Below are 112,880 nucleotides of genomic sequence, written 5' to 3'. Positions count from 1 at the left end.
GGCGAGGCGCAGTGCCATCGAATCGCCGAGCCCGCGTGTTACCGCAAGCTCGTGCGCCGTCGGCTTCTTCGACAGTTCCGGCAGGCGCACGCGTTCGCCGGCAAGGCCGGGCCGCTCATTGGCGAAGACCACTTCGACATCCGGGCTGCCAGCGACCGCGCGGACGCAGCCGGTGATCGCCCGTCGAAGCGGTTCGGCATCGGGCCCGATGCCGGGCTTTGCTATCGTATTGTCGCCGCGACCTGCCATCGTGATCGCCCCCTCAGGCGCTCAGGACGATGTTGGCAGCGCTTTCCTTCAGCTCGACGCCGAAGGCCCGCTGATACTGCTCGGCCACCAGCGTGCGCTCGAGTTCATCGCACTTGTTGAGGAAGGTGACGCGGAAGGCGAAGGCGACATCGCCGAAGATCTCGGCGTTTTCCGCCCAGGTGATGACGGTGCGCGGGCTCATCACGGTCGACAGGTCGCCGTTGACGAAGGCCGAACGCGTCAGATCGGCAAGGCGCACCATGCGCGAAACGGTGTCGCGGCCCTGCTCGGTCTGGCTGAAGCTCTTGACCTTGGCGAGGACGATGTCGACTTCCTTCTCGTGCGGCAGGTAGTTCAGCGTCGTGACGATCGACCAGCGGTCCATCTGCGCCTGGTTGATCTGCTGCGTACCGTGATAGAGGCCGGTCGTATCGCCAAGCCCGACCGTGTTGGCGGTGGCGAACAGGCGGAAGGCGGGGTGCGGGCGGATGACGCGGCTCTGGTCGAGCAGCGTCAGACGGCCGGAGGATTCGAGCACGCGCTGGATGACGAACATCACGTCCGGGCGGCCGGCATCGTATTCGTCGAAGACGAGCGCGACATTGTGCTGGTAGGCCCAGGGCAGGATGCCGTCCTTGAACTCGGTGATCTGCTTGCCGTCCTTCAAGACGATCGCGTCCTTGCCGACGAGATCGATACGGCTGACATGGCTGTCGAGGTTGACGCGCACGCACGGCCAATTGAGGCGCGCCGCGACCTGCTCGATATGCGTCGACTTACCGGTGCCGTGGAAGCCGGAGACCATGACGCGGCGGTTATGGGCAAAGCCGGCGAGAATGGCGAGCGTCGTGTCCCGGTCGAAAAGATAGTCCGGATCGAGATCGGGCACGTAGGCGTCACCCTTGCTGTAAGCCGGGACGCGCAGATCGCTGTCGATGCCGAAAACCTCGCGCACCGACACGGTGGTGTCGGGGAGATTGGAAATATCCAGTTCAATTTTGCTCATCGTCTCTCCATGCCGGGCGACACCGACCGGCCTTCCAAATATAGCGCGCTGCAGGCACCAGCGATTAACAGAAACCTGCCTGCTTTAACAATTGATACGCCTGAATGACAGCGCGAAAACGCTCTTCCGAGCCCCTGTCTCCGCCATTTGCATCCGGATGGTGTTTTTTTACAAGCTCCTTGTAGCGGCTCTTGATTTCCGGGGCGCTACAATTCGCCGCAAGGCCGAGCGTATCGAGCGCCTTGGCCTCCAGGCTCTTCAGTTTGCGCGCCTGCGGCTGGGCGCGCGTGCCGCCGCCCTGCTTGACGAAGCCGAACGGGTCCTTGATGCGGGCCTGGGATGCCGCCGATCCGGATCGCATGGTCGAATGCAGCGGGCTCGATTTCGCCGCCTTGTTGACGCCGACCGTCCAGGTCGGGCGATGGCCGGTGATCGCCTCCTTCTGGTAGCGGGCGATCTCGGTGTCGGACAGGCCGGAAAAATAGTTGTAGCCCTTGTTGTATTCCTTCACATGCTCAAAGCAGAACAGGAAAAACTGCCCCTCGGCATTGCGGCCGACGGGAGCACGATGGACACCAGGCTTTTCGCACCCGTCCCATTGACAGGTCGGCGCGGCTTTCTCCGGCTCCGGCTCGCGCTTGCGGCGCGTGCGGATCCGGTCGAAATATTTTGAGTCGAGTTTCATCTCGTAATTATGGTGCCTCCGGCATCCGACAACAAGAATTGACAAACGGGATTGTTCTGGGCTTTGTGAGGCTTTGCCCGGGGCGGCGCAGCGCTAAGGAATGCCATGTCTCTCAGCACCAGAATTGAGGCGAAACTGCGCGAGGCCTTTTCGCCCGAACGCCTTTCCGTCATCGATGAAAGCGCCCAGCACGCCGGACACCAGCCGGGCTTTGCCGGTGTCGAGGGCACCCATATGCGGGTGCGGATCGTCGCCCAGGCCTTCGCCGGCATGACCCGCCTGGCGCGGCACCGGGCGATTACCGAGCTTTTGCAGCCCGAGCTCGACGAGGGCCTGCATGCGCTGGCGATCGAGCCAGCCGCGCCGGGCGAGGAAACGCGTTGGTAGCCCTCCCCGCCAGGCGAAAAACCGGGCGGTCGCGCTCGGCCATCGCCCCGCGTGGAGACAAATTACTTAGGTCTGCTTGTCCGCCTCTTCCGCAGGCCGTATGCGCAGCTTGGTGATGCGGTTCTTTTCCCGCTTCATGACGATGAAGCGCTTGCCGTAGAAGGTGAAGGCCTGGCGTTCCTCGGGAATGGATTTCGACTCGTGGATGACGAGACCGGCGATCGTCGTCGCCTCCTCGTCGGGCAGGTTCCAGTCGAGCGCGCGATTGAGGTCGCGGATGGGCACCGTTCCATCCACCACGATCGAACCATCGGCCTCCTGCCGAACGCCCTGGATCTCGAGGTCGTGCTCGTCGGAAATGTCGCCGACGATCTCCTCGATGATGTCCTCGAGCGTCACGATCCCCTGCACCTCGCCATACTCGTCCACCACGACGGCGAAATGCACCTTGCGGCGCAGGAAGGCGGCGAGCTGGTCCTTGAGATTGGTCGTGTCCGGCACGAACCACGGCTTCTGGGCGATCTTGACGATTTCCAGATTGTTGGGCTCGACATTGGGCTCGGCAAGGGCGCGCAGAAGATCCTTGGCATGGACAACGCCGATGATGTTGTCGGTCGAACCGCGCCAGAGCGGCATGCGGGTATAGGGGCTTTCCAGCACGGTACGCACCGCCACTTCCGGCGGATCGTCGGCATTGACGCCCCGCATCGCGGTGCGGTGGATCATGATGTCGGAGACCTCGAGCTCGCCAAGATCGAGAACGCCGCCGAGACGATCGCGATCTGCCTTGACCACGGACCCCTCGCGATGGAGCAGATCGACGGCGCCGCGCAACTCCTCGTGCGCCGACAGCATCGGCGCCTCCTTCGATAGCGACAGGCCGAAGATGGCGAGCAAGCCGCGGACGATGAAATTGACCAGGCTCGACAGCGGACCGACGACAAGGACGAAGACACGAACGAACGGCGCCACGGTCAGGGCAAAGCGGTCGGGCGAGGAAATGGCCCAGCTCTTCGGCAGCACTTCCGAAAAGATGACGAGAACGACGGTCATCACCAGGGTGGCGATCGCCACGCCCGAATCGCCGAATAGACCCAGGAACAGGCTGGTGGTCAGCGACGAGGCGAGGATGTTGACGAGATTGTTACCGATCAGCAGCGCACCGATCAGTCGGTCGCGCCGCTCGATCAGCAGACTGACCAGGCCGGCGCGCTTGTCGCCCTGATTGGACAGGCTGTGCATTCTTGCGCGCGAAGCCGCCGTCAGGGCCGTCTCGGAGCCGGAAAAAAAGGCGGACGCGGCGATCAGTGCGAAGATCACCAGGATCAGGGACCAGTATTCACCGAGCGCTGAAAACAGGGTGTCCATGGTCATGCTCCGCGCATTTCCTCCAGGAAGGCAAAGACCTCAGAGGCAGGCACGTCGTCGGCGACGAAGGACTGGCCGATGCCGCGCGTGAGAATGAAGGTGAGCTTGCCGCCCTTGACCTTCTTGTCCTGGCCGATCGCCTCCATCAGGAACTCGGTCGACGGCAGTTCTCCGGGGATCTCGTCCATCGAGGTCGGCAGCCCGACCGCCTTCAGATGCGCTTCGACACGAGCGACGTCCTCGACGCCGAGCAGGTTGAGGCGGTTGGAGAAACGATGGGCCAGCACCATGCCGATCGAGACGCCTTCGCCGTGCACCAGCCGGCTGCTGTCATACTCTGTCGCCGCCTCCAGCGCATGGCCGAAGGTGTGACCGAGATTGAGCAGCGCCCGGCGTCCGTTCTCGCGCTCGTCGGCCACCACCACGTCCGCCTTGGCCTGACAGCTGGTGGCGATCGCTTCGATGCGCGCGGCGCCGCCGGAAAAGACGTCGCGCCAGTTGCGCTCGAGCCAGGCAAAGAAATCCGGTTTGTCGATCAGGCCATATTTGGCAACTTCGGCATAACCGGCGCGGAATTCGCGTTCGCTCAGCGTGTTGAGGACATCCGTGTCGGCCAGCACCAGGTCGGGCTGATTGAAGACGCCGACGAGGTTCTTGCCGTGACGGGTGTTGATACCGGTCTTGCCGCCGACAGAACTGTCGACCTGGGACAGGAGCGAGGTCGGGATCTGGACGAAGCGCACGCCGCGCCGCACGATGCCGGCAGCAAAGCCGGTCAGGTCCCCGATGACCCCGCCGCCAAGCGCGATCACCGCGTCATTGCGCTCGATGCGGGCTTCGAGCAGGACGTCGCAGACCTTGGTCAGATAGTCGAAGCTCTTGGTCTTCTCGCCCGGCGGCAGCGACAGCGACACCGCTTCGATGCCGTCGGTCTGCAGGCTGTCCATCAGCTGGTCGAGGTAGATCGCGCCGACATTCTCATCGGTGATGATTGCCGCCTTGCGTCCCTTGATGCGGGTGGAGATTTCGCCGCCGGCGCGGCCGATCAGGCCCGGGCCGATCAGGATATCGTAGGCGCGCTCGCCGAGCGGCACATGGACCAGCCGTTCTTCGCTTTCAGTCTTGCTCATGTCTGCTGCCTTTACCGGTGTAGTCGAGAATGGCTTCCAGCACTTCCCTGACGATCGTCTCCTTGCGCTCGTCGCGCGACTGGATCGTCATGTCGGCGAGCGCATAGGTCGGGTAGCGCTGGTTCATCAGGTTTTCGAGTGTCTGCTTGGGGTTCTCGGTCTTCAGGAGCGGCCGGTGGTCGCGCTTGTTGACGCGCTCCCACAGCACGTCGAGATCGGCCTTCAGCCACAGCGAAATGCCGCCGCGCTCGATCTGCTTGCGGGTCTTCTCGTTGATGAAGGCACCGCCCCCCGTGGAGATCACCCGGGGGCCTGTCCGCAGCAGCCGCTTGATGACCCTGGTCTCGAGCGCCCGGAACTCCTCCTCGCCATAGGCCGCGAAGAGTTCGCTGATCGTCATGCGCGAGACCCGCTCGATCTCGTTGTCGGTGTCGATGAAGGGCAGGCCGAGCTGGGTGGCGGTCATGCGGCCGATGGCCGACTTGCCGGCGCCCATCAAGCCGACGAAAACCAGATTGCGCCGCCCCAGCGCGGCCCGCGCGCGTTCGCCCAATGTCGGGGCAACGGGATATGTGGTTTCGTTCATTGACCTGTTCGCATCCGTTTCCCAACGGTATTGACAAATGAGCGGCGAGCGTCAAGCCATACGCTGGAATGAATGCGATGGCACACTGCCTTGCAAAGCCTCCGGCGCGCGCCCAGATAAGGCGCCGTTCAAAGCCCTCGGGACCAAACGATGCCGACGCTCTTTCGCTTTCTCTTCTTCTGCGCCACGATCGCCGGGATGATCTACCTGGCGATGTGGTCGCTCGTCGTCTTCGTCGAACCGCGCGAGCGCGACGTCACGGTGCGCATTCCCTCGGAGCGCCTCAATCCGCCGGAACAGGCTGTGGACCAGGAACCCGGGAGATAGCCTTGGCCGACCTCAGCCAGGCCCGGGTCGAGGCCTTCCTGGAAATGATGAGCGCGGAGCGCGGCGCGGCCGCCAACACGCTTTCGTCCTACCAGCGCGACCTCGATGACCTTTTCTCTTTCCTCAACGGACGCAAGGTAAGCCTCGGCTCCGCCGAGAGCAAAGACCTGTCCGCCTATCTCGGCGACCTCGCCAAACGCGGCTTCCAGCCGACCTCGCAGGCGCGGCGGCTTTCCACCATGCGGCAGTTCTACAAGTTCCTCTACGCCGAGGGGCTGCGCGGCGACGACCCGACCGCGATCCTCGACTCGCCGAAAAAGGCGCGTCCCCTGCCGAAATTCTTGAGCATCGACGAGGTCGGCAGGCTGCTTTCGCTCGCCGAGGAGGAGGCGAGCCTGCCGGGACCCGGCCAGTTTGCCCGCCTGCGCCTGCTTGCCCTGATCGAGCTGCTCTATGCCACCGGCATGCGGGTAAGCGAACTCGTCGCCCTGCCGGCCAAGGTGCTGACCCAGGAAGGCCGCTTCCTCGTGGTGCGCGGCAAGGGCAACAAGGAGCGGCTGGTGCCGCTGTCGAAGGCTGCGATCGCCGCCCTTTCCCGCTATGGCGCCATGATGGCGGCAGAGCGCGGCGAGCGTGAGGACAGTCCTTATCTGTTTCCCGCCGCCAGCAAGGAAGGCCACCTGCCGCGCCAGGTTTTCGCCCGCGAGCTCAAGGATCTGGCAGTCCGTGCGGGCCTGCCGGCCGCGAGCGTCTCGCCGCACGTGCTGCGGCATGCCTTCGCCAGCCACCTTCTGGCCAACGGCGCGGACTTGCGCGTGGTGCAGGAACTGCTTGGCCACAGCGACATTTCAACGACACAAATCTATACGCATGTGCTGGACGAACGCCTGCGGGAGCTGGTGCAGACGCATCACCCTCTTGCAAAAAAGGCCAAAAACCTTGATTAGAGCCCTCGACACCGGTGCCAAGCGCCCGAACGGCATAGGGCAAAACGATCGGAACCCGATTTCATGCATAATTATCTCGACTTCGAAAAGCCCATCTCAGACCTGGAAGCCAAGATCCACGAGCTGAAGAAGCTCGCGGAAGAGGATGAGAGCATCGACACGTCCGAGGAGATCGGCCGACTGGAAGCCCGCGCCCGCGAGGCGATGGAGGAAATCTACTCCAAGCTCAACGCCTGGCAGAAGACGCAGGTCGCCCGCCATCCGCAGCGCCCGCATTTCGTCGATTATGCCGCCGAGCTGTTCACCGAATTCACGCCGCTTGCCGGCGACCGCAAGTTTGCCGAAGACGCCGCGATCCAGGCCGGCCTCGCCCGCTTCCGCGGTCAGCCGGTCGCCGTGATCGGACAGGAAAAGGGCAACGACACCAAGTCGCGCCTGAAGCACAATTTCGGCAGCCCCCGTCCGGAAGGCTATCGCAAGGCGATCCGCGTGATGGAAATGGCCGACCGCTTCGGCCTGCCGGTCATCACCCTGGTCGACACCGCCGGCGCCTATCCGGGCATCGGCGCGGAAGAGCGCGGCCAGGCGGAGGCCATCGCCCGCTCAACCGAGATGTGCCTTGGGCTCAAGGTTCCCATGATCTCCGTGGTGATCGGCGAGGGTGGCTCGGGCGGGGCGATCGCCATTGCCACCGGCAACCGCGTCTACATGCTGGAACATGCCATCTATTCGGTCATCTCGCCGGAAGGCGCGGCCTCCATCCTGTGGCGCGATTCGACGCGCGCCAAGGAAGCGGCGACCAACATGAAGATCACGGCCGAGGACCTGAAGGGCCTCGGCGTCATCGACGGCATCATCCCCGAACCGGTCGGCGGCGCGCATCGCGACCCGCAAATGGTGATCAGGGCAGCCGGCGACGTCATCTCTTCCGCGCTTGCCGAGCTGACCCCCAAGCCGGGCGACCAACTCCGCACCGAGCGGCGGCAGAAGTTCCTCAACATCGGCCGCAATCTTTGAACGCTGCGGCCTTCAGGTCACAATGCTGCTGTTTTCGCAGGCTAAGGCGCGATTGAGTTCGGTTTGAAACGCGCCCTTGGTTTATGATTTGTGAAGATTGTGATCATAAACTGACAAGGTCCGCTTTCTGACGAAAGCCTTTCTGTCCTGTTCGAGATGAGCCTTTCGCAATGCGCTGGAAATCGACCGCTCTTGCCCTGACCTTTGTCGCCGCCCTTGCCGGGTGCAATGATACGCTGGACAGCTTCGACCCGGCCTCGGTGTCGAACAAGGTCGAACATCCGCTGCCCTCGAAGATTCTGGCCGAGATGAAGGCCAAGGGCATGGATCGAAACTCGCCGATCGCCATCCGCATCCTCAAGGAAGAGGGCGTGCTGGAGATCTGGAAGGCAAAGACCAACGGGCGCTTCGACAAGATCAAGGAATACGAGATCTGCGCCTGGTCCGGGCGCCTCGGCCCGAAGATGAAAGAGGGCGACCGGCAGGCGCCGGAAGGTTTCTATCCGCTTTCGCCGCACCACCTGAACCCGAACTCCAAGTATTATCTGGCGATCAATACCGGCTTTCCCAACCGCTACGACCAGTCCAACGGCCGCAACGGCACGAACCTGATGATCCACGGCGCCTGCTCGTCGTCCGGCTGCTATTCGATGACGGATGCGCAGATCCTCGAGATCTACGCCTTCGCCCGCGATGCCTTCAAGGGTGGCCAGCAGACCATCCAGTTGCAGGCCTTCCCCTTCCGCATGACCGCCGAGAACATGGCGCGCCATCGCCATAGCCAGCATTACCCCTTCTGGGAAATGCTGAAAGTCGGCTACGACAATTTCGAGGTGACCAAACGGCCGCCGGAAGTCGCCATCTGCGACAAGAAGTACGTCTTTAACCAGCAGGCTGCGGACGGCAAAACCTTGAGCGCGACCGCCGCCTGTCCGCCGATGTCGACCCCGCCGGCCCTTCAGGCGGCACTCGCCTCCTACAATGCCGCCTATTCCAAGGATTATGCCAAGGCGCTGAAGAAGTATGACGGCAAGATCTGGTATGATCCGACCGAGGCCGAGCGCAAGGCGCTGGTGGCCAACCAGCGCAAGGGCCATGATCTGGCCTATGCCCCGACCGGCTCGGCGCTGAAAGCGGGCAAGCTGCTGAAGATCGAGGACGCGGCAAACCAGTCCAGGCCGGTGGCGAGCGCGACGGCAGCGATCGAGCGGCTGGCGGTGCAGCCGGCGGGCGCCCCGCAGGCCCCGGCAAGCGCCGCCGCACAGGTCCCGACTGCGGCCACCCAGGCGACGCCCCCCCAATCCACAGCGACAGCCGCACCGGCGACCGCCGCACCTGCGCCCGCCTCTCCCGCCGGCCAGACCGTGGCGGTGCCCGTCCCTCAGCCGAATCCGCTGGCCGCACCGGTCGCCCCGGTAGAGACGGCGGAAACGAAGAAGAAGCCCTTCTGGAAGATCTGGCAGTCGCAATGAGCGACGCTACCCTCTATGACCTCAAGGGGCTGAAATGCCCCTTGCCGGTTCTCAAAACCCGTCGCCGGCTGGCGAACATGCAGCGTGGCGACGAACTATGCATCGAGACGACCGATCCGCTTGCGGTGATCGACGTCCCGCATTTCTGCTCGCAGGACGGCCACGCGCTGGTCGAGACCGTGAAGCTGGAAAACGGTCACCGCTTCCGCATTCGCAAGGGCTGAAGAGCCCATTCTTCCGCTCAGATCTTCATACCCGGAATGGCCAGTGGATTGTCCTCGAGCGCCGCACGGTCGGGGCGGTCGACCTGCGGCCGTCCGGTAAAGGCATCGAAAAGCTCGCGAACATAGCTTTCCTCGAGATCGCGGGTGATCAGCACCAGACGAGTACGCCGATCCTCAGGGTTCGGCCAGGCGGAGAGCCGCACCGGCGGATGGAAGATCGACTGCACCCCATGCAGAACCAGCGGACGCTCCGGATGATCGGTCAGCGCGACGATCGCCTTCATCCGCAGCAGTTTCTCGCCCTGGTTGGAGCGCAGGATGTCGATGAACATCTCCAGCGCCATGGGGTCGATCGGCTGGTCGTGGACGATGGAATAGGAACGGATCCGCTCGTCATGCCGGTTCACGTCGTGATGGTGGTGCTGGGCGTGATGATCGTGATCATGCCCCTCGTGACCACAGATCTCGCAATGCTCCCCGTCCGCATGGTGGTGGTGAGCATGGCCATGCGCCGCATGATGATGGTCATGATCGGCACGCGCCTCGTCCTTCAACCAGCGATCGACATCGGGGATCTTGCTGGTCGGATCATAGAGACCATTGGCGAGCACCGCGGCACTGCCCGCCTCCGGCCTGTCGCCGTCGGTAACGATGGCTCGCGGATTGAGCGCGTGAAGCCTGGCAAGCAGCGCAGTCGCAGTCGCGGGATCGGCAAGCCTGGTCTTGCTGAGGATCAGCCGGTCGGCAACCGCCACCTGGCGCACGGCCTCCGGATAGGTGTCGAGCGTCGAGAGGCCGTGCACCATATCGACAACGGTGATGACGCCGTCCAGATCGAAGGACTGGGAGAGTGCCGGATGGCCGATGACCGACTGCATGACGGGTGCCGGATCGGCAAGGCCGGTGGTCTCGATCACGACGCGCGACAGCGGTTTCAGCTTCCCCGTCTGCATGCCGTCCAACAGCTCGGCGAGGGTGTCGACCAGTTCGCCGCGCACCGTGCAGCACAGGCAACCATCGGCCAGTTCGACGATCGAATCATTCGACGCCTCGACCAGCATGTGGTCGATACCCACCTCGCCGAACTCGTTGATGATCACCGCCGCATCCTTCATCGCCTTGTCCTTCAGGATGCGGTTGAGAAGCGTCGACTTCCCCGCCCCGAGAAAACCGGTGATGATCGACACGGGGATCCGGCCGTTGTTATCGGACATGACTTGCTCCGCGATCAGAACGTCGGACGGGGCTTCGGGATCGGCACATTGGCGATCACGCCGGCCGCGCCGTTCTGCTTTTTCGGCTGAGGCTCGCTTCCAGGGATCAGGCCGGCGAAGACGCTGCGCGGCGGCCGGCCCATTTCGTGGATGTAGGGAGACAGCAGTTTCATCCGGCCCGCCTCGTCGCGGCCTTCGCTGCGCACCTTGCGGGCCTGCGGATTGCAGATCTCGGCGCTGATGTCGGTGACTGTGTCGCGGCCGGCCCCATAGGGCGCCAGGCTGCCGAGGTGCTGGCCCGCCCCTCGTGGCGAGGTGAGAGCCTTCTGCAGAAGATCGGCCGACATGTCGGCCCTGGCGCCGAGACTGTCGGCACCGAGCACGACCGACACCACGGTCCGGCCGTTGCGGGTGGCCGACGACACCTGGTTGAAGCCGGAGGCGCAGATATAGCCGGTCTTCATGCCGTCAGCGCCGTCGAAGCGGCCGATCAGCAGATTGTAGTTCGGATATTCCTTCTTGCCGGTGTTTACGCCTTCCAGGGCGAAATAGCCGGCATATTCGGGAAACTCGCGCCGGAGGGTGACGGACAGGACGGCAAGGTCGCGCGCCGTCGTATACTGACCCTTGCCCGGCAAGCCGTTCGGATTGACGAAGCGCGACGAGGTCATGCCGAGCGCCTGGGCGTCGGCGTTCATCCGTGCGATGAAATTGTCGAGCGAGCCGCCGACACGCTCGGCAATCGCCACCGCGACATCATTGGCAGACTTGACGATCAGGAGCTTCAGCGCGCTGTCGAGCGTCATCTGCGCGCCCGGCGCGTAGTACATCTTGCTCGCCGGCTGGGCCGCTGCCTTTTCGCTCATCACCACGACGCTCGAAAGCGACAGTTCACCGGCGCGGATCGCCTTGAATGTGGTATAGGCGGTCATCAGCTTGGTCAGCGACGCGGGATACCATTTGCGGAAGGCTTCCTCGTGGGCGATCACCTGGCCGCTTTGGACATCGACCACGATCTGCGGATTGGCGAGGGTCAGGCTCGGCAGGCTCGCGACGAAGGCGAAGACCAGCGCCGTAAGACGACGGGTTCGGCGCATCTTGGGCGGCATGCTGGAAGTGTTCGACGGCACGGTGAAACCTCTTCGACGCGGATCTGTCTCGCAAAGGCGAGATAATTGACCTATGACGGAAAGCAATGGCAAGAGCCATTGAATACGTCAATCTCAAGGCGCACATTCGGCGCCGACCGCACGACATAGCAGAAATAGACGAGCAGGACAGCAACATGCCGATATTGAACCGCGCCGCCGAGCTTCAGGCGGAGGTCAGCGAATGGCGCCGCCATCTCCATGCCAATCCCGAATTGCTCTACGATGTCGAGAACACCGCGGCCTTCGTCGCCGCCAAGCTCGCGGAATTCGGCGTTGACGAAATCGTGACCGGAATTGGCCGCACCGGCGTCGTCGGCGTGATCAAGGGGCGCGGGACCAGCACGCGTGCCATCGGCCTGCGGGCCGACATGGACGCGCTGCCGCTCGACGAGATCAGCGGCAAGCCCTGGGCCTCGCAAGTGGCAGGCCGGATGCATGCCTGCGGTCATGACGGACATACCGCCATGCTGCTTGGCGCCGCCCGGCATCTCGCCGAGACGCGCAATTTCAACGGCCGCGTGGTGGTGATCTTCCAGCCGGCGGAGGAAGGCGGCGCCGGTGCGCTGGCCATGGTCCAGGACGGACTGATGGAGCGTTTCGCCATCGAGGAAGTCTATGGCATGCACAACATGCCGGGCCAGCCGGTCGGCACCTTCTCGATCCGCAAGGGCGGCATCATGGCCGCGCCCGACAAGTTCTTCATCACCGTCAAGGGCCGCGGCGGCCACGCCGCCGAACCGCACAAGGCGATCGATCCGATCGCCATCGGCGCACAGATCGTGACGAACCTGCAGCTCATCGCCTCGCGCAACGCCAATCCGCTGCGCTCCGTGGTCGTCTCCGTCACCCGGTTCAACGCCGGCACGACCCACAACATCATCCCGGAGGAGGCCTCGCTTGCCGGTACCGTGCGCTCGCTCGACGAGGCCGTGCGCGATCTGGCGGAGGCGCGCATCCGCGATATCGCCCGCGGCATTGCGAGCGCCAACGGGGCCGAAGCCGACGTGGTGTATGAGCGGGCCTGTCCGGTGACGGTCAATCATGCGGCCGAGACGGAACATGCGGCGCGTGCCGCGATCGACATCGTCGGCAGGGACCAGGTCGACACCGAGGTCGATCCCTCCATGGCCGGCGAGGACTTCGCCTTCATGCTGCAGGCGCGCCCCGGCGCCTATATCATGGTCGGCCATGGCAATACGCCCGGCCTCCACAATCCGGCCTATGATTTCAACGACGATGTCCTGCCCTACGGCATTTCCTACTGGGTCCGGCTGGCCGAGCAGCGCCTGACGGACTGAGGAGCCGCTGTCCGGCGAGCTTGCAAGCCGATCCTCGCCGCGGATCGGCCCGGCAGGACGCAAGCGAGCCGCCCCCCGCTCCACCTGCAAAAACGCTTGGCTTCACGGCCGGGCTTTTGTATGGAGTTCAACCAGTGGTCCCGTAGCTCAGCAGGATAGAGCACCAGATTCCTAATCTGGGGGTCACGCGTTCGAATCGCGTCGGGATCACCAATATTTTTCAACGACTTAAAGAAAAGCCCCGGCGCATTCAGGACCAAGCCTTAGGCGTCGGGGTATCAAATAGGGTAACGAATCGCCGCTAGCGACCGCGTAGGCTCGAATAGTTGTCAGAGATTTTTTCCATGATTTCCCGCGCCCGATCTTCGGCAATGCTGTTGAGCGCGGAAAGCTTATCCATTTCCTTGTTGCGCTCGTCGCCCGTGCCGAAATGCATTTCGCCCAACAGCTCATTGGCAACGGACAGCAAATGGAAAAGGTTGCTCACGTCTGCCTGAACTTCATCAATGGTTACGCCTTCGGTCATCGTCATGCCCCCCAATTCTGCGCATAGTTCACCATCTTGCGGATGATGCGGATCTGGTCGTCGCGATATTTGCGCGGGTTTGTTTCAAATTTGCCGCCCCATGCGTGCGCGCCGACGTAATGCTTGCCGCTGCGCTCAACCCACAGGATCGGGCGCAGACCGCTTTTCAGCTCCACTTCGTAATAGTCCGGGCCGTCAAAGACAGCCGCAGACGGACGCGGGGCCGGAACGACAAAGATTGCAGTCTCGCTTTCGTTGAAAAGCGCCTCATACTGTCTCTCCGGGTCAAGCGCGCCCATGGCCTTCGCCAGCTCTTCGGCCAAGTACTGGACATGGGAAAGCGGATCGCGCACGGGCTCCACGGCCAGGGCCGCAGCAGGGACGCCAGCGGCAGCAATGCCAGCGGGAAACAGTTTCAAAGCGTGGCGGCGGGTGATATTGGCGACAGTAGCCATTCGGTGATCCTCCAGTGATCGTCGTTTTGGATAGGCGAAAGCGGAAGCGCCAACTTCCCTTTCGCCGCTTACTGTGGTATCAGAGTTTTATGGATAAAGCAAGAACCGTGATACCACAGAAAAAGCGAGGACCCGCCCCCACTGGAAAGGGCGAGCCGGTGATGACGCGTTTGCAGGATGACCTATTGAATCCGCTGGACGCATTTCGGGAAGAACAATCCGACAAGCCTAGCCGGCCGGAAGCAATCCGCAGGATCTTGAAAGACTGGCTAATTGGAGCCGGGCACTTGAAGGGCTAATGCCGGATCTAGACAGGTCTCTAGATTGCGCGCATCCTTTCCCAATTGCGGGAGGGGCGAATGAAGAACACTGCCGTTTTGCTGGCTTTGCTGCTGTTGGCCGGATGCCAAACACCAGATCAAAAATTCGCGGCCTATGAGGCTGAACGAGAGGCTTACATGACCTGCGGTCATTCGTCCGCAGCGCGGCTTGCAGCGAACAGGCCAGGGACAGACCCAATCGCGGTCGCTGTTGCGGCGAAATCTCAATGTGGGGAAGAACGTGCCAGCTTAATGCAGGCAATCCAGAAAGCCCACGACTACAGCATATGGTCGCAGATGATTGGTATCTATGATCGAAAGTTCATAGAAGTTGCTACTGCGGCAGCGTTTTCTTGAAGCCCGGTTCACCTATTCCAAAACCCTTGATCGTAATCACGCTTCCGCCTTTTGGCTGATCGCTTGAGATAGCCGGGCGACGCGGCCTCACGCATGGAGTTGAGAAACAGGTAGTCCAGCGCCGGGCGAACGTAGAACAGATTAAGCGGCCAAACTACGTTGTTGTAGATCCCAAAATTGATGAAGTCCGAAAACTGGATGGCCTCGTCGCCAACGAGTGTTGCGTCTCGCGCCTTCATGCCTAGCTCAAGTAGCTGGAGAGTGCCACCAATGCCAGGACCCGCCAAGGTGTCGGCGAGGCTAGAGGAAAAGCGAGGTACCTTTTTCATTTGGTTGTCCTTATTCGGGCGGTTGCCATTGTGGGTTAATGGATGGATACGGGCCTTTTCCTCGAAAGAACGGCCCCAACAAGCTCATAGCTAACTCGTCGTATTGGTTCATTTGGCCGGTCATTCCCTCAGGCACTTGGCCACCTGTAACCAAGTGCATTGCCGCAATCGCGCCTTCCGGTATCGGGGAGATTGTCGGCGGGTTTAACTGCCCCACAAGGTAGACAGTTTCGCCCGTGCTGGACTCGTCGCACCCGAGGAATATCTTTGTCACGCCAAGCAAGTCTTGCCCGCCTAGAGCGTGGGAAAACCCATGGAAAGCCCCGTCGCTTTTCAGGACAATCGCAACGATGTTTCCAAGGTTGATTTCAGCGCCTGTATCAACGTCTAGCACGCTCCCATTAGGCACTAGGTCCCCAAGGCACGTTCCGTAGTTCATGAACTCGTAAGTGTGCATGGTGTGCGTCACTCCGTAACGTCGAATAGAGCGGGCTTGATTCCGACGTGAATTGCCGTGCGAAAACCCGGCAGAGTAGCGCCAGGAAGCTGCCGGATCATGGCGTTAACTCCAGATTTCTTTAGATCCGCCTTGCCTAGCTGTGTCGCTATGGTGTGCAGGTCATCGAAAATTCCAAGCCAAGGGCCTGCGACTGCGCCAATAGGCCCACGGCTGGCATAGCGTGAAGCCTGCCCTCCCCTATCCGGGTCGCCGGCAATAGACTGCGCCGCAGTAACAATGCCGGGCGCGCCAAGCTTTTCAGCCGTGTTGCTGATCTCGAACGGAATCGACAGGATGCCGGATCGGTCAAGGCCGTTGGCAATCCAGAGCCCCGGATTGTTCAGCAACTTGTCAGCCTCTTCTATGTCTCCGCGTTCAACGTATTTTAGCCATGAAACCATCATGCCTATGGCGGTTGCAAAGACCATCATTTCCGCTAGCCGGTGCGGGCGCTCCTGCAAACCTGCGATCAAAACGCGCTGATGGCTGGAGAGGGAAAAGCTCTTGAACTGCGTAACAAGCTTTCCGACATTCGTCCGTGTCCAGAGCGGTCTGTCAGCTACACCCGGCGTTACAATCGTGCGATCGACGTCCTTGTTCAGTGCGGCGGCCCATGCGCGGACGGCCAGGTCGTCGTCCCATCGGCCAACATTTGCACCGAAGATGCCGTCTTCCTCGATGCCGTATTTCTGGAACTGCGCCGCGATGCGCTGCGCCATGTCCTCATCGATTCCCAGCATGGCCATGTAGGCACGTTCGGTCTTGCCGGCGGCGTTCCAATCCAGCGCGTTCCGCATCATACGGTTTTGGGTCATCACCGAGGCCACGGATTTCATAGTGTCGTTCAGCCATGAAAGGCCGGTTGCCTTGGAAAATGCGGAGGATACGTTAGACAAAAACCGCTCATAACGAGAGCCGTAAGCGTATGGGTCTGTCAGGTCTGCAAGTGAGGCAAGGCGAGACTGCAAAACGCGCTCAGTGACCGCGCCAAGGGCCTTTGCGTCGGCAATGGAGATCTTGGTGGCCTTGAGGTTCCGCACTAGAGCGGGGAAACCGTCTCGCATTGCGGCCCGCATACCGTGCACGCCTATGATGCGAGAGGCGTCCGTCAAAGAGGTTAGAGCAACACCCATTACGCGGCCTCCTTGCTTGCCGAAAGGCCGATGCCAGCAAACGGGAAAAGCATGGCCAGAGCATCCCTATCATGGCCGGTGCACTCGCCGAGGAAGTCAAGCTTGTCGAGCGCAGCAATCGAGTCTATCGGGATCGGGACGAGCGTTGGCGGGTTCAATTGCCCGAAAAGGAACATCTCCTTTCCACCGGCTTCATACGTGCCAAGAAACACCTTCACGATACCGGCATACCCATCCCCCGACAGGCTGTTGACGAATTTCGCCCATGGCCCATCGAAGCTCGACAGCAATACTGAAACCAAATCCATAGGCCTGATCTCTGCGCCAGGAACAGCCTGTAGGATCGATCCGTGTTCAATCAATCCACCCATGCAATCGCCGTTGAACTCGACCATATACCGCTCCATTTCGGGCGAAATCGGTTCCTGTACCTTTGCGCTCTTGGTGGACATATCTTTCCTCACGCAATCATGGTTACGGCGACAGAATACGTTCTGTTACCTGCCGCGATTGATGCGGCTGTTGTGTTCAGGCAATAGAGCGTTACCGTGTCTGCCGCCGTCACCTGTGCGATGAAGGCCAAGCCCGCAACGCGCGTTCCGTTAAACGTTACCTCCGCCCATGTCTTAGTTCCGGCAACGGCTCCAGTTACCGTGATCGTGGTGGAAACCTCAGTGTGTGCCGAGACCGTTCCGAAATCGTGGGCCTTGGAGCCGTAGATAACGTTGGTAATGACAGGACCGCCGGCACCGACGCTTAGGCCCCGATCCATGCGCCTCACGTCAAGGTCATAGAAGCCAGTTAGGCCGGTCAAATCGTTCCGGTTAGCGCGGATCTGCGATGCCGCGCCCCTGACACCAACATGCTCTTGCGCACCGACAATGGACCGCGCGTGAACGTCAACGTGAACGTTCAGATAGGAAAGATCCGGGCCAATGACGCTTGAAGGAATGTAGTCAACGTCAGCCTTAAGCTTGATAGCAAGGTCGCTTGCGTCAGTGTTGCCGATCGTATTCCGCTGGCGGAATAGGCTTGTCGGTGCGACGCCGCCACGGTGCGTAATATCGATGTCTAGGCCATAGACGTTTGCAGGAATGCCCGTGCTGCTGGCGTCTTCGCCACCTGCGCGCACGTTGTCGAGCGTGTAGAGATAATCCACCTCGCCGATGTATGTAGCGCGCACGCGCCCGTTACGGCCCCATCCCTCGACAACCGAACCAAGACCGCCACTTTCCCCGGCACCGGCCAAAAGGTCGCCAGCATCCGGCCACGTAAAGACGAAATCGTCATCCGTCGTTACCATGGCGTCAATTTCGAAGTTCTGCCCCTCGGCAATGACGATAGGTGCGCATTTTACGTTCTTTGTCGAGCTAAGCGGGCGCTTCGTTGCATGACCGCAGTTGCGCAGCACCGCGTCAACCTTGGAAAAGTTGTTGCGCGGGTCGCCGTCAGGATCGCTATCACTGGTCGCGCCATAGAAGCCCACGCCAATGTCGCATTCTTCCGCATAGACGCGAACGCGAATGTCACGGCTCCAGCGCCGGTCAAAGCCGGCGGCAACGTTCTCAGTCGAGTAGCCAGTAAAGGACCCATCGCGGCCCTGAATGAACGTGCCCCAACCGCAGCGCCTTGCCCACACTTCGATGTCGAAATGTCGGCACCCTTGTTCAGCGTTAAACGCCTTGCCGCCCGATCCAAGGCCCACCCAACTTGCCACCATGTTTTCAACATGCAGATTGCCGGCCCAATCGTAAGCGCCGCGCGCTGCCGCCATGGCGTTGTCATTGCTGCCCTCGCCAATGTAGCTCGTCGCATCCGGCGGGGTTGTCCAGTTGGAAACCATCGTGGCAACGCGCGTTCCGGCATTCCAGCTTTGAACGCGCAATGCCTGCGTCGATCCGGTCCCTAGAAGAATCGTCAGGACGGAAAGCCCGGCGCGGATCTTGCCGTCAAATTCGGCCCCTAGCGTTACCGTGTTGGTAGAGCCTGCCGTGGCATAGCCAAGCGTGCGCGTCGGCATAAGACTGCCGTCAATGTGCAGGTCAAAGCGAACGTTGGTTTGCGCCATTTCGTTCGGGTCGTCGGTTGAAAAGACGTTGCCGAAGAACTGGCCACCTCCGCCGGCATACTGCGACCATTCCGTGGGGAAAAGGATAGCTCCCGGCTCTTTCTCGATGAAGAGATTGGAACGCGTAATCATCGGGCCGGGGATGCGATATGCACCGGACCTCTTGAGCGCCAGGACGCACCCTTCGCGAGCTGCAAAGTCGATTGCGCTTTGCATCCCCGCGACATGGCTAGGCCGGTCTACGTCATCCCCGTAGACTCCAGCGTCTTCCGGGTAGATACGCGGCAAGCGCAGGTTTCTACGCCATGCACCAGAAGCGCCGCTAGTGTCACTTGCCGGCGCAACATATCCAATCCGATCCGTGTCCAAAGTTACCTTTGCCGAAAGGTCGGAAGTGTCCGCAAGGAATTCGCTGTCGCCGAAATTTTCGCGGGAAATCGCAACGGAACTTCCGTTTATATCGGCCAGTGCAAGCGCCGTTCTATCCTCGACAATGAACGGGCTTTGATCCAATTCGTTTTGCGTGACAACGGAGCTTGTGAACGTGATGTTTGACGTTCCAATGGCAATAGAGCCGGTCGTTGACAGGCCAAACAGCCGGCCACCGTTTAGCGTACCGCTGGAAACGAAAACCTGTGTTCCTGTAGCCAGGTCGCGGTTATTGCGGAAGTCCGCCGATCGTTCCCAATTTCCGGTTGAGGCAATGCGGATACCGTTGTCGCGCGCGTCATCCTGTGCGCGGACTAGCACACGGTCGCCCTCGACAGTCTGAACACCGTCAATGACCTGCAATCCCGACAGCTCAACGTTTGCGGTCGTAGCTACCCGGCAAGGGCCTTTGATAGCTGCGGATGAATTGAGACCGTCGCGCCGGTCAATCGTCATGCTCACCATTTAGATTCGATCTCCAGCTAGCAACTTGCAGATTGTTTTCATTTGCGCGTCCGGCAGGTTTCCAAACCAAGCCATGACAGCGAACTGCTCATGTTCATTCAGGTTCTCTAGGACCGCGTCGCACCGCTTGTAGATCGTCGCTACCTTCGTTGCCGCGTCAGACCCCCACTCGGAGACAAGGGCTTTACCGACCGCGTCTTCCGCAAAGACGGTCATGTCTTCGTCAGCCGCCGGAACAACAAATGTCGGCGCGCCCAAGGCGATATTCTCGTAAATCGCGTATCGGATCGGTTCCGGCAGACTGCGGTCAAAACGCTCCATAAAGGCCCGCTGAGCGCGTTCATTGCCAAGAGCCGACACAAGGCCGGACACCTGCTTTTGCACGTTGGAAAGGTGCGCCTTAAAGCCGCCGTAGCGTTCCCATGATCGCACCAGTTCGCGGCCCGCTTCGGTCTGTGTCATCTGGTTCCGGCTTTCGTCTACCGCCATCAGATCCGTTGCGCTTACTTCGCCCATCTCAGTCTTGAGGATCTGGAGATATTCCCTCGAATATTCCATTTCGTAGCGGTGGAAATCGGTGCGCATAATCTGTTCAATCTCGGCTTTGCGCGTAGCCAGGTCGCCATGAATGACCGCCGCTGAACCGTTGTCGTTGCCGTGCGAAAACCCGCTATCTACAGGACCGGAAGACGGCGCTGGAGCGGGCGAATTGGAAATGGCTAGTTCGTTCGACATGATCTTTCCCTTATGGTTGTTGGCCGGCCCAGCGAGGCATTACCGGGCCGGCCAGCGCACGGTTTTACCCGGCGCGTCGCGGGTAAAGGCTGGCAAGAGCCCTTTCCGCAAGGGCAGCGTTTGCCAGTGTGTCAGACATGCTTACGCCGTCACGTAGGCGAACGACGTGATAGCCTCGACCGTTGAATTCGACCTGATATGTTCCGTCGCCGAATAGCTGTTCGGTGCGTTCCTTGAGGTGCGTAATGCGGGGTTTGGCGAGTGATGCGCCCGCGTCTGTCGCGCCGTCCACTACGGCTTCGGCAATCCAGCTTTCGTCAAACGAAACCAAAAGAACGCGATCGAACTTTTTCAGCGCCGAGTTGTTGGAATTTTGAGTACGCGACCAAAGCGAAGGCTCTTTCAGGTCGTCGGCAATCACGCCACGCGGTAGGCGAATGAACAATTCGCGGAAGACGAAGCCAGCGTAGTTAACCCGAACGTCAGCCGGGCTGACAGGCGTCAGCTTCCGCATTTCTTCATGTGGTTCAATGTTGCTCATCTGTGCTTTTCTCTTGAAGGACCTTAGCCACATCGGCCGCGATCTTGATTGCGTCGGCTTCTGCCCACGAATGATGCGGACTTGTCCCGTCACCCAGGACAAAGGCCGGTGATACGTTGATGAAATCGATTCCGCCAAAGCGGCTTGCCGTGCCTGTGATAGGCTTCATGGCGAGCGAAATGCGGAGCGCCGCACGTCGCCTTACCTCGTAGTCAGAAATCGTGCTGAACGAGCCGCCAAGGCCGTTTATGAGCTGGCAGGCTTCCTTGCTTGTGGAGAGATACCGCTCCAGCGCGTCAGCAAGCGCCTTAAGGGCCGCTTCCGCATCCTCGATAGACTTCTGGCGACTTTCCACCACCTCCAGAAGCTTTGTCTTTTGATCGTTTGTATGGATGCGAAAGCGTTCTTCGGCCTTCTCACGCTGCCGCCTTACGGATTCCTCACGCGCTGCGGCGAAAGCGTCCACGTCAGATTCGGCGACGTTGATTAGGCGATTGTCAAAGGTCTTTCCCTCCATCAGGGCAACGCCCCGCTGTTGGCGCAACTCTTCCAGCCGCTCCAGCGCCTTGCGGTGCTTGGCGTCCCAATCGGGCTCAAACGTCGTTGTGATGGCTTTCACGGTCAAATCTTGCGCCTTCCGTTACCCGGCTGTTACCCGGTCGATAAAAACCAGAACAACAGCACCATAACAGACTGGAAACGCTACGTAAAAGCATACTGTGCCCCTGATAGTGTATCAGAAGCTACCGAATGTTACCGGCCTGTTTTGAAGTGGGGAATACTTTGCCCGCGCGTTGTGACTTCACCAAAATCTTGAGGCGTGCGCGCGTAGTGACTGGCAAGAAACCTTAGCATTCTACAGCATCAGCCCGCGCGTAGTGATGTAGGGAAAACCTTGCCTCGCGCGTTCAGGCGTCTGGATTGTCCGAATGGCGGGCCGTTTAACAGCCGTTGAACGGTCGTTGCCACCTGCCCTTGATTTTTCTGGCCTTTAGGGCCTGACAAAATTAGCGGTGCTTTGTGGTGTCGGGAAATTGCCGCGAGGTTAACATTTGTTAGCATCCGTGGTGTCATTCCGTGACACCTCGCGCGGGCGCGCGTACTTGGTCGCGAAATTCATCTCGCCTTTTTAAGGTGTCCAACAATTCGGCATTTCGGCGAGCTTGAAAACCTTGATTGTCTTTCAAGACGACGTGCCAGGATCGCGGCGCTTGAGAATGTGGTGGCGCCTATGGTGGAGTCGGCATAGCCAGCGGACCTTGCGCGGCTGTTCGTAGTCATCATGGTGCGCGTCTACGATTTCCTCGCCGCAGACCTCGCAAGGTTCTCTAGACAGAAGCCCGCGCCGAAGGGCCGATCTGACATACTGATGTGCCAGGACCTCTAGCGGGTGCGCATCTTTCCATTTCTTTTGACGGGTGCGGTTTTCGCTCATGCCGCCTCTCCGGGGTTTTCGCGCCGCTTGATCGGTGAAGCTATAAGCTGCCCGTCGCGCTTGGGAGGCATTCGGCCGGAAATCATGCCCTCGACAAGAGCAATCACTTTCGCCTCAAATCTCCAGCGCGCATCAATGACGTTCGAAGGCTTGTTGTCGGCCCATGTGAAAAGATCGAGTTGCTTCACGCCGCTGTTTCCTTCCTCAGATTGCTAAGCATTCCGTCGATCATGCGCGGCGTCAGGATTCCATCCGTCAGCATGGCCTTAATGCGCACCTTCATTGCCGGATGCACGGAAGCACCCTCGCAAATCATGGCGACCATGCTTTCCGCTTCCGCGTCGTTTTCTGGAATGGGTAAAGGTTCGTTCAGTTCGTCGCCCGATTGGGCCGAAATGTAGGAATTAGGCTCTTGAGGCTCTGAATCGGCTAGATCCTGATAAGAGCTTTCCCTTCCTAAGATATAACCTTTGAGGTTTCCTCTAAGGTAATTGGTATCAAAGTTTGGTACCCTGTCGTCACAAACATTGGCACCCTCAGCATCGGAAGGGGTATTAATATTTGGTACCCCGCGCTCATTGACTGCCTTCCGCCGTCTTTCCTCAGCCTTCCTGAAAACGTCCTGTTCAGCATGGAAAGCAAGCGCCTCATGAATATGCGCCCTCACATGGTCGGCCCGCGTGTTCTCAATCCTGAACTTCTCGCATCCGTCGCTAGTCTTCGATTTCACCGGCTTTAGGTAGCCGCTGTTAACCAGCAATTTGCGCGCTTTGGCCGCTGTCGTTTTCGACCTGATCGCGGCATGGGCCATCAGCGTGTTATTCGATGCGTAGACCAGAGTTGGCTTCAACGTCTGCCTGTCGATCGTCATGAACTTTAGATACGTCACCAGAACAGCCAGAGACGGCGAACCGTGCAGTTTCGGGTCTGCGGCGGCGGTTTCTATCAAGGCGAACTTAAACGCCGCTAGCTCCGTCAACGCGGCCTCATATGGCGATTTCCCGGTTAGGGGTGCTGTCATGCAGACACCTTGACGCGGGCGCGTTCCCAATTGGTCAAATCTTCCTCGCGGAAGAACTTGCGACGGTTGACCACGATAGGCTTAGGAAACTCCAGCGTCTCGCTGTTCTCCCAGCGCCAAAGCGTCATTTCGGAAATGCTGTACCGCTGCTTGACCTGCGGCCTAGTCAGAAAAGCTTGTTGCATCGGATCTCCATCAGTTCCATTAGTGATAGAACACGATATACCATCGCTAGCTAATGGGTGCAACGGAACTTCCATCAGTTCCCCATCTTGTCCGCAAAGACTTGGTCACTTAGGGGAAATGAAAAAGGGTGAGACATGGCCGACGAACTGAAAACCATCAAATTCCAAATGATGCTTTCCGAGCGGGAGGCGCGGCAAATTGACGATTGGAGCTTTGCCAATAGGCTTAGGTCGCGCGCCGAAGCCATCCGCCGGCTTTGCCAAATGGCGCTTCACGTCGATCCGTATTTTCTGGATTTGATGATTGCGCTTGCCGGCGCTAACTACTCTGGAAAGAGCAAGGAAGAACGGGACAAGACCATAAGGACCGCACTTGAGGCGCACGCGGCGTGGTCCGTGTTGAGGCAGGGCGAAAGCTTAGAGGAAGCCGAGAAACTTCTAACCAACGTGAAGGCGGCATTCTTCAAGCCTGAACACGATCAATCGGAATAACGTTTCCAGCCTCCTTTTGCTCAACAATCCCCATGACAAAATTCGCCCAGGCGGAAAGCGCGCGCCGCTTTTCCTCTAGATAGTCGTGCCGGTTATAGATCGCGGCCACACCTTTGATTGCGCCGCTGCGATGATTTAGCACCGCCTCGACCACATGGACCGGCTGACCTAGTGCCGCCATACCGCTTGCAGCGGTGCGCCTCAGGTCGTGGATACGCCATTTGGCTAGGGTCATACCGGAAATGTCCTCGCCGCGCTCTACGGCCTCTCTACGGGCGATTGTGAGCATTTCTAAATCAAGAGCTGCCTTCGCTTTAGAGAAACCGCTGATCGGGGTTTCGCCCGTCGTCGTCAGCACGTACCCACGCTTACTTTTGAGGCGCGGTAGCTCCCTCAGGATCGAGACAACAGCCGGCGACAATGGGACGACGTGGGTTTGATTGTTCTTCGCGCGCTCTTTCGGAATGATCCAACATGGGGCCGGGCCGTCTAGCTGGAACTCATCCCACGTAGCAGACGCCACTTCGTCGCGGCGCTGGCCAGTGAGCAGCAGCACCTTGGCCATGGGGCCAAATGGCCATCCGATCGCTTCCGCGCCAAGCCATGCAAGCCGGATCTCTTCATGGGACAAAACCCGGTCCCTCGACACTTCCGCCGTGGGGGCCTTCACGTTCGCAACTGGCGTAGTCTGGAGAATGTCGCGCTCGATTGCCCAATTGAAAAACTTGCGCAGCAGCGCATGGACACGGTTTGCAGTAACGGGCGCGCCACGGTCCGCAATCTCGTCAAGAAACTCGATGATGTCGCGCCGGGTGACGGATTGAATGGGCCTGTTACCCCAACGCGGCCGAATCTCAACCTCGATAAGGCGCTTGCTTTCCTTGGCCGAGCTGGCCCGGTTCTTTGCCTCAACATGCCGAGAAATGAAATCGTTCAGGACCGCCCCGATAAGGTTTTGACTATCTGGCCTAGCTCGCTTGGCCAGCTTCCTTTCCTCGCCGGGGTCGCGCCCCTCAGAAACCGCCCTAAGAGCCTTTCCGGCGGCTTCGCGGGCCGTTCCAAGCCCATAGACCGGATAAGCGCCAATCGTCATCTTACGTGGCTTTCCGCCGGCCCTGTAACGTATCGCCCAACTCATCGCGCCGGAAGGCTGAACGACGAGATACAGCCCCGGCAAGCCGCCGTCTGGAATCTCGCGACGGACGGACGCGGGCTTGACTGCCTCAACAAATTTCACGGTCAGGGCCTTGGCCATAGCTTCCTCAGGGTAACGCAGGGGTGACAAAGTGACGTGGTAGTGTGCGTTATAATCTGATGCTAACATCGCCCACCATACCCGGTAAAGTCAAGGAAATAGGGCGAAATCCGGGCGCTCTGTGAGGCAAAATGGGAGGGAATGGTAGCAGCTAGCAGCTAATTCCTAATCTGGGGGTCGCGCGTTCGAATCGCGCCGGGATCACCAATGCGTCCAAGCTGATCTTGTACCTTTCTGATAAGATGGGATGGCACCTGCTGCTTCCATTCGCCAACAGGGCTTGACGCATTCACGTGACCAGCTTTAGGCTACCGTGGATTGTGAACTCCCCGGGAGGAAAGTCTGTGGCTCTGACTTCACTCATCAAGAAAACTTTAGGAGGAAAGCCTGTGGCATTGACTAATGCGGAAGAAATCGCTGGGCGCCAGGATGTAGTCCCCTCGGCAAGGGCAAGCCGCCGCATTGGGAATTGCTTTGATGAGCTGTCGCGAGGCATCAATCCCTTTGGGTTTATTCCCACCTTCGGCGTCGCGGACGCATCAACGCCCCCCGAAGAGATCGCAAGCCTGTTTGACAAGTTTGGCCTCGTCAAGGTGCGCGGTGTTTATTCACCGAAGGAAAGTGAAGCTCTGCACAAGCTCTGCGTGGAGTTTTCGAAGCTCAAGCCACTGGATTTTCGTGAGGTATTCAAGGGGACGAGCAAGGGCTTCACCGGGGGGGCTCCAGTCTTGAATGACAAGCGCTTCTGGCCTTATGCCGCCAACAAATCCGTCCGGGAAGCCGTTCAGAAAATCCTCGGCCCCAACGCGACAGAATTCGGCAGCTCGGTTGCGGCACATTACAGCGCGCGTGGCCTGCATCGCGACTATCGGCAACTTTGCGAGAAAACCGGATCTGCGTATCACGTCAGTGATCCGCAAAAGAGGATTGTCCGCGTTTTGCACTATTGCGCCGCCGAAAACATGCAGGGGGGCATGCTCGGTGTTATTCCGTTCTCGCATAACGAGAAGAAGTTCGCCGAGCAAAGCAAGCGTATCGGTCTCAAGCAACCCATCGAATGGTTTGACACCCATCGGTCAGAGCTGACCAAGCTGAGGGAAACTAAGAATTTTGCCAAAGTCGATGAAATCGACAGACATATTGTCTGGGTCGCGACTGATCCTGGCGACGTGCTAATCACGAACTCGGCAATGCTGCATTGCGGAGAACACATGCTGTCACCGCGCTATTTTTTCGTTTCTTCCTATACGGAGATCAATGACGAAACGCTTCCCATGGCGGCCCCGCAAATAAAGACCGAAACAGCAAAGGCTTACCATCGCTATTTGGCTGATCTTGGATTTGGAGGAAGCAAGGCCCTTTTGACAAAAGTCGAGAAGGTCTAATCACACGGATCGCCGGAGATCATGAGGGCTCCGCATACCTCTTTGTCACGTTCATTGACGAGAGTGCGGATGGCATAGATTGGCCATCTAACCCCTGCCATTAAAGGGTTGAATTCAGCCTCGAAATGCCGATGATCCTTCAAGGAAGTCGGCCCGGGTTGCAGACCGGGTCGCCAACACGGGAGGGAGCCATGGCATTCACGTTCCCCGAATCCTCGGTGAAGAAGGCGGATCCCGTCGAGCGGGCGATCCGGCAGATCAATCGAAAGGCGTCCATCTCATCCGACGCCGGCCGCGTCGAGAATGCGACAGCATTCGTGGTCTATCTGTACGAGAACGGCATTCACGATGAGGACGACCTGATCGAACTCGCCCTGATCGCCGGGGGTAAGCGTTACGATCCGACCACGGGCGCCTTTGTCTAAGGAGCAGATTGGAGCTCGCGACGAAATTCTCCGTCACCAGCAAACATGTGTTCAGGGGCGGTCGGAAATGCTGGCGGTGGTTCGACGATCGAAGATCTCGCCGTCCGAGAAGAACCAGAGGACCGAGCCGATCACGGTGCCCCACAGAAGGATGGAGATGTTGATCGCAAAGATGATCGCCTTCAGCCGCGTGGTCATGCCTCGATCTCCTTCGCCCCCCCTTGCAAGGCTAGATCGTCCAACTTGCTCAACGCTTAAGAAATTCAGTAAAATGCGGCAAACGGCACCGTCGGGAGAAGCCATCACCACCCGGTTCAAGGACTGGCCGTACCGCTGAGGATCTCCAGGCCACGCTCGTATTTGCCCTTTTCCCGGCCCGCCATCTCAGCCTGCCAGAGATTGTCTTCCAGATCGGCCTGCTTGACCCGACGGGCCAACGGGTTGGCTCCGGCACGACGCACGAGGGCTTCGTCTTGCTCCATCGGTCGCCGCGTGAGTGCGTCGACGGCCGCGATAATTGGCGGTGCAAACCCCTCTTCCTTGAGGCGGTCGAGCGTCCAGTTGCGCCCCTTCTCGACGACATCGTGCAAGTAAGCCACGGTCCTGGCTTGCTCGTCGACCATCGACGCCGCGACCCTCTGGCAGTGTTCGAAATACGGGCGACCCAGCTTGTCGAGCTGCCCCTGATGCGCGTCGGCGGCAATCTGGACGGCATGGTCGAGGTGAACGGAATCCTGCATGCACACGGTCCCTGCGATAGCCCGATTGCTGTGTATTGAGCCACAATGCGACGACAGTGACGCGCCTTTGCCGAGATGACAGCGATGGTTCGTGCGAAACCTCGCCGGGGTTCGTCGAATGTGGACCAATCTCGAGCTACGGTTGGTAGGCGCAATAACCTGCCTGCGCGAAGCTTCCTCCAAAGACGACGCGGCGAGATTTTCTCACCGCGTCGTATGAAACAGTTCCCGGACCAGACAGTTGCCAGCCCGCGAAGTCTACTGCGGTCAGGCCGCCTTCTTTTCGCCGGCAGCCGCATTGACAGCGGTTTCGGCAAGCTTGGAAAGCGCGTCGTCGGTCTTCGACTCCTCGGCCAGCGTCTCGTCGAGCAACTTGGCCGCATCCTTCAGGCCGAGCTGCTTGGCCCAGGCGCTGAGCGTGCCGTAGCGGCTGATCTCATAGTGTTCGACCGCCTGAGCGGCAGCCAGAAGGCCGGCGTCGAGTGCCGGAGCGCCCTTGAAATCTTCCATGATTTCCTCGCCTTCCTCGATGATGCCGTCGATCGCCGGGCAGGTCTTGGCGCGCGGACGCTTGCCGATGATCTCGAACACCTGCTGCAGGCGTTCGATCTGGCCTTCGGTCTCTTCCTTGTGCTTCTCGAAAGCGGCCTTCAGCTTCGGATCCTGGGCGCCGCGGGCCATCTTCGGCAGGGTCTTCAGGATCTTGCGCTCGGCATAGTAGATGTCCTTGAGCGTCTCATAAAAAAGGTCGTCGAGAGTCTTCTGTGCCATGGGGGTGTCTCCTGGTTGGAAAGGAAATTTACACCCTCCCAACACGACTCCCCGCCGATTTGTTCCCGTCGAGCCTCGGAATCCGCAAACAACCTCAGGTTTGCGGCCTTAACTCTGCCGACCCCGTTGCAGGCTCGCGGGAACGCTGAGCGCACGCAGGGCATTGAGGATGACCGCGACATCGATCAATTCCTGGAGCAGCGCGCCCTGCACGGGAGGAAGATAGCCGAACGCGGCTGCAATCATCGCCAGCAGCGAAAGGCCCAGGCCGACCACAACGCTCTGCAGGGCGATGAGCCGCGTCCGCTGCGCGATCCGCAAGGCGGCGGGCAATCGTCCAAGGTGATCGACAAGCAGCACGATGTCGGCCGATTCCGAAGAGGCAGCCGCCCCCCGCGCCCCCATGGCGACACCAACATCGGCCGCGGCCAGCGCCGGCGCATCATTGACCCCGTCGCCGATCATCATGACGGGGCCATTGCGACGCTCGGCGATCACCACCGCCACCTTCTCCGGCGGCAGCAGATCGCCGCGAGCCTCGTCCACGCCGAGGAGCGCGCCGGCGGCCTGCACCGCATCGAAATGGTCGCCGGAGGCGAGTACGAAACGCGTCATGCCGGCGGCACGAAAGGCGGAAATCGCCTCGCTTGCGTCGTCGCGGATTCGGTCCGACAGCAGAATGATGCCGGCGACGGCGCCGTCCAGGCCGACAGCGACGACCGCCGTTCCCGGCGGGAGATCCCGGCCCAGGGTATAAGGATTGCCCGACCGGCACTTTCCCCGCACGAAGTCGCTTCCGCCGACCACCACCGACCGGCCGCCGATCCGGCCCTCGAGGCCGGAGCCCGGCGTCTCGACGATGTCGGCAGGTGTGGACAGCGCCATGCCGCGCTCCCGCGCCGATCGGACCAGGGCTTCGGCGCTGACATGGTTGGAGGCCTGATCGAGCGAAGCGGCAAGCCGAAGCAGTTCTTCCGGATCGATCCCGCCGCCGGTGCGGATCTCAACCACGCCGGCCTTACCGCTTGTCATGGTGCCGGTCTTGTCGAGCACAGCGATGCGCACGCGGGCCAGCCTTTCCAATGCCCCGCCGCTCTTGACCAAAACGCCGAGCGAGGCGGCCCGCGACATGCCGGAAATGATCGCGACCGGCACGGCCAGGATCAGCGGACAGGGCGTCGCGACCACAAGCACCGCCAGCGCCCGCAAGGGATCGCCGGTCCCCCACCAGGCCGTCCCGGCGATAGCCACGGTCAGGACGAGAAACCACAGCGCATAACGATCGGCGAGCCGAACCATCGGCGCCTTGCTTTGCTGCGCCTGCTCGACCAGCCGGACGATCCCGGCATAGGTACTGTCTGCGGCCGCGCGCACCACCTCGAGATCGAAGGCCGCGCCGATGGACGTGCCGCCGCTCGGCATGTCGTCGCCGGTGAAAAAGCGCGCCGGCATGGCTTCGCCCGTCAATGCGGACATGTCGATATCGGCCCGCGCTCCGAGCAGGCGCCCATCAACCGGCACGACTTCGCCGCGACGGACCAGAATGCGCTCTCCGGGCGCAAGCGCCTCGATCGGCACTTCCTCCAAACCCTCGCGGGCGTAGCGCATGGCGGTGCGGGCCGTGCGTCCCAGGAGCGCCGTCATTTCGCGTCGGGCCCGGCCTTCGGCAAAGTTCTCGAGTTGTTGCCCGCCCGCATACATCAGGGCGACAATATTGCCGGCCAGCGGCTCGCCGAAGGCAAGGGCAGCGCCCATGGAGAGCCCGGCGATGACATCGAGGCCGAAATGGCCCTGCATGAGGGACAGGACGATCTCGACCAAGAGCGCCAGGAGCACGAGCGCCGTACCGACAGACCACAGGCCGGACGCCCATTCCATCTGCGCGGTGAAAAAGGCGATGCCGCCCACGGCCAGCGTCGCCAGCGCGACGAGCGCCAGCAACGGCTGGCCATAGCGCCGCAGACTCCCGACCATACCCTGCATCAAAAACCTCCGGACATGCGTGACTCTGGGCAACAGGCCGCAGGATACGAAGCTTGCCGCATTCAGCAATCCCTTGTAGACGCATCTGCGACTGAAGCAATCTTCCGGACAACCCGAATGACCCTCGAAAAGCCACAGCCGCGCCGTCTGACGATCCTCGGATCGACCGGTTCGATCGGCGTCAATACGCTGGACGTGGTCAACCAGCTCGGCGGCCGCGAAGCCTTCGAAATCGGCGCCTTGACCGGCAACGGCAATATCGAGCTTCTCGCCGAGCAGGCGCGCACCATGGGCGCCAAACTCGCCGTCACGGCCGACGAGAGCCAGTACATGACGCTGAAGGATGCGCTGGCCGGGAGCGGCGTCGATGTGGCAGCCGGACGCTCGGGTCTGGAGGAAGCGGCAAGCCTCGACGCCGATTGGGTGATGGCAGCGATCGTCGGCACCGCCGGCCTTGGACCGACACTGACCGCCGCCGCCCGCGGCGCCGATATCGCGCTCGCCAACAAGGAATGCCTAGTCTCGGCGGGCCAGCTCTTCGTCGAGGCGGTCAAGGCTGGTGGCGGACGGCTGATCCCGGTCGACAGCGAACACAGCGCGATCTTCCAGTGCCTCGACAACAGCCAGCGCCCGGCGCTGGAGCGGATCATCCTCACCGCTTCGGGGGGGCCGTTTCGCACCTTCACCCGCGAGCAGATGGCCGGCGTCACCGCCGCGACGGCCAGAACGCACCCCAACTGGTCGATGGGCCTGAAAATCTCCATCGGCAGCGCCTCGATGTTCAACAAGGCGCTGGAAATGGTCGAGGCCAAGCACCTGTTCGAGGTTGCGCCCGAGCAGATCGAGGTCGTGGTCCATCCGCAATCGATCGTGCACTCGATGGTCGGCTATAGCGACGGATCGGTGATCGCCCAACTCGGCGCACCCGACATGCGCACGGCGATCGGCTATGCGCTGACCTATCCGAAACGACCGGCTCTCAATGTCGACCGACTCGACTTCAACAAGCTGTCGCGCCTCGATTTCGAGGCGCCCGACGAGACCCGCTTCCCCGCACTCCGGCTTGCGCGCACGGCGCTCACCCGCGGCGGCCTGCAGGCCGCAATCATGAACGCCGCAGAGGAAACCGCCTTCAACGCCTTCATCGAGGAGAGGATCGGTTTCCTCGACATGGCCGACATCGTCGAGAAAGTCATGGACCGCCTGATCGATTGCGGAGCGGCTGGCACCATTGCCGAGGTGTTTACCGCCGATGCCGAGGCGCGCCAGGTCGCCGGCGAGATCATCGCGGCGCACGAAAAAACCGCCTGACCAGCAGGCGGTTCCTTCAATCGACAGATAGAGCGTTTGCTGGCTAGAAGCCCCGCCCTTCGCCTCAGGCGACGGCACGAGCCAGCGCGCAACGCGACCAGAGTTGGTGCAATGCGCCGACCAGGTGTTCCAGGTCGCCATCAGAATGAAGCGGCGTCGGCGTGATGCGCAGGCGCTCGGTCTTCTTCGGAACGGTCGGATAATTGATCGGCTGAACGTAGATGCCATAGTTGTCGAGCAACAGGTCGGAGATCCACTTGCACTTGGCGGCATCGCCGACCATCACCGGAACGATATGGCTCGGGTTCGGCATATGCGGAATGCCGCGGGCATCCAGCATCGAGCGCAGGCGGCGCACACGCTCCTGATGGGCGAAACGCTCGATCTGGCTGGTCTTGAGGTGGCGGATCGAGGCGACCGCACCGGCGGCCAGTGCCGGCGGCAGGGCCGTGGTGAAGATGAAACCCGAAGAGAACGAACGGATGAAGTCGCAAAGTGCGGCCGAGCCGGTGATATAGCCGCCCATCACGCCGAACGCCTTGCCGAGCGTACCCTCGATGACCGTCAGCCGATCCATCAGGCCCTCGCGCTCGGCAATGCCGCCGCCATGGGCGCCATACATGCCCACCGCATGCACTTCGTCGAGATAGGTCATCGCGCCGTACTTGTCGGCAAGATCGCAGATTTCCTTGATCGGCGCGATATCGCCGTCCATCGAATAGACCGATTCAAAGGCGATCAGCTTCGGCGCCTTGGGGTCGGCGGCGGCGAGCTTGGCTTCGAGGTCCTTGACGTCGTTGTGCTTCCAGATGACCCGTTCGCACTTCGAATAGCGGATGCCTTCGATCATCGAAGCATGGTTGAGCGCGTCGGAGAAGATGATCAGGCCCGGAATCTTCTGGCCGAGCGTGCCGAGGGCCGCCCAGTTGGAAACATAACCAGACGTGAAGATCAGCGCCGATTCCTTGCCGTGCAGATCGGCAAGTTCGCGCTCGAGAAGGACGTGGTAGTGGTTGGTGCCAGAGATATTCCGGGTGCCACCGGCACCCGCTCCACAGTGATCGATGGCGTTCTTCATCGCCTCGATCACGCCGGCATTCTGACCCATGCCGAGATAGTCGTTGGAACACCAGACGGTAACATCCTGGGTGCCGTTTTCGGTATAGCGCGTGGCGCGGGGGAAACTGCCCCTCTGTCGCTCAAGATCGGCGAAAACCCGGTAACGGCCCTCTTCGTGAAGACCTTCCAATTCGCCCTTGAAAAACGCCTCGAAATCCATTTCCCAACTCCAGTCTGTTCAGCCCTTTTTGAGATCCAACGCGCGTTCGGTCAACCCCGGTACTGTAAATTCATTCTAAACTGCGACAAATGGCGCAATCTTGGAATTCTTCCAGCCATTTGCTAGCCGATCGGGCCGAAAGCAAACTTGATCTGCGTCAAGCTACGGGAAAAAAGGACGGCCGCAGCCGCCCTTCTCCCGCATGGCGATTCTCCGCTTTCCTCAGGAGGCGGAGACGGCCCGCCTCGCCATCACTCGCACCAGATTGGCGCGGTATTCGGCGGTGCTGTGCAGATCCGACATCAGATCGGTCGGATCGATGGCCACACCTGTCAGTGCATCGGCCGACCAATTGCCGGCAAGCGCCGCCTCCAGACCCTCATGACGGAACACCCCGCTGGAGCCGGCCCCCGTCACCGCGACACGAACGCCGGCCGGCCCCTTGGAGACGAACACACCGGTCATGGCGAACCGCGATGCCGGATTGGCAAACTTGGCATAGCCGGCCCGCTCCGGGGCATTGAATTTGACCGCCGTGATGATCTCGTTCTCCTGCAACGCGGTCTCGAACAGGCCGACGAAGAAGTCGTCGGCTGTGATCTGCCGGCGATCGGTGACGATGGTCGCACCGAGCCCGAGCATGGCGGCCGGATAATCGGCCGCCGGATCGTTGTTGGCGATCGAACCGCCGATCGTTCCGAGATGGCGGACATGCGGATCGCCGATCAACGAGGCGAGATGGCAAACGGCCGGGCAGATGGAACGGATCAGCCCGGAACCGGCAACCTCCGCATGCGTGACGCCCGCGCCGATCGTCACCATGTGGCCGTCGACGGAAATCCCCTTGAGCGCGGGAATGTGCCTGAGATCAATGAGATCGGATGGCTGTGCGAGACGCTGCTTGAGGGCGGCGACCAAGGTCTGGCCGCCCGCCACGAACTTGCCGTCGGAAGCCCCCGAAAGCAGGCTTCCGGCTTGCTCGACGGTGGAGGCGCGATGATAGCTGGTCGAATAGAGAAACATGCTTCGTCCTCCCTTTACTCGGCCGCCTGCAATGCCGACCAGACGGCAAGCGGGGTCGCAGGCATGTTGAGGTTGTTGGTGCCGATGGCATCGGTGATGGCGTTGATCAGCGCCGGCGGTGAACCGATGGCGCCGGCCTCGCCGCAGCCCTTGATGCCCAGCGGATTGCCCGGGCACGGGGTGTTCTGGTGCGACAGGCTGAACGACGGCAGGTCGTCGGCGCGCGGCATGGCATAGTCCATGTAGCTGGCGGTCAGCAGCTGGCCGGTGGTCGGGTCGTAGCGCACGCCTTCCAGCAGCGCCTGGCCCACGCCTTGGGCAATGCCGCCATGCACCTGGCCCTCGACGATCATCGGGTTGATGATATTGCCGAAGTCGTCGGCGGCGACGAACTGGACGATCGTGGTCTTGCCGGTTTCCGGATCGACCTCGACCTCGGCAATGTAGCAGCCGGCAGGGAAGGTGAAGTTGGACGGATCGTAGAAGGCGCCCTCCTTCAGGCCCGGCTCCATGCCGCCCGGCAGGTTGTGGGCGGTGTAGGCTGCAAGCGCCACCTGGAACCAAGGCAGGGACTTGTCGGTTCCGGCAACCTTGAGTTCGCCGTTCTCGATGACGATGTCGCTCTCGTCCGCTTCCATCAGGTGCGCGGCGATCTTCTTCGCCTTGGCTTCGACCTTGTCGAGCGCCTTGACGATCGCCGACATGCCGACGGCGCCCGAGCGGGAACCATAGGTGCCCATGCCCATCTGCACCTTGTCGGTGTCGCCATGGACGATGGAGACATTGTCGATCGGCACGCCGAGCCGCTCGCAGACCAGCTGGGCAAAGGTCGTTTCATGGCCCTGGCCGTGGCTGTGCGAACCCGTCAGAACCTCGACCGTTCCGACCGCATTGACCCGCACCTCGGCCGATTCCCACAGGCCGACGCCGGCCCCCAGCGAACCGACCGCAGCCGACGGCGCGATGCCGCAGGCCTCGATATAGCAGCTCATGCCGATGCCGCGCTTCATGCCGCGGCTGGCCGCTTCCGCCTTGCGAGCCGGGAAGCCGTTCCAGTCGGCAGCCCCCATCGCCGCCTTGAGCGAGGCTTCGTAATTGCCCGCGTCGTAGTTCATGATGACCGGCGTCTGGTAGGGGAAGGTGCGGATGAAGTTCTGCCGGCGCAGTTCGGCCGGAGAGACCCCGAGTTCGCGCGCCGCCGTTTCCATGGTGCGCTCGAGCAGGTAGGTCGCCTCCGGGCGACCGGCGCCGCGATAGGCATCGACCGGCACCGTGTTGGTGTAGACGGTGCGGACATTGCAGTGGATCGCCGGGATCGCATACTGCCCCGACAGCAGCGTGGCGTAGAGATAGGTCGGCACCGACGAGGAAAAGAGCGACATGTAGGCGCCGAGATTGGCGATCGTGTCGACCTTCAGCCCGATGACATTATTGTCCTTGTCGAAGGCCATCTTCACCTTCGACACATGGTCACGGCCATGGGCGTCGGTGAGGAAGGCCTCGGTGCGGTCGGACGTCCACTTGACCGGAACGCCGGTCTTCTTCGAGGCCCACAGACAGACGATCTCTTCGGGATAGATGTAGATCTTCGAGCCGAAACCGCCGCCGACATCCGGCGCGATCACGCGCAGCTTGTTTTCCGGCGCGACATTGTAGAAGGCGCTCATGACGAGCCGCGCGACATGCGGGTTCTGTGATGTCGTGTAGCAGGTATAGTGATCCTCGGCCGCGTCGTAGATGCCGAGCGTGGCGCGCGGTTCCATCGGATTGGGCGAGAGGCGGTTGTTATGGATCTCGATCTCGGTCACATGGGCGGCCGAAGCGATCGCCCGGTCGGCGGCGGCGCTGTCGCCGATTTCCCAGTCGAAGATCAGATTGCCCGGTGCTTCCGGATGAAGCTGCGGCGCTCCCGGCTCGAGCGCTGTCACGGCCTCAGTCACCACCGGCAGCTCCTCATAGTCGACGACCACGGCTTCGGCTGCATCGCAGGCCTCGCCATAGGTGTCGGCCACGACGATGGCCACGGCATCGCCGACATAGCGCACCGTGTCATGCGCGAGCGGGCGCCAGGCGCCCATCTTCATCGGCGTACCGTCCTTGGAATGGATCATCCAGCCACAGATCAGGTTGCCGATGCCGTCGGCCAGCAGCTGCTTGCCGTCCAGCACGTCGATCACGCCCGGCATGGCCTTGGCGGCCGACGCATCCACGCCCTTGATCTTGGCATGCGCATAGGGCGAACGCACGAAAGAGGCGAATTTCATGCCCGGAACGACCATGTCGTCCGTATACCGGCCCTTGCCGGTCAGGAAGCGCTTGTCTTCCTTGCGCGTCACGCGCGCACCAATTCCTTCAACTCCCATAGTCTTCTCCTCCAGAGATAGGGGATATTAGGCAGTAGGCTGTAGGCAGTGGCAGTGGCAGTGGCAGTAGAAACCGTGGGCGAGATGGGCCGCTGCGACCTACTGCCTGTTGCTTCGTTAGCGCCTCATTCGGCTGCCTGGCGACCGCCATGCATCTCGGCATTGGCGGAAAGCACCGCCTTGACGATGTTGTGGTAACCGGTGCAACGACAGATATTGCCTTCCAGCTCGTGGCGAACGGTCGCCTCGTCGAGATTGCCGCCATGACGGCCGATCATGTCTACCGCGGTCATCACCATACCCGGCGTGCAGAAGCCGCATTGCAGGCCGTGATGCTCCTTGAACGCCGCCTGGACGGGATGCAGCTCGCCATTGCTCGCCAGCCCCTCGATGGTGGTGATGGTCGAGCCCGAAGCCTGCACCGCCAGGATGGAACAGCTCTTGATCGACTTGCCGTCCATATGGATGACGCAGGAACCGCACTGGGTCGTGTCGCAACCGATATGGGTTCCGGTGAGGCCAAGTTTTTCGCGAATGAAATGGACGAGCAGAGTGCGATCCTCGCACTCGCCGCTCACCGACCGGCCGTTCACCGTCAGCGTTACTTTTGCCATATTGTTCCTCCTCGTGTCTCTCCCGGACACGAGGGCTATCATTTGTCTTTTTCTTCGGCCGATCAACAGGCAGATTGCGACCGGATGGATTTTTGTATTCCGCGCCGCAGCATAAATTCGGTTTTTACTGTGACGCAACGCACAGCGTGTAGTGGAGCCCCATATTCGACTTTCTATTTCGTGGACTTTCGCGAATTGCCGGCTATTCTGAAGCCGCGACCGCCAAGAAGAACGCCCAACGGCGTCAAGGCGGAGAAGACATGTACCGGCCCAGCCGGACGCGTAAACAGTGGAGAAACATCATGAAGAAAGTTCTCGTGCTCGCTCTGATCGGCTTGTCGGTCGCAGGCTGCACCCAGACCGAAAAGGGCGCCGGCATCGGCGCCGTATCGGGTGCCATCATCGGTGGCGCCATCACCGGCGACGTGCGCGGTGCGGCGGTTGGTGCGGCAATCGGTGGCGTATCGGGCGCCGTGATCGGCAGTGTCGCCGACCAGCCCGGCCAGTGCTACTATCGCGACCGCTACGGCCGCCGCTACATCGACGATTGCCCGCGTCGTTACTAATACGCATGAAAGCGAGGTTCCGGCGGCTACGCCGGGACCTCCATTTGCGTGCACCTTTCGAAAATAATTATCCTTTTCAGCGAAATTGCGATTAAACTCGACTTGCTCTCGACAGCGGGGGCGAAGCGAACTGACCGCAACGAGCAAATGTGTGCATGCCGAGTAATCCGATATCACCGAACATGAGTCTTGCGTTTCGGAGGACCGGCACCGCACTCGGGCTGGGACTGAGCATGGCGTTTACGCCCGTGCTGACCGGCGAAGCCTACGCCTTCAAGATTTTCGGCATCACCATCTTCGGCGAGGACGAGGCGGTCAACGACGTCATCGATCCGGTCCGCTACAGCATCACCCTCGATACCGACGGCGCCGACAAGGACCTCGCCGAGGCGCTGGAGCGAACCTCGCTTCTGCTGCGCAGCGAAGACGCGCCCGTCTCCGGCGACCTGGGGCTGGTGATCAAGGCGCGCGACGATCGCGACAGGCTGATCGCCACCCTCTACGAGAATTCCCGCTATGGCGGCGTGGTCAGTGTCACGATCGACGGCCGGGACATCGACGCCCTGCCGCCCATTCCGGCCTTTGCCCGCAACGGCCCGATTCCGGTCGTCGTCCGGGTTGATCCGGGCCCGGCGTTTTCGCTCGGCAATGTCACGCTGCAGGGGGATGCCGCCGGCCTCGATCCCTCTGTCTACGACCTGGTGCCGGGCGGTCCGGCCGGCTCGCTCATCATCCTGAAAGCCGGCGAAAAGATCGTCGAAGACCTGAAGGGCGAAGGGCGGCCGCTGGCGGTGCTCGCACGCCGCGATGTTGTCGCCGACCATGAGACGCAGACGGTCGACGTCGTGCTCGCGGTGGAGGCCGGCCCGGTCGCGCCGCTCGGGGAGGTCACCGTCAAGGGTGCGCGAAAGGTCGATCCGGAATTCATCGCCCGCTATTCGCGGCTGCGCCAGGGTCAGGCCTACTCGCCGGAACAATTGAAGAAGGCGGCGGAGCGGCTGCGGGCACTCGGCACCTTTTCCAGCGTGACGATCAACGAGGCGGATGGGCTTGCCGCCGATGGTTCGCTGCCGCTCGGAATCGTCGTGGCCGAGGGCAAGCACCGCTACTTCGGCGTCGGCGCCAGCTTCTCGTCGATCGACGGACTGGGCGTCGAGGGCTATTGGGGCCATCGCAACCTGTTCGGACAGGCGGAATCACTCAGGCTCGAAGGCAAGGTCGGCGGGCTGGGCGACTGGAGCGGCGTCGAGGACCTCGATTACAGCGCGGGCATCACCTTCATCAAGCCCGGCGCCTTCTTCCCCTCGGCGACGCTCGAGGCGAGCATCAAGGGGACGACGCTGACGACCGAATCCTATGACGCAGCCTCTGTCCTCGGCAAGGTCGCGCTGGCCTACGAGATCACCGACTACGACAAGGTGACGGCCGGCGTCTCGCTCGGCTACGACGACATCGACGACGCCTTCGGCAACAATACCTACCTGACCTTCGGCCTGCCGCTCGGCTATAGCCGCGACACCCGCGACAACAAGCTCAACCCGACGGAAGGCTTCAACGCCACCTTGAGCGCCATTCCGAGCTACGAGATCCTCGGCGAAACCTTTTTCTCCAGCTTCGAAGGCGCGCTTTCGGGCTATTACAGTCTTGGCCTCGAGGACCGGGTGGTGCTGGCGGCAAAGCTCTCCGCGGGCATGCTGGTCGGCGCGGGCGATCTTGAAGCCATTCCGGCAACGCGGCGCTTTTTCGCCGGCGGCGGCGGATCGGTGCGCGGCTATGCCTATCAGGAAATCTCGCCGCTCGATGCGTCAGGCGATGCGACAGGCGGGCGGGCCTATGCGCTCGGTTCGTTCGAGGCGCGGGTCAACGTCACCGAAACGATCGGCATCGTTCCCTTCCTCGACATCGGTTCGGTGACTGCCGCGAATTACCCTGATTTCTCCGATATCCGCATGGGAGCGGGCATCGGCCTGCGCTACTTGACGCCGTTCGGGCCGCTGCGCCTCGACGTTGCCATGCCGCTCGACCCTTACGACGGCGGAAGCAAGTATGGCATCTATGCCGGCATCGGACAGAGCTTCTGAGCCAAGCCGCGAGAAGGACAATGAAAGCCGCATGCGCCTGCTGAAACGCCTCACGACCTTTGCCCTTCGACTGCTCGCCTATGTCACCGGCGCGACGCTGGTGCTCGCCGTCGTGGCAGTTCTCATCGCCGGTTTCACCGGCGTGGGCGGTGGCTTCCTGGCCGGCCAAATCGCCTCCCTGCTTTCGACGCCCGACCGGCGGGTATCGATCGACGGCGCGGGCCCCCTGCTGGGCGGGAAGCTGAGGATTGAGAGCGTATCGCTGGCCGACAGCCAGGGCATCTATGCCGAGATCCGCGATCTCGCCATGGACTGGTCGCCGCTGGATCTTCTGGATGGTCGCCTCACCGCCGAGCGGATTGCCGCAGGCTCCGTCCGCATCCATCGTGTGCCCGTCGTGACGCAGGACGAGATCGATGACGACGCAAACTCCGGTTTCTCGCTGCCGGTCGAAATCGATGTGCGGTCGCTGGACCTCCCCGTCGTCGATCTGGGACGAGACCTCGCCGGGCGTGACATTCGTCTGTCCCTCACCGGATCCGGCCAGGCGGTCAGCGAGCGGATCGCGGCACAGCTTCGGGCCACGCGAACCGATGCGCAAGATGCGCAGGCGACCGCAGATCTTGTCTATGCACCGGCCGAAAATCGCCTGCGGCTGACCGGCGAACTCAACGAGCCTGCGAGTGGACTTGTCGCAGGCCTGTTGCGTCTGCCCGGCAGCCCGGCCTTGCGCCTCGGGGTGGACGGTGACGGACCGCTCAGCGACTGGAAGGGCAAGCTGACCGCCGCGGTCGACGGCCGCCCGACGCTCGCCGTCGAGGCAACGCACCGCATAGAAGCAGGCTTGCGCAGTATCACCGCCACCGGCGGCGGCCGTTTCGATGCGCTTCTGCCACCCCCGCTTCGTCCCCTCTTCCAAGGGGAAACCGCGATCGATCTGGCGGCGAGCCTCGACCGCAATGGTGCGGTGACGATCGAACGAGGCAGGCTCTCGACCGCCGCGCTCGATCTTATCGCCTCCGGACGTTACGCCGCCAACGGGACAAACGATCTCCAGGCGCGGCTAAACGCCACCGCCGGCCCGGTTCCTTTCAGCTGGACGAGTGGCGAGCAGACCGTCGCGGCGGAAATCGAGCAGCTCGCACTTTCCGTCAACGGACCGGCCAATGGCGCGACCATCGACCTCACCGGCCGCTTCGCCTCGCTGCAAACGCTGCAAGGAACGCTTACCGGCGCCGATGTCGCGGCCAAGAGTGACAGCTTCGACCTCGCCACGCGTACGGGACCTCTTCAAACAACGCTTTCCGTGACAGCAAGCAAGTTCGCCGACGCCGAACTCGACCGCATCCTCAAGGCGCCGATGACGATCAGCGCGCCGCTTCTGCTGGGTGAAAACAGGATCGGCTTCGACGGCACGACCATTGAAAGCACCACGATCGGCGGGAAGCTCAACGGCGACTATGCGCTGGACGAAAAGACGCTCACCAGCCGTTTCGAACTCTTCGCCATCCCCGCCATCCTGCCGGCGGGTCTGGCAACCAAGTTCGAAGGCACGATCGGCCTCGCCGGCACGCTCGACTACACGCTGCCGCGCACTGTCGCGCTCTCCGACCTGAAGCTGACGAGCAATCTCGGTGGGGCGACCGGTTCGGTGACCCTCGATGCGGAGAACAGGCTGACGACTGATCTCGCCGGCCGGATCAGCGATCTTGCCGCACTGGTCGACAACATCAGCGGCGGCGCGGATTTCGCCCTTTCCGCCGAAGGGCCGCTGGATGCGCTGGCCGGCAAGCTTTCGCTGAAAAGCGAGGCAGCTGTCGCTGCGGGACGCAAGCTGGAGAACCTCGCGCTCGAGATCGAGGGAACCGCCGACAGGACGGCGCCGAAGGGCACGCTGACAATGTCCGGCACGCTCGATGGCCAGGGGATCGAGGCGACCGCCGATCTCGTAGCCGAGAATGGCCGCTCCTCCATTCCGGCACTGGCCGTGGCGGTCGGCGCCAACCGGATCGAAGGCGCGCTTTCCTTTTCCCCGGCCTTCGTCCCCTCGGGAACGCTGCGTTTCGACCTGCCGGAAGTCGGCCTGATCGCCGCCCTGGCGGGCCAGAACGCGAGCGGCGACCTCGAGGGGTCCGTCGATCTTGCAGAGAGCGACGGCAAGCTGTCGGCGAACATCGTGGCAACCGGTTCGACGCTTTCGCGCGACACGCTCGCGGTTGTCGCACCCGACATCCGTCTGGTGATTTCCGACCTTGCCGCCTTTGCCGCCGAAGGCAGTCTCAGCGCTTCGGCCGTGTCGATTGGCGCCAACAGGATCGAGACGCCCAAGCTCGGATTTTCGCGGCAGGGAGCGAGCACCGCCTTTGATCTCGACGGCCGCTACGACGGCGCGCCGCTCGTTGCCAAAGGCCGCATCGAGCAGCAGGCGGCGGGCTTGAGGGTCGCGCTCGACACACTTTCCGCCGCACCGCGCGGCATACCGCTGTCACTTGCCAAGCCCGCCGCCCTGACCATTGCCGGCGGCAAGGTGGCGATGGAGGCGGCAACGATCTCCGCCGGCTCCGGCACGGTCGACGTTACGGGGAGCGCCGGTGAAACATTCGACCTGAATGCAGCTCTTCGCAACGTGCCCGCCTCGCTCGCTGCGACCGTGGCTCCGACGCTTGCGCCCGATGGCACGATTTCCGGCACGGTGACGGTCAAGGGAACGCCCGCAGCACCTGTCGTCACCTATGCACTCGACTGGGCCAATGCCGCCGTCGCCCAGACCCGCGAGGCCGGCGTCGGTGCCTTCTCCATATCGGCCAAGGGTGATTTCCGTGACGGACGCCTGTCGCTCGACAGCCGCGCAACCGGCCAGGGCGGCCTCGGCCTTGCCGGAGGCGGGACGCTCAGCCTGTCCGGACAGCGGCCGATCGCGATGAAATTCACCGGAACGCTGCCGTTTGCCGCGCTGACCGGTCTGCTGTCACGCCAGGGCTTCGTGCTGGAAGGATCAGCCGATGCCGATATCACCGTCTCCGGCGGATTGGGCGCACCGCAATTGACCGGCACCGTGCGCACCTCCGGCGCCCGCCTGATCGACGTGCGTCGCAATCTCGCGGTCGAGCAGCTTTCGGCGACCGTTACCTTGCAGGGTAATCGCGCCTCCGTCACCGGCCTCACCGGCAAGCTCGCCAGCGGCGGCAGCATTTCCGGCGGCGGCACGATCGACATCCTGTCACCCGGCCTGCCGGCTGACATTGCCATTACGCTCGACAAGGCCGTCTATGTCGACGGCACCATGGTGGCGAGCACCGCCGACGGCAACCTGACCATCAAGGGACCGCTGCTCTCAGCCCCGGTACTGGCCGGCCGGATCGACCTGTCGAAGACCGCCATCACCATTCCGGAAAAGCTGCCGACCAGCCTGTCCGAACTCGACATCCAGCATAAGCACGCACCGCCCGCCGTGCGCCAGCAGATGGCGACGATCACCAAGACCGAGCGCCATGGCAGCCAGTCCTCCATCGGCCTGGATCTCACCGTCTCCTCGCCGACGCAGATCTTCGTGCGCGGCCGGGGCATCGATGCGGAGCTCGGGGGAACGATCGCGGTGACCGGCACGGCGCAGGCACCGAACGTCTCCGGCGCCTTCGACCTCAGGCGCGGCCGCCTGTCAATCCTGACCAAGCGCATGGAATTCACCAGCGGTACGATCACCTTCGGCGGAGGATTGATCCCGATCCTCGACATGGAGGCGACAACCACGTCGGGCACGACGACGATCACCATCACGATCTCGGGCTTCGCCAACGACCCGACCGTCTCCTTCTCGTCCTCTCCCTCTCTGCCGCAGGACGAGATTCTCGCCCAGTTGATCTTTGGCCAGTCCATGGCTCGCCTGTCCGCTTTGCAGATCGCCCAGCTCGCCGACGCCGCGGCCCAGCTCGCCGGCGGCCGCTCGACCTCGCTATTCGAGGCGCTGCGCTCGACTTTGGGTGTAGACGATCTCGACATCTCGACCGACGAGACGGGCCAGGCCAAGGTCAGCGCCGGAAAATACCTGAACGACAAGACCTATATCGAACTGCAGCAGGGCGGCACCGGCCAGACCAAGGCGGTGATCAACCTCGACATCGGCCGCGGCGTGAAGCTGAAGGGCGAGGCGGGGGCGGAAGGGGCCGGCGCCGGCATCTTCTACGAAAAGGAATACTGAGCCGGCAAAGTATCGGCGGTCAGCCGACCTTGCTGGTCTTCAACAGAATGCTCGATTCGGTCGTATTGATCCCCTCGATCAGACGGATGCGCCGCAGTGTCTCGTCGAAAGAGGCAAGATCTCGGTCTTCCAGCTCGGCGATAAAATCCCAACGTCCGTTGGTGCTGTGCAGAGCGCGAACTTCAGGCAGACCGCGTAACTGATGCGCGACGCGATCGGCGAACTTGCCTACCACCTCGATCATCACGATGGCCCGGACACCGGCCGGGCGGATTTCGCTGCCGGTTCTGATGGTGAAGGCGGCGATGGTTCCGTCGGCCACCATGCGGTCGATCCGGGCGGCAATGGTCGCCCGAGACGCACCGGTCATCGCCGCGAGCGACGAGGCCGGTATGCGGGCATTGTGGCGCAGGGCGCTAAGAATATCGCGGTCGAGATCGTCCATTTTACACTTCGTCAGAATAAGCTGTCATTTTGTGTAATCTAACTCGCTTTCCGATCATTTTCCATCTTTTTGCAGACGTACGCTTTCGCCAAGATCATGCCTCGCAGACGAGGAGATCCTGATGAACGACAAGACCAAGGCCGTCACGCTGATCGGTGTTCCACTGGAGGAAGGCTCCGGCCGCGGCGGCTGTGCGATGGGCCCGGCGGCGCTGCGCATCGCCGGCATCGGATCGGCGCTCGGCGAACTCGGATACCGCGTCACCGACGCCGGCGACCTGCGCCCGGCGCCGGCAACCGACCTCGGGGAACACCCCAGGGCGCACCACCTCCCGGTCGTCGGCGCCTTCACCCGCGCCATCGAGGATCGAACCTATCGCGCCGCAGCCGAAGGCAGCCTTCCGGTCCTGCTCGGCGGCGACCACAGCCTGTCGATGGGCAGCGTCTCCGGCATGGCGCGGCGTGCGGCTGAACTCAGACGCCCGCTGTTCGTGCTCTGGCTCGACGCACATGCCGACTTCAATACGCCGGCGACATCTCCTTCCGGCAACATCCACGGCATGCCCGTCGCCTTCTACTGCGGCAAGGCCGAATTCGCGCCGATCCTGCCCACTGATCGACCCTTTGTCGATCCGCGCCATGTCTACCAGGTCGGCATCCGCTCCGTAGACGAGCAGGAGCGCCTGGCGATCGCCGAGAACGGCGTCAACGTCTTCGACATGCGCGCCATCGACGAGGAAGGCATGGGCGCGATCATGCGGCGGATCATCGCTGAAGTATCCGGCGCCAACGGCCTGCTGCATGTCAGCCTCGACGTCGATTTCCTCGATCCCGATGTCGCGCCAGGCGTCGGCACCACGGTCCCCGGCGGCGCGACCTTCCGCGAGGCCCACCTGATCATGGAGATGCTGCACGACAGCGGCCTCGTCTCCTCGCTCGACCTTGTCGAGCTCAATCCCTTCCTCGACGACCGCGGCAAGAGCGCCCGCGTCATCGTCGAACTGGCCGCCAGCCTGTTTGGCCGGCGCATTCTCGACCGCCCAACCCGCGCCGCTTAGACCAAACCGAGGACCAACGATGTCGAACACAGCAGAGCTCATCGCCACCGAACAGCGCCTCGGCGCGCACAATTACAAACCCCTCGACGTCGTGCTGACGCGCGGCCAGGGCGTCCATGTCTGGGACAGCGAAGGCAAGCAGTATCTCGACTGCTTGTCGGCCTATTCGGCCGTCAACCAGGGCCATTGCCATCCGCGCATCCTGGCCGCCATGACGGAACAGGCGTCCAAGCTGACGCTCACCTCGCGCGCCTTCCGCAACGACCAGCTGGCCCTTCTCTACGAAGAGCTTGCGGCACTGACCGGCTCGCACAAGATCCTGCCGATGAACTCAGGCGCCGAAGCCGTCGAGACCGCGATCAAGGCGGTGCGCAAATGGGGCTACGAGACCAAGGGCGTGCCGGAGGGAAAGGCCGAGATCATCGTCTGTTCGGGCAACTTCCACGGTCGCACGCTCAGCATCGTCTCCTTCTCGACTGATCCGGATGCACGCGGCGGCTTCGGCCCCTTCACCTCCGGCTTCCGCACGGTGCCCTTCGGTGATGCCGAAGCCTTCGAAGCGGCGATCAACGAGAACACCGTCGGCGCGCTGATCGAACCGATCCAGGGCGAGGCGGGCGTCATCATCCCGCCGGCCGGCTATCTACGCCGGGTGCGCGAGCTCTGCACCGACAACAAAGTCACCCTCATTCTCGATGAGATCCAGACCGGGCTTGGGCGCACCGGAAAGCTCTTGGCCGAGGAACATGAAGGCATCGAGGCCGACGTCACGCTGATCGGCAAGGCCCTGTCAGGCGGATTCTACCCGGTCTCGGCGGTGCTTTCCAATTCCGAGGTGCTTGGCGTCTTGAAGCCCGGCCAGCATGGCTCGACCTTCGGCGGCAATCCGCTCGCCTGCGCCATTGCCCGTGAGGCGCTCAAGGTGCTGGTCGAGGAAAAGATGGTCGAGAACTCCGCCGCCATGGGCGAGTATTTCCTCGAGGGGCTCCGCTCCATCCGCTCGAACATCGTCAAGGACGTGCGCGGTCGCGGCCTGATGCTGGCGGTCGAGCTCGACCCGGAGGCGGGTGGCGCGAGGCAATATTGCTACGCGCTGAAAGACCTCGGCCTGCTCGCCAAGGATACCCATGTCGATACGATCCGGCTGGCCCCACCGCTGGTCATCACCAGGGAACAGGTGGACTGGGCGCTGGACAGGATCGAGAAGGTTCTGATGCAGTAACCAGACCAGACACTGACCGCCAGTCGCGGAACCAGCAAGGCTCTCGTCCTCCGGCGAGGGCCTTCGTTCTTTCGAGGATCATGTTTTGGTTCATGATTTTTTTGGTGAGCATTTGCCCGCCATCTGAGACTTTGGTCTTCACCCACCATCCCCTTAAGCAGCCCTTAACTATAACCCCCTATTTTTAGGGGTAACGAGCGTCGCCAGAAATCTGCCGCTCGCCGGCTACCGTAGTTTTCTCAGATTTTAGATTCACGGCACTAACGACGGTCTGGCCGCTCATTCATGTGCCATAACAAAGGGGACTGAGAGTGCACATCAATATATTCGGCGCGGATGCGAAGGCGATCCTGGCGGCCGTGAGCAGTTCGCAAGCTATCATCGAGTTCAGCCTCGACGGCAAGATCATCACCGCCAACGAGAATTTCTGCCGCGCGCTGGGGTACCAGCTCTCGGAAATCCAGGGCAAGCATCACAGCATGTTCTGCGACCCGACCTATGTGGCATCGCCGGAATACAAGCAGTTCTGGGCGGACCTCGGCGCCGGGCGGTTTGATTCCCGCGAATACAAGCGCATATCGAAGACCGGTCAGGAGGTCTGGATCCAGGCCTCCTACAATCCGGTGTTCAGCGGCGGCAAACCCTACAAGGTCGTCAAGGTCGCCACCGACATCACCGCGCAGAAGCTGAAATCGGCCGAGGACGCCGGCAAGATCGCGGCTATCTCGCGCGCCCAGGCGATGATCGAATTCACCCCCACGGGTGAGATCCTCACCGCCAACGACAATTTCCTCACCACCCTCGGCTACAGCCTGTCCGAGATCCAGGGCAAGCATCATGCGATGTTCTGCGAGCCCTCCTACACCCAGAGCGCCGACTATCAGCGCTTCTGGCAGAAGCTTGCCGGCGGCGAATTCTTCTCCGAGGAGTTCAAGCGGATCGGCAAGGGCGGCAAGGTCGTATGGATCCAGGCTTCGTACAATCCGATTTTCGACATGAACGGCCGAGTGTTCAAGGTCGTCAAGTTCGCCACCGACATTACAGATCGGGTTCGCTCCGTCGATGACGTCGCGGTCGGGCTGACGGCGCTTGCCGAGGGCGACCTGACGGCACGGATCGAACGTCCGCTGATCCCCGGCCTCGACCGCCTTCGCCTCGACTTCAACAACTCGCTCGACAAGCTGCAGGCGGCAATGGCGACGGTCGGCGAGAACACCAATGCGATCGCCGCCGGTTCGAAGGAAATCCAGGCGGCTTCCGACAGCCTAGCCAAGCGCACCGAGCAGCAGGCGGCCGCCGTCGAGGAGACTGCAGCAGCGCTCGAGGAGATCACCCAGACCGTTACCGACAGTTCGAAGCGCGCCGACGAGGCCGGCTCTCTCGTCGCCCGCACCAAGGCCGGCGCGGAAAAATCGGGTGAAGTCGTAAAGAGCGCGATTGCCGCGATGGGCCAGATCGAATCCTCGTCACGGGAAATCTCCAACATCATCGGCGTAATCGATGACATCGCCTTCCAGACCAACCTTCTGGCACTGAATGCCGGCGTGGAAGCAGCCCGTGCCGGCGAGGCCGGCAAGGGATTTGCGGTCGTCGCCCAGGAGGTCCGCGAACTCGCCCAGCGTTCGGCCAACGCCGCCAAGGAGATCAAGGCGCTGATCACCACATCCGGCGAACAGGTCCGCAACGGCGTCTCGCTCGTCGGCCAGACCGGCAAAGCGCTGGAGCAGATCGTCTCGGAGGTTCAGGACATCAACAGCAACGTCATCGCCATCGTCGAGGCCTCGCGCGAACAGGCGACCGGGCTGCAGGAGATCAACAAGGCGGTCAACGCCATGGACCAGAATACGCAGCAGAACGCGGCCATGGTCGAGGAGACCACCGCCGCCAGCCACAGCCTTGCCAGGGAATCCGAGACCCTTCGCAATCTCCTGGCTCAGTTTAGATTTGGGCAACACTCTTCGAATACAGTAACCCTAGCGCGTCCTGATGCCCGACCCGTCGCATCCCCGGCACGCAAACTCATGGCTAAGGTCGCACGCGCAGCAACAGGCGGCGCAGCGACCGCCCAGGCACAGGAAAGTTGGGAAGAATTCTAATGGCGACCGCGATCAACTCGACAAGCTTCAACGGCGAAACCCTCGAAATCATCGCCTTCCGGCTGCATGACCAGGAATTCTGCGTCAAGACCACGACCATCCGCGAAATCCGCGGCTGGGCGCCGTCGACGCCGATCCCGCATGCTCCTGCAGACGTCATCGGCGTGATGAACCTGCGCGGCTCGGTCATTCCGATCATCGACCTCGCCTACAAGCTGGGCATGAAGAGCACAGTCGCCAACGAGCGCTCCGCCATCGTCGTCGCCGAAGTTCACAACATGGTCATCGGCATGCTGGTTGACCGCGTCTCGGACATCCTGACGATCCCTTCCAGCCAGGTCCAGCCGGTTCCGGAGATCTCGGCCTCCTTCGACAAGTCCTTCTCCGAAGGCATCATCGCCAACGAACACGGCATGATCTGCTTCCTGAACCTCGCCAAGATGTTCAAGGGCAGCGAAATCGAAGAAATGGCCGCCTGAGAAGGCTGACCTCCTCGACGCATTCCGACAAGACTGAAAAGGGCTCCGCACTGCGGAGCCCTTTCTCTTTGTCCCTTCAAGCGGGCCGAAGGCATTGAATGTCGCCTTCCAACCCGCGATTGCCTTGCTTCAGCCGAACAGAACGAACGTCTTCTGCAGCGTGATCCACACACCCCAGAGGATCGGGATGCCGACCACCGCCCAGGCGACCGCCGCCTTGCCGTCGAGGCCACCCGTACCGATGCCGAAGGAGCCGGTCGGACCCGCAGCCTCGGCCTTCGTCTTGGCTTGCAGCGACGCCACTTCCTCATCCGACATGAACCACTTGTCGGACAGCGGCTTGACCAGGAAGTTGGCGACCAGCCCAAGCGCCAGCATTCCGGCCAGGATATACATGGTGAAGTCGTAGACCTGGGCGCGCGGAATGCCGGCGGCGATCTGCGCCTCGCGGATGTAGTTGACCACCACCGGGCCGATGATGCCGGCGGTTGCCCAGGCGGTCAGCAGGCGGCCATGGATCGCGCCGACGAACTGCGTGCCGAAGATGTCCGCCAGATAGGCGGGAATGGTGGCAAAGCCACCGCCATACATCGACAGAATGATGCAGAACGCTGCGACGAAGAACACCTTGCTGCCGATGCCCGCAGCCCAGGGGGCCGAGGCGTAGAGCAGGATGCCGAGCAGGAAGAACACGTAATAGGTGTTCTTGCGGCCGATCTTGTCGGAGAGCGAGGCCCAGAAGAAGCGCCCGCCGATGTTGAACAGGGAGAGGAGCCCGGTAAAGCCGGCGGCGATCGCGGCGATCGCCGTCAACTGCTCCTTGCTGAGATCGGAGAATTTCAACTCGGGCAATCCAAGCAGCGAGCCGGCAAAGATTTCCTGCAGCATGGGCGAAGCCATGCCGATCACGCCGATGCCGGCCGAGACGTTGAGGCAGAGAACCGCCCAGATCAGCCAGAACTGCTTGGTCTTGTGCGCGTTCTTCAGGTGCACGTGACGGCTGGTGATCATGCTGTCCTTGGCGACCGGGGGCACGAAGCCTTCGGGACGCCAGCCGGCCGGCGGGATGCGATAGCCGAAGGCCCCACCCATCATGAAGACGAAGTAGATCCCCGCCATGACGACGAAGGTCTGCCAGACGCCGACCGAGGTTTCGCTCTTGAAGGTGTTCATCAGCATGTCGGCCAGCGGCGCACCGATCATCGCACCGCCGCCGAAGCCCATGATCGCCATGCCGGTCGCCATGCCGCGACGGTCGGGGAACCACTTGATCAGCGTCGAGACCGGCGAGATGTAGCCGAGCCCGAGACCGATGCCGCCGATCACGCCGGCGCCGAGCCACATCAGCCAAAGCTGGTGGGTCATGACGCCTATTGCCGCGATCAGAATGCCGCCGCACCAGCAGCAGGCCGAAACGAAGCCGGCCCGACGCGGACCGACCCGCTCCAGCCAGCCGCCCCAGATCGCGGCGGACGAGCCGAGCAGGACGAAGAACAGCGTGTAGATCCAGCCGAGGTCGGCGACGCGCCAATCGCAACTGGTGGTGAACAGTGCCGACGCCAGCGTCAGATCCGGACAGGCCACGGACTGGCTGATACCCAGCGACTTGGTGAGCGGCAGCCAGAAGACCGAAAAGCCATAGGCCATGCCGATGCAGAGATGGATGGCAAGGGCGGCCGGCGGGACCAGCCAGCGGTTGAAACCCGGTTTGGCGATGATGCGTTCGCGGTCGAGAAGGCCACCGCCTCCATAGCCGCCCGTCAATGTTTCTGTCGCAGCAGACATATTTGATATCCTCCCTCCCATCGGTCATCGCCGATGGATCTTTCCCCGACCCGGCCATCTGCGGTTATCCGCGCCTTGTTGCTCCTTCGACAAGGCACACCGCGAGACCGGTCCAAACAAGAAGCGGCATATTGCCGTTTCCTTCCTGTTCCCGTCCGGATCCTGTCTCCAGGTCAAGCGTTGGGAACACGGATCCCTTTGCAACCACCATGCCAACTCAAATTTACCATTTTTCAATAACTTAGTCGCGACGGCCGCACCAACATGGACAGAATGTCCGATCGCCACGGACATTCTGTCCATCCAGGCGTCAATCAGTCGGCTTCGGGAAGCCAGATGGAGAAGGTCGTCCCCTTGCCCGGTTCGCTCTCGACGGTGAGCGATCCGCCCTGCCGCCTCACAAGCGTCTGGCTGATCGACAGGCCGAGGCCGGTACCCTGGCGGCGTTTGGTGGTGAAGAATGGATCAAAAATCCGGGAAAGCACGTCTGGCGTCATTCCGATGCCGGTATCCACCACATCGACGCGAATGCCGTCGCGGCCGTCACGTGTCTCGTCGCGGCTGATGAGGCGCAGCCTGCCGCCATCCGGCATGGCATGGATGGCATTGACGATCAGGTTGATGAGCACCTGCTGCAACTCGGTCCGGTTCATCAGAACCTGCCGGTTCGCGCCATCGTCCCTCTCAATGTCGATAGCGGCCTTGCCCAGCAGATGCTGCACCAAAGGCAGGCAGTCCGAGATCACGTCTGCCACGCGATGGCGCTCGACATAGCCGGCATATTCCTCCGGCTTGGCGAATTGCAGCAGCTTGGTGACGATCTGGCTGACGCGATGGATCTGCTCGTCGATCAGCCTAAGCTCGGTGGAAAGATCGCTCGCCCTGTCGCCAAGCACGCTGCGCACCACGTCGAGATTGCCCTGCATGACGGCGATCGGATTGTTGATTTCATGGGCGACACCGGCCGTGATCTCGCCGATCGCCGCCAGCTTTTCCGACATGACGAGCTGCTTGGTCGTCGCCTCGAGCTGCCGGTTCGCCAGTTCGAGTTCGCGCGTGCGCTCGGCCACGCGGTCGTTGAGTTCGTCGTTCCAGCGCCTCAGATCCCGGTCGCGCTGCTGCAACTGGTCGAGCAGGCTGTCGAGATGCACGGCCACCCGTCCGATCTCGTCGCTGCCGTCGGTGAGACCGGAGCGCGCTCCGAGATCGCCCTCTTCCACCCGTGCAATTGTGCCTGTCATCCGTTCCAGCGGTTTGAAGATCGCCCGCGCCCAGCGCAGGAAGATCGGCACGCTGGCGGCCGTCACGAGAAGGAAGGCGACGACGATGCCGATGATCGTCTCGGTCTTGGCACGGGCAAACGGCGCTTCGAGAAAACCGACATAGAGCATGCCGACCCGTCTTCCGAAACTGTCGCTGATCGGCTCATAGGCGGAGACGTACCAGTCATTGACGACGAAGGCGCTGTCGAGCCAGACGAGCCCCTCGCCCAGCACCGTCTGGCGAACGGCGGCCGAGACGCGGGTGCCGAGCGCCCGCTTGCCCTCGAACAGCCGGACATTGGTGCTGATCCGGACATCTTCGAGGAAGAGCGTCGCAGTGCCCTGGCTGCCCTCCGGCAGGCTCGCGGCGCGATAGACGAGATCATTGATGGTGTCGATGAAGACGAGATTCTGGTTGAGCAGGATGCCGCCGACAAGAGCGGCCTCTTCCCCGTCCGGCAGCAAGGCAGGACTGGCCGAATGCACGACCATGCCACGCGTTTCGCTGGCTCGGTCGGTCGCAACCGCGTTCGGCGTCGGCACGAGTTCGAGTTGCGCCCGTGCGGCGAGTTCCGGCGAAATGGCCGCCAGTTCCTGCTTTGAGAAGATGTCGATCGCGGTCTTCGCCTCTCCCGCCAATGCGGCCTCGAGAACCGGCCAATCCGTTCGCAGCCCATCTTGCCCCAAAGGTCCGACAGGCTTGGTCACCGACCCCTGCCTTTGCACCAGGAAGAGAAAGTCGAGCCCGAGGCGCTCCCGATTTTCGTCCAGATAGGCCGCAAGTCCGGTCCCGCCATCACGCATCGCCGCATCCCGAAAGGCGATCGAACCTGTCAGCGCCGACAGATGTTCACCGGTATTCTCAAGGATCCGTGCCAGATATTGATGCGCGATGGTGAGGTCGGCATTGACCTTGGAGGCCAGCAAGGCATCGAACTTTGCCTCCCATCGCGCCATGGTGCCGACCAGCAGAAGCGGCAGGATGACGAGCGTCGGCAGAAGCGCGATGGCAAGGAGGCGGTAGCGGATCGACCGACCGCGGCGCAGCACCGGCTCCGGGGCGCCCACCTCAGGCATTCCACGACACGAGCTTGCGGTCGATGGTCTTGCGCGAGATCCCGAGCCGTCGCGCGGTCTCCTCGCGATCACCGCCGGCCTCCTCCAGCACGGCCAGGATATGGCGACGCTCGACCTCCTCCAGTGTTCCCGCCGGCGCGGCCACCGCGCCCGGCCGCTGGCCGCGGAAATCGTCCGGGAAGCCGCCGAGGATGAGCGAGCGCTCGATCAGGTTGCGCAGCTCGCGCACATTGCCCGGCCACGCATAGGCGGACAGGGCGGCCTTCGTTGCCTTGTCGATCGGCACGGGCGGCATGCCGAGCTGTTGCGACAGCTTGTGCATGAACAGGCTGGCAAGCTCGAGAACGTCGTCGCCCCGGTCGCGCAGCGGCGGCAGCTTAAGCTGCATGACGTTGATGCGGTAGTAGAGATCCGGACGGAAGCCGCCTTGTTGCACGAGCTTTTCCAGATTGGCATTGGTGGCGAAGACGAAGCGCAGGTCGACCGGCACCTCGCGTTCCGCCCCGACGGGACGCACGCGGCGATCTTCGATGACGCGCAGGAGCTTGCTCTGCGTGGCGAACGGCATCTCGCCGATTTCGTCGAGGAATAGCGTGCCGCCCTGGGCATGCAGGAAGAGGCCTTCACGCCCGGCTTCAGCCCCGGTGAAGGCGCCGCGGACATGGCCGAACAGTTCGGATTCGATCACATCCGGCGGGATCGCCGCGCAATTGACCGGCACAAAGGGTTTGGCCGCACGGTCGGAAAGTGCATGCAGCGAGCGCGCCGCGACCTCCTTGCCCGTGCCGGATTCGCCGGTCAGGAGCACGGTCGTCGGCAGCGGCGCGACGCGGGCCAGCGTTTCCCGCACCTGCTGGATCGCCGCCGAACCGCCGATCAGCTTGTCGCGCAGCAGGATATGGTCGGCCGTGGCGCGAAGCTCGTAGCGCAGCACGAAGTTTTCCCGCTGCAAGCGCATGCGGTCGAGGCAGCGCGCCACGGCGTTGAGGATCTGGTTGGAGCGGAACGGCTTCAGCACGAAATCGACAGCGCCGGCCCGCAGAGCCCGGATCGCCGTTTCGAGATCGGCATAGGCGGTCATCAGGATGGCGTCGGCGAAGAAGCCGATCGCCCGCTGTTCGATCAGCCAGTCGACGCCGTTCTTGCCCGGCATGATATTGTCGAGAATGACGACGTCGAAATGATGCTGGTCGAGCTTGCGCGACGCCTCTTCGGCATCGGCGGCTTCCTCGATGCGCTTGCAGCGCGGGCTGAGCGTGCGCACGAGAAAATTGCGCATGCCGGGCTCGTCGTCGACCACGAGGATCGTCGCCTGCGCCAGCCAGGGGCCGAACTCGGGATCCCGCTCGCCCGCCTGGACCTTTCGTGCCGTTTCAGCCCTCACCGTGTCGCCCGCCTCCCTCGTTCAACGTCGGTTCTGCATATCAGAGGCGGTGCGAAACGCCAAAGCGAACCGGTCGCCTCTGGCGTTCAGGCCGCGATCGGACGCTTGATGACCTTGGAGGCCTCCATCACCAGCGGCAGAAGGCCTTCGCCCCCCTTGTCGATATGGTCGAACAGCTCGCGACGCATGCGCGGTTCCCAAAACTTGTTGATATGGTTCGCCACACCTTCGATGCGCACCGCTTCCGGCTGAGACAGGAAGAAGGTGGCGATCTGGTTCGCCATGCGAACGAGCTTCTCGGTGGTGTCATGCGACATGGGCGGTCACTCCGGAAATGATGCGATCGGGCCTGGTGAAGATTTCGAACTCGTCGCCCCTGGCAATGCCGACGAGCGTCATGCCCGCTTCATCGGCCGTGAGAATGGCAAGGGCCGTCGGCGCCGATACCGCGATGAGTATGGGACATTTCAGCGCCGCCGTCTTCTGCACCATTTCAACCGACAGGCGGCTGGTGACGACGACCGCGCCCTGGCGCCCGGAATAGCCGGCGCGGATGACCGCGCCCGACAGCTTGTCCAGCGCATTGTGTCGGCCGACATCCTCGCGCAGCATGACCAGACCCTGGCCCGGCACGAAGAATCCGGCGCCATGCACGGCGCGGGTCTCGCGGTTGAGGTACTGCCCGTCCCCGAGCAGCTTCACCGCCTCGGCAATCTGCGCCGGCGTCAGGCAGAAATCGGCGGCCTCGACCGATGGCACTTGCCGCATGGCCTGCTCGATCGATTCGATGCCGCACAGGCCGCAGCCGACCGGGCCAGCCATGTGGCGGCGACGCGATGTCAGCGCCTCCGCGGTCGCGTCCGCCAGAATGATCTGCAGATCGATGCCGCCGCCAGCCATCACCGCCTCGATCGAGACGATGTCGGACGGTTCAGAAATAATTCCCTCCGCCAGCGAGAAGCCGAGGGCGAAGTCCTCGAGATCGGCGGGCGTCGCCATCATCACCGCATGGGTCGAGCCGCCATAGGAAAAGGCGATCGGCACTTCTTCCGGAACGACGCGGCTGCCCGTCGCCAGGGTGCCGTGGCGATACTGCAGTTCGGCAATGGAGGTGGAAGTCTTCATGACGGGTAGGCCCCCTCATCCGCCTGTCGGCACCCTTTCCCCGCAAGCGGGGAGAAGGAGACATGCCGCAACATCTCCGCGCCCTCTCCCCGCTTGCGGGGAGAGGGCCGGGGTGAGGGGCAAATTACCGCAGCCTTGGGCCATTCCCTACTCCGCCGCTTCCAGCTTGCCGGCGATGCGGCGCGACTGGCGCGACAGGTCCTCATAGTCCTGCTGCCATTCGGACGGGCCGTTCGACGGCGCCACCTGCACGGCGGTCACCTTGTATTCGGGGCAATTGGTCGCCCAGTCGGAGAAGTCCGTGGTGATGACGTTGGCCTGCGTCTCGGGGTGGTGGAAGGTCGTGTAGACGACGCCCGGCGAGACCCGTTCCGTGATCTCCGCCCGAAGCGTCGTTTCGCCTGCCCGGCTGGCGAGACGCACCCAGTCGCCGTCCTTGATGCCGCGCTGTTCGGCATCGTGCGGATGGATCTCGAGACGATCCTCCGCATGCCAAGCGACATTCTCCGTGCGGCGCGTCTGGGCGCCGACATTGTACTGCGACAGGATGCGGCCGGTGGTCAGGAGCAACGGGAAGCGTGGGCCGGTGCGCTCGTCGGTCGCCACATATTCCGTGCGGATGAACTTGCCCTTGCCACGCACGAAGCCGTTGACGTGCATGATCGGCGAGCCTTCCGGGAACTTCTCGTTGCACGGCCACTGCACCGAACCCATCTTTTCCAGGAGGTCGTAGGACACCCCGGCGAAGCTCGGCGTGGTGGCGGCGATCTCGTCCATGATCTCGGACGGATGGCTGTAGTTCCACGGCAGGCCCATGGCCTGGGCGAGCATCTGCGTGACTTCCCAGTCGGCATAGCCGTTTTTCGGGCTCATCACTTTGCGCACGCGGTTGATGCGGCGCTCGGCATTGGTGAACGTGCCGTCCTTTTCCAGGAAGGTCGAGCCCGGCAGGAAGACGTGTGCGTAGTTGGCCGTCTCGTTGAGGAAGAGGTCGTGCACGACGACGCATTCCATCGCGGCAAGGCCGGCCGAGACATGCTTGGTGTCGGGGTCGGACTGCAGAATGTCCTCGCCCTGGATGTAGATGCCCTTGAACGAGCCGTCGACGGCGGCATCGAGCATGTTCGGGATACGCAGACCCGGCTCGTTGTCGAGCTTGACGCCCCAGAGCTTCTCGAACGTGTCGCGCGTCGCATCGTCGGAGACGTGGCGATAGCCCGGCAGTTCGTGCGGGAAGGAGCCCATGTCGCACGAACCCTGCACGTTGTTCTGGCCGCGCAGCGGGTTCACGCCGACGCCCGGACGGCCGATATTGCCGGTCGCCATGGCCAGGTTGGCGATCGCCATGACGGTCGTCGAGCCCTGGCTATGCTCGGTAACGCCGAGGCCGTAATAGATCGCCCCATTGCCGCCCTTGGCATAGAGCCGGGCCGCACCGCGCACGAGATCGGCCGCAACGCCGGTGAACTTTTCCGTTTCTTCCGGGCTGTGCTGCGGCTCGGAAACGAAGGCGGCCCAGTCCTCGAATTCAGACCAGTCGCAGCGTTCGCGGATGAAGGCCTCGTTGAACAGGCCTTCGGTGACGATGACATGCGCCAGCGCGGTGATGACGGCGACATTGGTGCCGGGCTTGAGCGGCAGGTGATAGTCCGCCTTGGCGTGAACCGAGGTAACCGTCTCGGTCTCGCGCGGGTCGAGCACGATCAGCTTGGCGCCCTGGCGGATGCGCTTCTTCATGCGCGAGGCAAAGACCGGATGCGCCGCCGACGGATTGGCGCCGATGACCATGATGACGTCGGAATGTTCGACCGAATCGAAGTCCTGCGTACCGGCCGAGGTGCCGAAGGCCTGGCCGAGACCGTAGCCGGTCGGCGAATGGCAGACGCGGGCGCAGGTGTCGACATTGTTGTTGCCGAAGCCGGCGCGGATCAACTTCTGCACCAGGAAGGTTTCCTCGTTGGTACAGCGAGACGAGGTGATGCCGCCGATCGAGTCCTTGCCGTATTGGTATTGGAGCCGGCGGAATTCGGACGCCACATGGGCCAGCGCCTCTTCCCAGGTCACTTCACGCCAGGGATCGGTGATCTTCTCGCGCACCATCGGATTGAGAATGCGGTCCTGATGCGTGGCATAGCCATAGGCGAACCGCCCCTTGACGCAGGAATGGCCGCGATTGGCCTTGCCGTCCTTGAAAGGAACCATGCGCACCAGTTCCTCGCCGCGCATTTCCGCCTTGAACGAGCAGCCGACGCCGCAATAGGCGCAGGTCGTGACGGCCGAATGCTCCGGCTGGCCGATGGCGATCACCGACTTTTCGGTCAGCGTCGCGGTCGGGCAGGCCTGCACGCAGGCACCGCAGGAGACGCATTCGGAGGAGAGGAAATCCTCGTGCATGCCGGGAGACACCCGGCTGTCGAAGCCGCGGCCCTCGATCGTCAGCGCAAATGTGCCCTGCACTTCCTCGCAGGCGCGAACGCAGCGCGAGCAGACGATGCATTTCGACGGGTCGTAGGTGAAATAGGGATTGGACTCGTCCTTCGGCATCCACTTGGCATTGATGTCGCCGTCATTCCGAGCCTTGACGTGGTTCTCACCCTCATAGCCGTAGCGCACGTCGCGCAAGCCCACGGCGCCCGCCATGTCCTGCAACTCGCAGTCGCCATTGGCGGCACAGGTCAGACAGTCGAGCGGATGGTCGGAGATATAGAGCTCCATCACGCCCTTGCGGATCTGCTTCAGACGTTCCGTCTGGGTGTGGACCACCATGCCCGGCGCGCAAGGCGTGGTGCAGGAGGCCGGCGTGCCGTTGCGGCCGTCGACCTCGACGAGACAGAGGCGGCAGGAACCGAAGGCATCCACCATGTCGGTGGCGCAGAGCTTGGGTACCTGGATGCCGGCTTCCACCGAGGCGCGCATCACGGAAGTGCCGGCCGGAACGGTGATCTGGCGGCCGTCGATGGTGAGCGTTACCGTCTCGGTGGATCGGGAAGCGGGCGTACCGTAATCGATTTCAGAAACGAGGGGCATGACGTGCCTCCTGGGCAGATGACAAAGAACGGATGACGTGTGCGGCAGAACGGCGGAGGCTCCTCTTCTCCCCGGCGGGGAGAAGGTGGCGCATAGCGCCGGATGAGGGGGTAGGCGTCAGCGCGAGCGGCCCCCTCATCGCCTCACTGCGTTCGGCACTTCTCCCCGATGGGGAGAAGACGAAGCCGGACGTCGGCGCTGTCGAACGCAATAGCGAGTTGCTCATTCCGCCGCCTCCACCATGGGTGCCGGGGCGAAATCCTCGGGGAAGTGATGGAGCGCGCTCATCACCGGATAGGGCGTGAAGCCGCCGAGCGCACAGAGCGAGCCGAACTTCATGGTGTTGCAGAGGTCGGTGAGCAGCGCCCGGTTCTTCTCCGGCTCAATGCCGCGGGCGATCCGATCGACCGTCTCGACGCCGCGCGTCGAGCCGATACGACAGGGCGTGCACTTGCCGCAACTCTCGATCGCGCAGAATTCCATGGCAAAGCGTGCCTGCTTCAGCATGTCGGCGGTGTCGTCGAAGACGACGATGCCGGCATGGCCGATCAGCCCGTCCTTCGCGGCGAAGGCCTCGTAGTCGAACACGGTGTCGAACAGGGAGGGCGGGAAGTAGGCCCCGAGCGGGCCGCCGACCTGCACGGCCTTGACGGGCCGACCACTCGCCGTGCCGCCGCCGATGTCATAGATGATCTCGCCCAGCGTCAGGCCGAAGGCGGTCTCGTAGAGGCCGCCATGCTTGATATTGCCGGCGAGCTGGATCGGGATCGTGCCGTGCGAACGGCCGACGCCGTAATCGCGATAGAAGGCCGCGCCGCGGTCGAGGATGACCGGCACGGAGGCGAGCGAGATCACGTTGTTGACGACGGTCGGTCGGCCGAACAGGCCCTGCAGCGCCGGAAGCGGCGGCTTGGCCCGGACGATGCCGCGCTTGCCTTCGAGCGAGTTGAGCAGCGAGGTCTCCTCGCCGCAGACATAGGCGCCGGCGCCCATGCGCACCTCGATGTCGAAGGCATGGGCCGAGCCGAGGACCGACGGCCCGAGAATGCCGGCGCCTCGGGCGACCTCGATCGCCGCACGCATGGTCTTGATGGCATGCGGATACTCTGAACGAGTGTAGACATAGCCCTTGGTGGCGCCGGTGGCGATGCCGGCGATGATCATGCCTTCGATCAGAACGAAGGGATCCCCCTCCATGATCATCCGGTCGGAGAAGGTGCCGCTGTCGCCTTCGTCGGCATTGCAGACGATATATTTCTGTGCGCCCGGCGCGTCCGCGACCGTCTTCCATTTGACGCCGGTCGGAAAGCCCGCGCCGCCGCGACCACGCAGGCCGCTGTCGGTCACGGTCTTGACGATATCGGCCGGATCCATGGCCACGGCCTTTTCAAGGCCTTTGAGCCCCTCATAGTGGCGATAGTCGGCGAGCGACAGGGGATCGGTCACGCCACAGCGCGAGAAGGTCAGCCTGGTCTGCCGAGCGAGATAGGGAATTTCCTTGGTGAGCCCATGACAGAGCGGATGTGCGCCGCCGGCCAGGAAGTCGGCCTCGAACAAGCCGGGCACATCGGCGACCGTGACCGGACCATAGGCGATACGGCCGCGACCAGTGCGCACCTCGATCAGGGGCTCGAGCCAGAGCAGTCCGCGCGATCCGTTGCGAACAATGGCAAGCTCGATGCCGCGCAAAGCAGCCTCGCGCTCGATCGCTTCGGCGACCTTGTCGGCACCGACGGCAATCGCGGCGGCATCGCGGGGGATGAAGATCGTCGCGCTCATCGGCGGGCCTCCGCGACCAGCGCCTCGAGACAGTCGGCATCGAGCCTTCCGTGCAGGTCATCGTCGAGCATGGCGGCCGGTGCGCAGGCGCAGAGACCGAGACAGTAGACCGGCTCCAGCGTCACGGCGCCATCCGGCGTCGTCTGATGAAAATCGATGCCGAGCAATTGGCGCACCCGATCGGCCAGAGCGTCGCCGCCCAGCGACTGGCAGGCCTCGGCGCGACAGAGCTTCAGCACATGGCGCCCGGCGGGATGGACGCGGAAATCGTGGTAAAAGCTGACGACACCATGCACCTCGGCGCGCGACAGGTTGAGTGCCTCGGCGAGCACCGGCTTGACCTCGTCCGGCACATAGCCGAAGGCCTCCTGCACCGCATGCAGGATCGGCAGCAAGGGACCATCGAGCGCCTTGAACTCGGCGACGATCGCATTTGTGCGAGAAACAAAATCATCCGCAGACGATCGAATATTCATGATCAGCCCTCCCAAACCGACACGAACTGGCCAAGAGGCTGACACGTGGAAAGCGAATGTCCAGTCGGTTTCTTAATTCAATGCGCCGACGCAGTCCGCTTTCCCGTCGAACTCTTTGACATGGTGACAGAATGACCGCGCTCCCCGGGGGCGGTCAATAAAGCAGTCCCGTTCGACGATAGAAGAAATCTATTGAAACGCCTGGAGATCGGCGAGCCGGCGGGCCTCGTGCAGAAGTGCGGAGACGAGCGGCGTAAACGGCTCCCGGTATTGCGCGACAAGCCCGACGGAATGCTCCGCTTCCGGCTCGCTGATCGGGATCAGTCGTATTTCCGCGGAGAAGCCGAAGGATTCAGCCACGTTACGCGGCATGATCGAGGCCCAGCGGCCGGTGCGGATGTGGGAGAACAGCACGATCATCGAATTGGATTCGAGCGTCGGCTTCACGGAAACGCCGGCATCGGCCATGTGCTGATTGATGATGCGGCGATTCTGCATGTCCGCGGTCAATAGACAAAGCCGAAGATCGGCAACCTCCCGCCACGTCACCTGGTCACGATCGCTGAGCGGCGTCCCTGCAGCGGCAATCAGGTGATAGCGCTCGGCGTAGAGCGGCACCGAGGTGACGCGGCCAAGCGGTTCATTGTCGAGATAGGTGATCCCGGCATCGATCTCGAGATTTTCCAGAAGGCTCAGAACCTGCAGCGAGGTGCGGGAACTGACGGAGAAGGTGACGTCGGGATGCTTCTCCTGGAACGGTCCGGTGATCCGCGGAACCATGGAGAGGGCCGTGGGTATGACCGCGAGGCGGATATGGCCGGCGAGGCCGCGTCGCGCCGCCCGCATTTCCTCGCGCATGGTGCGCGTGTCGCCGACGATCCGGCGCGCCCATTCCAGCACCCGCTGCCCTTCCGGCGTCAGGCCCTGGTAACGCGAGCCGCGATTGACCAGCATCACGCCGAGCTGGTCCTCCAATTGCCGTATCGCCGCGGACAGCGTCGGCTGAGTGATGCCGCACTCCTCCGCCGCGCGGCCGAAATGCTGGGCACGGGCGAGCGCGATGAAGAATTCAAGCTTGTCGATCATGGGCGCTCCTCGTGCCCGAGACTAGGCCGAAAGCCACGCAAGCGCAAACCGGCGCAACGGCTGCCGCCCAGGGAAGGTTCAGAAAGACACCGGCAGCTCAATCGTCCGCGGAGGCATCCCTGAGAACGAGCGGTGCCGCCTTGGGCCCGCAGAACATGTCGTAGAGAACCGACACCAGACCGGTCAGTGAAGGGTCGGAAATTCTATAGTAGATCAGGCGACCCTCGCGTCGCGTCTCGACGATCTGCTCGAGCCGGAGCCGCGCCAACTGCTGCGAGACGACGGCCTGCTGCAGGCCGAGGATCGCCTCGATCTCACCGACGGTCTTTTCCCCCTGGCTGAGGATGCACAGAATGAGCAGGCGGGTTTCATGCGACAGGGCCTTGAGAAGCGTACTGGCGTCACGGGCTTTCGCCATGAAGCCTTCCAGTTGCTCCCTTTCCATTCCGGCCTTGATCTGCGGCATATCCATAAAACCATCCAGAAATCGCGCCACCGCATCGAAACATATATTTCTATTGCAGTGCAATTGCGGCATAAGTGCCAATAGCGCGACCGCTGCCGCCGTCAAAGCGAAATCTTCATCGTCGGCGGGGCGCACACGCTGCCGGCGGCATTGACGGCCTCGGCGCTAGCCCAGCTTCACGGTCTCGACGCGCTCCTTGAGCAGGGAGGCACTGCGACCCAGAGCGGCATGCTCTTCCGCATCGAGGTCGGGGAAGAGATCGGCCACCACTCCGGCAGCCCCGATGATCCGCGGAACCGACAACGCCACGTCCTCGATATCGGCCACACGCGGGGTGACGATCGAGACCGACAGCACGTCCCTCTGGTCCTGCGCGATCGCCTTGACGATCCGCGCGAGCCCGGCGCCGATGCCGTAATAGGTCGATCCCTTGCCGTTGATGATCTTGTAGGCGGCATTGCGCACGCCATCGTCGATCGCGCGCCGCTCATCCTCTGTCAGCGGCTTGCCGACCTGCTCGGCGAAGGAACGAAGGGCGATCGATCCGGCCCGCGCATTCGACCAGGCCAGCACCTCGCTGTCGCCATGCTCGCCGAGAACATAGGCGTGCACAGACTGCGGCGCGATGCCGAGATGGCGGCCGACCAGGCTGCGGAACCGCGCCGTATCGAGGATCGTCCCGGAGCCGATCACCCGCTGCGGCGGAAGGCCGGACAGCCGCGTGGCGATCTGCGTCATGATGTCGACCGGATTGGAGGCGATCAGCAGGATCGCATCGGGAGATGCGCGCAGAACTTCGGCCACGACCTCGCGAAACACGGCCGCATTGCGCTCCAGAAGTTCGAGCCGGCTTTCGCCGGGCTTCTGGCTGACGCCGGCCGCAATGATCACCACCCGCGTCCCGGCCAGCGCTTCATAGTCGCCGGCAGTGACCGTCGTCGCCGACACGAAGGGCACGGCATGGGAAATGTCTTCAGCCTGGGCAATGGCAAGCGCCGCATTCCTGTCGACGAACACGATGTCGCTGGCAATTCCCATCATGGCCAGTGCATAGCCGGCCGAGCTGCCAACCATGCCCGCTCCAACGATCCCGACCTTCATGCGCTCACCTCCGTTTGCGTTGCAGCATATCAGAGAGCACGAAGCTTTCAATTGTTTGGCAGGGCTTCAAGCAGCCTTTGACCGCGCGGCAAAGGCGCATGGATTAGGGTCATGTGGCGGAGACACTGCAGGGAGGACCGCCGCCAGGTACAAAAAAGCGGCCTCGAAGGCCGCTCTTAGTCCGTCGGATTTCTTGCGACCGGCTCAGGCCGGGATCAGAACGCCGTTCAGATGCGTCAATTCGGCGAGATACTGCTCGAGGCGGGTCTTGTGCTCGTGACCTTCGACGGCATTCAATTCGGCACGGGCCGCCTCGATGCGCTTGGTCAGCGTGTCGCGATTGAGTTCGCTGAGCGCCACGGCCGATTCGGCAAGCAGTGTGCAGCCGGTCGGAACGATATCGGCAAAGCCGCCGAACACGACATACTTGGTCACCTGGCCGGAGGCCAGCTTCACCGAAACCACGCCCGGCTTGATGGTCGTCATCGTCGGCGCGTGATGGGCCATGACGGTCATTTCGCCTTCGGTTGCCGGGATGACAACTTCGCTCACCTTTTCGGAAAGCAGCAGGCGCTCGGGCGAAACGAGTTCAAAATTGAAATTGTCGGCCATGGTTGTTCACTTCTTCGATAGAGGCGGGAACGGCGCGCGCTTCTAGCGCGCGCCAGGTCCGTCATCAGGCAGCTTCGGCAGCCAGCTTCTTGGCCTTCTCGACGGCTTCTTCCATCGAACCGACCATGTAGAAGGCGGCTTCCGGCAGATGGTCGTACTCGCCGTTGACCAGGCCCTTGAAGCCCTTGATCGTGTCTTCGAGCGCAACCAGCTTGCCCGGCGAACCGGTGAAGACTTCGGCGACGAAGAACGGCTGCGACAGGAAGCGCTCGATCTTGCGGGCGCGGGCAACCGCGATGCGGTCGTCTTCCGACAGTTCGTCCATGCCGAGAATGGCGATGATGTCCTGCAGGGCCTTGTAGCGCTGCAGGGTCGACTGGACCTTACGAGCCACTTCGTAGTGCTCTTCGCCGACGACCAGCGGGTCGAGCATGCGCGAGGTGGAGTCGAGCGGGTCGACGGCCGGGTAGATGCCCTTTTCGGCGATCGAACGCGACAGAACGGTCGTTGCGTCCAGGTGGGCGAACGAGGTTGCCGGCGCCGGGTCGGTCAAGTCGTCGGCGGGGACGTAAATGGCCTGAACCGAGGTGATCGAACCCTTGGTCGTGGTGGTGATGCGTTCCTGCATCTGACCCATGTCGGTGGCGAGTGTCGGCTGATAACCAACGGCCGACGGGATACGACCGAGAAGTGCGGACACTTCGGAACCTGCCTGGGTGAAGCGGAAGATGTTGTCGACGAAGAACAGAACGTCCTGGCCCTTGTCGCGGAAGTCTTCGGCGATGGTCAGACCCGTCAGAGCGACGCGAGCGCGGGCGCCCGGCGGTTCGTTCATCTGGCCGTAAACCAGGGCAGCCTTGGAGCCTTCGCCGCCACCGTGCTTGTTGACGCCCGACTCGATCATTTCGTGATAGAGGTCGTTGCCTTCGCGGGTACGTTCGCCAACGCCGGCAAATACCGAGTAACCGCCGTGCGCCTTGGCGACGTTGTTGATCAGTTCCATGATGAGAACCGTCTTGCCGACGCCGGCGCCGCCGAACAGGCCGATCTTGCCGCCCTTGGCGTAAGGCGCGAGAAGGTCGACGACCTTGATGCCGGTGACGAGGATCTGCGCTTCGGTCGACTGCTCGACATAGGTCGGCGCTTCCTGGTGGATGGCGCGCTTGCCGGAAGTGACCAGCGGACCGGCTTCGTCAACGGGCTCGCCGATGACGTTCATGATGCGGCCGAGCGTTTCCGGGCCGACCGGAACGGTGATCGGTGCGCCGGTATCGGTGACCGCCTGGCCACGAACCAGACCTTCGGTCGAGTCCATGGCGATCGTACGAACCTGGCTCTCGCCGAGGTGCTGGGCAACTTCGAGAACGAGGCGGTTGCCGCCGTTCATCGTTTCCAGCGCGTTCAGGATCGCAGGCAGCTCGCCGTCGAACGCAACGTCGACAACAGCACCGATGACCTGAGTAACCCGGCCTGCCGAGCCGGTTGCGACCTTCGCCGCGGTAGATTTCGGGGTAGCTGCCTTAGCCATGTTTCTTACCCTCTTTCCTTAACCTCAGAGCGCTTCCGCGCCCGAAATGATTTCAATGAGTTCCTTGGTGATCTGAGCCTGGCGCTGACGGTTGTACGAAAGCGTAAGCTTGTTGATCATCTCGCCAGCATTACGCGTCGCATTGTCCATCGCGCTCATCTTGGCGCCCATTTCACCGGCGACGTTTTCAAGCAGGGCCCGGAAGATCTGCACCGAGATGTTGCGCGGAATGAGATCCTCGAGGATCGCACCGGCATCGGGCTCATATTCGTAGACGGCCGACGCGCCGGTTGTCGCAACCGCTTCCGGAGCCGCAGCCGGGATCAGCTGCTGCGCGGTCGGCACCTGGCTGATGACGGACTTGAATTCCGAATAGAACAGGGTCGCAACGTCGAACTCGCCCTTGTCGAACATCGAGATGACCTTGCGGCCAATCGTGTCGGCATTTTCGAAAGCGACGCGCTTGACTTCGCGAAGGTCGGTGCGCTCGACGATGTTGGCGGCGAACTCGCGACGCAGGCTGTCATAGCCCTTCTTGCCGACGCAGAAGATCTTGACGGTCTTGCCGGCGGCCAGAAGCTTGCGCGCATGGTCACGGGCGAAGCGGGCGATCTGCGAATTGAAACCACCGCAAAGGCCGCGCTCGGCAGTGCAGACGATGAGCAGGTGCACATCGTCCTTGCCGGTCCCGGTCATCAGCCGGGGTGCGCTGTCGTCGCTGCCGACCGCCTGGGCGATATTGGCAAGGACGGCACCCATGCGCTGCGAATAGGGACGAGCGGCCTCGGCCGCCTCCTGCGCACGACGCAGCTTCGCCGCGGCGACCATTTTCATCGCCTTGGTGATTTTCTGCGTCGCCTTGACGGAGGCGATCCGGTTTTTCAGATCCTTAAGTGAAGGCATCCGTTATCCGTCCTTGGCTTGAGGCCCGATTACGCGAAAGACTTGGCGAACTGATCCAGAGCAGCCTTGAGCTTGCCCTTGGTGTCGTCGCTGATGGCTTTCTCCGTGCGGATGGCGTCGAGAATGGCCTTGCCTTCCGAGCGAAGGTAGGAAAGCAGACCCTGCTCGAACTTGCCGATCTGGTTGACGGCGACCTTGTCGAGGTAACCGTTGACGCCGGCGAAGATCACGGCAACCTGTTCTTCCGTCTTCAGCGGCGAGAACTGCGGCTGCTTCAGGAGTTCGGTCAGGCGTGCACCGCGGTTCAGCAGGCGCTGCGTCGACGCATCCAGGTCGGAACCGAACTGGGCGAAGGCGGCCATTTCGCGATACTGGGCAAGCTCGCCCTTGATCGAGCCGGCAACCTGCTTCATCGCCTTGATCTGTGCGGCCGAACCGACGCGCGAAACCGAGAGACCGACGTTAACGGCCGGACGGATGCCCTGGTAGAACAGGTCGGTTTCGAGGAAGATCTGGCCGTCGGTGATCGAGATCACGTTGGTCGGAATGAAGGCCGAAACGTCGTTACCCTGGGTTTCGATGACCGGCAGTGCGGTCAGCGAACCGGCGCCACGTTCGTCGGAGAGCTTTGCAGCGCGCTCGAGCAGACGCGAATGCAGGTAGAAGACGTCGCCCGGATAAGCTTCGCGGCCCGGCGGGCGGCGCAGCAGCAGCGACATCTGGCGGTAAGCGACGGCCTGCTTGGAAAGGTCGTCGTAGCCGATCAGCGCGTGCTGGCCGTTGTCACGAAAGTATTCGCCCATGGCGCAGCCAGCGAACGGCGCGATGTACTGCATCGGAGCCGGATCGGAAGCCGTTGCGGCAACGATGATCGAGTACTTGAGCGCGCCGCGCTCCTCGAGAACCTTGACGAACTGGGCAACCGTCGAACGCTTCTGGCCGATTGCGACGTAGACGCAATAGAGCTTTTCCGAGTCCGGGCCATTGTCGTGAATGGCCTTCTGGTTGAGGATCGTGTCGAGAATGATGGCGGTCTTGCCGGTCTGGCGGTCACCGATGACCAGCTCGCGCTGGCCGCGGCCGACCGGGATCAGAGCGTCGATGGCCTTGAGGCCAGTCGACATCGGCTCATGAACCGACTTGCGCGGGATGATGCCCGGAGCCTTGACGTCGACGCGCGAGCGCTTCGCAGCGTTGATCGGGCCCTTGCCGTCGATCGGATTGCCGAGCGCGTCGACGACGCGGCCGAGCAGTTCGGGACCGACCGGAACGTCGACGATGGCGCCGGTCCGCTTGACGGTGTCGCCTTCCTTGATGTCACGGTCCGAACCGAAGATAACGACGCCGACATTGTCGGCTTCGAGGTTCAGCGCCATGCCACGGATACCACCGGGGAACTCGACCATTTCGCCGGCCTGGACATTGTCGAGGCCGTAGACGCGGGCAATACCGTCACCGACGGAGAGCACCTGGCCAACTTCGGAGACTTCCGCCTCTTTGCCGAAGTTTTTGATTTGATCTTTCAGAATTGCGGAAATTTCCGCGGCGCGGATATCCATCAGCCAACCTCTTTCAGTGCAAGCTTAAGGGTGGAAAGTTTGGTGCGAAGAGACGTGTCGATCTGGCGCGAGCCGACCTTGACGATCAGGCCACCGAGAATGGACGGGTCGATCGAAACCGCGATCGTGACGTCCTTGCCGGTGACGCTCTTCAGCGCCGCCTTCAGTTCGTTTTCCTGTTCGGTAGTAAGTGCGTGCGCCGACGTCACCTCAGCCGAGACCTCGCCGCGATGGCGGGCGGCGATCTGACGGAACGAGGCGATCATGCCGGAAATGACAAACAGACGGCGATTGCCGGCGACGACCTTGAGGAAGTTCGCCACGAGAGCGCCGAGACCGGCCTTCTCGCTCAGGGCAACAACCGCCTTGGTCTGATCCTCGGCCGAGAAAACCGGCGAGAGCACCAACCGCTTCAGGTCGTCGCTCGAATCGATCATCGCCTGGAAACGATTGAGATCGGCGCCGACAGCGTCGAGCGAGCCAGCCTCGAGGGCAAGCTCGAAAAGCGATGACGCATAGCGCTCCGCCACGCCTGAAATGACTTGGGATGTGTCTGCCACGGGCAAAATATTCCCTGCTTTTGACCCAGGATGCCCGCCACCCCTGAATGGGACAAACATCATCCTGAAATCGTTAGGTTTTTCTTGAAGAACACAAACGTCGCCCGCTTGTGTTTTTCGAATTTCGCGGTCCGTCTAGCATAGGAACTGTGGACTCGCAACACGCGTAATAACGGAATAAGCCTTAAGGACAAGGCCTTGGCGCCAAAATTCTCCGAATCCGCGCCAAATTGGTGTGAGCATGCGGCGAAGGCATGGACTTTCTCTTCAGAGGAGTCCGAAGACGTAGGAAAGCGGCATTGCTGCAAGGGCGACATCTACAACCAAGAGTAGCATGTTGCGAGGCGTGTTTCCCCGATCGGACATGATCGACAGGATCCGCCCGAACGCCGCCAGAGCCATCGCGGCCCCGAAGGCGAGATAGAGCGTCGGCTGGGCCAGCATGAGGGCCGTTCCGGAAAATCCCACGACCAGTCCGCCTGCGGATCGCACCGCGCCAAATCCCTCCGGGCGCAGGTTCCGAGGTTCGAGGGCAAAGAATTTGAGGGTCAGACCCGGCGCGAACATCGCCAATGCACCGATCAGGGCGGCGACTGCCGCCGCGCCGAAGGCGAGTTGCTCGCCGAATTCCGTCGGAAAATAGAATTCCATCCTTGTTCCTCGTCTCAAAGCAAATCGAACGCGGCGCTTATCGCACAAAGCGGCGCTTGGAGATATTGCGAACCGGCATTTTCCGTCGCTTTCCGATGCGGTCGCAGCACCCCAGGGCCCGGCTTAAAGGAAGCTCTGCGGATCGACGTCGACCTGTACCTGGATCGAGCGGCGTTCCTTGGGGCCATTGGCAAGCATCGCCCGGACAAAACCCTGCATGTCGCTGTTGCGCCGGCCATGCACCAGAAGCCGGAAGCGGTGACGACCCCGGATCAGGGCGAGCGGCGCTTCCGCCGGGCCGAGAATGGCAATGTCGCGCTCGACCGGCGCCGTCTGGCGCAGCTGCCGCGCATGGGTTTCCGCCTCCGCGCGGCTGTCGGCGGAAACGATGATCGAGACCAGCCGGCCGAAGGGCGGCAGGGCTGCCCGCTCGCGTTCGGCGATCTCGCGTTCGTAGAAGGCCGAGGCATCGCCGGAGACCAGCGCCTGCATGACCGGGTGCATCGGCTGGAAGGTCTGCAACAGGCCATGGCTCTTGCGGCCGGTGCGGCCGGCGCGGCCGGTCACCTGCGACAGAAGCTGGAAGGTGCGTTCGGCCGCGCGCGGGTCGCCATTGGCAAGGCCGATATCGGCGTCGACGATGCCGACCAGCGTCATCAGCGGGAAATTGTGGCCCTTGGCGACGAGCTGTGTGCCGATGACGATATCCGCCTCGCCATTGGCGATCGCTTCGAGCTCCAGCCTGAGCCGTTTGACACCCCCGAGGTCGGAGGAGAGCACCAGCGTGCGCGCATCGGGAAAGTGCTTTTCCACCTCCTCGGCAATACGCTCGACGCCGGGCCCGCAGGCGACGAGATGATCGAGCGTGCCGCATTCCGGGCAGGCCTGCGGCGTCGGTTCGGAATAGCCGCATTGGTGGCACTGGATCTGGCCGCGGAAACGGTGCTCCACCAGCCAGCTCGAACATTGCGGGCACTGGAACCGATGGCCGCAGACGCGGCAAAGGGTGAGCGGCGCATAGCCACGCCGGTTGAGGAACAGCAGCGCCTGCTCCTTGCGTTCGATTGTCCTGCCGACAGCCCTGAGCAACAGCGGCGAAAGGAAGCCGCCCCGCTCCGGCGGATGGCGGCGCATGTCGATCAGATGCAGATCCGGCAGCGCTGCATCGGCAAAGCGCGTCGGCAGATGGATGCGCCTATAGCGCCCCGCCTGGCAGTTCACCTGGCTCTCGACGGAAGGGGTCGCCGAAACCAGCACGACCGGGAAGCCGGCGATCCGCGCCCGCACCACCGCCATGTCGCGCGCATTGTAGAAGACACGATCCTCCTGCTTGAAGGCCGGATCGTGCTCTTCGTCGACGATGATCAGCCCCAGATCCTCGAACGGCAGGAACAGCGCCGAGCGCGCGCCGGCAACGACGCGGATCTCGCCGGTCGCGGCCTGTCGCCACACCTTTTCGCGGGTGCGGGTCGCCAGATCCGAATGCCATTCGCCGGGCTTGGCGCCGAAGCGGTCCTGAAAACGCTCGAGGAAATTGGCGGTGAGCGCGATTTCCGGCAGCAGGATCAGCACCTGCCGTCCCTGTCGCAGCGTTTCGGCGATCGCCTCGAAATAGACCTCCGTCTTGCCCGAGCCAGTGACGCCGTCGATCAGCGCCACCGAAAACCCGCCCTTGGCGATCCCGTCGAGAATCTCGTCCGCGGCTTCCTTCTGGGGCCCGGCGAGACGATGCTGGGCGAAATCCGGATCCGGCTTGGCGACCAGCGGCGGCGGCGGCAGGAAGACGGTTTCGAACACACCCTGGGCGGCGAGACCGTCGATCACGCTGGTCGACACACCGCTTGCATGGGCTAGACCGCTCTTGGTCCAGGAAAGCCCGTCGCCCGCGAGATCGAGCACCTTGCGCCGCGCCGGGGTCATCCTTTCCGGCTCCATGCCGGAGAAGCGAAAACCCTCGACCATCGGCTCCGGATCGAAGGCCGCCGGCGCGCGCAGCGCCATGCGTGCCACATAGCCCGGCGGCGAGAGCGTGTAGGCGGCAACCCAGTCGAGGAAGGTGCGCATGGGCTTGTCGAGCGGCGGACAGTCGAACACCTTGGTGATCGATCGGAGCTTCTTCGGATCGACACCACCGGCCTCCGGGCCATCCCACACGACGCCGACGACCTGGCGCGGCCCGAGCGGCACCTGCACAATCGACCCCGCCTCGGCCGCCATACCGTCGGGCACCGCATAGCTATAGGCAACCGGCGCCGGCATCGGCACCAGCACGGGTACGACGCGGGAAGATGGCAGCGGGCCGAACAGTCCGGGCGAATCGTCTTTCATGGGACGTCATGTTTGCCCCTGCACGCCCAGAAAGAAAACCGAAAAGGCTGGGAGCGAGACAGCGGAAGGGAGCGAACGCCGGGGAGCCGAAGCCTCAGCCGCCGAAGCGGAACTGCGCGCTGCCGTCGGCGGCGAGTGCGTGGACGGTATGCCGTTCCAACGCGGCCGTCACCTCGACGGGATCGCCGCTGAGCTGTTCCGGCTCGATCAGGTTGCCGACGGTGAAGTCGAAGCGGTCGCCCTTCTTGTTGAGCAGTTCGTGGAAGACCGTCATGTCGCGCAGTTCGGTCGACCACTTGGCGAGCCAGTAGAACAGTCCGGAATTACGGGCCGACATGTTGACCGGCAGGATCGGCAGATTGTACTTGCGGGCGAGCCCCACGGCCGATGTCTTCCACGGCCGCTCGTTCAGCCGTCCGTTCGCCCAATAAGCGATGCGCCCGGAGGGAAAGAGCACGGTGGCCTTCTGCTCCTGAATAGCGCGATTGGTCAGCTGCAGCGTCTCGCGCGCCTTGAGCTTGGTCTTGTGCTCCTCGCGCCATTCCACCGGGATGATGATCTCGGCAAAGCGCGGATTGACCCGGATCGCATCGCGGTTGGCGAAGAACATCATGTCGGGCCGCGTGTTCTTCAACAGGTCGAACACGGCCACGCCGTCGGCAATGCCGGTCGGGTGGTTGCTGACCATGATGAAGCCGCCCTGGTCGGGGATCCGTTCGCCATAGCGGACATTGATGTCGAGCTGGAGGATGCCGCTCAGATAGTCGAAGGCCTGGAAGCCCGGCATGTTGGCGATGTCGTTGGCGAATTCGAGCGCCTTGGCATAGCGCAGAAGTGTGTAGAGAAACGGTCGCATGACCGGCCAGAGCGGGTTGTGAACGATCTTCTCGCCGCGCTCGGCGATCAGCGTATCGACGATATGACCCGGCTTCCCCTGGGAGACCAGCGCGACCGCCTCGGCGAACTGCCCGAAGGTCGTCATCGAATCACGGCGCGTCATCTGGAACTCCGACTATTTCGATCAATTTCTATTGCAGTCCAATGTGATCGAAGCATGACAGACAGAACCGGCGTTAGCCATTCCCTAACGCTGGGGGTGCATGTTGGCGGAGCATTCGAGATAAGTAAAGGAAGCAGGCGTGGACGAACTGTTGATCCTCGCGGCCGACGATCTGATGGCCGAACGCGGTGCCTGGCTGGCAAGCCTGGGCGGGGAGCGGCGCCTCTCGGGCAATACGTTGGAGGCCTATGAGCGCGACACCCGCCAGTTCCTGCGCTTCCTCACCACCCATGTCGGCGGGCCGGCGACAATCAAGGACGTCTCCGCCCTGCGCCCGGCGGACCTGCGCGCCTTCCTCGCCTTCCGCCGCAAGCAGGGTGCCGGCGCCCGCTCGCTCGGCCGGCATCTGGCCGGCCTGCGCTCGTTCCTGAGGCACCTCGAGCGCAAGGGCTTGGTCAATGCTGCCGGCGCCGGCGCGATACGATCGCCGAAACAGCCAAAGTCCCTGCCCAAGCCCCTGAGCGGCAACCAGGCGCTGACCGTGGTCAGCCAGGAGGCGCAGATGAATGGGGAGCCTTGGATCGCCGCGCGCGACGCCGCCGTGCTGACCCTTCTCTACGGCTGCGGGCTTCGCATCTCCGAAGCCCTCGATCTCACCCCTTCGGCTTTCGCCGGCAATCCGACCTCGCTTCGCATCACCGGCAAGGGTGCGAAGACCCGGCTGGTCCCGTTGCTGCCGGTCGTCGGCGAGGCCGTCGCGACCTATGTCAAACTCTGCCCTTACCATCTGGAGGCGGGCGAACCGCTGTTTCGCGGGGCGCGCGGCGGAAAGCTCCAGCCGGCGATCATCCAGCGAGAGATGCAGCGCCTGCGCTCGGCCCTCGGCCTGCCGGATTCGGCTACGCCGCATGCGCTGCGCCACTCCTTTGCCACCCATCTTCTCGGCAGCGGCGGCGACCTGCGCACCATCCAGGAACTGCTCGGCCATGCCAGCCTGTCGACCACCCAGGTCTATACCGGCGTGGACGCCGCACGGCTCCTCGACGTCTACGAGCGCGCCCATCCCCGCGCCTGACACCGGGGCCGTTAACCACATGCGTTAAGGGAACGTCAGGAGGCGGGCCGCTAGATTGCCGCGATTGAAACGGACATCCCCATGATCGCGCACTCCTTCGACCGGCTTCGCCAGCGAAATCCCTTTTCCTCTGCCGGCGACGTCGCGCTCTGGCTGATCGCCGCGCTGCATGTGGCCCTGCTCGTCGCCACCGCTTTCGTGCTGTTCTCCGTCTCCCCGGCGAGAGCGGCGGAACCACCGACCTGCACCGGCGAAGACCTGTTGCCCGCCCTGCAAAAGACCGATCCCGCCACCTACGACAAGATCGTCGCCGAGGCAGCCAAGACGCCGAACGGCAAAGGCATATTCTGGAAGATCGAGAAGGCGGGCGTCCAACCTTCGTACCTTCTCGGCACGATGCACGTCACCGATCCGCGTGTGCTGACCATGCCGGAATCCGCACGCAAGGCGGCTGCCGAAGCCTCGACCATCGTCATCGAATCCGACGAGATTCTCGACGAGAAGAAGGCTGCGGCGGCAATGCTGATGCATCCCGAACTGACCATGTTCATGGACGGTTCGACGATCCGCGATCATATGTCAGCAGAGGATGCCGAAAAGCTGGAGAAGGGCCTCAAGACCCGCGGTCTCGCCCTTGCAGCTGTGGCGCGCATGAAGCCATGGATCCTGTCGAGCTTCGTCGCCCTTCCCGCCTGCGAACTTGCCCGCAAGGCGGCCGGCGCTTCCTTCCTCGACAAGCACATCGCCGAAGACGCGATCAAGGCGGGCAAGAAGGTCGCAGGCCTGGAGACCCTGGCGGAACAGTTGCAGGCGATGGCCGACCTGCCGGTCGAATTCCATCTGCAGGCGCTGATCGAGACGCTGGAACTTGGCGACAGGATGGACGACGTCATCGAGACCATGACCGGACTCTACCTCACCGGCGACATCGGCATGACGATGCCCACGCTCGAGGCGGTTGCGCCCACCGAGCTCGGCAAGGACGAAAGCGCCTATGCCGCCTTCGAGAAACGAATCGTCACCGACCGCAACAGGATCATGGCGGAACGCGCAGCCCCGCTGCTGTCGGAGGGCAACACCTTCATCGCTGTCGGCGCCCTGCACCTGCCGGGCGCCGAGGGGCTGGTAGAACTCATCCGTCAACAGGGCTTCACGGTCAGCGCCGTCGAGTAACGGCGGCGCCGACCTTGTCGGGCAGTCTCAGCCCTTGGTCATGCGTTGCGCCACGGGCGTCTTCCAGACGAACTGGTGGACCAGAACCGCCCCGACATGCGCGACGATCAGGACCCACATGACGAGCTTCATCGGGCCTGCATGCGGGCCGCCGGCAGCTTCCACCCCGCCGTAATAGGCCAGCGCCCCGCTGATCGGCATGGCGAAGAACAGCAGGTAGAAGGCACCGTGGGCGACCTTGGCGGCAAGCCTTCCCAGCGGCGGCTCCTCGGCGGGGGCCTCCGGCGCGCCATGGGTGAGGCGCAGAACCACCCGGATAACAGCAAGACAGAGCACGGCGATGCCGACATAGGCATGGATATTGGCCGATGCGATCATGTCGGGTGTCGGGGTCTGTCCCTCTTCGACCGCCTCAGAAAGCTCTTCCATCGCTTCGGCGAAAAGCAGGTTGAACAGGATGAGACCGGCCATCAGCCAGTGAATGAGACGTTGAGGAATAGAATAGGACAAAACGGGGGAGGACGCCATTTTCTTGCCTTTCGTCAATCGGTTAAGGGCAATTGCGTCCGGATGATAAAGGCCGCGCCCTGCTTGGCAAGGCGCGGCCCGGAAGATGGAGAAGATTTAACCTTCAGATGGCCAATTACATATGGATCGGCTTGAAGAAGGTTGCGAGCGCTGCCTCCTTGACGGCTTCCGACATGGTCGGATGCGCATGGCAGGTGCGGCCGAGATCTTCCGACGAACCGCCGAACTCCATCAGGACTGCGGCCTCGTGGATCATCTCGCCGGCGCCGAAGCCGACGATGTGGACGCCGAGAACCCGGTCGGTCTCCTTGTCGGCCAGAACCTTGACGAAACCGTCGGTCGCCTGCATGGCGCGGGCGCGGCCATTGGCGGTGAACGGGAACTTGCCGGCCTTGTAGGCGACGCCCGCGGCCTTCAGCTCTTCCTCGGTCTTGCCGACGGAGGCGACTTCCGGCTGGGTATAGACGACGCCCGGAATGACGTCATAGTTCACATGGCCGTGCTGGCCGGCGAGGATTTCGGCAAGCGCCACGCCTTCGTCTTCCGCCTTGTGGGCGAGCATCGGACCCTTGACCACGTCGCCGATGGCATAGATGCCGGCGACATTGGTGCGGTAGTGGCCGTCGATCTCGACGCGGCCGCGACCGTCCAGCGCAACGCCGGCTTCGGCAAGGCCGAGGCCCTCGGTGTAGGGCTTGCGGCCGGTGGCGATCAGCACGACGTCGGCATCGATCGTCTGGGCTTCGCCGCCCTTGACCGGTTCGAAGGTGACCTTCGCGCCGTTTTCGGCCTTCTGGACGCCGGTGACCTTGGCGCCGAGGTTGAATTCCATGCCCTGCTTGGCGAGCATGCGCTGGAACTGCTTGGAAACGTCGCCGTCCATGCCGCCGAGGATCGTATCGAGATATTCGACGACGGTGACCTTGGCGCCGAGGCGCAGCCAGACCGAGCCGAGTTCGAGGCCGATGACGCCGCCACCGACGACCACCATCTTGCCCGGAACCTTGTCGAGCGCGATGCCGCCCGTGGAGGACACGATGACCTTCTCGTCGATCTCGACGGCGACGCCGGGAATGCCGGCGACGTCTGAGCCGGTGGCGATGACGATGTTCTTGGTCTCGATGATCTGCTCCTCGCCCTTGTCATTGGTGACGGAAACCTTGCCCGCGGAAACGACCTTGCCGGTGCCCTGGAAGCCGTCGATCTTGTTCTTCTTGAACAGGAAAGAGACGCCCTCGACGTTTGCCTTCACCGTCGCGTCCTTGTGCGCCATCATCTTTTCAAGGTTCAGCTTCGGTGCGGCAACCTCGACGCCCAGCGTGTCCATGCCGTGGGCGGCATGGTGGAACATCTCGGAGGCGTGCAGCAGCGCCTTGGACGGAATGCAGCCGACGTTCAGGCAGGTGCCGCCATAGGTGGCACGCTTTTCGACCACGGCCACCTTGAGGCCGAGTTGGGCCGCCTTGATCGCGCAGACATAACCGCCCGGACCACTTCCGATTACCACCACATCATAAGCCATCGTATCGTTCCTTCGACTGTTACAGTGCCGTCGCCCCTCAGGCCTTGGGCGAACATTGTTTGAATGAGAAAATATCCCAGGGCGTGACCTTCATGGCCGCACCAAAGGAAGACGCTGCGATCGCCGGCCCGAAGCCCGGCAGGATGAGGCTGTCCGGCGCATCGGCGCCTTCATCAGGGATCAGATCAACCTGCCCGGTCGCCTTGTCGGCCGCATAGATAATGCCCTTCCAGATGGTGCAGGCGGCGATGTCCGCGCCCGTCACGTCGCCCTCAGGGCAATTGTCGAGCGCCATTGCTACCGGCCGCTCGATTTCCGGGTCGTAGAGCACATGCCCATCGACCTTCATCTTCGCATTCGACGAAACGAGCGAGAATCGATGGCTGAGCGGCGTATTCTCGCCACTTGCATCGAAACGAAGCTCAACACCGGCTTCCGGTTCCGCATAGACGGCGCGTTCAATTGGACAATCAACCGCGGCGGCCGGGAAAACGCCGACGATCCAAGCCGCAGCGATTGAGAACGTCAGGCGCATCTTCATCTCAGTTGGCCCTTGCCGCCGCGAGTTTCAGGCCGAAAGCAATGAACACGAGGCCCGAAGCCCGGTTGATCCACTTGCTCATGCGGGCAAAGACCGAGCGCATGCGCGGCGTGGTCATGAAGAAGGACACACCGACGAACCAGGCAATCAGGCAGGTCGCCATGACCAGGCCATAGCCGAACTTCACCGTGCCCGGCGTCGAGGCGCTGACCAGCGCCGAGAAGATCGACAGGAAGAACAGGACCGGCTTCGGATTGAGCGCATTGGCGAGGAAACCGAGGCCGAAGGCGCGAAAGGCGCTCTGCCGGGGGGCTTCCGCTTCGCCGGATGCAGGAGAGAGGTCCGTCGCGCCGGCACGGAGCGCCATCACGCCCATGTAGACGAGATAGGCGGCGCCCACCCACTTGATGATGGCGAAGAGCAGCAGCGATTGCGAAATGATGAGCCCGAGACCGAGGATCGTATAGGTCACATGAAACATCAGCGACGTGCCGATGCCGACGCTGGTCAGGATCGCCGCGCGCCGTCCGTGCACCATGGCCTGGCGCATGACCATGGCCGTGTCGGCTCCCGGCGCGACGATCGCGAAGGAGAAGACGGCCATCAGCGAGGCGAGTTCCAGGAGATAGGCGTGCATCTTCGCTTTCCTTCCGACGTCGTGGCGGCCCTTGGACCGACACTATGCCGGATCGAACGGGAGGCCACCAGAGGCAGCCTCCCAGAGGATCGGTCTTAGAGATCGAGAACCAGACGCTCCGGATCTTCCAGGCTTTCCTTGACGCGCACCAGGAAGGTGACCGCTTCCTTGCCGTCGACGATGCGATGGTCGTAGGAGAGCGCGAGATACATCATCGGCCGGATGACGACCTGGCCGCCGATGGCGACCGGACGCTCCTGGATCTTGTGCATGCCGAGGATGCCCGACTGCGGGGCATTCAGGATCGGCGAGGACATCAGCGAACCGTAGACACCACCGTTGGAGATGGTGAAGGTGCCGCCCTGCATGTCGGCCATCGACAGCGCGCCGTCACGGGCGAGCTTGCCGAGGCGACCGATATCCTTCTCGATCTCGGCGATCGACATCTGGTCGGCATCGCGAACGATCGGCACGACCAGGCCCTTGTCGGTCCCGACGGCTACGCCGATGTGGCAGTAGTTCTTGTAGACGATGTCGGTGCCGTCGATCTCGGCATTGACCGCCGGGAGTTCCTTGAGCGCGTGGGTCACGGCCTTGGTGAAGAAGCCCATGAAGCCGAGCTTCACGCCATGCTTCTTCTCGAAGATGTCCTTGTACTTGTTGCGCAGGCTCATGACCGCCGACATGTCCACCTCGTTATAGGTGGTCAGCATGGCCGCCGTGTTCTGGGCATCCTTGAGGCGTTTGGCGATTGTCTGGCGCAGGCGGGTCATCTTGACGCGCTCTTCGCGAACCGCATCGTCGGCGGCCGAGGGCGCGCGCGGAGCAGCCGCCGGGGCCGGCGCGGCAGCCGTCGTCACACCCTTGGCGACGGCTGCGATCACGTCTCCCTTGAGAACCTGGCCACGCTTGCCGGTGCCTTCGACCTGGTCGGCCGAAAGATTGTTTTCAGCCAGCATCTTGGCAGCGGCCGGAGCGGCCGGCATGGAGCCGGAGGCAGCAGCAGGAGCGGAAGCTGCCGGTGCGGCGGGGGCGGCAGCGGCCGCAGGTGCGGCCGGCTTCGCCGGTTCTGCGGAAACAGCGCCGGCGGCGCCTTCGGCGATCTGGCCGAGGAGAGCGCCGAGACCGACGGTTTCGCCGTTCTGGGCAACGATTTCCGTCAGGACGCCGGAGGCCGGCGCGGGGACCTCGACGGTAACCTTGTCGGTTTCCAGTTCGACGAGCGGCTCGTCGGCCTTGACGACGTCGCCGACCTTCTTGAACCAGGTGCCGATGGTGGCTTCGCTGACGGATTCACCCAGGGTGGGTACGCGGATTTCTGTGGCCATGATCTCAATTCCGTTGATCAGAGAATGTTTCTGTCGATGGGTCTCGGCGGTGGGAGGCATCAGCCCCCCAGCGCATCCTCGAGGAAGGCTTCGAGCTGGGCGAGATGCTTCGACATCAGGCCCGTCGCCGGCGACGCTGCGGCCGGACGACCCGTATAGCGCACACGCTGGTACTTGGCGTCGATATGGGCGAGCACCCATTCGAGATAGGGGTCGATGAACGACCACGCGCCCATGTTCTTCGGCTCTTCCTGGCACCACACCATCTCGGCATTGCGGAACCGCGAAAGCTCGTTGATCAGCGCCTTGGCCGGGAACGGATAGAGCTGTTCGATGCGCAGCAGGTAGACATCGTCGATGCCGCGCTTTTCGCGCTCTTCCAGCAGATCATAGTAGACCTTGCCGGTGCACATCACGACGCGCCGGATCTTGTTGTCCTTCTGCAGCTTGATCGGGCCGTCCTTGATGATCTCGGCATCGTCCCAAAGCAGGCGGTGGAACGAGCTCTCACCGGCCATTTCCGAAAGGCTCGACACCGCACGCTTGTGGCGCAGCAGCGACTTCGGCGTCATCAGGATCAGCGGCTTGCGGAAGTCGCGCTTCACCTGGCGGCGCAGTATGTGGAAGTAGTTCGCCGGCGTGGTGACGTTGGCGACCTGCATATTGTCTTCGGCGCACATCTGCAGCCAGCGCTCGAGGCGGGCGGACGAATGTTCCGGACCCTGCCCTTCATAGCCGTGCGGAAGCAGGCAGACGAGACCGGACATGCGCAGCCACTTGCGCTCGCCAGACGAGATGAACTGGTCGAAAACGACCTGCGCACCATTGGCGAAGTCGCCGAACTGGGCTTCCCACAGCGTCAGCGCATTCGGGCGGGCCAGCGAATAGCCGTATTCGAAGCCGAGCACCGCTTCTTCGGAGAGCATCGAGTTGATGACCTCGTAGCGGCCCTGGTTGGGCGCCAGATTGGCGAGCGGAATGTAGCGATCTTCGGTTTCCTGATCGTAGAGTACCGAATGGCGCTGGCTGAAGGTGCCACGTTCGCAATCCTGGCCCGAGAGACGGATCTTGGTACCCTCGACGCAGAGCGAACCGAAGGCAAGGGCTTCGCCCATGGCCCAGTCGATCCCCTCTCCCGTCTCGGCCATTTGCGCGCGATTGTCCATGAAGCGCTGGATCGTGCGGTGCGCCTTGAAGCCCTCGGGAATGGTCGACAGCTTGCGGCCGATCTCTTTCAGCTGCTTCATCGGCACAGCGGTCTTGCCGCGGCGCTGTTCGTCGGCATTGTCGGCGGTCCTCAGACCCGACCAGGCGCCGTCCAGCCAGTCGGCCTTGTTCGGCTTGTAGGCCTGACCTGCCTCGAACTCCTGCTCGAGATGGGCGCGCCAGTCGGCCTTCATCTTCTCGAATTCGCCTTCGGTGATCAGGCCTTCGGCGATCAGACGCTCGGCATAGAGCTGAACGACGGTCTTGTGGGCGCGGATCGCCTTGTACATCTTCGGCTGCGTGAACGCGGGCTCGTCGCCTTCGTTATGGCCGAAGCGGCGGTAGCAGAACATGTCGACCACGACCGGCTTGTGGAACTTCATCCGGTATTCGGTGGCGATCTTGGCGGCGTAGGTAACCGCTTCCGGATCGTCGCCGTTGACGTGGAAGATCGGTGCCTCGATCATCTTGGCCACGTCGGACGGATAGGGCGACGAGCGCGAGAAGGCCGGATTGGTGGTGAAGCCGATCTGGTTGTTGATGATGAAGTGCATGGTGCCGCCGACGCGGTGACCGCGCAGACCCGACAGGCCGAGGATTTCGGCCACGACGCCCTGTCCGGCAAAGGCCGCATCGCCATGCAGCAGCAGCGGCAGAACCTTGACGCGTTCCTTGAGCGGAATGATGTCGCCGTCCCAGACCTTGGCCAGCTGGTCCTGCTTGGCGCGTGCCTTGCCCATGACGACCGGGTTGACGATTTCCAGGTGCGACGGGTTGGCCGTCAGCGACAGATGGACCTTGTTGCCGTCGAATTCGCGGTCGGAGGACGCGCCCAGGTGATACTTGACGTCGCCCGAGCCTTCGACTTCGTCGGGCTTGAACGAACCGCCCTTGAATTCGTGGAACACGGCGCGATGCGGCTTGGCCATCACGTTGGTGAGCACGTTCAGGCGGCCGCGATGGGCCATGCCGAGGACGATCTCCTCCAGGCCTTCCTGGCCGCCGCGCTTGATGATCTGCTCCAGCGCCGGGATCAGCGCTTCACCGCCGTCGAGGCCGAAGCGCTTGGTGCCCTTGTACTTGACGTCGATGAACTGCTCGAAGCCCTCTGCCTCGATCAGCTTCGACAGGATCGCCTTCTTGCCGTTGTCGGTGAACTCGACGCCCTTGCCCGGACCTTCGATGCGTTCCTGGATCCAGTGCTTTTCTTCCGGATTGGAAATATGCATGAACTCGACGCCAAGCGTCGAGCAATAGGTCCGCTTGAGGATGTCGAGCATTTCCGGAATGGTCGCGTATTCGAGACCAAGCACGTTGTCGATGAAGATCTTGCGGCTGTAATCGGCCTCGGTGAAGCCATAGGCGCTCGGCGAAAGCTCGTTGAAGTCCTCGACGGGAGCGGCGATGCCGAGCGGGTCGAGATTGGCATGAAGGTGACCGCGCATGCGGTAGGCACGGATCATCATGATGGCGCGCACCGAATCGCGGGTCGCCTGAAGCACATCGGCTTCGCTCGCCGGTTTGCCGGTTGCGGCGGCGGTAGCCTCGACCTTCGCCTTGACCTTGGTTTCGATGGCCTTCTCGACCACACCCCAATTGCCGTCGAGCGCCGAGACGAGGTCGCCATTGGCGGCGATCGGCCAGTTCTTGCGCTGCCAGGAGGCACCGGCGGCGGCTTTCTTCACATCGGCCGGGTTTTCGGCGAGCGCCTTGAAGAAGGCCTGCCATTCGTCGGGGACGGATTTCGGATCGTCCTCGTAACGCGCGTGGAGCTGCTCGATATAGGCAGCGTTCGAACCGTCGAGGAACGACGTGATCTGAAACTGCTCGTTGGCTTCTTGCCTTGCCATGGTGTCTTGCGAGCCTTTGCGCCCGCCTCCCGACTTGAGGTGATGACCGGGGACCGGTCTGCCGCTTGCTTGGATCGCCCCGTGACGACCCAGTAGTTAAAACGCCAAATCAGGCAGGCGGACCCTAAGCATGGTCCCCCTGCCTGTTGTTGTTAAGGGGTCTCAGCCCTTGAGGACTTCAACCAGGGTCTTGCCCAGGCGTGCCGGCGAAGGCGAAACCTTGATACCGGCCGCTTCCATGGCCTCGATCTTCGATTCCGCATCGCCCTTGCCGCCGGAGACGACCGCGCCTGCGTGACCCATGGTGCGGCCCTTCGGAGCGGTCCGGCCGGCGATGAAGCCTGCCATCGGCTTCTTGCGACCCTTCTTGGCTTCGTCGATCAGGAACTGGGCCGCGTCTTCTTCGGCCGCACCGCCGATTTCGCCGATCATGATGATCGAGGTGGTGGCCGGGTCGGCCAGGAACAGTTCGAGCACATCGATGAATTCGGTGCCCTTGACCGGGTCGCCGCCGATACCGACAGCGGTGGTCTGGCCGAGGCCCTCGTTCGAGGTCTGGAAGACGGCCTCATAGGTCAGCGTGCCGGAGCGCGAGACGATACCGACCGAACCCTTGCGGAAGATCGAGCCCGGCATGATGCCGATCTTGCATTCTTCCGGGGTCAGGATGCCGGGGCAGTTGGGACCCAGCAGGCGCGACTTGGACTTGTCGAGCTTGGCCTTGACCCGCACCATGTCCATGACCGGGATACCCTCGGTGATGCAGGTGATGAACGGGATCTCGGCTTCGATCGCCTCGATGATCGCGTCTGCGGCACCTGCCGGCGGAACGTAGATCACGGTCGCGTCGGCGCCGGTCTTTTCCTTAGCCTCGGCGACGGTGGCGAAGATCGGCAGGCTTTCGCCCTTCGAGCCGGCCCAGGTTTCGCCACCCTTCTTCGGGTGGATACCGCCGACCATCTGCGTGCCGTAATAGGCGAGCGCCTGCTCGGTGTGGAAGCTACCGGTCTTGCCGGTCAGGCCCTGGACGAGGACCTTGGTGTTCTTGTTGACGAGAATCGACATTGTTTCCGGTCCTTCAAATTAGCCGTTGATCGCCGCGACGATCTTCTTCGCCGCGTCGTCCAGATCGTCAGCGGCGGTGATCGCCAGACCGGACTCGTTGAGGATTTTCTTGCCGAGCTCGACATTGGTGCCTTCCAGGCGCACGACGAGCGGAACCTTGAGACCAACTTCCTGGACGGCAGCGACAACGCCCTCGGCGATGACGTCACACTTCATGATGCCGCCGAAGATGTTGACGAGGATGCCCTCGACCTTCGGGTCGGCGGTGATGATCTTGAAGGCAGCCGCGACCTTCTCCTTGCCGGCGCCGCCGCCGACGTCGCAGAAGTTCGCCGGCTCCTTGCCGTACAGCTTGATGATGTCCATCGTCGCCATGGCGAGACCGGCACCATTGACCATGCAGCCGATATTGCCGTCGAGGGCGACATAGGCGAGGTCCCACTTGGAGGCTTCGATTTCCTTGGCGTCTTCTTCGGTCTCGTCGCGCAGCGCGCGCACGTCGTCGTGACGGAACAGCGCATTGCCGTCGAACGACATCTTGGCGTCGAGAACGCGCAGATGGTCATTCTTCATGACGATCAGCGGGTTGACTTCGAGGAGAGCCATGTCCTTTTCGACGAAGGCCTTGTAGAGCGCCGGGAAGAGCGACTTTGCGTCTTCGGCGGCAGCACCGGTCAGCTCGAGAGCCTTGGAGATGGCGGCGATATCGGCAGCCGTCACGCCGGCTTCCGGGTCGATGGCGATGGTGTGGATCTTCTCGGGCGTGTCATGGGCGACAGCCTCGATGTCCATGCCGCCTTCGGTCGAAACGACGAAAGCGACGCGGCCGACGGAGCGGTCGACCAGCAGCGAGCAATAGAGTTCGCGAGCGATGTCGGCGCCGTCTTCGATGTAGAGACGGTTGACCTGCTTGCCGGCTTCGCCGGTCTGGGCCGTCACCAGCGTGTTGCCGAACATTTCCTTGGCATGGGCCTTAGCTTCGTCGATCGAGAAGGCGAGGCGAACACCGCCCTTGGCGTCGGGGCCGAGTTCCTTGAACTTGCCCTTGCCGCGGCCGCCGGCATGGATCTGGCTCTTGACCACGTAGAGCGGGCCGGGAAGCTGCTTGGCGGCAGCCTCGGCTTCTTCCGCCGAGAAGATCGCCACGCCTTCGGCGACCGGTGCGCCATAGCCCTTCAGAAGAGCCTTGGCCTGATATTCATGAATGTTCATCGTCTAGTCCCTAGTTCTGGGCCGAATGGCGGTTACTTGAGGGCGGGGGCGATATTGATGCAGGCTTCGCAGAGGCCGGCAACCGCGCCGACGGACTTCTGGAAGGCTTCTTCTTCGGCCTTGTTGAATTCGACTTCGATGATGCGCTCGACACCGCCGGCGCCGATGATCGTCGGCACGCCGACATACATGTCCTTCACGCCGTACTGGCCGGAAAGGTAGGCGGCGCAGGGCAGGACGCGCTTCTTGTCCTTGAGGAAGGACTCGGCCATTTCGATCGCCGAGGCGGCCGGTGCGTAATAGGCCGAACCGGTCTTCAGCAGGCCGACGATTTCGGCGCCGCCGTCACGGGTGCGCTGGATGATTTCTTCGAGGCGCTCCTTGGTGACCCAGCCCATCTTGACGAGGTCGGTGAGCGGGATGCCGCCGACGGTCGAGTAGCGGGCGAGCGGCACCATGGTGTCGCCGTGGCCGCCGAGAACGAAGGCGGTGACGTCCTGGACCGAAACCTTGAATTCTTCAGAGAGGAAGAGGCGGAAGCGAGCGCTGTCGAGAACGCCGGCCATGCCCACGACCTTGTTGGTCGGCAGGCCGGAGAACTTCTGCAGCGCCCAGACCATGGCGTCGAGCGGGTTGGTGATGCAGATCACGAAAGCGTTCGGGGCATATTTCTTGATGCCGGCGCCGACCTGTTCCATGACCTTGAGGTTGATGCCGAGAAGGTCATCGCGGCTCATGCCGGGCTTGCGGGCGACGCCGGCGGTGACGATGCAGACGTCTGCGCCTTCGATGGCGGCATAGTCGCTGGCGCCGGTCAGCTTGGCATTGAAGCCTTCGACCGGGGAGGACTGAGCGATATCGAGGCCCTTGCCCTGCGGGATGCCGTCGGCAATGTCGAACAGGACAATATCGCCCAGTTCCTTGAGGCCGGCGAGATGCGCCAGCGTTCCACCAATCATTCCAGAACCGATAAGAGCGATCTTGTTGCGCGCCATTGAAGTGCTTCCTTTTAGATCCAAAACCAAAGCTGACGGCCTCGTTTAGCCGGGCATTGTGAAAATTCGCATAACGACAGTTGAGAAAAACTGCAACCGATTAATTCGGAGGCAATATTTTCAATCGGTTAGATCATAAAAGTCTTACGTAAACGTCAAAAATTATGACGCATAAGCGTCACACTTCAGCGCGCCGACCATCGTGAAGCGCCAGATAGTCGGCACTGCGCATCTCGAACAACCGAGAAACGGTCCGGTCGAACTCGAAACCCTCCGTGCCCTTCTTCTCGGTGAGAAGCGCCTCCGGCATCGCCACGGCGGAGGCGAACAGCCGAACCGACGCGTCGTAGAGTGCATCGATCAGGATAATAAAGCGTTTCGTCTCGTTTCGCCGGGCTGGCCCGAGATGGGGGATCTGGTCGATGAAAACCACGTCGAAACGCTTTGCGATCTCCAGATAGTCGGAAGCGCCGAGCGGCTGCTCGCACAGCTGCGCAAACGTGAAGCGCGCAGCCCGACCAACGGCACGCGGAACGGAGACGGACCGCCCCTTCATCTCGATCTCGGTCGGCACTTCGGGACGCCCTTGGGTAATCCGCTCCCAGGCCAGGTCCATCAGACGGGCCGCCTCCGCATCGAGCGGCGCCACATAGACGGGCAGGCTTTCCAGCTTCTCCAGCCTGTAGTCGGTTGGCGAATCCAGCGTCGTCACCTCGACATGGCGCTTGAGCAACTCGATGAAGGGGAGAAACAGGCCCCGGTTCAGACCGTCCCGATAGAGATTGCCGGGTTCGACGTTAGACGTCGCGACCAGCGTGCAACCCTGGGCAAAGAGTTCGGTGAACAGTCGCGACAGGATCATCGCATCGGCGATGTCGGTGACGGTGAACTCATCGAAACAGAGGAGTTCGGCCTCCTCACGCAAGGCTGCGGCAACGGGAGGAACGGGGTCGGCCTGGCGCGTCTCGCCATTCTTCAGCTTGATCCGATGGGCGTGGATCCGGGCATGCACGTCGGCCATGAACTCGTGGAAATGGGCACGCCGCTTCTTCTCGACGGGGGCCATCCTGAAGAACAGGTCCATCAGCATGGTCTTGCCGCGACCGACGCTGCCATGCACATAAAGTCCGCGCACCGGTTGCAGCGGCTTGCGCTTCTGCGCGAACATCCAGCCGAGCGCGCTCTTCTTGGCGGCCGGCCGGCGCTGCTTCATCTCATGAAGAATGCGGTCGAGTTGCACGGCCACGGCCATCTGGGCCTTGTCGGGCTGGAGGGTGCCGGCCTCCGTCATCGAGCGCAATTGCTCGGCGACGCTCATCGCATAGTCTGGGATGGGCTGCATGCGCAGGCTCCGCTTGGGCAGGCGGGCGGGATCGCCGGAGCGATCACCGCGCAAGGGATGAGGGATGGTGTTTAGCGGCTGAGGCTGATCGGCTGGCCGGTATTGGTGGTGCCGTCATATCGCGCATCGGCGGACTTGTAGAGGCGGCCGAGCACGTTGCCGCTGCGGTCCTTCAGCACCACCTGCTTGCCGGCGACTTCCCACGACCCCATGGTTGTCAGCGGGCCGGCACAACCGCGCGTGCCGCCACGCGAACCGCTGCCGAGATTGGTGAGTGTCAGGAACATGTCGCACGAGGCGCCGGCGTTGGAGACGCGCCAGTTTCCGACCATGGATTCCTTGGTGATGTCGAGCGCCGTGGCAGGCGCGACATCGGTTGCAGCCGTCTGGGTGGCAGGGGCCGGCGCGGCCGGGAAGCCGGATGGCGAAGTGGCGCCGGGCGGCGGCAACTGTCCCGACTGCACGGAAGGAACGGGTTGAGCTTCAAGCGGCGGCAGGGCGGAGGAACTGGATTCCATCCCGCTGAACGATGTACGCTGGCAGCCTGCCAGAGACAGAAGGATCGCGACGCCTGTCGCCGCATGTTTCAACTTCATCATCACACTCCCGGTTGACCGCGTAGGGCCGGTTGTCGTCCCGAAACAAGGCGGAATTATCGCGAAAGGGACGATCGAATCAAGTCACTAGCAGATACATGAAACGGCGGGACCTCCAAAGGAGATCCGCGCCGGTCAGCACTTACATGGGTCGCCAGATCAGAAAGGCAACCTGCGGGCTGCCTGTTTGAACGATCAGACGCGACGCTCGACCATCATCTTCTTGATCTCCGCGATCGCCTTGGCCGGATTGAGGCCCTTGGGGCAAGTCTGCGCGCAGTTCATGATGGTGTGGCAGCGATAGAGCCGGAAGGGGTCTTCCAGATTGTCGAGACGTTCGCCGGTCGCTTCGTCCCTGGAGTCGATCAGCCAGCGATAGGCCTGCAAGAGGACGGCCGGACCGAGATAACGGTCGCCGTTCCACCAGTAGCTCGGACAGGAGGTCGAGCAGCAGGCGCACAGAATGCACTCGTAGAGACCGTCGAGCTTGAGGCGATCCTCATGGCTCTGCTTCCATTCCTTGGCCGGCGGCGGCGAAACCGTCTTCAGCCAGGGCTCGATCGAACGGTGCTGGGCGTAGAAGTTGGTGAGGTCAGGCACCAGGTCCTTGACCACCGGCAGATGCGGCAGCGGATAGACCTTCACGGTGCCGCCGATCTCTTCCATGCCCTTGGTGCAGGCGAGCGTGTTGGTGCCGTCGATGTTCATCGCGCAGGAACCGCAGATGCCTTCGCGGCAGGAGCGGCGCAGCGTCAGCGTCGGGTCGATATTGTTCTTGATGTAGAGAAGGCCATCGAGAACCATCGGGCCGCAGTCGTCGACATCGATGTAATAGGTATCGATGCGCGGGTTCTGCCCGTCGTCCGGGTTCCAGCGATAGATCCGGTATTCGCGGACGTTCTTGGCACCGGCCGGCTTCGGCCAGACCTTGCCTTCACTGATCTGCGAATTTTTCGGAAGGGCGAGTTCAACCATATCCAGTTCCTCTCGAGATCAGTAGACGCGTGCCTTGGGCGCGATCTTGTAGGGATCGATGCCTTCGGCGATCAGGTCGGTGTGGACCGGACGATAGTCGAGTTTCACGTCGCCGGCTTCGGAGACCCAGGCGAGCGTATGCTTGCGCCAGTTCTCGTCGTCGCGACCGGCGAACGGGCCGCTGGTATAGTCTTCGCGCGCATGGCTGCCGCGGCTTTCCTTGCGCGCTTCCGCGCCATAGACCGTGGTGATGGCATTGGCCATCAGATTGTGCAGTTCGAGCGTTTCGACAAGGTCGGAGTTCCACACCAGCGACCGGTCGGTGACCTTGACGTCCGGCAGTTCCTTCCAGATCGCCGAGATGCGGCGGCAGCCGCTTTCGAGCGCTTCCTGGGTACGGAACACGGCCGCGTCTTCCTGCATGGCGCGCTGCATCTTGTCGCGCAGCACGGCGGTAGGCGTCGAGCCGGAGGCGTTCCGCAAGGTGTCGAAGCGCTCCATGATCTTGTCGCAGGCGGCAATGTCGAGCGCCGGAACCGGCTCGGACTTGTCGATCACCTGACCGGCGCGGATGGCGGCGGCGCGGCCGAAGACCACGAGGTCGATCAGCGAGTTGGAGCCGAGGCGGTTTGCACCATGAACCGAGGCGCAACCGGCCTCGCCGACGGCCATCAGGCCGGGCGCGATGCGTTCCGGATTGGCGGCATCGGCGTTCAGCACCTCGCCCCAGTAGTTGGTCGGAATGCCGCCCATGTTGTAGTGGACTGTCGGCAGGACCGGGATCGGCTCGCGGGTCACGTCGACGCCGGCGAAGATCTTGGCCGATTCCGAAATGCCCGGAAGGCGCTCGTGCAGGACGGCCGGATCGAGGTGGTCGAGATGCAGGAAGATGTGGTCCTTGTTCTTGCCGACGCCGCGGCCTTCGCGGATTTCCAGCGTCATGCAGCGCGAGACGACGTCGCGCGAGGCAAGGTCCTTGGCCGAGGGCGCATAGCGTTCCATGAAGCGCTCGCCTTCGGAGTTGACGAGATAGCCGCCTTCGCCGCGCGCCCCTTCGGTGATCAGACAGCCGGCACCATAGATGCCGGTCGGATGGAACTGGACGAATTCCATGTCCTGCAGCGGCAGGCCGGCACGGGCGATCATGCCGCCGCCGTCGCCGGTGCAGGTATGGGCCGACGTTGCCGAGAAATAGGCGCGGCCGTAACCGCCGGTCGCCAGCACCACCATCTTGGCGGCGAAGCGATGGATCGTGCCGTCGTCAAGGTTCCAGGCGACGACACCGGTGCAGCGGCCATCGGGCGCCATGATCAGGTCGAGGGCGAAGTATTCGATGAAGAATTCGGCATTATTGCGCAGCGACTGGCCATAAAGCGTGTGCAGGATGGCGTGGCCGGTACGGTCGGCGGCGGCGCAGGTGCGCTGCACCGGCGGGCCTTCGCCGTAGTTCTGCATGTGGCCGCCGAACGGGCGCTGGTAGATCTTGCCTTCCTCGTTGCGGGAAAAGGGAACGCCGTAGTGCTCGAGCTCATAGACCGCCTTCGGCGCTTCCATGGCGAGATACTGCATGGCGTCGACGTCGCCGAGCCAGTCGGAACCCTTGACGGTGTCATAGAGGTGCCACTGCCAACAGTCCGGCGTCATGTTGGTGAGCGAAGCAGCAATGCCACCCTGGGCCGCAACCGTGTGCGAGCGGGTCGGGAAGACCTTGGTGATGCAGGCAGTCTTGAAGCCCTGTTCGGCCATGCCGAGCGTGGCGCGCAGGCCGGCGCCGCCGGCGCCGACGACGACCACGTCATAGGAGTGGTCGACATACTTGTAGGCCTTGCCGTTCTGGGCGGGGGAGTTGATCGGTGCCATGGGGATTATCCTACGAATGCGATCTTCAGAAGGGCGAAAAGACAGAGCCCGCCGATCAGGATCGCGAAGAACATGTTGAGCATCAAGAGGGCGATCTTGGTGAACTCCTGATGGACATAGTCCTCGATGATCACCTGCATGCCGAGCTTCATGTGAATGACGCCGGAGAGGACGACCAGGCCCATGACCACGGCGACGACCGGATTGGCCAGCGCGCCGACGACTTCCGCATAGGGCGCGCCGCCGTAGCAGACCAGGAAACCGATGAAGAAGGTGATGAGCGGAATATTGGCGACGGCCGTGACCCGCTGACGCCAGAAATGATCCGTGCCTTCCTTGGCCGAACCGAGACCGCGGACCTTACCGAGCGGAGTGCGCATATCCATGTTCGTGTTCCTCAGCGTACGGCGTAGGCGATCGCCCACACGAGAACGGTCAGCACCACCGAACCGATGATGTTGGCCTTGGCGAGCTTGGTGGAGAAGTGCTTGTCGAAGCCGTAGCCGACATCCCACATCAGGTGGCGCAGGCCGCCGAGCATGTGGTGAAGCAGGGCCCAGGTGTAGCCGAACAACACGAGCCGGCCGACGATCGTCCCCATGAACCAGCTGACCCAGTCGAAATAGGCGGCACCCGTCGAGGCGGCGATCAGCCACCAGGCGACCAGAATGGTGCCGAAGTAGAGCGCGGCACCGGTGATGCGATGCAGGATCGACATCACCATGGTGGGGATCGGCTTGTAGATTTGCAGATGCGGCGACAAGGGCCGGTTATTTGTCAGATTCGCCATCAGAACCTCGCGGCGTTTCAATGCGTTCCGAGAACTCGGACATCCTCCGGGCAATGCCTTGATCCCACACGTGGGTGCATTGCATCAATCGCGACGTTTAATCGCCGAAATGACCGACGACAAGCCCATTCGCTCGCCGATTCGATTTTAATCGATTGGGATGAATAGAACTTTATGCCAACGCGCGGCGATTGATCATGTCCTGCTAAAAAATCACGCGCGGCAATGACTTTACCGAGGAAATCGGGCATGGTGGCCTTAACCTTTTGTTAACCACCCCGAGCCCGACGGAGAGGCATCCATGGTCACGCGTCTTGCCCGCACCGGACTGGTCATTGCCGGCGCCCTATCGCTTTTTCTTGGTGCAACCCAATTGAGCGCCAGTGAATACCGTCATTCTCGACATCCGGACCGGAGTGGCTACGATCGTCATTATCAGCAAACTGTGGTCGGTGGCGCGGGATTGCCGTCCGTCGTTCCCGGTATCGGCACCTTTGCCGGATCGATCTCCGCCGTACGGGTTCGCGGCGCCGGGATCTACTTCGCGATCGAGGGTTCCCGCAGCGCCGTCGTCACCTATCGGCCGCCGGCGGCAAGGATCATCGAGGTCGATGCGGAAATGGACGACAGCGCCTGCGCCTACGAGGCCGGCGTATGCGTCATCCGCCCTCGCTGATGAGGCCGGTCAGCGGAAACGCCAGACCGTCGTCCGCTTGATTTCGCAGTCCTCGAGAACCCGCGTGACCGGCACTTCGTAGGTGGCGAGCGCCTCGAGCCGCTCGGTCGGGCGATAGCTGCGTCCGGGATCGCCAACCAGCACCCGCCTCCCGCCAGCGGCAAGATGTGCGAACCAGTCGGATAGCGCGCTGGCAAAATCCCGGTCATAGAAAACGTCGCCGGCCAGCACGATGTCGGAATCGATGGATTTTCCGATCAGGTTATCGGCGGTGAAGCCGATCTCCACGCCATTCTCGCGAGCATTGAGCCTTACCGCCGTTCCGGCCCACGGGTCGATGTCGGCGGCGACCACCTCGGCGGCTCCGGCGAGCTTCGCCGCGATCGCCACCAGCCCGGAACCGCTGGCAAAATCGAGCACGCGCTTGCCGCGCACCTCTTGCGGATGATCGAGGATGTAACGGGCGAGCCCCTGCCCGCCGGCCCAGGCAAAGGCCCAGAACGGCGGCGGCAGACCGATTTCCTCGAGGTCTTCTTCCGTCTTCAGCCAGAGGTCATGAACCTCGCTTGCCAGCCGCAATCGGATTTCCGGCACATGCGGCGGCGCCATCAGGCTGGTGTTTGCGCAAATGAACGTCTCGGGATCGGTGTTCAAGCCATCTCCCTCAGCGCGGCGGATTGTCGAGCCCGCCCATGCGGCAGACTTCGAGATATTCCTCTTCCGTCACCGGCTGGACGGAGAGCCGCATCGAGGTGACCAAGGCCATGTTGGCAAGCTTCGGATTGGCCTTGACGTCCTTCAGCGAGACGGGCTTCGGCATGTCACAGACGGCGCGGATATCGACGCAGTCCCAGCGGGCATCCCCTTCGGCGGTGGAATCCGGATGGGACAGCGCGCAGACTTCCGCGATGCCGACGACCTCCAGCCCCTCGTTCGAGTGATAGAAGAAGCCCTTGTCGCCGATCTTCATGGCCCGCATGTTGTTGCGGGCCAGATAGTTGCGAACGCCGGTCCACTCGGTGCCCTTTTCGCCTGCATCCTTCTGCATCTGCCAGGACCACTTGAAAGGTTCGGACTTGTAGAGCCAGAAAGCCATCTGCCCTCAAGCCTCCGGATTGTTGAAGACCCAGTTGTAGGGCTTGATCTCGACATTGGCGAAAAGGCCGACCTTGGCATAGGGATCCTGCGCCGCGATCGCCTTGGCACCTTCGATGTCGTCGGCAGCGATCAAAAGCATGGAGCCGCAGGGCTTGCCGTCGGCATCGAGGAAGGGCCCCCCGATCTTCAGCGTGCCGGCGGCATTGAGACCGTTCAGCCATTCGAGATGGGTCGGGCGGGTTTCCATCCGGACATTCAGGTGTCCCGGCTTGTCGGCGCAGATTACGGCAAACAGCATGTTTCGTCTCTCCTTGGTTCTTCTAGAGCCCGTCACTCGGTGGTGATCGGACGCGACATCAACTGCTCGATGGCCGTCGGAATATCGAGGCTACCCTCGATGATCGCCGCCACGGCATCGGTGATCGGCATGCTGACCGAAAGCCCCTCGGCCAGCCGCGAGGCGACGGCGGCGGCAAAGGCGCCTTCGACCAGTTGCCCACGCGAGAAATCGATCGGTTCGCCGCGGCCCAGCGCAATGCCGAAACGCAGGTTGCGCGACTGGTGGCTGGTGGCGGTCAGCACCAGGTCGCCGAGCCCGGACAGACCACGAACGGTGTCCGTTTTGCCGCCCATGGCCGCGACCAGTCGTGACATTTCGGCAAGCCCGCGCGAAATGAGCGCGGCGCGGGCGGAATCGCCAAGCCCCATGCCCTCCACGATGCCGCAGGCGATCGCCAGCACATTCTTCAGCGCCCCGCCGAGCTGCACGCCGATCCGGTCATCGGAAGCGTAGAGACGGAAAGTCCGGCCGAAAATGGCATGCGCCAGCCGCTCGGCAATGGCCAGGTCGGAGGCCGCGATCGCCATTGCCGTCGGCAGGCCGCGGGCGATGTCGGCGGCAAAACCGGGTCCGGAAAGCGCGGCCACGGCATGATGCGGCAGCGCTTCTTCAAGGACATCCGTCAACAGCCGCGTGGTGTTGCGGTCAATGCCCTTGGCACAGGTGACCACAGCCGCCCCCTCGCGGAGATGGGGTCCGTATTGTGCGGCCGCTTCCGCCTGGGCCTGCGAGGGCATGGCGAAGAGCACGATCTCGGCTGCGGCGATCACGCCGGGATCGACAGAGAACCGCAAGGCGTCCGGCAGGCGAATGCCGGGCAGGGCCGCCTCGTGTACCCGAGACGCCTGCAAATCCGCGATCAGCGCGGCATCCCGGCCGAAGAGCGTGGTCTCGACCCTGCCCTCGGCCGCCATGACGGCGGCAAGCGCCGTACCGAAGGCGCCTGAACCGATGACGACGATGCGGTCAGCCCCGCTCATGCCTTTGCTCCCCGCTTGCCATAGGAAAGCAAGGCCTGCGCATCCGCGTCGAGCGGCCAGCGCGAACGCGGCTGTACGTCGAGCGGATCGGCCGGCATACCAAGCGCCATGCGCTCCAGCCCCGCCCAGGCGATCATCACGGCATTGTCGGTGCAAAGGTGGTGCGGCGGAGCGACGAAGCGAAAGCCGTGCCGGTCGCACAACGCTTGAAGGGTGCGGCGCAACGCCTTGTTTGCCGCAACCCCGCCGGCGACCACCAGGGCAGGAAGACCGTCAGTCTGGGGGAACTCGGTCAGGAACCGCAGCAGCCCCCGCCCGATCCGGTCGTCGAGGGTGCGCGAAATCGCGCGCTGGAAGGAAGCGCAAATGTCGGCGATGTCCTGATCGCTCACCGGCGCGATGCTCTCCGCCGCCTGGCGAACGGCCGTCTTCAGGCCGGAGAAGGAGAAGTCGAGCCGGGCTTCGCCCACCAGCGGTCGCGGAAAGGCGAAACGCTCTTCGTCTCCCGTCGCTGCCGCCCTCTCGACTTCCGGGCCGCCGGGATAAGGCAGGCCGAGCAGTTTGGCCGTCTTGTCGAAGGCTTCGCCAAGCGCATCGTCGATGGTCGTGCCCCAGCGCTCGTAGGAACCCACGCCGCGCACCAGCACAAGCTGGGTGTGGCCACCGGAGACGAGCAGCATCAGGTAGGGGAAGCGCAGATTGTCGGTCAGCCGCGCGGTCAGCGCGTGGCCTTCGAGATGGTTGATCGCATAGAGCGGCTTACCAGTCGCCCGCGCGATTGCCTTGCCGGTCATCAGCCCAACCAGAAGGCCGCCGATCAGTCCGGGACCGGCGGTTGCGGCAATCGCATCAATCTCGGAAAGCCGCGTGCCGGCCCGCGTCAGTGCCTCCTCGATCAGGCTGTCGAGCGCATCGACATGGGCGCGCGCCGCGATTTCCGGCACGACGCCGCCATAGGCGCTGTGCTCGTCGAGTTGGCTCAAGACCACGTCGGCCTCGATCCGGCCGGTACCGTCATCGTGGCGGGAAACGACGGCCGCGGCCGTCTCGTCACAGCTGGTCTCGATGCCGAGAATGCGTAGTTTGGCGCCCATTTGCCCTGTTCATTGATTGCGATGACCGTCAAACCGGTCTAGGAGGTCTGTCGGTAACAACGGATCAGACCGGATGCAAACAAAACCTTTCCGCATCGGCACGCGCGGCAGCCCGCTGGCGCTCGCCCAGGCCCACGAGACCCGCGACCGCCTCATGGCTGCCCATGGCCTGGCAGAATCGATGTTCGAGATCGTCGTGCTTTCGACCCAGGGCGACCGGATCACCGACCGGCCGCTGGCGGAACTGGGCGGCAAGGGGCTGTTCACCGAGGAGATCGAAGCACAATTGCGCTCCGGCGATCTGGATCTGGCCGTTCACTCTTCAAAGGACATGCCGACCAGGCTGCCTGAAGGCTTGTTTCTCTCCGCCTTCCTGCCGCGCGAAGATGTCCGCGACGCTTTCATTGGCAAGACAGCGCCGAAGCTGACCGAACTGCCACATGGCGCAACCGTCGGCTCCTCGTCGCTGCGCCGCCAGGCACTCATTCGGCGCTTGCGCCCGGACCTCAACGTCATCACGTTTCGCGGCCAGGTCGATACCCGGCTAAGGAAGCTCGCCGAGGGCCAGGCCGACGGCACGCTGCTCGCCTATGCCGGGCTCAGGCGACTGGGCAAGTTCGACGTGCCGACCGAACTCCTCGACCCGAAGGACTTCCCCCCGGCACCCGCCCAGGGCGCCATCTGCATCGAGAGCCGGACCGACGACGATCGAATGAATTCCTTGCTGGCGGCCATCAACGATCGCCCGACCTATGATGCGGTCACCTGCGAACGCGCTTTCCTCGCAGCGCTCGACGGCTCCTGTCGGACCCCGATCGCCGGCTTTGCCGTATGTCACGGCGATCGCCTTTCCTTCTCAGGCATGATCCTGACGCCCGACGGCTCTCGCTTCCATGAGATCGGCCTGGAAGGGGCCTGCGGCGATGCAGCCGAGATCGGCCGCGCCGCCGGCGAGGCGATCCGCGCCAAGGCCGGCCCCGACTTCTTCGCCAGCTGGAGTTGAGCCATGCGCGTTCTGGTGACGCGCCCGGAACCGGCGGCGAGCCGCACGGCTGCCGAACTCAGGCGGCGTGGACACGAGCCGCTGTTGCTTCCGCTCGCGGTCGCAGAACATGACAGGGCCGCCATCGCGGCGTCACTGTTGCATGATCATCCGGCCGTCGCCTTTACCAGCGCCGAGGCGCTTCGCGCCTTGCTCACCTTGCCCCATCTGCCGCCCGCTTTGCTCGACATTCCCTGTTTTGCCGTCGGCGAGAGCACGGCCAACGCGGCCTGGAACGTCGGCTTCCGCATAGTGATCGCCGGTGACAACGACGGCACGACCCTTGCCCGGATGATCGCCGATCGGATGGCCGCGGCCTTGAGACCCGACCGCCCCCTGCTCTATTTCGCCGGAAAGCCGCGTGCCTCGGGCTTCGAAACCGAGCTCGCCGCCCGGCATATCCCGGTCGAGATCTGCGAATGCTACCGCATGCGCGCCCTTGCCCCTTCGCCGTCCGAAACCGAACGGATCATCGGCGAAGAGTCTGTCGATGCGGTCCTGCTTTATTCGAGCGAAAGTGGCAGACGCCTCTTCGACCTGCCCTTGTTGAAATCGGATGCGGCCACGCTGTCGAGCACCCGGTTTCTATGCCTTAGCGAGAAAATCGTCGCTGCAGTACCGGAGCCGTTCCGTTCGAGATGCCAGGTCGCGCCGGTCCCGACCGAGGCATCGCTGCTGTCCCTACTCTAAGGTCGAGGGGCAAATTTGATCTTCGCCCTTTCTTTCCCCGCCCCGACTGACTAGTTTTAGAGGACCGCAGGGAAATGAAGAGGTTGACATGGTTTCCGGAAAGCCGCCCCGCCGCTCGAAGTCGCCGAACGACCCGGTCACCATCGACCTGACGGCCGATCCGGTGGCCGCTGACAGCACGGCACAGACCGAGCCGACGGACCGTTCCGAGACGATCGAAAGCGATGGCATCGCCGCGACCAGCGCTCCGTCCGAAACGGATCAGGTAAGCTCGAACGGACCGTCAGATCCGGCTCCGGATGAAACGGCGACCGAGCGGTCCGCTTCCGATGCCGAAACCCCGATCGAACCGGCAACCACGGCTGCCGCCGAGACGCCGCCAAGCGAACCGACGCCCCCGGCTAGATCAGGTCCGGCGCTGCCCGCACTCATCGCCGCTGGCATCTTCGGCGGCCTTGTCGCCCTCGCGGGCGCCGGCAGCATGCAATATGCCGGCTATCTGCCAGCCGTCGGGCGAGAAACCACGCCACCGGTGGACATGTCCGGCCTGTCCGCCGATGTCGAAGCGTTGAAGACGCAGCTTGCCGGCTTGGCCGATGCCCCGGCGGCCACCGCCGATCCGCGCCTCGAGGAGAGGCTGGCGGCGCTTGAGACCGCCGTCACCAACCAGGCCAGCACCGCGGCAGACACCGCGGCACTGGACGAATTGCGCCAGAGGCTCGCCCAGACCGACGAGGCGCTCGCCGCGCTGAAGGGCGAGGCCGCCGGCAACGCCAGTGCGCTCACCGAGACCGAGGCCCGCCTGACCGAACGCCTGGCGGAAGCAGAGAAGAAGCTCGAAGAACCCCGCACCGACGTCGAGATGGCCAAGGCCATCGCGCTCACTGCGTTGAAATCCGCGACCGAGCGCGGCGGCCCCTTCATGGCCGAGCTCGATGCGCTGGCCAGCATCACCCCCGACGATCCGGCGGTCGAGCGGCTTCGTCCGCACGCCGCGACCGGCATTGCCTCTCGAGCCGAACTCGTGCGCAAGTTCGGCGATGTCGCCGACACCATCCTTTCGGCGGTCCACCAGCCTGACCCCAACGAGGGTATCGGTCAGCGCCTGCTGTCGAGCGCGCTCTCCGTCGTCAAGGTTCGCCCCGTCGGCAATGTCGAGGGGACGACGCCGGAGGCGATCCTCGCGCGCATGGAAGACAAGCTGCAGAACGGCGATCTCAAGGGAGCCTCGCTCGAATGGGAAAGCCTGCCGGAGCAGGGCAAGGCCGTCTCGACCGACTATGTGTCGACGCTCAAGACCCGCATTGAAATCGAGACCGTGGTCGGCGACGCGCTCGCCACCGTCGTCGCCGGCAAGAAGGGCTGAGGTCGCAATCCATGCTGAGAATCCTGTTCTTCATCTTGACCATCCTCGCGCTCGGTTTTGGCTTTGCCTGGCTCGCCGATCGGCCCGGCTCGCTGTCGATCGTCTGGCAGGGCCAGTTGATCGAGATGAGCCTGATGGTCGCAGCCTCGGCCATGCTGGCGATCGTCGCCACCATCATGATCCTCTGGTGGTTCGTCCGCACGCTATGGACATCACCCCATTCTGTTCGCCGCTATTTCCGTGCCCGAACCCGCGACCGTGGCTACCAGGCGCTGTCGACCGGTTTGATCGCAGCCGGCGCCGGCAATGCCGCCCTCGCCCACAAGATGAGCGCCCGCGCCCGCAGCCTGCTGCGGGCGGACCAGGAACCGCTCATTCTGGTCCTCGAAGCCCAGACTGCCGTGATCGAAGGTCGCCACGACGAGGCCCGCAGGCTCTACCAGCAGATGGCCGATGATCCGGAAACCCGAGAACTCGGATTGCGCGGTCTTTACGTCGAGGCCGACCGGCTCGGCGCCTACGAGGCCGCCCGGCAATATGCCGAAACGGCGGCGGAGAGCGCCCCCTATCTGCCCTGGGCCGCCAAGGCGACGTTGGAACACCGCTGTCGCGTCGGCAATTGGGACGATTCGATCCGCCTGCTCGACCAGCAGCGTGTCGCCCATGTACTCAACCGTGCCGAGGCCGACCGCTTGAAGGCCGTGCTTCTGACGGCCAAGGCCGAGGATCGGCTCGAAAGCGAACCGGTGGCTGCCCGCGACGACGCGCTCCATGCCCTCAAGCTCGCCAAGGATCTCGTTCCCGCCGCGATCGTCGCCGCCAAGGCCTATCTGCGCGAGGACAACCTGCGCAAGGCATCCAGCGTGCTGGAGCAGGTGTGGAAACTCAATCCGCATCCGGAAATCGCCAAGGCCTATTTGCGCGCCCGAAGCGGCGACAGCGCCGTCGACCGATTAAAGCGTGCCGAGCGGCTGGAATCACTGCGCACCAACAATGTCGAGTCGCTGCTGGTCGTTGCGGAAGCCGCGCTTGATGCCCAGGAGTTCACCAAGGCACGCGCCAAGGCGGAAGCGGCTGCCCGGATGAGTTCGTCCGAGCGCGTCTACCTGTTGCTCGCCGATATCGAGGAAGCCGAAACGGGCGATCAGGGCCGCATTCGCCACTGGATGGCGCAGGCCCTGAAGGCAGGCCGCGATCCCGCCTGGGTCGCCGACGGCTATGTCTCTGACAAGTGGATGCCGCTATCGCCGATCACCGGCAGGCTTGATGCCTTCGAATGGAAGGTCCCTTTCGACCAGCTGGAACGACCGGTCGAGGAGGGCACGCCCGGGCACGCTGCCATCGCGCTCGAGACCTTGCCGCCCGTCAGCACGACGGAGCCACAACCCGCTCCCGTCGCTCCGGGCGCCGCCTCCGTTCCTCCCTCGCCGCTTGCCGAACAGGCGCCCGCCCCGGCTGCGCCTGTCGTGGCGAACAAGATCGAGAGGAAGGCCAAGCCGGAACCGAGCCTTGAGCCTTTCTTCGGCCGCCCACCCGACGATCCGGGCGTTCGCGATGGTGCACAGGCGTCATCCGATCAAAAAAACCGACTGAAGCTCTTCTGAGGAAGCCGAATGCTCGATCGACTACAGTCTTTTTTCCAGAGCCTGACCCAGTCCGCACCGCAGCAGCCGGCGTTCGCCCCGGACGATCCGCGCATTGCGGTGGCCGCTCTCTGCCTGCAGGTCATGGAGGCCGACGGCGTCGTGCACCAGGCGGAAAGGGTCAAGCTGCGTTCGCTGTTGCATGAGCAATATGCGCTGGACGAGGAGGCGGTCGACGCGCTGCTGGTCGAAAGCAGGAAGGCCGAGAGCGAGGCGGTGGACTACTACCGCTTCACCTCCGACCTGAAACGCACGCTGGACGAAAACCAACGCACGCAACTCGTCGGCATCCTCTGGGACATCGTCTATGCCGACGGCGCCCGTAGCGAGATGGAGGATCACGCCATCTGGCGGATCGCCGACCTGCTCGGCGTGTCGGGCCGCGACAGGGTGCACGAACGACAGGAGGCGGAGGCGCGAGCAGGTCTCGAGGGTGATGACGATGCTGGATGATCCGCACCGAAGGCGGGATCGGCAGCCTGTCCTGATCGTTCTCCACCAGGAAAGGTCGAGCCCCGGGCGGGTTGGCCAGATGCTGATCGAGAAGGGTTTCCCGCTCGATATCCGCCGGCCCGTGCTCGGAGACCGGCTGCCGGCGACGCTGGAAGCCCATTCCGGCGCAGTGGTGTTCGGCGGGCCGATGAGCGCCAACGACCCGGACCCCTTCGTCCGGACCGAAACGGACTGGCTCGCCGTGCCGCTCAAGGAGAACAAGCCCTATCTCGGCATCTGCCTTGGCGCTCAGATGCTGGTGCGCCATCTCGGCGGCAAGGTCGAGCCTGAGCCGGAAGGCCGCGTCGAGATCGGCTGGTATCCGCTGCGCCCGACAGAGCACGGCCGGCTCCTGATGCGCTGCTGGCCGAAGATGGTTTATCATTTTCATCGCGAAGGATTCGACCTGCCCCAGGGTTGCCAGCTTCTGGCCGAGGGCGATGTCTACCGCAACCAGGCGATCCGCTACGGCGACAATGCCTGGGGCCTGCAGTTCCATGCCGAACTCACCCGCGCCATGATGCAGCGCTGGGTCGTCCACGGCGCCCACCGCTTCATCATGCCGAACGCCCAGCAGGGTCGTGACCATCTCGAAGGCCGGATGATTTTCGATGCGCCGCTCAAGGCGTGGCTTTCGGAATTCCTCGACCTGGTCTTCGTCAAGGCAAATCACTTCGCCTGAGTGTTGGGGGCGTCCAGGCTGTCGATCTTTCTCAATTGCGGGAAGCCGAGCGCCCAGAGCACGGCGACGGCAAGCGTCCCTGCCCCGCCGATCACCACCGCCGGAACGGGCCCCACCACATGCGCCATCGTGCCGGCGCGAAATTCGCCGAGCTCGTTCGATGCGCCGACGAAGACCATGTTGACGGCATTGACCCGGCCGCGCACCTCGTCCGGCGTCCACAGCGCGATCAAGGTTTCGCGGACATAGACCGAGGCCATGTCGGCCGCGCCCATCAGCATCAGCGCGGCGATCGAGATCCAGGCGGTTTCCGACAGTCCGAAGATGATCGTGCCCGCGCCGAAGAGCGCAACGCCGATGAACATGAACAGACCGGCATTGTGGCGGATGGGAAAGCTTGCGAGCGCCACCGCGACAATGATCGCCCCGATACCGGGTGCCGCCCGCAGAAGGCCGAGCCCGAGCGGGCCAAGCGTCAGGATGTCCCGAGCAAAGACCGGCATCAGCGCCACTGCGCCGCCGAGCAGGACGGCGAAGAGATCCAGAGAGATCGCACCGAGCACCACCTTTTCGCCGAAGATGAAACGGAAGCCGGCGAGGATCGTGTTCCAGGAGACCGCCTTGGACGCGCTGCGCTGCTCAGGCTTTGCCACCATGAAGACGAGAATGGCCGCGGCGACGAAGAAGGCGAAGGAGACCGAATAGGCAAGCGTTGGGCTGACCCCGTAAAGAAGGCCGCCCGCCACCGGACCGACGATCGACGCGGTCTGCCAGGACGAGGAGTTCCACGCGACGGCATTGCCCAGATCCGCGGGCGGCACGAGATTGGGCGCCAGCGACTGCACGGCCGGCGCGTTGAAGGCGCGCTCAACGCCGAACACCACCAGAATGGCGAAGACGATCAGCGGATCGAAGGCGTCGAACATCGTCAGAAGCAGCATCGCGCCGCCGCACAGGGCGCTGATGATCATGCAGATCGCCACGATCGCCCGGCGATTGTAGCGATCGGCGACCGAGCCGGTGATAAGGATCAGCAGCAGCGACGGCAGGAACTGAACAAGACCGATCAATCCGAGATAGAGCGTGCTGCCCGTCTCGTCATACATCTGCCAGCCGACCGAAACCGACAGGATCTGCGTGGCAAAGGCGCCAAGGAAGCGGGCGAAGAAGAAGCGCAGATAGGCTGCATGCCGGAAAGCGGCGAAACGATCACCGGACGAGATTGCTGCCATCTGAGGAACTTTCGATTCGGGCGCTCGGACAATGACCGGAACCGACACGCCCGTTAAACATGAATCCCCATAGGCCGGCTCGCAGGACTTGTCCGTTTAGTCGCCAATGTCTACATGTCTGTCAACCGAGAAATGGAGACTTGCATGCTTGCGCTGTTTCAGACGATCGATCTGGCCTTGAACATTTATACCTGGGTGCTCATCGGCAGCGCCATCTTCTCCTGGCTCTATGCGTTCAACGTCATCAATTCCAGCAACCGCTTCGTCAACTCGCTCGGCACGTTCTTCTACAACGTGACCGAACCCGTGCTGCGCCCCATCCGCCGCATCCTGCCCGACCTTGGCGGCATCGACATCTCGCCGATCGTCGTGCTGCTGATCATCTTCTTCATCCGCTCCCTGATGTGGAACAGCATCGTCCCCCTGTTCTTGTGATTGCGCCTTACAAGGCCTTTGCCGATCACCTGCGGCTGGCCGTTCGGCTGACCCCGAACGGCGGCCGTGACGCGATCGATGGCGTCGAACTGAATGCCGAAGGCGAGGCGCATCTGAAGGCGCGCGTCTCCTGCGTTCCGGAGAAGGGCAAGGCCAACAAGGCGCTTGTGGTTCTGCTGGCCAAGGCGCTCGGCGTCCCGAAATCTTCCGTGTCCGTCGTCTCCGGCGACACCGCCAGACAAAAAATCCTCCGGATCGAGGGCGACCCGGAGGATTTGGCAAAACGGATCGACGGCCTTGTCACCGACTGACCCTTACTTCTGGGCCTTGAACCGGTCGATGGCCTCGACGATCAGCTTCTTGGCGACGCTGACATCCTGCCAGCCGGCAATCTTCACCCACTTGCCGGGCTCCAGATCCTTGTAGTGCTCGAAGAAGTGCTCGATCTGCTTGAGCGTGATCTCCGGCATGTCGGTGTAGTTCTCGATCTTGTCGTAACGCTGGGTCAGCTTGTGCGACGGAACGGCGATGATCTTCTCATCCTTGCCGCCGTCGTCTTCCATGACCATGACGCCGATCGGGCGAACATTGATGACGCAGCCCGGAACGAGCGGGCGCGTATTGCAGATCAGCACGTCGATAGGGTCGCCGTCTTCCGAGAGCGTATGCGGCACGAAACCGTAATTGCCCGGATAGGTCATCGGCGTATAGAGGAAGCGGTCGACGATCAGGGCGCCGGCTTCCTTGTCCATCTCGTACTTGATCGGATGGCCACCGACCGGCACTTCAACAATGACGTTCACGTCATCCGGCGGATTCTTGCCGATCTTGATTGCATCAATACGCATTTTCAGCCCCATGGGAGTGTTGAAATCCCGCGCTTCCTAATGGGAATTGGGATGCAATGCAACACGGCTTTGGGCGAAGGCCGCAAATGCGGGTGATCCGCACCGCTTGGCTTTGCAGGCTTTTCCAGCGTCCCCCCACGCCACGCGGCATGCTCTCTGCTATACTCGCAATCAGTTCTGCTAGAGGGGACCATCGATGCTCGCTTTCCGTTCCGTGACCACGGCATTCGCCGTCACCACCCTTGGTCTCGCCGCACCGGCAATGGCCAACGAGAGCGTCTATACCGATCTCAACCTCGACCGCTGCCAGACGATCGCCGCCGACGAGATGGGCGCCTCGATGAAATGCCGGGGCTATGACGACTACCCCATCTATTTCTCCGAGGGCGACCTGCGCCAGAGTGTGCTCTACGGTCCGGTGCGCGCCGAGCTGATCGAGGGCGCCTTCGCGTCCTTCGCAGCCTTCAACCACATCAACACCAAGGTCGAATGGCGTCTCGACGCCTCGGGAAAGCCCTTTGCCGCGATCCTTCGCTGGTTCATTGAAAATGTCGGCGACACCGGCATGCCGACGAAGGAGGCGGAGGGACAGGTTCTGGTGATCTCCCGGGTGGCCCAACCGGAGGACGGCCTAAGCTGCGTCGTCGGCTATGTCGATGCGCTGTCCAACCCCAAGGCCAACGAACTCGCGCGCCAGGTCGCCGACGGCGAGGCGAGCGATTTTGCCTGCGGATTCCAGGAAGCCATGTGGATTGGAAAACGAGGAGAGAAGGCGAGCGAAGAGACCCATGTCTGGCCCGAAGGGTTATCCGTCGAATAAGCCGCCGGGCCAGCCGTCAACTCCAGATGAAGCCGAGCTTCTTCAACTGGACGTCGTCGAAATCTTCCATGCCCTCGACCGCGTCGATGCCGCCGTTGGAGCGGAAGAAATCAACGGCGTGCTGGCTTTCTTCCAGGCACCAGACGGCCATGCCGTTGCAACCGAGCGACTTCAGCAGGCGCCGCGCCTCGCCGAACAGCACATGGCCCAGGCCGATGCCCTGATATTCGGGGCGCATATAGATTTCGTAGATCTCACCTTCCTGCGGAAGGGCGCGTGCGCGATTGAGGCCGAGCGTCGTATAGCCGGCGATGGTGCCGGCGACGTCGACGACCAGAAGCGTCGCCGGCCCGCGCGTCGCCTTGCGCCACCAGGTTTCGCCACGGCGTTCGATCATCTTGGTGAGGGGTCGATGCGGAATAAGCCCTGCATAGGCATATTGCCATGCGGAGCGGTGCGCCTCGGCAATGGAGGCTGCATCCTGCGGCTCGGCAGGGCGCACATCGATCGACAACGTCTTCATAACGCTACTTCCGTCCGGCTGGGTCAAGGGATCGAGGCGATTGCACCGTTCCATCGACCTGCGAGCTTCATTTGGACCTAGAGCGAAATTAACGCATTCTTAAGGGGCGTCGCAAGCCCGGCCGTCTGGAATACACAAACAAAAACCCCGGCACGCGTGCCGGGGTTTGCAGTTTCCAATGGCTGGACGGATCAGGCCTGAGCCGCCTGCGCCTTGGCGAAGCGCTTGCGATCGTTCGGGTCGAGATACATCTTGCGCAGACGGATCGACTTCGGCGTCACTTCCATCAGCTCGTCGTCCTGGATCCACGACAGCGCGCGGTCGAGCGTCATGCGGATCGGCGGGGTCAACTTGACCGCTTCGTCCTTGCCGGCGGCGCGGATGTTGGTGAGCTGCTTGCCCTTCAGGACATTGACTTCCAGGTCGTTGTCACGGGTATGAATACCGATGATCATGCCCTGATAGACCTTTTCGCCCGGCTCGATGATCATCGGGCCGCGGTCTTCCAGGTTGAACATGGCATAGGCGACAGCTTCACCCGATCCGTTCGACAGCAGGACGCCGTTCACACGACCGGAAATCGGGCCCTTGTAGGGCTGATAGTCATGGAACAGACGGTTCATGATCGCCGTGCCACGGGTATCGGTCAAAAGTTCCGACTGGTAGCCGATCAAGCCGCGGGTCGGGGCGAAGAAGACCAGACGGACGCGATTGCCGCCGGAGGGCCGAAGCTCGGCCATCTCGGCCTTCCGCTCGGACATTTTCTGCACGACGATGCCGGAATGCTCTTCGTCAACGTCGATGACGACTTCTTCGATCGGCTCCATCAGCTGACCGGTCGCCTCGTCTTTGTGCATGACGACGCGCGGACGCGAAACGGCAAGCTCGAAGCCTTCGCGGCGCATGGTTTCGATCAGAACGGCGAGCTGCAATTCGCCACGACCGGAGACGAAGAACGAGTCCTTGCCCTCGGCCTCCTCGATCTTCAGCGCGACATTGCCTTCGGCTTCCTTGAGCAGACGGTCACGGATGACGCGGCTCGTTACCTTGTCGCCCTCGGTGCCGGCCAGCGGCGAATCGTTGACGATGAAGGACATGGTAACCGTCGGCGGATCGATCGGCTGGGCGGTCAGCGCTTCGGTAACCGACGGATCGCAGAACGTGTCGGCAACCGTGCCCTTGGACAGACCGGCGATGGCGACGATGTCGCCTGCATGGGCTTCGTCGATCGCGGTGCGCTCGATGCCGCGGAAGGCGAGGATCTTCGAGATACGGCCGTTTTCGATCAGCTTGCCATCCTGGCCGAGAACCTTGACGGCCTGGTTCGGCTTGATCGAGCCGGAATGGATGCGGCCGGTGATGATGCGGCCGAGGAAGGGGTTGGCTTCGAGGATCGTGCCGATCATGCGGAACGCGCCGTCCTCATCACCGACGCTCGGTTCCGGAACATGTTCCAGCACGAGGTCGAGCAGAGGAGCAAGGCCCTGCTCCTTCGGGCCTTCCGGATTGACGTTCATCCAGCCGTCGCGGCCCGAACCGTAGAGGATCGGGAAGTCGAGCTGTTCGTCGGTCGCATCGAGATTGGCGAACAGGTCGAACACCTCGTTGATGACTTCCTCGTGGCGGCCGTCCGGACGGTCGATCTTGTTGATCGCGACGATCGGGCGCAGACCGACCTTCAGCGCCTTGCCGACGACGAACTTGGTCTGCGGCATGGGACCTTCGGACGAGTCCACGAGAACGATCGCACCGTCCACCATCGACAGGATACGCTCGACTTCGCCGCCGAAGTCCGCGTGGCCGGGGGTGTCGACGATGTTGATGCGGACACCCTTCCACTCGACCGAGGTCGCCTTGGCGAGAATGGTGATGCCACGCTCCTTTTCGAGGTCGTTGGAGTCCATGACGCGTTCGGCGACGCGCTGGTTCTCGCGGAACGAACCCGACTGCTTGAGGAGTTCGTCAACGAGCGTCGTTTTCCCATGGTCGACGTGCGCAATGATGGCGATATTGCGAATCTTCATACAAAAATCTCTGATGGCTGGGCGCGCGACAAGACGTGGCGGCCTGTTACTTTGCCGCGCTCATACCTTGTTTTTTGCGTTTGCGAAAGGAAAAAAGCCGAGGCCGCCGGGCTTGGTTACCGGCGACCGGGAATCCCCTTTGCCACGATCGTCGGCATCAGGCCGCCAACCCCTTCTTCTTCAGCATGGCTTCCGGGCTCGGCAGCCGGCCGCGGAACGACGTATAGGCCACTTCCGGATCGACCGAACCGCCGACCGAATAGATATTGGCCTTAAGCCTTTCCGCCATGGCCGGATCGAAGGCATTGCCCGTTTCCTCGAAGGCGGAGAAGGCATCCGCGTCAAGCACTTCGGACCACATGTAGGAATAATAGCCGGCAGAATAGCCGTCACCGGCGAAGACGTGCTGGAAGTGCGGCGTGGCATGGCGCATCACCAGCGATTTCGGCAGCCCGATCGTCTTCAGCACCTCCGCCTGCAGCGCCATTGGATCCTCCACCGCCCCGCGCGTATGGAACGCCATGTCGACCAGTGCCGACGAGGTGAACTCGACCGTGGCAAAACCGGCATTGAAGGTGCGAGCGGCCAGAACCTTGTCGAGCAGGGACTGGGGAATCGGCTGCCCGGTCTCATAATGCACGGCATAGGTTTTCAGGATCTCAGGCACGGTCAGCCAATGCTCGTAGAGCTGCGAGGGAAGCTCTACGAAGTCGCGTGACACGCTCGTACCCGACACCGATGGATAGGTGACGTTGGACAGCATGCCATGCGCGGCATGGCCGAATTCGTGGAACAGCGTGCGCGCATCGTCGAGCGACAGCAGCGCCGGGCGTCCCTCCTCGGGCTTGGCGAAATTGCAGACATTGTAGATGATCGGGATCTCGCCGACTGCGCCATTCTTCAGCGGCAGCTTGTGCTGCGACTGGAACGAACTCATCCAGGCACCCGAACGCTTCGACGGTCGGGCGAAATAGTCACCGAGGAACATGGCGACCAGCTTGTCGTTGCGATCGCGGATCTCGAAGACCCGCACATCCAGGTGATAGCCGGCCACGTCCTCGAGCGGCACCGCCCTGATGCCGAACAGCCGGCCGGCGACATCGAAGCAGGCCTCGATGATCTTTTCCAGCTGCAGATAGGGCTTCAGTTCCGCCTCGGAGAAATCGAACTTCTTCGCCCGCAGCTTCTCGGCATAATGGCGCCAGTCCCAGGGCATGACCTCGTGGTTTCCACCCTCTTCGGCGATCAGTTCGGCAAGCGCGCCTTCTTCGGCCTTGGCCTGGTCGAGCGCCTTGTCCCAGACCTTCATCAGAAGGCCGTTCACCGCTTCAGGCGTCTTGGCCATGGTGTCGTCGAGCTTAAGCGCCGCATAATTGGCATAGCCGAGCAGGCCCGCCTTTTCGGCCCGAAGCGCCAGCGTCTCCTTGACGATCGCCCGGTTGTCGCTCTCGCCGCCATTCATGCCGCGTGCCACCCAGGCAGTGAACGCCTTCTCGCGCAGGTCGCGGCGGGTGGAAAAGGTCAGGAACGGCTCGATGATAGAACGGGAAAGGGTAACGACATGGGCATGGCCCTCGCCGCGCGCCGCAGCCACCGTCGCCATCGCTTCCTTCAGGAAATCCGGAATGCCGGCGAGTTCGTCTTCGCCGTCGAGCGGCAGGAACCATGACTTCTCGTCGGCCAGCACGTTCTGGCCGAACTGCGCCCCAAGGCTCGCCAGCCGCTCGTTGATCGCGGCGAGCCGCTCCTGCTTCGCTTTCTCCAGCTTGGCGCCCGACTTCACGAAACCCTTCCAATGGCGCTCCAGCACACGCAGTTCCTCGGTCGTCAGCCCGAGTTCGGCGCGCTTCTCCCACAGCGTGTCGATGCGGCGAAAGAAGTCGGCATTCATGCCGATCTTCGAATAATGCCGCGACATCTTCGGTGCGATCTCACGCTCCAAAGCCTGGATGGCATCATTGCTGTGCGCGCCGGCCTTGTTCCAGAACAGTGCCGAGACCCGCGACAGTTCATCCCCGGCGGTCTCCGAGGCGATGATCGTGTTGGCAAACGTCGGCGCCTCCGGATTCTTGGCGATTGCGTCGATCTCGGCATCATGGGCGGCAAGGGCGGCGTCGAAGGCCGGCGCATAGTCTTCGTCGCGGACCGCCTCGAAGCGCGGCAGGCCGTTCGGGCCGGACCAATCGAAGACGGCGGGATTGACGGATGACGATGTGCTCATGGCGATTTCCCTTTGGACCTGCATGACGCCCGCAAACCGGGCTCGTCCTGCGATATGGTATTCATGGGTTGGCGTTGGCAAGCGCATGGAGGGCTTGGCGTGGAATTTTATCGCCCTCCCGTCGGTCACGGAGTGATCAAGGTCGCATTCGACCTATCGCCAAATCTCTCCCTCGGCCTTATGGTCCAGCGATCCATCGACCGCACGGCCCGCCGGTAAATCAGCGACGTCGACAACCCAATCCGACTGACTGGAACAGCATGACAAAGGCTCGCATGAGCGAGCGCCGCACCTCGCTGATCGGCGCACTCCTGACCACCATCGGCCCCGTCTCCATGGCCGTCTACACACCGGCCATGCCCGAACTGGTCGATGCTTTCGGCACGACTGAGAGTGCGATCAAGCTCAGCCTTTCGGTCTATTTCGGCGGCTTCGCCGTCGCCCAGCTCGTTGCCGGTCCGGTCTCCGATGCCTTCGGGCGCAGGAAGGCCACCCTTGCCTTCCTGACGATCTATATCCTGGGCAGCCTGATTGCCGCCTTCGCGCCCACGGTCGACTGGCTTCTGGCCGGGCGCCTCATCCAGGGCATCGGCGCCTCGGTCGGCATTACCGTGTCGCGCGCCATCGTCCGCGATCAGTTCAGTGGACCGGAGGCCGCCCGCATCCTCAACATGGTCGGCATCATGCTGGCGATCGGACCGGCCGCCGGCCCGACGCTCGGTGGTCTGGCGCTGGCATTTTCCGGCTGGCAGGCGATCTTCGTGCTGATGGTCCTGTTCGGTATCGGCACCAGCCTGGCGATCGGGCTTCTGATGGCGGAGACCACCACGCCCGACCGGGCCCTTCTTCGACCGACCCGCCTCATCCGCGCCTATGGCACGCTGATCGGCGATCCCCGTGTTCTGTTTTCCGCGCTGGTGCTCGGTGGCTGCATCGGCGCGCTCTACGCGCAGTCGACCATGCTGCCCTTCGTGCTCATCAACCATGTCGGGCTGACACCGAGCCAGTTCGGCCTCGGCATGCTGATGCAGTCGGGCTTCTTCTTCTCCGGTTCGGTGGCGCTGCGTGTGCTGGCCCGGCGGCTCGGCGAGCGCGGCGCATTGCGGACGGGCCTTGGCTTGATCGGCATCGGCGGCGCCATGATCGCCCTGTCCGTCCATCTCATCCCGCCGACCTTCCTGTCGATCATGGGACCGGTGGCCGTCTGCTCCTTCGGCATCGCCTTCGTCAGCCCCTATATCACCACGGCCGGCCTTGCGCCGCATCCTCAGATCGCCGGCTCGGCGGCGGCCCTGATCGGCTTCATCCAGATGGCATCCGGCTTCCTCGGCGGCGTCGCGGCCGCCATGATCGGCGATCCGCTCACCGCCTTCGGCACCGTCATTCCCTTGATGGAATTCATGTCGATCGCCGCCTATCTCGCCTTCATCCGGGCCCGGCGGCGCATGCAATGAAAAAACCCGCCGCTGCGGCTTGCAACGGCGGGCTCTCGAACGTGATGGGCGCGATGCTCAGCCCTTGAGGTTGCGCTTGGCGAGCGTCCGCAGACGAAGGGCGTTGAGCTTGATGAAGCCGGCCGCGTCCTTCTGGTCATAGGCGCCCTGGTCGTCCTCGAAGGTCACCAGCTGGTCGGAATAGAGCGACTTGTCGCTCTCGCGGCCGATGACCATGACATTGCCCTTGTAGAGCTTAAGCGTCACTTCGCCTTCGACATGTTCCTGGCTCTTGTCGATCAGGGCCTGCAGCATTTCGCGTTCCGGCGAGAACCAGAAGCCGTAATAGATGAGCTCCGCATATTTCGGCATCAACTCGTCCTTGAGGTGCGCAGCACCGCGGTCGAGCGTGATGCTCTCGATCGCGCGATGCGCGGCCAGAAGGATCGTGCCGCCGGGGGTCTCGTAGACGCCGCGGGACTTCATGCCCACGAAACGATTCTCGACGAGGTCCAGGCGGCCGATGCCGTTGTCGCGGCCATAGTCGTTGAGCTTGGCGAGCAGCGTTGCCGGGCTCATGCGGACACCGTTGATCGAAACAGCGTCGCCGCGTTCAAAGCCGACCTTGATGATCGTGGCCTTGTCGGGAGCGGCTTCCGGCGAGATCGTGCGCATGTGCACGTATTCCGGCGCTTCCTGGCTCGGGTCCTCAAGAACCTTGCCCTCGGACGAGGAGTGCAGAAGATTGGCGTCGACCGAGAACGGCGCCTCGCCCTTCTTGTCCTTGGCGACCGGGATCTGGTGCTGTTCGGCGAATTCGAGAAGATCGGTCCGGCTCTTGAACGACCAGTCGCGCCAGGGAGCGATGATCTTGATGTCGGGGTTCAGTGCATAGGCCGAAAGCTCGAAACGAACCTGGTCATTGCCCTTGCCGGTGGCGCCATGGGCGATGGCGTCGGCGCCGGTCTTCCTGGCGATATCGATCAGGTGCTTTGAGATCAGCGGACGGGCGATCGAGGTGCCGAGCAGGTAGACGCCTTCGTAGACGGCATTGGCGCGGAACATCGGGAAGACGAAGTCGCGGACGAATTCTTCGCGCACGTCCTCGATGAAGATCTCCTTGATGCCCAGCATCTCGGCCTTCTTGCGCGCAGGCTCGAGCTCTTCGCCCTGGCCGAGATCGGCGGTGAAGGTCACGACTTCGGCGTTGAGTTCCGTCTGAAGCCATTTCAGGATGATCGAAGTGTCGAGCCCGCCGGAATAGGCGAGGACGACCTTCTTCACGTCTTTATGCGATGCCATGATGAAAGTCCGTTCGTGAGCATTGAGCCGCATGCACCAGGGCCCTTGGTTTGCGGCACTTTTAGCGAGATTATCGCGTCGCGCAAGGGGAAGAGGTCACGGCAGCGATCAGGCTGCCGAATAGCGGAACATGGCCTTGTGGATTTGACCCGCGCGCAAACGGCGTCCATATCTCCGTCCATAAAGGCAAA

Annotated in this window: 107 protein-coding genes, 1 tRNA gene and 1 pseudogene (1 of these 109 cut by a window edge); 33 read left to right on the top strand and 76 right to left on the bottom strand. The window is 62.7% G+C overall.

Annotated elements, in window-relative coordinates; translation table 11 throughout:
• The 3 genes from cobT to DYZ14_RS09475 all read right to left on the bottom strand — a co-directional run.
• Positions 1-249, bottom strand: partial view of a cobaltochelatase subunit CobT gene (gene cobT, locus DYZ14_RS09485; RefSeq protein WP_154720431.1) — the 5' portion only. Its footprint begins 1,650 nt before the window's first position; 249 of the gene's 1,899 nt are visible here — the first part of the coding sequence; it begins with the start codon at positions 247-249; its stop codon lies off the left edge, out of view.
• A gap of 13 nt (positions 250-262) precedes the next feature.
• Complete coding sequence (gene cobS / locus DYZ14_RS09480) at positions 263-1,255, bottom strand: cobaltochelatase subunit CobS (protein ID WP_154720430.1); 993 nt, start codon at positions 1,253-1,255, stop codon at positions 263-265.
• 64 nt (positions 1,256-1,319) lie between these two features.
• On the bottom strand, positions 1,320-1,940 hold the full coding sequence (locus tag DYZ14_RS09475; RefSeq protein WP_154720429.1) for a J domain-containing protein: 621 nt from the start codon (positions 1,938-1,940) through the stop codon (positions 1,320-1,322).
• Positions 1,941-2,045: 105 nt separating this feature from the next.
• Here DYZ14_RS09475 and DYZ14_RS09470 point away from each other — a divergent pair, with 105 nt between their 5' ends.
• A complete protein-coding gene (locus DYZ14_RS09470; RefSeq protein WP_115670311.1) occupies positions 2,046-2,327 on the top strand; it encodes a BolA family protein in 282 nt (93 codons plus the stop codon).
• A gap of 66 nt (positions 2,328-2,393) precedes the next feature.
• On the opposite strand, the gene DYZ14_RS09465 is transcribed toward DYZ14_RS09470, so the two are convergent.
• The 3 genes from DYZ14_RS09465 to DYZ14_RS09455 are packed head-to-tail and all read right to left on the bottom strand — an operon-like array spanning position 2,394 to position 5,411.
• Positions 2,394-3,701, bottom strand: coding sequence for an HlyC/CorC family transporter (locus DYZ14_RS09465; RefSeq protein WP_154720428.1), 1,308 nt, complete (start codon positions 3,699-3,701; stop codon positions 2,394-2,396).
• A complete protein-coding gene (gene aroB / locus DYZ14_RS09460) occupies positions 3,698-4,825 on the bottom strand; it encodes a 3-dehydroquinate synthase (protein ID WP_154720427.1) in 1,128 nt (375 codons plus the stop codon). Before aroB ends, DYZ14_RS09465 begins: the two co-directional genes overlap by 4 nt.
• Positions 4,812-5,411, bottom strand: a complete 600-nt coding sequence (locus DYZ14_RS09455; protein WP_154720426.1) for a shikimate kinase — start codon at positions 5,409-5,411, stop codon at positions 4,812-4,814. Before DYZ14_RS09455 ends, aroB begins: the two co-directional genes overlap by 14 nt.
• A gap of 150 nt (positions 5,412-5,561) precedes the next feature.
• Between DYZ14_RS09455 and DYZ14_RS09450 the strand changes: the two genes are divergently transcribed.
• The 5 genes from DYZ14_RS09450 to DYZ14_RS09430 all read left to right on the top strand — a co-directional run bounded on the left by DYZ14_RS09450 (position 5,562) and on the right by DYZ14_RS09430 (position 9,398).
• Positions 5,562-5,738 (top strand): hypothetical protein, encoded by a 177-nt coding sequence (locus DYZ14_RS09450; protein WP_115670315.1) that lies wholly within the window; start codon positions 5,562-5,564, stop codon positions 5,736-5,738.
• 2 nt (positions 5,739-5,740) lie between these two features.
• On the top strand, positions 5,741-6,685 hold the full coding sequence (gene xerD / locus DYZ14_RS09445) for a site-specific tyrosine recombinase XerD (protein ID WP_154720425.1): 945 nt from the start codon (positions 5,741-5,743) through the stop codon (positions 6,683-6,685).
• 63 nt (positions 6,686-6,748) lie between these two features.
• Positions 6,749-7,702: an acetyl-CoA carboxylase carboxyltransferase subunit alpha gene (locus DYZ14_RS09440; RefSeq protein ID WP_154720424.1), complete on the top strand. Its 954-nt coding sequence runs from the start codon at positions 6,749-6,751 to the stop codon at positions 7,700-7,702.
• A gap of 170 nt (positions 7,703-7,872) precedes the next feature.
• Positions 7,873-9,174, top strand: a complete 1,302-nt coding sequence (locus tag DYZ14_RS09435) for a L,D-transpeptidase family protein (protein ID WP_154720423.1) — start codon at positions 7,873-7,875, stop codon at positions 9,172-9,174.
• The gene (locus DYZ14_RS09430; protein ID WP_154720422.1) at positions 9,171-9,398 is read left to right on the top strand and encodes a sulfurtransferase TusA family protein; all 228 of its coding nucleotides are present in this window, start codon (positions 9,171-9,173) and stop codon (positions 9,396-9,398) included. Before DYZ14_RS09435 ends, DYZ14_RS09430 begins: the two co-directional genes overlap by 4 nt.
• Before the next feature lie 17 nt (positions 9,399-9,415).
• Here DYZ14_RS09430 and DYZ14_RS09425 read toward each other — a convergent pair whose 3' ends face one another.
• Together DYZ14_RS09425 and DYZ14_RS09420 are read right to left on the bottom strand one after the other, a co-directional pair.
• Positions 9,416-10,612: a CobW family GTP-binding protein gene (locus DYZ14_RS09425; protein ID WP_154720421.1), complete on the bottom strand. Its 1,197-nt coding sequence runs from the start codon at positions 10,610-10,612 to the stop codon at positions 9,416-9,418.
• A 14-nt stretch (positions 10,613-10,626) separates the two neighbouring features.
• Positions 10,627-11,709 carry a D-alanyl-D-alanine carboxypeptidase family protein gene (locus tag DYZ14_RS09420; protein WP_445292368.1) on the bottom strand — a complete coding sequence of 361 codons (1,083 nt, stop codon included), beginning with the start codon at positions 11,707-11,709 and terminating at the stop codon, positions 10,627-10,629.
• Between the two features lie 188 nt (positions 11,710-11,897).
• Here DYZ14_RS09420 and DYZ14_RS09415 point away from each other — a divergent pair, with 188 nt between their 5' ends.
• Both DYZ14_RS09415 and DYZ14_RS09410 read left to right on the top strand, forming a co-directional pair.
• Entirely contained in the window at positions 11,898-13,061 is a 1,164-nt protein-coding gene (locus tag DYZ14_RS09415; RefSeq protein WP_154720420.1) for a M20 aminoacylase family protein, read from the top strand.
• Between the two features lie 136 nt (positions 13,062-13,197).
• A tRNA-Arg gene (locus tag DYZ14_RS09410) sits at positions 13,198-13,274 on the top strand.
• 88 nt (positions 13,275-13,362) lie between these two features.
• On the opposite strand, the gene DYZ14_RS09405 is transcribed toward DYZ14_RS09410, so the two are convergent.
• Together DYZ14_RS09405 and DYZ14_RS09400 are read right to left on the bottom strand one after the other, a co-directional pair.
• Positions 13,363-13,593: a hypothetical protein gene (locus tag DYZ14_RS09405; protein WP_154720419.1), complete on the bottom strand. Its 231-nt coding sequence runs from the start codon at positions 13,591-13,593 to the stop codon at positions 13,363-13,365.
• Positions 13,590-14,042, bottom strand: coding sequence for a hypothetical protein (locus DYZ14_RS09400; protein ID WP_154720418.1), 453 nt, complete (start codon positions 14,040-14,042; stop codon positions 13,590-13,592). Before DYZ14_RS09400 ends, DYZ14_RS09405 begins: the two co-directional genes overlap by 4 nt.
• A gap of 359 nt (positions 14,043-14,401) precedes the next feature.
• On the opposite strand from DYZ14_RS09400, the gene DYZ14_RS09395 reads away from it, so the two are divergent.
• On the top strand, positions 14,402-14,719 hold the full coding sequence (locus tag DYZ14_RS09395; RefSeq protein WP_154720417.1) for a hypothetical protein: 318 nt from the start codon (positions 14,402-14,404) through the stop codon (positions 14,717-14,719).
• A gap of 8 nt (positions 14,720-14,727) precedes the next feature.
• On the opposite strand, the gene DYZ14_RS09390 is transcribed toward DYZ14_RS09395, so the two are convergent.
• From DYZ14_RS09390 to DYZ14_RS09340, 11 genes are all read right to left on the bottom strand, one after another.
• A complete protein-coding gene (locus tag DYZ14_RS09390) occupies positions 14,728-15,048 on the bottom strand; it encodes a hypothetical protein (protein ID WP_154720416.1) in 321 nt (106 codons plus the stop codon).
• Between the two features lie 10 nt (positions 15,049-15,058).
• Positions 15,059-15,505: a hypothetical protein gene (locus tag DYZ14_RS09385; protein ID WP_154720415.1), complete on the bottom strand. Its 447-nt coding sequence runs from the start codon at positions 15,503-15,505 to the stop codon at positions 15,059-15,061.
• Between the two features lie 8 nt (positions 15,506-15,513).
• A complete protein-coding gene (locus DYZ14_RS09380; protein ID WP_154720414.1) occupies positions 15,514-16,680 on the bottom strand; it encodes a hypothetical protein in 1,167 nt (388 codons plus the stop codon).
• Positions 16,680-17,132 carry a hypothetical protein gene (locus DYZ14_RS09375; RefSeq protein WP_154720413.1) on the bottom strand — a complete coding sequence of 151 codons (453 nt, stop codon included), beginning with the start codon at positions 17,130-17,132 and terminating at the stop codon, positions 16,680-16,682. The genes DYZ14_RS09380 and DYZ14_RS09375 overlap by 1 nt, the downstream gene beginning before the upstream one ends.
• Before the next feature lie 8 nt (positions 17,133-17,140).
• Positions 17,141-19,642 (bottom strand): hypothetical protein, encoded by a 2,502-nt coding sequence (locus tag DYZ14_RS09370; protein ID WP_154720412.1) that lies wholly within the window; start codon positions 19,640-19,642, stop codon positions 17,141-17,143.
• Complete coding sequence (locus tag DYZ14_RS09365) at positions 19,643-20,377, bottom strand: hypothetical protein (RefSeq protein ID WP_154720411.1); 735 nt, start codon at positions 20,375-20,377, stop codon at positions 19,643-19,645. It lies immediately after the preceding gene.
• A gap of 64 nt (positions 20,378-20,441) precedes the next feature.
• Positions 20,442-20,918 carry a hypothetical protein gene (locus DYZ14_RS09360; RefSeq protein ID WP_154720410.1) on the bottom strand — a complete coding sequence of 159 codons (477 nt, stop codon included), beginning with the start codon at positions 20,916-20,918 and terminating at the stop codon, positions 20,442-20,444.
• Positions 20,905-21,537 (bottom strand): hypothetical protein, encoded by a 633-nt coding sequence (locus DYZ14_RS09355; RefSeq protein WP_154720409.1) that lies wholly within the window; start codon positions 21,535-21,537, stop codon positions 20,905-20,907. Before DYZ14_RS09355 ends, DYZ14_RS09360 begins: the two co-directional genes overlap by 14 nt.
• An 812-nt stretch (positions 21,538-22,349) precedes the next feature.
• Entirely contained in the window at positions 22,350-22,541 is a 192-nt protein-coding gene (locus DYZ14_RS09350; RefSeq protein WP_154720408.1) for a hypothetical protein, read from the bottom strand.
• Entirely contained in the window at positions 22,538-23,374 is an 837-nt protein-coding gene (locus tag DYZ14_RS09345; protein WP_154720407.1) for a hypothetical protein, read from the bottom strand. Before DYZ14_RS09345 ends, DYZ14_RS09350 begins: the two co-directional genes overlap by 4 nt.
• Complete coding sequence (locus DYZ14_RS09340; protein ID WP_154720406.1) at positions 23,371-23,559, bottom strand: helix-turn-helix transcriptional regulator; 189 nt, start codon at positions 23,557-23,559, stop codon at positions 23,371-23,373. The genes DYZ14_RS09345 and DYZ14_RS09340 overlap by 4 nt, the downstream gene beginning before the upstream one ends.
• A gap of 135 nt (positions 23,560-23,694) precedes the next feature.
• Between DYZ14_RS09340 and DYZ14_RS09335 the strand changes: the two genes are divergently transcribed.
• The gene (locus DYZ14_RS09335; RefSeq protein ID WP_154720405.1) at positions 23,695-24,051 is read left to right on the top strand and encodes a hypothetical protein; all 357 of its coding nucleotides are present in this window, start codon (positions 23,695-23,697) and stop codon (positions 24,049-24,051) included.
• On the opposite strand, the gene DYZ14_RS09330 is transcribed toward DYZ14_RS09335, so the two are convergent.
• On the bottom strand, positions 24,023-25,306 hold the full coding sequence (locus DYZ14_RS09330) for a tyrosine-type recombinase/integrase (RefSeq protein ID WP_154720404.1): 1,284 nt from the start codon (positions 25,304-25,306) through the stop codon (positions 24,023-24,025). The genes DYZ14_RS09335 and DYZ14_RS09330 overlap by 29 nt on opposite strands.
• 344 nt (positions 25,307-25,650) lie before the next feature.
• Between DYZ14_RS09330 and DYZ14_RS09325 the strand changes: the two genes are divergently transcribed.
• Together DYZ14_RS09325 and DYZ14_RS09320 are read left to right on the top strand one after the other, a co-directional pair.
• Positions 25,651-26,691, top strand: coding sequence for a hypothetical protein (locus DYZ14_RS09325; RefSeq protein ID WP_154720403.1), 1,041 nt, complete (start codon positions 25,651-25,653; stop codon positions 26,689-26,691).
• A gap of 191 nt (positions 26,692-26,882) precedes the next feature.
• Positions 26,883-27,116, top strand: coding sequence for a hypothetical protein (locus DYZ14_RS09320; RefSeq protein ID WP_154720402.1), 234 nt, complete (start codon positions 26,883-26,885; stop codon positions 27,114-27,116).
• Between the two features lie 51 nt (positions 27,117-27,167).
• On the opposite strand, the gene DYZ14_RS09315 is transcribed toward DYZ14_RS09320, so the two are convergent.
• From DYZ14_RS09315 to DYZ14_RS09300, 4 genes are all read right to left on the bottom strand, one after another.
• On the bottom strand, positions 27,168-27,314 hold the full coding sequence (locus DYZ14_RS09315) for a hypothetical protein (protein WP_154720401.1): 147 nt from the start codon (positions 27,312-27,314) through the stop codon (positions 27,168-27,170).
• 116 nt (positions 27,315-27,430) lie between these two features.
• Positions 27,431-27,856, bottom strand: coding sequence for an HD domain-containing protein (locus tag DYZ14_RS09310; protein ID WP_154720400.1), 426 nt, complete (start codon positions 27,854-27,856; stop codon positions 27,431-27,433).
• Between the two features lie 267 nt (positions 27,857-28,123).
• Positions 28,124-28,627, bottom strand: a complete 504-nt coding sequence (locus tag DYZ14_RS09305) for a YciE/YciF ferroxidase family protein (RefSeq protein ID WP_154720399.1) — start codon at positions 28,625-28,627, stop codon at positions 28,124-28,126.
• A gap of 108 nt (positions 28,628-28,735) precedes the next feature.
• Complete coding sequence (locus DYZ14_RS09300; RefSeq protein WP_232365483.1) at positions 28,736-30,610, bottom strand: heavy metal translocating P-type ATPase; 1,875 nt, start codon at positions 30,608-30,610, stop codon at positions 28,736-28,738.
• 117 nt (positions 30,611-30,727) lie between these two features.
• Here DYZ14_RS09300 and dxr point away from each other — a divergent pair, with 117 nt between their 5' ends.
• Complete coding sequence (gene dxr / locus DYZ14_RS09295) at positions 30,728-31,921, top strand: 1-deoxy-D-xylulose-5-phosphate reductoisomerase (RefSeq protein WP_154720398.1); 1,194 nt, start codon at positions 30,728-30,730, stop codon at positions 31,919-31,921.
• 64 nt (positions 31,922-31,985) lie between these two features.
• Here dxr and hemA read toward each other — a convergent pair whose 3' ends face one another.
• The 4 genes from hemA to DYZ14_RS09275 form a co-directional block, all read right to left on the bottom strand.
• Positions 31,986-33,200: a 5-aminolevulinate synthase gene (hemA, locus tag DYZ14_RS09290; RefSeq protein WP_154720397.1), complete on the bottom strand. Its 1,215-nt coding sequence runs from the start codon at positions 33,198-33,200 to the stop codon at positions 31,986-31,988.
• Between the two features lie 222 nt (positions 33,201-33,422).
• Positions 33,423-34,223, bottom strand: coding sequence for an FAD binding domain-containing protein (locus tag DYZ14_RS09285; RefSeq protein ID WP_154720396.1), 801 nt, complete (start codon positions 34,221-34,223; stop codon positions 33,423-33,425).
• A gap of 14 nt (positions 34,224-34,237) precedes the next feature.
• Positions 34,238-36,586, bottom strand: coding sequence for a xanthine dehydrogenase family protein molybdopterin-binding subunit (locus DYZ14_RS09280; protein ID WP_154720395.1), 2,349 nt, complete (start codon positions 36,584-36,586; stop codon positions 34,238-34,240).
• A 125-nt stretch (positions 36,587-36,711) separates the two neighbouring features.
• A complete protein-coding gene (locus DYZ14_RS09275) occupies positions 36,712-37,200 on the bottom strand; it encodes a (2Fe-2S)-binding protein (protein WP_115670330.1) in 489 nt (162 codons plus the stop codon).
• Between the two features lie 302 nt (positions 37,201-37,502).
• Here DYZ14_RS09275 and DYZ14_RS09270 point away from each other — a divergent pair, with 302 nt between their 5' ends.
• From DYZ14_RS09270 to DYZ14_RS09260, 3 genes are all read left to right on the top strand, one after another.
• Positions 37,503-37,766, top strand: a complete 264-nt coding sequence (locus DYZ14_RS09270) for a YMGG-like glycine zipper-containing protein (protein ID WP_115670331.1) — start codon at positions 37,503-37,505, stop codon at positions 37,764-37,766.
• A 155-nt stretch (positions 37,767-37,921) separates the two neighbouring features.
• Positions 37,922-39,847, top strand: coding sequence for an autotransporter assembly complex protein TamA (locus DYZ14_RS09265; RefSeq protein WP_445292364.1), 1,926 nt, complete (start codon positions 37,922-37,924; stop codon positions 39,845-39,847).
• Positions 39,848-39,878: 31 nt separating this feature from the next.
• Positions 39,879-44,045 carry a translocation/assembly module TamB domain-containing protein gene (locus DYZ14_RS09260; protein WP_154720393.1) on the top strand — a complete coding sequence of 1,389 codons (4,167 nt, stop codon included), beginning with the start codon at positions 39,879-39,881 and terminating at the stop codon, positions 44,043-44,045.
• A gap of 19 nt (positions 44,046-44,064) precedes the next feature.
• Here DYZ14_RS09260 and DYZ14_RS09255 read toward each other — a convergent pair whose 3' ends face one another.
• The gene (locus DYZ14_RS09255) at positions 44,065-44,490 is read right to left on the bottom strand and encodes an Lrp/AsnC family transcriptional regulator (RefSeq protein ID WP_115670334.1); all 426 of its coding nucleotides are present in this window, start codon (positions 44,488-44,490) and stop codon (positions 44,065-44,067) included.
• A 121-nt stretch (positions 44,491-44,611) separates the two neighbouring features.
• On the opposite strand from DYZ14_RS09255, the gene rocF reads away from it, so the two are divergent.
• From rocF to DYZ14_RS09235, 4 genes are all read left to right on the top strand, one after another.
• On the top strand, positions 44,612-45,547 hold the full coding sequence (gene rocF, locus DYZ14_RS09250) for an arginase (protein WP_154720392.1): 936 nt from the start codon (positions 44,612-44,614) through the stop codon (positions 45,545-45,547).
• A 19-nt stretch (positions 45,548-45,566) separates the two neighbouring features.
• Entirely contained in the window at positions 45,567-46,769 is a 1,203-nt protein-coding gene (rocD, locus tag DYZ14_RS09245; protein ID WP_154720391.1) for an ornithine--oxo-acid transaminase, read from the top strand.
• A 323-nt stretch (positions 46,770-47,092) separates the two neighbouring features.
• Positions 47,093-48,865: a methyl-accepting chemotaxis protein gene (locus DYZ14_RS09240; RefSeq protein WP_195949885.1), complete on the top strand. Its 1,773-nt coding sequence runs from the start codon at positions 47,093-47,095 to the stop codon at positions 48,863-48,865.
• Positions 48,865-49,344: a chemotaxis protein CheW gene (locus DYZ14_RS09235; RefSeq protein ID WP_115670337.1), complete on the top strand. Its 480-nt coding sequence runs from the start codon at positions 48,865-48,867 to the stop codon at positions 49,342-49,344. Before DYZ14_RS09240 ends, DYZ14_RS09235 begins: the two co-directional genes overlap by 1 nt.
• A gap of 129 nt (positions 49,345-49,473) precedes the next feature.
• Here DYZ14_RS09235 and DYZ14_RS09230 read toward each other — a convergent pair whose 3' ends face one another.
• The 19 genes from DYZ14_RS09230 to DYZ14_RS09140 all read right to left on the bottom strand — a co-directional run bounded on the left by DYZ14_RS09230 (position 49,474) and on the right by DYZ14_RS09140 (position 73,053).
• The gene (locus DYZ14_RS09230; RefSeq protein WP_154720390.1) at positions 49,474-51,129 is read right to left on the bottom strand and encodes an OFA family MFS transporter; all 1,656 of its coding nucleotides are present in this window, start codon (positions 51,127-51,129) and stop codon (positions 49,474-49,476) included.
• Positions 51,130-51,443: 314 nt separating this feature from the next.
• Complete coding sequence (locus tag DYZ14_RS09225) at positions 51,444-53,468, bottom strand: sensor histidine kinase (RefSeq protein ID WP_154720389.1); 2,025 nt, start codon at positions 53,466-53,468, stop codon at positions 51,444-51,446.
• The gene (locus DYZ14_RS09220; protein ID WP_154720388.1) at positions 53,461-54,852 is read right to left on the bottom strand and encodes a sigma-54-dependent transcriptional regulator; all 1,392 of its coding nucleotides are present in this window, start codon (positions 54,850-54,852) and stop codon (positions 53,461-53,463) included. The genes DYZ14_RS09225 and DYZ14_RS09220 overlap by 8 nt, the downstream gene beginning before the upstream one ends.
• A gap of 86 nt (positions 54,853-54,938) precedes the next feature.
• Positions 54,939-55,169: a formate dehydrogenase subunit delta gene (locus tag DYZ14_RS09215; RefSeq protein WP_154720387.1), complete on the bottom strand. Its 231-nt coding sequence runs from the start codon at positions 55,167-55,169 to the stop codon at positions 54,939-54,941.
• Positions 55,159-55,977, bottom strand: a complete 819-nt coding sequence (fdhD, locus tag DYZ14_RS09210; protein WP_154720386.1) for a formate dehydrogenase accessory sulfurtransferase FdhD — start codon at positions 55,975-55,977, stop codon at positions 55,159-55,161. Before fdhD ends, DYZ14_RS09215 begins: the two co-directional genes overlap by 11 nt.
• Before the next feature lie 147 nt (positions 55,978-56,124).
• Positions 56,125-59,004 (bottom strand): formate dehydrogenase subunit alpha, encoded by a 2,880-nt coding sequence (gene fdhF / locus DYZ14_RS09205; protein WP_154720385.1) that lies wholly within the window; start codon positions 59,002-59,004, stop codon positions 56,125-56,127.
• Positions 59,005-59,226: 222 nt separating this feature from the next.
• Positions 59,227-60,783: a formate dehydrogenase beta subunit gene (locus DYZ14_RS09200; RefSeq protein ID WP_154720384.1), complete on the bottom strand. Its 1,557-nt coding sequence runs from the start codon at positions 60,781-60,783 to the stop codon at positions 59,227-59,229.
• A complete protein-coding gene (locus DYZ14_RS09195) occupies positions 60,780-61,259 on the bottom strand; it encodes a formate dehydrogenase subunit gamma (protein ID WP_154720383.1) in 480 nt (159 codons plus the stop codon). The genes DYZ14_RS09200 and DYZ14_RS09195 overlap by 4 nt, the downstream gene beginning before the upstream one ends.
• A 189-nt stretch (positions 61,260-61,448) precedes the next feature.
• Positions 61,449-62,345: a LysR family transcriptional regulator gene (locus DYZ14_RS09190; protein ID WP_154720382.1), complete on the bottom strand. Its 897-nt coding sequence runs from the start codon at positions 62,343-62,345 to the stop codon at positions 61,449-61,451.
• A 97-nt stretch (positions 62,346-62,442) separates the two neighbouring features.
• Positions 62,443-62,817, bottom strand: coding sequence for an ArsR/SmtB family transcription factor (locus DYZ14_RS09185; RefSeq protein WP_154720381.1), 375 nt, complete (start codon positions 62,815-62,817; stop codon positions 62,443-62,445).
• Between the two features lie 159 nt (positions 62,818-62,976).
• Positions 62,977-63,912 carry an L-lactate dehydrogenase gene (locus DYZ14_RS09180; protein WP_154720380.1) on the bottom strand — a complete coding sequence of 312 codons (936 nt, stop codon included), beginning with the start codon at positions 63,910-63,912 and terminating at the stop codon, positions 62,977-62,979.
• Positions 63,913-64,116: 204 nt separating this feature from the next.
• Positions 64,117-64,524 (bottom strand): F0F1 ATP synthase subunit epsilon, encoded by a 408-nt coding sequence (locus DYZ14_RS09175; protein WP_154720379.1) that lies wholly within the window; start codon positions 64,522-64,524, stop codon positions 64,117-64,119.
• A 64-nt stretch (positions 64,525-64,588) separates the two neighbouring features.
• Positions 64,589-66,052 carry a F0F1 ATP synthase subunit beta gene (gene atpD / locus DYZ14_RS09170; protein WP_154720378.1) on the bottom strand — a complete coding sequence of 488 codons (1,464 nt, stop codon included), beginning with the start codon at positions 66,050-66,052 and terminating at the stop codon, positions 64,589-64,591.
• 24 nt (positions 66,053-66,076) lie between these two features.
• The gene (locus DYZ14_RS09165; protein WP_115670351.1) at positions 66,077-66,955 is read right to left on the bottom strand and encodes a F0F1 ATP synthase subunit gamma; all 879 of its coding nucleotides are present in this window, start codon (positions 66,953-66,955) and stop codon (positions 66,077-66,079) included.
• Between the two features lie 29 nt (positions 66,956-66,984).
• Positions 66,985-68,514, bottom strand: a complete 1,530-nt coding sequence (atpA, locus tag DYZ14_RS09160; RefSeq protein ID WP_115670352.1) for a F0F1 ATP synthase subunit alpha — start codon at positions 68,512-68,514, stop codon at positions 66,985-66,987.
• Complete coding sequence (locus DYZ14_RS09155; RefSeq protein WP_154720377.1) at positions 68,514-69,080, bottom strand: F0F1 ATP synthase subunit delta; 567 nt, start codon at positions 69,078-69,080, stop codon at positions 68,514-68,516. The genes atpA and DYZ14_RS09155 overlap by 1 nt, the downstream gene beginning before the upstream one ends.
• A gap of 261 nt (positions 69,081-69,341) precedes the next feature.
• Positions 69,342-69,725, bottom strand: coding sequence for an AGROH133_08824 family phage infection protein (locus tag DYZ14_RS09150; protein WP_154720376.1), 384 nt, complete (start codon positions 69,723-69,725; stop codon positions 69,342-69,344).
• Between the two features lie 123 nt (positions 69,726-69,848).
• The gene (locus DYZ14_RS09145) at positions 69,849-72,053 is read right to left on the bottom strand and encodes a primosomal protein N' (protein WP_154720375.1); all 2,205 of its coding nucleotides are present in this window, start codon (positions 72,051-72,053) and stop codon (positions 69,849-69,851) included.
• A 94-nt stretch (positions 72,054-72,147) separates the two neighbouring features.
• Positions 72,148-73,053, bottom strand: coding sequence for a GNAT family N-acetyltransferase (locus DYZ14_RS09140; protein ID WP_154720374.1), 906 nt, complete (start codon positions 73,051-73,053; stop codon positions 72,148-72,150).
• Positions 73,054-73,192: 139 nt separating this feature from the next.
• Between DYZ14_RS09140 and DYZ14_RS09135 the strand changes: the two genes are divergently transcribed.
• Together DYZ14_RS09135 and DYZ14_RS09130 are read left to right on the top strand one after the other, a co-directional pair.
• On the top strand, positions 73,193-74,128 hold the full coding sequence (locus DYZ14_RS09135; protein ID WP_195949878.1) for a tyrosine recombinase XerC: 936 nt from the start codon (positions 73,193-73,195) through the stop codon (positions 74,126-74,128).
• A gap of 81 nt (positions 74,129-74,209) precedes the next feature.
• Entirely contained in the window at positions 74,210-75,301 is a 1,092-nt protein-coding gene (locus DYZ14_RS09130; protein WP_154720373.1) for a TraB/GumN family protein, read from the top strand.
• Positions 75,302-75,328: 27 nt separating this feature from the next.
• On the opposite strand, the gene DYZ14_RS09125 is transcribed toward DYZ14_RS09130, so the two are convergent.
• From DYZ14_RS09125 to sdhC, 15 genes are all read right to left on the bottom strand, one after another.
• Complete coding sequence (locus DYZ14_RS09125; protein WP_154720372.1) at positions 75,329-75,829, bottom strand: cytochrome b; 501 nt, start codon at positions 75,827-75,829, stop codon at positions 75,329-75,331.
• A 115-nt stretch (positions 75,830-75,944) separates the two neighbouring features.
• Positions 75,945-77,351, bottom strand: coding sequence for a dihydrolipoyl dehydrogenase (lpdA, locus tag DYZ14_RS09120; RefSeq protein WP_154720371.1), 1,407 nt, complete (start codon positions 77,349-77,351; stop codon positions 75,945-75,947).
• 37 nt (positions 77,352-77,388) lie between these two features.
• Positions 77,389-77,892 carry a hypothetical protein gene (locus DYZ14_RS09115; RefSeq protein ID WP_154720370.1) on the bottom strand — a complete coding sequence of 168 codons (504 nt, stop codon included), beginning with the start codon at positions 77,890-77,892 and terminating at the stop codon, positions 77,389-77,391.
• Between the two features lies 1 nt (position 77,893).
• Positions 77,894-78,529 (bottom strand): LysE family transporter, encoded by a 636-nt coding sequence (locus DYZ14_RS09110; protein ID WP_154720369.1) that lies wholly within the window; start codon positions 78,527-78,529, stop codon positions 77,894-77,896.
• Positions 78,530-78,624: 95 nt separating this feature from the next.
• Complete coding sequence (gene odhB / locus DYZ14_RS09105) at positions 78,625-79,857, bottom strand: 2-oxoglutarate dehydrogenase complex dihydrolipoyllysine-residue succinyltransferase (protein WP_154720368.1); 1,233 nt, start codon at positions 79,855-79,857, stop codon at positions 78,625-78,627.
• Positions 79,858-79,916: 59 nt separating this feature from the next.
• A complete protein-coding gene (locus tag DYZ14_RS09100) occupies positions 79,917-82,913 on the bottom strand; it encodes a 2-oxoglutarate dehydrogenase E1 component (protein WP_154720367.1) in 2,997 nt (998 codons plus the stop codon).
• Positions 82,914-83,075: 162 nt separating this feature from the next.
• Positions 83,076-83,978, bottom strand: coding sequence for a succinate--CoA ligase subunit alpha (sucD, locus tag DYZ14_RS09095; protein WP_154720366.1), 903 nt, complete (start codon positions 83,976-83,978; stop codon positions 83,076-83,078).
• Between the two features lie 18 nt (positions 83,979-83,996).
• Positions 83,997-85,190, bottom strand: a complete 1,194-nt coding sequence (gene sucC / locus DYZ14_RS09090) for an ADP-forming succinate--CoA ligase subunit beta (protein ID WP_154720365.1) — start codon at positions 85,188-85,190, stop codon at positions 83,997-83,999.
• 32 nt (positions 85,191-85,222) lie between these two features.
• Entirely contained in the window at positions 85,223-86,185 is a 963-nt protein-coding gene (gene mdh / locus DYZ14_RS09085; protein WP_115670365.1) for a malate dehydrogenase, read from the bottom strand.
• 178 nt (positions 86,186-86,363) lie between these two features.
• On the bottom strand, positions 86,364-87,527 hold the full coding sequence (gene zapE / locus DYZ14_RS09080) for a cell division protein ZapE (protein WP_154720364.1): 1,164 nt from the start codon (positions 87,525-87,527) through the stop codon (positions 86,364-86,366).
• A 71-nt stretch (positions 87,528-87,598) separates the two neighbouring features.
• Positions 87,599-88,123 carry a protease inhibitor Inh/omp19 family protein gene (locus tag DYZ14_RS09075; RefSeq protein ID WP_115670532.1) on the bottom strand — a complete coding sequence of 175 codons (525 nt, stop codon included), beginning with the start codon at positions 88,121-88,123 and terminating at the stop codon, positions 87,599-87,601.
• A gap of 195 nt (positions 88,124-88,318) precedes the next feature.
• Positions 88,319-89,098 carry a succinate dehydrogenase iron-sulfur subunit gene (locus DYZ14_RS09070; protein ID WP_154720363.1) on the bottom strand — a complete coding sequence of 260 codons (780 nt, stop codon included), beginning with the start codon at positions 89,096-89,098 and terminating at the stop codon, positions 88,319-88,321.
• Positions 89,099-89,116: 18 nt separating this feature from the next.
• A complete protein-coding gene (sdhA, locus tag DYZ14_RS09065; RefSeq protein ID WP_154720362.1) occupies positions 89,117-90,958 on the bottom strand; it encodes a succinate dehydrogenase flavoprotein subunit in 1,842 nt (613 codons plus the stop codon).
• A gap of 5 nt (positions 90,959-90,963) precedes the next feature.
• Positions 90,964-91,344, bottom strand: coding sequence for a succinate dehydrogenase, hydrophobic membrane anchor protein (sdhD, locus tag DYZ14_RS09060; RefSeq protein ID WP_154720361.1), 381 nt, complete (start codon positions 91,342-91,344; stop codon positions 90,964-90,966).
• An 11-nt stretch (positions 91,345-91,355) separates the two neighbouring features.
• Positions 91,356-91,748 (bottom strand): succinate dehydrogenase, cytochrome b556 subunit, encoded by a 393-nt coding sequence (gene sdhC / locus DYZ14_RS09055; protein WP_154720360.1) that lies wholly within the window; start codon positions 91,746-91,748, stop codon positions 91,356-91,358.
• Positions 91,749-92,049: 301 nt separating this feature from the next.
• Here sdhC and DYZ14_RS09050 point away from each other — a divergent pair, with 301 nt between their 5' ends.
• Positions 92,050-92,424 (top strand): hypothetical protein, encoded by a 375-nt coding sequence (locus tag DYZ14_RS09050; protein ID WP_154720359.1) that lies wholly within the window; start codon positions 92,050-92,052, stop codon positions 92,422-92,424.
• A gap of 9 nt (positions 92,425-92,433) precedes the next feature.
• On the opposite strand, the pseudogene DYZ14_RS09045 reads toward DYZ14_RS09050, so the two are convergent.
• The 5 genes and pseudogenes from DYZ14_RS09045 to tsaD all read right to left on the bottom strand — a co-directional run bounded on the left by DYZ14_RS09045 (position 92,434) and on the right by tsaD (position 95,936).
• A pseudogene (locus tag DYZ14_RS09045) lies at positions 92,434-93,137 on the bottom strand (class I SAM-dependent methyltransferase).
• On the bottom strand, positions 93,089-93,520 hold the full coding sequence (locus tag DYZ14_RS09040; RefSeq protein WP_154720357.1) for an EVE domain-containing protein: 432 nt from the start codon (positions 93,518-93,520) through the stop codon (positions 93,089-93,091). The pseudogene DYZ14_RS09045 and the gene DYZ14_RS09040 overlap by 49 nt, the downstream one beginning before the upstream one ends.
• Positions 93,521-93,526: 6 nt before the next feature.
• Entirely contained in the window at positions 93,527-93,820 is a 294-nt protein-coding gene (locus DYZ14_RS09035) for a YciI-like protein (protein ID WP_154720356.1), read from the bottom strand.
• 32 nt (positions 93,821-93,852) lie between these two features.
• Positions 93,853-94,842 carry an NAD(P)H-dependent glycerol-3-phosphate dehydrogenase gene (locus tag DYZ14_RS09030; protein ID WP_154720355.1) on the bottom strand — a complete coding sequence of 330 codons (990 nt, stop codon included), beginning with the start codon at positions 94,840-94,842 and terminating at the stop codon, positions 93,853-93,855.
• On the bottom strand, positions 94,839-95,936 hold the full coding sequence (gene tsaD / locus DYZ14_RS09025; protein ID WP_154720354.1) for a tRNA (adenosine(37)-N6)-threonylcarbamoyltransferase complex transferase subunit TsaD: 1,098 nt from the start codon (positions 95,934-95,936) through the stop codon (positions 94,839-94,841). The genes DYZ14_RS09030 and tsaD overlap by 4 nt, the downstream gene beginning before the upstream one ends.
• A 73-nt stretch (positions 95,937-96,009) precedes the next feature.
• Between tsaD and hemC the strand changes: the two genes are divergently transcribed.
• The 6 genes from hemC (at position 96,010) to DYZ14_RS08995 (ending at position 101,851) form a co-directional block, all read left to right on the top strand.
• The gene (gene hemC / locus DYZ14_RS09020) at positions 96,010-96,939 is read left to right on the top strand and encodes a hydroxymethylbilane synthase (RefSeq protein WP_154720353.1); all 930 of its coding nucleotides are present in this window, start codon (positions 96,010-96,012) and stop codon (positions 96,937-96,939) included.
• 3 nt (positions 96,940-96,942) lie between these two features.
• Positions 96,943-97,668 (top strand): uroporphyrinogen-III synthase, encoded by a 726-nt coding sequence (locus DYZ14_RS09015; RefSeq protein ID WP_154720352.1) that lies wholly within the window; start codon positions 96,943-96,945, stop codon positions 97,666-97,668.
• 88 nt (positions 97,669-97,756) lie between these two features.
• Complete coding sequence (locus tag DYZ14_RS09010; RefSeq protein WP_154720351.1) at positions 97,757-99,034, top strand: COG4223 family protein; 1,278 nt, start codon at positions 97,757-97,759, stop codon at positions 99,032-99,034.
• An 11-nt stretch (positions 99,035-99,045) separates the two neighbouring features.
• Positions 99,046-100,638 (top strand): heme biosynthesis protein HemY, encoded by a 1,593-nt coding sequence (locus tag DYZ14_RS09005; RefSeq protein ID WP_154720350.1) that lies wholly within the window; start codon positions 99,046-99,048, stop codon positions 100,636-100,638.
• Positions 100,639-100,647: 9 nt separating this feature from the next.
• Entirely contained in the window at positions 100,648-101,130 is a 483-nt protein-coding gene (locus DYZ14_RS09000) for a tellurite resistance TerB family protein (protein ID WP_154720349.1), read from the top strand.
• Entirely contained in the window at positions 101,120-101,851 is a 732-nt protein-coding gene (locus DYZ14_RS08995) for a glutamine amidotransferase (protein WP_154720474.1), read from the top strand. Before DYZ14_RS09000 ends, DYZ14_RS08995 begins: the two co-directional genes overlap by 11 nt.
• Here the strand turns inward: DYZ14_RS08995 and DYZ14_RS08990 are convergent.
• Positions 101,839-103,083, bottom strand: a complete 1,245-nt coding sequence (locus DYZ14_RS08990) for an MFS transporter (RefSeq protein WP_154720348.1) — start codon at positions 103,081-103,083, stop codon at positions 101,839-101,841. The genes DYZ14_RS08995 and DYZ14_RS08990 overlap by 13 nt on opposite strands.
• A 114-nt stretch (positions 103,084-103,197) precedes the next feature.
• Here DYZ14_RS08990 and DYZ14_RS24355 point away from each other — a divergent pair, with 114 nt between their 5' ends.
• Both DYZ14_RS24355 and DYZ14_RS24350 read left to right on the top strand, forming a co-directional pair.
• Positions 103,198-103,518 carry a YggT family protein gene (locus DYZ14_RS24355; protein ID WP_232365482.1) on the top strand — a complete coding sequence of 107 codons (321 nt, stop codon included), beginning with the start codon at positions 103,198-103,200 and terminating at the stop codon, positions 103,516-103,518.
• Positions 103,515-103,829 carry a DUF167 domain-containing protein gene (locus tag DYZ14_RS24350; RefSeq protein ID WP_232365490.1) on the top strand — a complete coding sequence of 105 codons (315 nt, stop codon included), beginning with the start codon at positions 103,515-103,517 and terminating at the stop codon, positions 103,827-103,829. Before DYZ14_RS24355 ends, DYZ14_RS24350 begins: the two co-directional genes overlap by 4 nt.
• 3 nt (positions 103,830-103,832) lie before the next feature.
• Here the strand turns inward: DYZ14_RS24350 and ppa are convergent, their stop codons facing one another.
• Complete coding sequence (gene ppa / locus DYZ14_RS08980) at positions 103,833-104,366, bottom strand: inorganic diphosphatase (RefSeq protein WP_154720346.1); 534 nt, start codon at positions 104,364-104,366, stop codon at positions 103,833-103,835.
• A gap of 196 nt (positions 104,367-104,562) precedes the next feature.
• Between ppa and DYZ14_RS08975 the strand changes: the two genes are divergently transcribed.
• A complete protein-coding gene (locus tag DYZ14_RS08975; RefSeq protein WP_154720345.1) occupies positions 104,563-105,186 on the top strand; it encodes a hypothetical protein in 624 nt (207 codons plus the stop codon).
• Positions 105,187-105,202: 16 nt separating this feature from the next.
• Here the strand turns inward: DYZ14_RS08975 and DYZ14_RS08970 are convergent, their stop codons facing one another.
• The 3 genes from DYZ14_RS08970 to DYZ14_RS08960 all read right to left on the bottom strand — a co-directional run bounded on the left by DYZ14_RS08970 (position 105,203) and on the right by DYZ14_RS08960 (position 109,954).
• The gene (locus DYZ14_RS08970; protein WP_154720344.1) at positions 105,203-105,709 is read right to left on the bottom strand and encodes a GNAT family N-acetyltransferase; all 507 of its coding nucleotides are present in this window, start codon (positions 105,707-105,709) and stop codon (positions 105,203-105,205) included.
• A 191-nt stretch (positions 105,710-105,900) separates the two neighbouring features.
• Positions 105,901-107,733: a translational GTPase TypA gene (gene typA / locus DYZ14_RS08965; RefSeq protein WP_115670386.1), complete on the bottom strand. Its 1,833-nt coding sequence runs from the start codon at positions 107,731-107,733 to the stop codon at positions 105,901-105,903.
• Positions 107,734-107,890: 157 nt separating this feature from the next.
• Positions 107,891-109,954, bottom strand: a complete 2,064-nt coding sequence (locus DYZ14_RS08960) for a M3 family metallopeptidase (protein WP_154720343.1) — start codon at positions 109,952-109,954, stop codon at positions 107,891-107,893.
• 260 nt (positions 109,955-110,214) lie between these two features.
• On the opposite strand from DYZ14_RS08960, the gene DYZ14_RS08955 reads away from it, so the two are divergent.
• Entirely contained in the window at positions 110,215-111,408 is a 1,194-nt protein-coding gene (locus DYZ14_RS08955; protein ID WP_154720342.1) for a multidrug effflux MFS transporter, read from the top strand.
• A gap of 57 nt (positions 111,409-111,465) precedes the next feature.
• Here the strand turns inward: DYZ14_RS08955 and DYZ14_RS08950 are convergent, their stop codons facing one another.
• Complete coding sequence (locus tag DYZ14_RS08950; protein WP_154720341.1) at positions 111,466-112,689, bottom strand: argininosuccinate synthase; 1,224 nt, start codon at positions 112,687-112,689, stop codon at positions 111,466-111,468.
• Positions 112,690-112,880: the final 191 nt, after the last annotated feature.

It is taken from the genome of Ciceribacter sp. T2.26MG-112.2, from assembly GCF_900492205.1.
Classification (GTDB): domain Bacteria; phylum Pseudomonadota; class Alphaproteobacteria; order Rhizobiales; family Rhizobiaceae; genus Allorhizobium; species Allorhizobium naphthalenivorans_A.
This window is presented reverse-complemented; position numbering and strand designations above follow the sequence as displayed.

Excerpts from the sequence above, each read along its gene's own strand:
- zapE (WP_154720364.1), bottom strand. The coding sequence starts at position 87,527 with ATGCAGCCCATCCCAGACTATGCGATGAGCGTCGCCGAGCAATTGCGC.
- typA (WP_115670386.1), bottom strand. The coding sequence starts at position 107,733 with ATGAAGATTCGCAATATCGCCATCATTGCGCACGTCGACCATGGGAAA.
- atpA (WP_115670352.1), bottom strand. The coding sequence starts at position 68,514 with ATGGATATCCGCGCCGCGGAAATTTCCGCAATTCTGAAAGATCAAATC.
- DYZ14_RS09315 (WP_154720401.1), bottom strand. The coding sequence starts at position 27,314 with ATGACCACGCGGCTGAAGGCGATCATCTTTGCGATCAACATCTCCATC.
- DYZ14_RS08970 (WP_154720344.1), bottom strand. The coding sequence starts at position 105,709 with ATGAAGACGTTGTCGATCGATGTGCGCCCTGCCGAGCCGCAGGATGCA.
- DYZ14_RS09370 (WP_154720412.1), bottom strand. The coding sequence starts at position 19,642 with ATGGTGAGCATGACGATTGACCGGCGCGACGGTCTCAATTCATCCGCA.
- DYZ14_RS09380 (WP_154720414.1), bottom strand. The coding sequence starts at position 16,680 with ATGGGTGTTGCTCTAACCTCTTTGACGGACGCCTCTCGCATCATAGGC.
- DYZ14_RS09030 (WP_154720355.1), bottom strand. The coding sequence starts at position 94,842 with ATGAGCGGGGCTGACCGCATCGTCGTCATCGGTTCAGGCGCCTTCGGT.
- DYZ14_RS09130 (WP_154720373.1), top strand. The coding sequence starts at position 74,210 with ATGATCGCGCACTCCTTCGACCGGCTTCGCCAGCGAAATCCCTTTTCC.
- DYZ14_RS09150 (WP_154720376.1), bottom strand. The coding sequence starts at position 69,725 with ATGGAATTCTATTTTCCGACGGAATTCGGCGAGCAACTCGCCTTCGGC.
- sdhD (WP_154720361.1), bottom strand. The coding sequence starts at position 91,344 with ATGGATATGCGCACTCCGCTCGGTAAGGTCCGCGGTCTCGGTTCGGCC.
- fdhD (WP_154720386.1), bottom strand. The coding sequence starts at position 55,977 with ATGAAGACTTCCACCTCCATTGCCGAACTGCAGTATCGCCACGGCACC.
- DYZ14_RS09450 (WP_115670315.1), top strand. The coding sequence starts at position 5,562 with ATGCCGACGCTCTTTCGCTTTCTCTTCTTCTGCGCCACGATCGCCGGG.
- sdhC (WP_154720360.1), bottom strand. The coding sequence starts at position 91,748 with ATGGCGAATCTGACAAATAACCGGCCCTTGTCGCCGCATCTGCAAATC.
- DYZ14_RS09335 (WP_154720405.1), top strand. The coding sequence starts at position 23,695 with ATGGCCGACGAACTGAAAACCATCAAATTCCAAATGATGCTTTCCGAG.
- DYZ14_RS09280 (WP_154720395.1), bottom strand. The coding sequence starts at position 36,586 with ATGGGAGTTGAAGGAATTGGTGCGCGCGTGACGCGCAAGGAAGACAAG.
- DYZ14_RS09040 (WP_154720357.1), bottom strand. The coding sequence starts at position 93,520 with ATGGCTTTCTGGCTCTACAAGTCCGAACCTTTCAAGTGGTCCTGGCAG.
- DYZ14_RS09360 (WP_154720410.1), bottom strand. The coding sequence starts at position 20,918 with ATGAGCAACATTGAACCACATGAAGAAATGCGGAAGCTGACGCCTGTC.
- DYZ14_RS09195 (WP_154720383.1), bottom strand. The coding sequence starts at position 61,259 with ATGAATATTCGATCGTCTGCGGATGATTTTGTTTCTCGCACAAATGCG.
- DYZ14_RS09235 (WP_115670337.1), top strand. The coding sequence starts at position 48,865 with ATGGCGACCGCGATCAACTCGACAAGCTTCAACGGCGAAACCCTCGAA.
- fdhF (WP_154720385.1), bottom strand. The coding sequence starts at position 59,004 with ATGCCCCTCGTTTCTGAAATCGATTACGGTACGCCCGCTTCCCGATCC.
- DYZ14_RS09405 (WP_154720419.1), bottom strand. The coding sequence starts at position 13,593 with ATGACGATGACCGAAGGCGTAACCATTGATGAAGTTCAGGCAGACGTG.
- DYZ14_RS09420 (WP_445292368.1), bottom strand. The coding sequence starts at position 11,709 with ATGCGCCGAACCCGTCGTCTTACGGCGCTGGTCTTCGCCTTCGTCGCG.
- DYZ14_RS09310 (WP_154720400.1), bottom strand. The coding sequence starts at position 27,856 with ATGCAGGATTCCGTTCACCTCGACCATGCCGTCCAGATTGCCGCCGAC.
- DYZ14_RS09455 (WP_154720426.1), bottom strand. The coding sequence starts at position 5,411 with ATGAACGAAACCACATATCCCGTTGCCCCGACATTGGGCGAACGCGCG.
- DYZ14_RS09035 (WP_154720356.1), bottom strand. The coding sequence starts at position 93,820 with ATGCTGTTTGCCGTAATCTGCGCCGACAAGCCGGGACACCTGAATGTC.
- DYZ14_RS09465 (WP_154720428.1), bottom strand. The coding sequence starts at position 3,701 with ATGACCATGGACACCCTGTTTTCAGCGCTCGGTGAATACTGGTCCCTG.
- DYZ14_RS09340 (WP_154720406.1), bottom strand. The coding sequence starts at position 23,559 with ATGCAACAAGCTTTTCTGACTAGGCCGCAGGTCAAGCAGCGGTACAGC.
- tsaD (WP_154720354.1), bottom strand. The coding sequence starts at position 95,936 with ATGGGCGCCAAACTACGCATTCTCGGCATCGAGACCAGCTGTGACGAG.
- DYZ14_RS09050 (WP_154720359.1), top strand. The coding sequence starts at position 92,050 with ATGGTCACGCGTCTTGCCCGCACCGGACTGGTCATTGCCGGCGCCCTA.
- DYZ14_RS09435 (WP_154720423.1), top strand. The coding sequence starts at position 7,873 with ATGCGCTGGAAATCGACCGCTCTTGCCCTGACCTTTGTCGCCGCCCTT.
- DYZ14_RS09000 (WP_154720349.1), top strand. The coding sequence starts at position 100,648 with ATGCTCGATCGACTACAGTCTTTTTTCCAGAGCCTGACCCAGTCCGCA.
- sucD (WP_154720366.1), bottom strand. The coding sequence starts at position 83,978 with ATGTCGATTCTCGTCAACAAGAACACCAAGGTCCTCGTCCAGGGCCTG.
- DYZ14_RS08995 (WP_154720474.1), top strand. The coding sequence starts at position 101,120 with ATGCTGGATGATCCGCACCGAAGGCGGGATCGGCAGCCTGTCCTGATC.
- hemA (WP_154720397.1), bottom strand. The coding sequence starts at position 33,200 with ATGGATTTCGAGGCGTTTTTCAAGGGCGAATTGGAAGGTCTTCACGAA.
- DYZ14_RS09260 (WP_154720393.1), top strand. The coding sequence starts at position 39,879 with ATGCGCCTGCTGAAACGCCTCACGACCTTTGCCCTTCGACTGCTCGCC.
- DYZ14_RS09010 (WP_154720351.1), top strand. The coding sequence starts at position 97,757 with ATGGTTTCCGGAAAGCCGCCCCGCCGCTCGAAGTCGCCGAACGACCCG.
- DYZ14_RS09395 (WP_154720417.1), top strand. The coding sequence starts at position 14,402 with ATGAAGAACACTGCCGTTTTGCTGGCTTTGCTGCTGTTGGCCGGATGC.
- sdhA (WP_154720362.1), bottom strand. The coding sequence starts at position 90,958 with ATGGCACCGATCAACTCCCCCGCCCAGAACGGCAAGGCCTACAAGTAT.
- DYZ14_RS08955 (WP_154720342.1), top strand. The coding sequence starts at position 110,215 with ATGACAAAGGCTCGCATGAGCGAGCGCCGCACCTCGCTGATCGGCGCA.
- DYZ14_RS09140 (WP_154720374.1), bottom strand. The coding sequence starts at position 73,053 with ATGACGCGCCGTGATTCGATGACGACCTTCGGGCAGTTCGCCGAGGCG.
- DYZ14_RS09115 (WP_154720370.1), bottom strand. The coding sequence starts at position 77,892 with ATGAAGATGCGCCTGACGTTCTCAATCGCTGCGGCTTGGATCGTCGGC.
- lpdA (WP_154720371.1), bottom strand. The coding sequence starts at position 77,351 with ATGGCTTATGATGTGGTGGTAATCGGAAGTGGTCCGGGCGGTTATGTC.
- DYZ14_RS09475 (WP_154720429.1), bottom strand. The coding sequence starts at position 1,940 with ATGAAACTCGACTCAAAATATTTCGACCGGATCCGCACGCGCCGCAAG.
- DYZ14_RS09300 (WP_232365483.1), bottom strand. The coding sequence starts at position 30,610 with ATGCAGGGTATGGTCGGGAGTCTGCGGCGCTATGGCCAGCCGTTGCTG.
- DYZ14_RS09165 (WP_115670351.1), bottom strand. The coding sequence starts at position 66,955 with ATGCCTTCACTTAAGGATCTGAAAAACCGGATCGCCTCCGTCAAGGCG.
- DYZ14_RS09285 (WP_154720396.1), bottom strand. The coding sequence starts at position 34,223 with ATGTTTCTCTATTCGACCAGCTATCATCGCGCCTCCACCGTCGAGCAA.
- odhB (WP_154720368.1), bottom strand. The coding sequence starts at position 79,857 with ATGGCCACAGAAATCCGCGTACCCACCCTGGGTGAATCCGTCAGCGAA.
- DYZ14_RS09255 (WP_115670334.1), bottom strand. The coding sequence starts at position 44,490 with ATGGACGATCTCGACCGCGATATTCTTAGCGCCCTGCGCCACAATGCC.
- DYZ14_RS09190 (WP_154720382.1), bottom strand. The coding sequence starts at position 62,345 with ATGATCGACAAGCTTGAATTCTTCATCGCGCTCGCCCGTGCCCAGCAT.
- DYZ14_RS09005 (WP_154720350.1), top strand. The coding sequence starts at position 99,046 with ATGCTGAGAATCCTGTTCTTCATCTTGACCATCCTCGCGCTCGGTTTT.
- DYZ14_RS09145 (WP_154720375.1), bottom strand. The coding sequence starts at position 72,053 with ATGAAAGACGATTCGCCCGGACTGTTCGGCCCGCTGCCATCTTCCCGC.
- DYZ14_RS09400 (WP_154720418.1), bottom strand. The coding sequence starts at position 14,042 with ATGGCTACTGTCGCCAATATCACCCGCCGCCACGCTTTGAAACTGTTT.
- ppa (WP_154720346.1), bottom strand. The coding sequence starts at position 104,366 with ATGCGTATTGATGCAATCAAGATCGGCAAGAATCCGCCGGATGACGTG.
- DYZ14_RS09345 (WP_154720407.1), bottom strand. The coding sequence starts at position 23,374 with ATGACAGCACCCCTAACCGGGAAATCGCCATATGAGGCCGCGTTGACG.
- DYZ14_RS09385 (WP_154720415.1), bottom strand. The coding sequence starts at position 15,505 with ATGCACACTTACGAGTTCATGAACTACGGAACGTGCCTTGGGGACCTA.
- DYZ14_RS09365 (WP_154720411.1), bottom strand. The coding sequence starts at position 20,377 with ATGTCGAACGAACTAGCCATTTCCAATTCGCCCGCTCCAGCGCCGTCT.
- DYZ14_RS09230 (WP_154720390.1), bottom strand. The coding sequence starts at position 51,129 with ATGTCTGCTGCGACAGAAACATTGACGGGCGGCTATGGAGGCGGTGGC.
- aroB (WP_154720427.1), bottom strand. The coding sequence starts at position 4,825 with ATGAGCAAGACTGAAAGCGAAGAACGGCTGGTCCATGTGCCGCTCGGC.
- DYZ14_RS24355 (WP_232365482.1), top strand. The coding sequence starts at position 103,198 with ATGTCTGTCAACCGAGAAATGGAGACTTGCATGCTTGCGCTGTTTCAG.
- DYZ14_RS08960 (WP_154720343.1), bottom strand. The coding sequence starts at position 109,954 with ATGAGCACATCGTCATCCGTCAATCCCGCCGTCTTCGATTGGTCCGGC.
- DYZ14_RS08990 (WP_154720348.1), bottom strand. The coding sequence starts at position 103,083 with ATGGCAGCAATCTCGTCCGGTGATCGTTTCGCCGCTTTCCGGCATGCA.
- DYZ14_RS09470 (WP_115670311.1), top strand. The coding sequence starts at position 2,046 with ATGTCTCTCAGCACCAGAATTGAGGCGAAACTGCGCGAGGCCTTTTCG.
- DYZ14_RS09265 (WP_445292364.1), top strand. The coding sequence starts at position 37,922 with ATGCCGAGTAATCCGATATCACCGAACATGAGTCTTGCGTTTCGGAGG.
- mdh (WP_115670365.1), bottom strand. The coding sequence starts at position 86,185 with ATGGCGCGCAACAAGATCGCTCTTATCGGTTCTGGAATGATTGGTGGA.
- DYZ14_RS09175 (WP_154720379.1), bottom strand. The coding sequence starts at position 64,524 with ATGGCCGACAATTTCAATTTTGAACTCGTTTCGCCCGAGCGCCTGCTG.
- DYZ14_RS09375 (WP_154720413.1), bottom strand. The coding sequence starts at position 17,132 with ATGTCCACCAAGAGCGCAAAGGTACAGGAACCGATTTCGCCCGAAATG.
- DYZ14_RS09225 (WP_154720389.1), bottom strand. The coding sequence starts at position 53,468 with ATGCCTGAGGTGGGCGCCCCGGAGCCGGTGCTGCGCCGCGGTCGGTCG.
- DYZ14_RS09075 (WP_115670532.1), bottom strand. The coding sequence starts at position 88,123 with ATGAAGTTGAAACATGCGGCGACAGGCGTCGCGATCCTTCTGTCTCTG.
- DYZ14_RS09110 (WP_154720369.1), bottom strand. The coding sequence starts at position 78,529 with ATGCACGCCTATCTCCTGGAACTCGCCTCGCTGATGGCCGTCTTCTCC.
- DYZ14_RS09215 (WP_154720387.1), bottom strand. The coding sequence starts at position 55,169 with ATGTCGCATGACACCACCGAGAAGCTCGTTCGCATGGCGAACCAGATC.
- DYZ14_RS09275 (WP_115670330.1), bottom strand. The coding sequence starts at position 37,200 with ATGGCAAAAGTAACGCTGACGGTGAACGGCCGGTCGGTGAGCGGCGAG.
- DYZ14_RS09125 (WP_154720372.1), bottom strand. The coding sequence starts at position 75,829 with ATGGCGTCCTCCCCCGTTTTGTCCTATTCTATTCCTCAACGTCTCATT.
- DYZ14_RS09270 (WP_115670331.1), top strand. The coding sequence starts at position 37,503 with ATGAAGAAAGTTCTCGTGCTCGCTCTGATCGGCTTGTCGGTCGCAGGC.
- rocD (WP_154720391.1), top strand. The coding sequence starts at position 45,567 with ATGTCGAACACAGCAGAGCTCATCGCCACCGAACAGCGCCTCGGCGCG.
- DYZ14_RS09185 (WP_154720381.1), bottom strand. The coding sequence starts at position 62,817 with ATGGATATGCCGCAGATCAAGGCCGGAATGGAAAGGGAGCAACTGGAA.
- DYZ14_RS09015 (WP_154720352.1), top strand. The coding sequence starts at position 96,943 with ATGCGCGTTCTGGTGACGCGCCCGGAACCGGCGGCGAGCCGCACGGCT.
- DYZ14_RS08975 (WP_154720345.1), top strand. The coding sequence starts at position 104,563 with ATGCTCGCTTTCCGTTCCGTGACCACGGCATTCGCCGTCACCACCCTT.
- DYZ14_RS09100 (WP_154720367.1), bottom strand. The coding sequence starts at position 82,913 with ATGGCAAGGCAAGAAGCCAACGAGCAGTTTCAGATCACGTCGTTCCTC.
- rocF (WP_154720392.1), top strand. The coding sequence starts at position 44,612 with ATGAACGACAAGACCAAGGCCGTCACGCTGATCGGTGTTCCACTGGAG.
- hemC (WP_154720353.1), top strand. The coding sequence starts at position 96,010 with ATGCAAACAAAACCTTTCCGCATCGGCACGCGCGGCAGCCCGCTGGCG.
- DYZ14_RS08950 (WP_154720341.1), bottom strand. The coding sequence starts at position 112,689 with ATGGCATCGCATAAAGACGTGAAGAAGGTCGTCCTCGCCTATTCCGGC.
- DYZ14_RS09390 (WP_154720416.1), bottom strand. The coding sequence starts at position 15,048 with ATGAAAAAGGTACCTCGCTTTTCCTCTAGCCTCGCCGACACCTTGGCG.
- DYZ14_RS09320 (WP_154720402.1), top strand. The coding sequence starts at position 26,883 with ATGGCATTCACGTTCCCCGAATCCTCGGTGAAGAAGGCGGATCCCGTC.
- DYZ14_RS09305 (WP_154720399.1), bottom strand. The coding sequence starts at position 28,627 with ATGGCACAGAAGACTCTCGACGACCTTTTTTATGAGACGCTCAAGGAC.
- cobS (WP_154720430.1), bottom strand. The coding sequence starts at position 1,255 with ATGAGCAAAATTGAACTGGATATTTCCAATCTCCCCGACACCACCGTG.
- DYZ14_RS09440 (WP_154720424.1), top strand. The coding sequence starts at position 6,749 with ATGCATAATTATCTCGACTTCGAAAAGCCCATCTCAGACCTGGAAGCC.
- DYZ14_RS09430 (WP_154720422.1), top strand. The coding sequence starts at position 9,171 with ATGAGCGACGCTACCCTCTATGACCTCAAGGGGCTGAAATGCCCCTTG.
- DYZ14_RS09415 (WP_154720420.1), top strand. The coding sequence starts at position 11,898 with ATGCCGATATTGAACCGCGCCGCCGAGCTTCAGGCGGAGGTCAGCGAA.
- DYZ14_RS09200 (WP_154720384.1), bottom strand. The coding sequence starts at position 60,783 with ATGAGCGCGACGATCTTCATCCCCCGCGATGCCGCCGCGATTGCCGTC.
- dxr (WP_154720398.1), top strand. The coding sequence starts at position 30,728 with ATGACCCTCGAAAAGCCACAGCCGCGCCGTCTGACGATCCTCGGATCG.
- sucC (WP_154720365.1), bottom strand. The coding sequence starts at position 85,190 with ATGAACATTCATGAATATCAGGCCAAGGCTCTTCTGAAGGGCTATGGC.
- atpD (WP_154720378.1), bottom strand. The coding sequence starts at position 66,052 with ATGGCTAAGGCAGCTACCCCGAAATCTACCGCGGCGAAGGTCGCAACC.
- DYZ14_RS09180 (WP_154720380.1), bottom strand. The coding sequence starts at position 63,912 with ATGAAGGTCGGGATCGTTGGAGCGGGCATGGTTGGCAGCTCGGCCGGC.
- DYZ14_RS09425 (WP_154720421.1), bottom strand. The coding sequence starts at position 10,612 with ATGTCCGATAACAACGGCCGGATCCCCGTGTCGATCATCACCGGTTTT.
- DYZ14_RS09070 (WP_154720363.1), bottom strand. The coding sequence starts at position 89,098 with ATGGTTGAACTCGCCCTTCCGAAAAATTCGCAGATCAGTGAAGGCAAG.
- DYZ14_RS09330 (WP_154720404.1), bottom strand. The coding sequence starts at position 25,306 with ATGGCCAAGGCCCTGACCGTGAAATTTGTTGAGGCAGTCAAGCCCGCG.